Origin of the sequence: Serpentinimonas raichei (genome assembly GCF_000828895.1) — a bacterium.
Taxonomy (GTDB): domain Bacteria; phylum Pseudomonadota; class Gammaproteobacteria; order Burkholderiales; family Burkholderiaceae_C; genus Serpentinimonas; species Serpentinimonas raichei.
Map to the genome: position 1 here is coordinate 1,904,708 of NZ_AP014568.1, position 112,506 is coordinate 2,017,213.

The window sequence follows — 112,506 nt, forward strand, 5'->3', positions numbered from 1 at the left end:
ACAGGCACAATCTAGTGGCAAAGGGTGAAGGTTTCAAGACCGGGCAGCGCCGCAGGTGCAGCAAAAATCTTTGTGCCTGGCGTTGAGCTTAACCGGCGGGCTGCAACCCTCGTCCGAGTTGAACCGCAGCTTAGGCCTTGTGGGGCGGCGGGATCCCTGCCTGCAGCAGCGGGTCGGTCTAAGCGAGGGGGTTAGGCTTCGCTTCGCGCCGCAGCCCGAACGCTTGGTTTTCGAGTTGCCTGAACAAGTGCTCCCTCGGCCCATTTGTTTAGACTGGTACCGCTTCTCGCCGCAGCCTTGAGGGCTGCAGCATGGACCTCGGGCGCAATGCGCAGCATAATTTTGCCACTGGCCGGCCTTTCCGCAGCAGAACCCAGCTCCTTCGAGGCGGCAAGGTAGTCTTCAATGGCTGCGCGAAAATTTGATTCAAACTCTGTTACAGACTCACCATGGAAAGAGATGATGTCGTCGATGTCCAAAACGCGCCCAACGATGATCTTGTCTTCTGCGTCGAAGACCATGCTCGCTGTGTAGCCTTTGTAGGTCATGGAATTGATCATGGATTGATCCCTGCCTTCTCGATAAGCTCTCGAACGGCCCAGACGCGATAGCGCAGCGCCTGCTTGCCGGGATGCGGCCGATGGAGAATCATCTAACTCTCATGAATCCTGCGCGACACCCCGGACGATGGAAGACACTGAGGGGGTGTGCGGGCGAGCTTGGGTAGAGGTCGGTCAAACCTTTGATGGCACATTGACCGCGATTCCTAACTTGACCCGCCGCCGACCACTCGTACCCTGGATTGCCTGCGGGCGCTGCCCTGACCCAGTCGGATCAGTGCATGCCTGACAGCCCACATTAAATGGAGCCGCCGGGCTTGCCCGGCAGGCCGTTGGTCTGCGGCACCCATGCTTGCCCTGCACGCTTGTGATTATCGTTCAAGCTGCTAGGAGAGATGCAATGGATTTGACCCCGATGCACAAGCGCGTGCTCGCGCTCGATGTTCACCAAGCCAAGATCACCGCGTGTGCCGTCGTCGAGCACGATGACGGCCGCGTGCAGGTGACCAAGCGCGACTTTGGTGCCTTCAAGCGTGATCGGCGCGCCTTGGCGCAGTGGGCGCTGCAAATCGCACCCGAGGTAGTGGTCATGGAGAGCACGGGCGTGTACTGGAAGAGCCCGTTTGCGGCACTGGAGGCGGTGGGCATCATCGCTTGGGTGGTCAACGCAAGGCACGTCAAGGCCGTGCCCGGTCGCAAGACCGACATGGCCGATGCGCAGTGGCTGGCCACGCTGGCGCGTGCGGGGCTGCTGCGCGCCTCGTTCATCCCTCCCCAGCTCATGCGCCAACTGCGCTTGGTTGCACGCCAGCGGCAAAAGCTGGTGGGCATGTGCAGCGCCGAGAAGAACCGGCTGCACAAGGTGCTGGTGGATGCGGGCATTCGCCTCAACGTGCTGGTCTCCGACATCCACGGCAGCAGTGCGCGTGCGATGATCAAGGCGCTGATTGTCGGCCAGCCCATGCACGAGGTGCTCGATCACAAGGGGCGGCTGCGTGCCAGCCGAGACGAGTTGTTCGAGGCCCTATGCACCGAGCAGTTCAGCGCCGCGCACCGCTTCGTAGCCGATGAGATCATGCAGCACATCGAGTCTCTGGAGCGGCGCATAGCGGGCTTTGATCGGTACTTGCTCGAAGGTCTGCGGCCCTGGCGGGCGCAACTGACGCTGCTGCAAACCATTCCCGGCATCGACGAGCAGGGCGCGGCCATGCTGCTGGTAGAGATTGGCGCAGACATGAGCGTCTTTGGCAGCGCTGAGCGCCTGGCTAGCTGGGTCGGCATTTGCCCGGGCAACAACGAGAGCGCGGGCAAGCGCAAGTGCGGGCGCATCCGCAAGGGCAACGCTTGGGTGCGAAGGCTGTTGTGCGAGTTTTCCCAAGCTGCGGCTCGAACGCGCTGTGCGCTCAAGGCCAAGTTCGATGCGCTGACTATCCGCAAGGGGCGCAAGAAGTCCATCATCGCGCTGGCGCACAAGATGCTGCGCACCATCTACGCCATGCTCACCCATGGCACCCACTACCGGGACAAGGAGGTTGATTATGAGGCGCTCAACGTCGAGCGCAACGCCCCACGCTGGATGAAGATGCTGCTCAAACACGGCTTCATCACCAATCCCGCAGCCGCAGCCGCCTGAGGCTGACCTACCCGCTGATCTCGCGGCCCCGGCCAGCCTGAGGTCAGGATGAGTCTCGGCTGCTGGTGGGGTGTCTTCCACATTAAGTTGACCGCGAACCGCTTGAGTTTCAGGGCAGCAGCACCGTCGAACCCACGGTCTGGCGCGCCTCCAGCGCCCGGTGCGCCTGCTGCACCTGCGCCAGCGGGTAGCGCTGTTCGACGTGAATTTTGACCGCCCCGCTGCAAACCACGGCAAACAGCTCATCGGCCATGGCTTGGGTGCGTGCGCGGCTGCTCAGGTGTGTAAACAGGGTCTGGCGCGTCACATAGACCGAGCCCTTGGCCGCCAGCAGCGCCGGGGCAAAGGGCGGCACCGGGCCGGAGGCGTTGCCAAAGCTCACCAGCAGGCCGAAGGGGGCCAGGCTATCGAGCGAGCCCTCCCAGGTGTCTTTACCCACTGCGTCATAAACCACCTTCACGCCGCGACCAAAGGTCAGCTCGCGCACGCGCGCGGCAAAGTTTTCGCGGCGGTAGTTGATGGCGTGCGCGGCCCCGTTGGCCAGCGCCAGCGCGCATTTTTCGTCCGTGCCCGCGGTGGCGATCAGTTGCAGGCCGAGCGCACGCGCCCACTGGCAGGCGATCAGCCCGACCCCGCCCGCCGCCGCGTGAAACAGCACGAAATCGCCCGCCTCCAGCCCCTCGACCGGCTTGCAATGGCGCAGCAGGTACTGCGCCGTGAGGCCCTTGAGCATCATCGCCGCGCCTTCTTCGAAGGCAATCGAATCGGGCAAGCGGCACACGTGCGTGGCCGGCAGCAGCCGCTGCTCGCAGTAGCTGCCCGGCGGCTGGCTGGCGTAGGCGGCGCGGTCGCCCACTTGCAGGTGCGTCACGCCCGCGCCCACGGCCTCGATCACCCCGGCGCCCTCCATGCCCAGCGTCAGGGGCAAGGGCAGCGGGTACAGGCCGCTGCGCTGATAGACGTCGATGAAGTTCAGGCCGATGGCGTGGTGCCGGATGCGCACCTCGCCCGGGCCGGGCGCGCCGACTTCGAGCGTGACGAGCTGCATCTGTTCGGGGCCGCCGGTGTGCTCGATGCGCACGGCGCGGCTGGAATGGGGGGTCATGGGCAGGCTCCTGCAAAGGCGGTTGAGGGAAAGGGAGGGCGTGGTGGCGCACACCGTTTGGGCTCCAAGCCCGCGATGTTGCCACGAAATCGCCCGCCTCACATCCGCGCACGGCGGCCAGCGCGCCGCTGCCGCGCGCGCAAGCGTTACAGTCGCAGCCATGTCTGCCCCCCATTTCGCTCCCCTGACCCTAGGCACCGCCGCCCTGCTCACCATCGCCCCGCTGTTGTGGGCCGGCAACGCCGTCGTGGGCCGGCTGGCGGCGGACTGGATTCCGCCCATGAGCTTCAACTTCCTGCGCTGGCTGCTGGCTTTTGCCATCTTGCTGCCGCTGGCGGCCTGGGTGCTGCGCCGCCACAGCGGGCTGTGGCAGCACTGGCGCCGCTTTGCCCTGCTCGGCCTGCTGGCAATCGCCGGCTACAACTCGCTGCAATACCTGGCGCTGCATACCTCGACGCCGATCAACGTCACGCTGGTGGCGGCCAGCATGCCGGTCTGGATGCTGCTGATCGGGCGTCTGTTTTTTGCCGCCGCCATCACGCGCCAGGCGCTGGTGGGCGCCGCGCTGTCGCTGCTGGGGGTGCTGGTGGTGCTCACGCACGGCGAGGTGCAGCGCATCGTGCAGTTGCAACTGGTGGCGGGCGACGCCTGGATGCTGCTGGCTGCCTGCGTCTGGGCGCTCTACAGTTGGCTGCTCACTAGGCGCGACGAACCGGCACCGATCCGCGCCGATTGGTCGGCGTTTTTGCTGGCGCAAATCATTTTTGGTCTGTTTTGGTCGGCTGCCTTGACCGCCGGCGAGTGGTGGTTATGGCCTGGCGCCACTGGCACGGCCACCCCCACCATCGACTGGAGCTGGGGCTTGGTGGCGGTGCTGGTGTTTGTGGCCGTGGGGCCGGGCGTGATCGCCTACCGCTTCTGGGGCGAAGGGGTGCAGCGCGCCGGGCCCACCGTGGCCTCGTTCTTTAGCAACCTCACACCACTGCTGGCGGCACTGATGTCGGCCGCCCTGCTCGGTGAACCGCCACAGGCGTTTCACGCCGTCGCCTTTGCGCTGATCGTGGCCGGGATCGTGGTCTCTTCTCTGCGGCGCTAGGCTGCGGCGTTAGGCTGCGGTGCCACCATCAATATGCCCCCGGATAAGCCCCGCCGTCGAGCAAAATGTTTTGCCCGTTGAGGTAGCCAGCGTGGGCGCTGCACAGGAAGGCGCAGACGGCACCAAACTCCTCGGGGCTGCCAAAGCGCCGCGCCGGGATTTGCGCCAGTTGGGCGGCGCGCACCGCTTCCAGCGACTGCCCGCTTTTTTGCGCCCCGGCGGCCAGCGTGGCGGCCAGGCGATCGGTGTCGAACTTGCCCGGCAGCAGGTTGTTGAGCGTGACGCCGCGCGCCGCCAGCCCGCTGCGCGCCAGCCCGGCGACGAAGCCGGTCAGGCCGCTGCGTGCGCCGTTGCTCAGGCCCAAAATGTCGATCGGGGCTTTCACGGCGCTGGAGGTGATGTTGACGATGCGGCCAAAACCGCGCTCGGCCATGCCATCGACGGTGGCTTTGATGAGCTCGATCGGGCTCAGCATATTGGCCTCCAGCGCCTGCAGCCAGTGCTCGCGCTCCCAGTGGCGAAAATCGCCCGTGGGCGGGCCGCCGGCGTTGTTGACCACGATGTCGAAGGCCCGCCCCGGCCCGCCGGAAACGGCAAACAGCGCCGCGCGCCCAGCGGCCGTGGTCACATCGGCGGCCACCGGCAGCACCGTCACGCCGCAGGCGCGCTGCAGCTCGTCGGCCACCTGTTGCAAGCGCTCGGCCCCGCGCGCCGCGAGCACCAGGTTCACCCCTTCGCGCGCCAGCGCCTGCGCACAACCCCAGCCCAGCCCCTTGCTGGCCCCGCACACCAAGGCCCAGCGGCCCGCGATTCCCAAGTCCATATGCCCAGTCTCCAAAATGGCCCTTGCAGGCCGGATCGATTCAGTCCCCAGCCCCGATTCTCACCCAAGCCGCTGCACTATGCCCCTCAGCGCGGCGCCCGGCTCACCCACAGCACGCCCGCCAGCACCAAGGCGGTGCCGGCCAGTATCCAGGCGTTGAAGGGCTCGCCCAAGATCAGCGCCCCCATCAGCAGCGTGGCCATGGGGCCGACCATGCCCGCTTGGGCGGTGAGGCCCGCGCCGATGCGCTCGATCGCCAGCATCACCAGCACCACCGGCGCGGCGGTGCACAGCACTGCGTTGAGGACCGAGAGCGCGATCACCTCCGGCGCCACCACGGCGGCCGAGAGCGGGCGCAGCAGCAAAAATTGCCCGATGCACAATAAGCAGGCCACCGTGGTGGCCCAGCCCACCAGCCGCAGCGCGCCGATGCGCCGCACCAGCTCGCCGCTATAGACCAGATAGACCGCGTAGCTGAGCGCGCTGCCAAACACCAGCGCCGCCCCGATGGCGGTGTTCCAGCCGTCGAAGCGCAGCTCGTGCCCAAACACCAGCAACACGCCGGCGTAGCTCAGGCCCATCGCACCCAGTTGGCGCGGCGTCACGCGCTGGGCCAACAAGAGCCAGCCCAGCAGCAGCACCAGCGTGGGATTGAGGTACAAAATCAGCCGCCCCAGGCTGGCGCTGATGTATTGCAAGCCCAAAAAGTCGAGGAAGCTGGCCAGGTAGTAGCCGCAAAAACCCAGCCCCAAAATCGCCAGCCAGTCGCGCCGCTGCAACGGCTCCACGGCCTTGCTGCTGCGGTAGGTGGCCCACCAGAGCATGGCCAGAAACAGCGGCAGCGCAAACAGCATGCGGTACATCAGCAGCGTGACCGGATCGACCCCGTAGCGGTACGCCAGCTTGACGATGATGGCCTTGCCGCTGAAAGCCACCGCCCCGGCCACGGCCAGCAGCAGCCCGCTTTGCAGGCGGCTGAGCTGGGAAAAAGCGCCAGGACGGTTGGGCATGGGGCTAGTGCCGCAGCGCCGCCAGCCGTGGCAGCACGCGCTGCACGTTGGCGCTGGTCTGGGTGGCAAGGGCCTCGGGACGCAGGCCGCGCAGCGCCGCCAGCGTGGCCCCGATGCGCGGCAGCTCGGCCGGGGTGTTGGGCGATTGCCGGGCTCCGCTGGCGCGCGCTGCGGCCGGGGTGTAGAGCCACTGGGGCGGCATGTCGGGGGCGTCGGTTTCCAGCACCAGCGCCTCGGCGGGCAGGTCGGCGACCAAGCGGCGCAGGTGCCGCGCCGCATCAAAGGTGCAGGCACCGCCAAAGCCCAGGCCAAAACCGTGTGCGATGAAGGCCTGCGCCTGCTGCAGACTGCCATTGAAGGCGTGGGCGATGCCACCCGGTGCTGCGCCACGCCGCCGCGCCTGCTGGCGCAGGCCGCTCAGCAGCAGGTCGGCCGAGCGCCGCACGTGCAAAATCACCGGCAACCCAAAGCGCTGCGCCAGCTCCAGTTGCGCGGTGTAGAAGTGCCACTGGCGCTGGCGCGCCGCCGGTTCGCACAGGGCCGGGACGAAATAATCGAGCCCGATCTCACCCACCGCCAGCAGGCGCGGGTCGGCGTGGCAGCGCTGCAACTCCTGTGCCAGCGCGTCCAGGTCGGCCTCGTCGGCTTGCAGCACGTACAGCGGGTGGATGCCCAGCGCGTAGCCGTCGCCACAGGCATGCGCCAGCTCGCGCACGCGAGCCCAATTGGCCCGCTGCACCGCCGGATAGACGCAAAAATCCACCCCGGCGGCGCGCGCCTGCTGGCGCAGCAGCAGGCGCTGCGCGTCGCTCCAATCGGGGGCGTCGAGGTGGCAATGGCTGTCGATCCACATGCGCAGCGATTATGCGCTGCACATGGACCACATCAGCCACACACCGAGCCACGGGGCTCAACCCCGCAGCCCTTGGGGCCACTCAAAAGCCTAGGTTGATTTGCAACACCCGGGTGGTGCCGCTCACTTCGTTGGCCACCACCAGCAAGGGCCGCCCGTTGGGGGACTGCACCGCCGGGATGAAAGTCAGCCCCTCGGGGCCGCGGTCGCCGGTGGCGGCGCTGCGGGTGCCGTTGAAGTAGGTCACGAAGCGCGCCTCGGCCGGATTCGTCACCTCATAGACCATCACGCCGCCGACGCGCTCGAGCGCGATGAAGGCAAAAAACCGGGTGCCAAACTGGGCCACCACCACGGCCTCGGGTTCGGGGCCTTTGCTCGGGCTGCGCGCATCGAGCGTGTTGTTGTTGTGGCTGGCGTTGAACACCACGTTGGGCAGGGCGCGGGTGCGCTGCTCGAACTCATCGCCCGAGTCATAGACCTGTTGCAGGTTGCTGGCGTCCCAGATCGAGAACGAGCGCGCACCAAAGCTGAACAGCTCGGTGCACTGGCCGGCGGCGTTGCGGCCGGTCTGGCCGGCGTTGGGGGTGCTGGTGACGAGCAGGCGGCCCAGGTTGGAGTCCATGATCTGGTTGGCGGCATCGGGGAACGCTGCCGGGTCCAGCCCTTGGGCGCAATGGGCGCGCACGCGCACTTCCTCGTTGAAGCCGGGCCAGTCGCGCGCGTCGCCTTCGTTGGCCGTGACCAACAAGGTGCGGCCGCCCACCGCAAAGGCGGCGATGGCGTCGGGCTGGAACAGGCCACGCACCCGCTGCGGCGCGATGCGGATGGCGGGAGTGCCGTCGTTGCTGTTGAGGGTGCCGTCTTCGTTGCTCAGGTCGAGCGCATTGCGCGCCAGGCTGTGGTCTTTGCTGCCCAACGAGCGCACGGCGGTGACGCGGGCGGTGGCGATTTCCACTGTGGCGACGGCGTTGTTTTCTTGCAGCGTGACGAAGGCGTTGCGGCCATCGGGCGCGATGGCGATGAATTCGGGCTCGATATCCTGGGCGGCATTGGCACCGGGGCCGTAGAGGCGCACGCCTTGGGTGCGCAGGGCAGCCTCTTGGCCGATGAAGGCGCGGAAATCGGCCGTGGCCACGGTGGGGGTGCGTCCGCGGTTGACGGTGACGATGCTGACCGAGCCTTCCGGGTCCACCGAATCGGCCTGGCCGTAGCTGTTGGGCTCGCCTTCGTTGGCCACCAGCACGCGCAAGCCGTCGGCGGTGAAGGTGAGCATATCGGGCAGCGCGCCCACCGCCACGTGCGAGAGCACGCGCAAGGTGGCGGCTTCGACGAAGGCCACCGCGCCGGGGTTGGTCTTGGGCGCGGCCTGTACGGCAATCGCCACCAGGCCACTATGCACCGCCACGCTGTTGGGGCTGTCGCCAAAGGCCGCCACCGGGATGTTTCCGATGCGTTGCGGCGCGCGCGGGTTGCGCAGATCGAGCACGTCGATCGACTTGGTGGCCGCATTGACCACGAACAGGCGCTGCGAGAACGGGTCAAACGCGGTGATTTCGGAGGCCCCTTCGACCCCGCCTTCAAAGGCACCCAGCGCTTCCAAGGTCAGGCCGGTGAGGGCTGCCGCAGGAGCCGCAGCCGCTGCAGGGGCCGCTGGGGTTGCCGGGGCCGCAGCGGGCTGGGTGGGGGCGGTCTGGCAGCCGGCCAGCAACACCATCGAAAGGGCGGCAGCGGCCGACAGGCGGGCCAGCGCAAAGGGGGCAGATTTCATAAACATCCCGAAGTGCAGTTCGACGTTGAACCGCTGCACTCTACGCAAGGTTTATGACAAAAATGTGAATTCGCCCGCCCTCTTGCTGCCCTCTCTGAGCCCACTGCGCCCGCTCAAATCCGCTCAAAAATCGCCGCAATTCCCTGCCCGCCGCCGATGCACATCGTCACCAGCGCGTAGCGTCCGCCGGTGCGCTGCAACTCGTACAGCGCCTTGACCGTGATCAGCGCGCCGGTGGCCCCGATCGGGTGCCCGAGCGAGATGCCGGAGCCGTTCGGGTTCACCTTGGCCGGGTCGAGCCCGAGTTCTTGCGTCACGGCACAGGCCTGGGCGGCGAAGGCCTCGTTGGCTTCGATCACGTCTAGGTCGGCAATCGTCAGGCCGGTGCGCTCCAGCACCTTGCGCGTGGCCGAAATCGGGCCCACGCCCATGATCTTGGGGTCCAGCCCGGTGTGCGCGTAGCCCACCAGCCGCGCCATGGGGGCCAGGCCGCGGGCGCGGGCGGTGCCGGCTTCCATCAGCAGCACGGCGGCGGCGGCGTCGTTGATGCCCGAGGCGTTGCCTGCCGTCACGGTGCCGTTTTCTTTCTGGAACACTGGCTTGAGCTTGGCCATGTCGTCTTGCGTGCAGCCGGGGCGGATGTGCTCGTCGGTGTCAAAGACCACGTCGCCCTTGCGGCCCTTTTGCACCACCGGAACGATCTGCGCTTTGAAGCGCCCCTCGGCGCTGGCGCGTTCGGCCCGGTTGTGGCTCTCGACCGCCAGCGCGTCCTGCATGGCGCGCGTGATGCCAAACTGCGCCGCCACGTTTTCGGCTGTCACGCCCATGTGGATTTTGTGAAAGGGGTCGTGCAGCGCGCCGACCATCATGTCGACCAGCGTGGTGTCACCCATGCGCGCACCAAAGCGCGTCGATAGGCTGACATAGGGCGCGCGGCTCATGTTTTCGGCCCCGGCCCCGATGGCCACGTCGCAGTCGCCGAGCAAGATCGCCTGGCTGGCCGTGACGATGGCCTGCAAGCCGCTGCCGCACAGGCGGTTGACGTTGAAGGCGGGGGTCTCGGGCGGGCAGCCGCCGTTGAGGGCCGCCACGCGCGAGAGGTACAGGTCACGCGGCTCGGTGTTGACCACGTGGCCAAACACCACATGGCCCACGTCGGCGCCGGGCACGGCGGCGCGCGCCAGCACCTCGCGCACCACTAGGGCGCCGAGTTCGGTGGTGGGCACGTCTTTCAGGCTGCCGCCAAAGGTGCCTATGGCGGTGCGCGCGGCGCTGACGACGACGACTTCTCGGTTCATGGGGGTGCTCCTAAAAAATAAGGGGGCTGGCCGGTGCGGCCAAAAGGGCAATCTTAAACCGGCGGCAGCAGCAAGCGCAACGCAGCCACCGCGCTGCAGCCACAAACGCCGCTCAATCCCCCTGGAAGCCCCCGCTGCGGCAGGTCAGCACCAGGGTGTCGCGCCAGCCCAGCAGGCCGGGCTCGAGCGGCTGGATCGGGGTCGATTCGTGGATGACGCGCTCGTCGTCGAGCAGCAGCAGCGACCACGGCTGGCTGAGCGTGAAGCGCTGCCCGCTCGGGCCGTGGGCCTCAAAGACCCGGCTCTCGCCGCCCTTGATGCCGTGGCGCTGCACCAGAAACACCGCCACCAGCTCCATGCCGTCGCGGTGCGCGCCCTCGGGCGTGGGGCGGCCGATGCCGTCGGTGGTGTCGATGCGAAACTGGTGCGCCTCCACGTACCAGGTCTGCGCGCCCTTGAGCGCCGAGGCCACCGCCGCCGTTTGCAGCAGCAGGCGCTGCCACGCCCGCGTGGCCACCACGGCCGGGCTGATGGGCTCGAACCAGCGCTGCATGCCGCCGTGCAGGGCGTTGTATTCCAGCGGCTGCCAGTGCACCCGGTGCGGCACTTGGCGCAGCAGCGGGCCCTCGACCACGAAGCAACTGTGGCGGCGCTTGCGGTAGCGCCCGCCGTCCTTCAGGTAGCGGTCGCTGCACAGATCGTCCCAGCTCGGTTCCAGGGCCGCCAGTTCTTGCGCGGGCACATCCAGCCATTGCTGCACCGAATCTGCGTCGAGCAGGGCAAAGCCTTGGCGCGCCAAGGTGGTGTCGGCGTGCGCCAGCGGCACGCAGGGGGGCGGGAAGTGGGTGGTCATGGAAAGGGGGGTGGGGGTACGGGCTCGGGTGCTTGCGCTCCATCCACGCCCCAGCCATAATGCCCGGATACGAATGTGAGCAAGGGTGGAATTTGAGCATGAAGGTTTCTGAATTGCTGCGTGTGCTTGAAAAAAACGGACGGTTCTTGGTGCGCCAGCGGGGTAGCCATCGCCAGTTTCACCACGCGAGCAAATCGGGGACAGTTACCGTTGCGGGCAAACCCAGCATCGATGTGCCTCCTAGCACCTTGAGCAGTGTGCTCAAACAGGCTGGCTTGAAGGAGTGACCATGCGATTTTTGGTGGTAATCGAAAAAGGCGAAACCAGTTACGGCGCTTTCGTGCCCGATCTTCCGGGCTGCATCGCGGTTGGAGAGACTGAGGAGGAGGCCGTCAGCCTGATTCAAGAGGCTATTCAGTTTCATTTGGAAGGTTTGCAAATCGAAGGTCAGCCGATTCCACGGCCAGCATCCAAAAGCAAATTGATCGAGGTTGCTTTTGCCGCCTAGCCCCCGCGCCACAGCAGCCACAGCAGCGCCATGCCGATCGCCGCATTGGCCAGCGCCAGCAAGGTAAAGAGCAGCAACAACCCGCCCGCAGGCGGCGAGAGGTGCAAAAACCAGGCCATGCCGGTCGAGAGGCCGTTGAACAGCAGCATCAGCCAAAACAGCCCGTTGCGCGGCTGCCAGAGCCGGCGCAGGCGCTGCGGCCAGGGTGTGGGTGGGGCGGAATCGCGCATGGGGGCGATTGTGCCGCGTGTGGGGCGGGGCCTGGACGGCGCCGCAGATGCCGATTGCAAACACCGCCCGTATGCACTACCATTGGCTTATGCGTCGCTGGCTGATCATTCTGTTTGTGCTGCTGCTGCCTTGGCGGCTGTGGGCGGGCGATGCCATGGCGCTGGAGGCCTTGCATTCGGCCCCGGCCGGTGCGCATGGCTCGGCCCAGATGGCGTCGGCCGACCCGACGGCGCCCAGCGGCCACATCGACTTTGCGCTGCACGAGACTTCTCTCGCCGCTTCCCACGCCGCGCAGCATGGGGCCGCCCCGCAGGCTGCTCTGGCCGACGACCCCCCCTGCCCCGGGCAGCCAGAGGCTGGCGCGCATGGCCTGTGCCTGTTGTGCGGAATTTGCCACCAGGCGCTGGCGGTGCCGCTGCGGCTTGGGGCCATGCCGCCGGCCTTGCACTCCAGCGAACCATTGACCACGCGCACCGCGGTCTTGCAGGCCGAGATCCAGCCCGAGCTCAAACCGCCCATTTCCTGATCCCGACACCCGAAATCCGTCTGCACGTTTCCCTCTTTTGGCAATGTGCGGCCTTTCTTGGATCTGGATCGGAGATGTTTCCATGTTTGCTTTTTCCTTGGCCCCGGTGCAGCGCGTTTGGCGCTTGCAGCGCGGCGGGCCGTATGCCTTTTTGAACCCCATTTTGGGTGCGGCGCTGCTCGGTGCCGCCCTGTCTGGCCCCGCCTGGGCCCACGGCCCTGCGCACGCCGAAACCCACAGCGATTGGCGCGCGGCCAATGAGCTGGTCGGCAGCTTCCCGCGCGGCCATGCCGACATCGTGCAGTGGGAGGCGCAACAGCCGCCCGCCGCCGCCGCGCCCCAAGCCGATGCTGTCGCCCAGCGCTGGAGCTTGGACCATGCCCTGAGGGCAGCACAGCGAGCGCGCCCCGATCTGCTGGCACGGCCAGGCCAGAACGCGCTCGAGCGCGCCGAGCTGCGGCTGGCGCAGGCCGATCTGGCCTTGCAGGTCGAGCGCGCCTGGCTGCGCGCCGTAGCGGCAGGCAGCGGCGCGCGCTACCAGACGCAGGTGCTGCAAGCCGCGCAGGCCGGAGCCGAGCTGGCTGCGCGCCTAGTGCGGGTGGGCAATTGGCCGCAGATGCGCCTGTTGCAAGAGCAACTGCTGCTCAACCAGGCCCAAGCGCAGCAGCGGGCGGCGCAGCACCAGCAGCACCTGGCCGTGCTCGACCTGTGGCGCCTGGCGGGCAGTGGGCTCACACCGGCGCAACTGGCACAGCGGCTGCCAACCGACTGGCCGACCGTGAGCGCCCCGGCTGCCCCCACCTTCGCCCCCTTGGCCGCACTGGAAGCGCAGGCGCTGCAGGCGCACCCGCGCTGGCCGCTGCTGCAGCGCCAGGCGCAGATGCTGGAGCGCGGCCTGTCAGCGGCCGAGCGCGCGGGCCTTGCCGCCACGCTGGCGGCCGCCGTCGCCCCTCAACCCCAAGCGCTTGCCGCAAGCGCCCAACCCGCCGCCCAACCCGGAACTGCGGCCCCGCCCTCCCAGCCCGAACTGACGGCAGGCCAGCTCTGGCCGCACACCTGGGACAAAGCCGCCGAGGCGCGCGCCGAGGCCGACGCGCTGGAGCGCCAGATTCGCGCCGACCTCCTCAGCGCCTACAGCGCCTGGCAAACCGCCACCGAGCTGGCCGAGGGTTCGGCGCAAGACGCGCTGCGCCTGCACACCGCCTTGCAAGACGAAACCCAGCAGCGCTACAACGGCATGCTCAAAAGCACCTGGGAGCTGCTGGCCAGTGCCAGTGCCCGGGTGCAAGCCACCGAAGCCGCCCTGCTGGCGCGGCGCGACGCCGCCGTGGCCGCCGCCGAACTGCGCGCCGTGCTCGCCGGTCTGCCTTACAGCGGCAGCGCCCCAGACGCCGCCGCCTCCCCCGAAGCCGCGAAAGGAAAATAACCATGCAACGCCGCCAATTTTTCCAAGGTGCCCTGGCTGCCGGGGCCTTCACCGCCGCCGCCAGCGCCACCGTCGGCCGCCACGCCCTGGCCGCCCTGCCCGAGCCGGTGCTGCAACACAGCGCCGCCACCGCCGCGCCTTGGGTGCCGCCCGGCGTCACCGGGGCTGGTCTGCCCTACCGCCCAGTGGTCACGCTCAACGGCTGGACGCTGCCATTTCGGATGCGCGACGGGGTGAAGGAATTCCACCTCGTGGCCGAGCCGGTGCTGCGCGAAGTGGCGCCCGGTTTCGTGGTCAATATGTGGGGCTACAACGGCCAGAGCCCCGGCCCCACGATCGAAGTGGTGGAAGGGGACCGGGTGCGCATATTCGTGAGCAACCGCTTGCCCGAGCCCACCTCCATCCACTGGCACGGCCAGCGCCTGCCTTCGGGCATGGACGGGGTGGCGGGCATCAACCAGCCCTCGATCGGGGCTGGCAAAACCTTCGTCTATGAGTTCCAAGCGCGCCGCCCGGGCACCTTCATGTACCACCCACACGCCGACGAGATGGTGCAACTGGCCATGGGCATGATGGGCATGTGGGTCACGCACCCCAAGCTCGATGCGCGCGGCCGGCACCCGCTGATCGAAGCGGTGCAGCGCGACTACTGCTTCTTGCTCAACGCCTTCGACGTCGAACCCGGGGCCCAGACGCCCACCGTCGCGACCATGTTCGACTTCAACACCTGGGCTTGGAACAGCCGCGTCTTTCCCGGCATCGACCCGCTGGTGGCGCGCTTGGGCGACCGCGTGCGCATGCGCATGGGCAACCTGACCATGATCAACCACCCGATCCACGTGCACGGGGTCGAGTTTGAAGTCACCGGCACCGACGGCGGCCCGGTACCGAGGAGCGCGCGCTGGCCCGAGGTGACGGTGGACTTGGCCGTCGGCCAGATGCGCCAGATCGAGTTCCTGGCCGACGAGCCCGGCGACTGGGCCGTACACTGCCACAAAAGCCACCACACCATGGGGCCGATGGGGCACGACGTGCCGACCATGATCGGAGTCGATCACCGCGGGCTGGTGGGCAAAATCCAAGGCCTGGCACCCGACTTCATGGTCATGGGCGAGCGCGGCATGTACGATATGAAGCAGATGCCGATGGAGCTGCCCCCCAACACCCTGCCCATGATGGCCGGCCACGGCCAGTTCGGCCCGATCGGCATGGGCGGCATGCTGACCGTGCTCAAGGTGCGCGCCAACCAAGCGCCCGACGACTACCGCGACCCCGGCCCCTACGCCTTCCCGAGCGGCAGCGTGGCCTTTGAATACCGGGGGCCGGTACCCGAGGCGGTGCGCCCACCCAGCCCGCCCCAAGCTGCCCACGGAGAAGTCCGTAGAGGGGCGCAGGGAGGCCACGGAGGAGGAGCCCACGGAGCCCACGGCGCAGCGCCACCGCCCAGTCCGGCAACACCCGCAACACCCGCAACACCCGCAACACCCGCAACACCCGCAACACCCGCACCGGCCGCCCCGGTGCATCGGCACTGAACTTGAGGCCTGTGCCGGGCTTCAAACCCGGCGCTCCCTTGAGTCAACCCAAACCCACCATGCAACGACGCACCTTGCTCCACCGCGCCAGCGCCGTCCTCACCGGGCTGGCGGCTGGCACCACCTTGCTCGCCCTGTCGGCCCCAGCCGCGCTGGCGCAAGCGCGCCGCACCCCCCCCGTGATGGAGGTCTGGAAAGACCCTCTGTGCGGCTGCTGCGACGACTGGATTACCTATCTGGAAAAAAACGGCTTCAGCGTGCGCGCCTTCGACACCGGCAACATCGCCGCACGCCAGCGCCTGGGGGTGCCGGAGCAATACGGCTCCTGCCACACCGCGCTGGTGGGCGGCTACGTGGTCGAAGGCCATGTGCCGGCGGCCGACATCCACCGCCTGCTGCGCGAGCGCCCGGCGGCGCTGGGCCTGAGCGTGCCGGGAATGCCCATCGGCAGCCCGGGCATGGACGGCCCGCTCTTTGGCGGCCGGCGCGACCCCTTCCACGTGCTGCTGCTCGGGCGCGACGGCAGCTCGCGCATCTGGGCCTCCTACCACCAACCCCCGGCTGGGGCGGCCACGGCGCAGCCGCCAGCCAACGGGGCCGATGCGGGTGCCGCAGCCGCCACCGCCACCGACCGCGACGGCCGCCCCTGGGTCGAGGCCGAGGTGCGCCGGGTGGACCGCAGCAACCGCCGCGTCAGCCTGCGCCACGGCCCCATCCCCAACTTGGAGATGGGCGGCATGACCATGGTGTTCCAGCTCAGCGACCCGGCCCTGCTGGAGCAACTGCAGCAGGGGCAGCGCATCCGCTTCAGCGCCGCGCTCATCCAGGGCGAATACACCGTGATGCAGATCGCACCCCTGCCTTGATTTTGTCCAATCCCGTCGCGCACCCACACCCCTTCCCTTGCACACCGGAGTCTGACCATGAACCGTTTGAAAACCTTGCTCAAGATCGCCCCCGCTGCGCTGGCGCTGCACCTGCTGCTGGCCACGCCCCACCTTCACGCCCACGCCCAGCCCGAGGGCTCGCTGCCTGCGCACGGCAGCACCGTCAGCGGCAGCCCGAGCCGGATCGCGGTCTGGTTCGACCACCCGATGCGGCTCACGCTGTTCGAAGTGAGCGGCCCGCGGGGCGTGGTGCCCTTGAGCCAAGGCCCGGGCCGCGACGCGCTCACCCGCTTCGAGACCAGCCCGGCCACCCCTTTGAGCCCCGGCAAATACACCGTGCGCTGGCGCGGTTTGGCGGCGGACGGGCACGTCATGGCCGATGAAATTTATTTCACTGTGCGCTGAGGTGGACGCAGGCCTTTACTTGACAGCGCTTGCGGCATGAGCACCGCCCTGTCGTTGTTGCAACCCCTGCTGGACCTGCTCGCGCAGACCGATGGCTGGACCTGGCTGCGCGTGCTGGTGGCAGCGGCCTTCTACGCCAGCGCCCTGGTCGCGGTGGGCGGGGTGTGCTTTGGCCTGGTTTTCGGCGGCAACCCCGCGCTGGACCAGGCCGCCGGGCTGCGCACGCTGGTGCCCGCCGCCGCCGGCGTGGCGCTGGCCCTGCTGCTGCTGCAGTGGCCCTTGCAGGCGGGTTTTCTGGGTGGGGGCACCTGGGCGGCGGCTTTCGACCCCGGCTTGCTCGCGCTGGTTTTCGACGGCGCAGCGGGCCAGCGCATGCTGCTGGCCGGCAGCGGCTTGCTGCTGTTGTTCGGCGCGGGGATCGCGCTGGGGCGCGGGCGCGGGCTTGGCACGGCGGCGAGCCTGCTCGGGGCGGCGCTGGTGCTGCTGTCTTTCACTCTGGTCGGGCACAGCACCGGTGCGCCACGCCTGCTGCTGGCCAGTTTGCTGCTGTTGCACCTGGGCGCGCTGGCGTTTTGGGTCGGTGCTCTGCTGCCCTTGTACCGCATCAGCGGCCCGCCGGGTTTAAGCCAGCCGGCGGCCCGCGTGCTGCTGCGCTTTGGCCAGGTGGCGGGGCCTGTGGTGGCGGCTCTGATCGCGGCGGCGCTGTGGTTGGCCTGGCGCTTGCTGGAAGGCTGGGAGCCGCTGCTGCACAGCGCTTACGGGCAAGTCTTGTTGCTCAAGCTCGCCGTGCTGCTGCTGCTGCTGGGTTTGGCTGCGCTCAACCGCTGGATTCTGGTGCCGGCCTTTGCGGCACAAGCCCAGCGTGCCCGCCAGCGGCTGCGCACCAGCATTGCTTGCGAAGGATTTTTGGTGGCCCTGATCCTGCTCCTGACGGCTTTTTTAACCACCACCACCTCGCCGCCGGGCTGAGCGTGGGGCTGAGAGGCCCAAAGCCAGTGCAGGCTTATGCAACTAGACACCAGGGTTTGCAATCGGATTGCAATCCGCCCCTGCGCAGCAGATAATCCCACCCGACCCCCAGTAAGCCCCGGAGCCCCCACCATGAGCACTGCCTTCATCGACGCCCACCTGATCGCTGCCGACGGCGCGCTGCGCGCCCTGTTTGCGCCGCACCGTGCCGCCCGCCCGTGCCCGCGCCCGCCCGCCGATGTGGCTGTGACGGCGTTGAGCGAAGCTGAAAAGCGCCACGCCGGTGCGCTCATGCGCGTCAACCACGTGGGCGAGATCTGCGCCCAAGCGCTCTACACCTCGCAGGCGCTGGCGGCGCGGCTGGGGCCGGGCGCGGCGGTTGAGAAAGAAAAACTGGCGCGCCACTTGGAGGCTGCGGGCCAAGACGAAACCGACCACTTGGCTTGGTGCAAGCAGCGCTTGGACGAGCTCGGCGACCGGCCCTCGCTGCTCAATCCGATCTGGTTCGCCGGGGCCTTTGGGCTGGGCCTGCTGGCGGGGCGTTTTGGCAAAGGCGTGAGCCTGGGCTTTGTGATCGAGACCGAGCGCCAGGTCGAGGCGCACCTCGACAGCCACCTCGGCCTGCTGCCCACGCAAGACCACGCCTCGCGCGCCATCGTCGAGCAAATGAAGGCCGACGAAATTCGCCACGCCCACGAGGCCAAACGCGGCGGCGGGGTGGACTTGCCGCCGCCCGTCAAGGGCCTGATGCGGCTGGCCGCCAAAGTCATGACCACGGTGGCGCACCGGGTTTGAACCCCAGCCCGCCGGGGCCAGTTCAGCGCTTCAATCCTCGATCAGCTCGAAGCTGGTCGTGATGGCGGCGGTTTTGCCCAGCATCACGCTGGCCGAGCAGTATTTTTCGTGGCTCAGCGCGATGGCGCGCTGCACCGCCGCCTCGGGGATGCCACGCCCGCGCACCGTGAAGTGCATGTGGATCTGGGTGAAGACCTTGGGGTCGGTGTCGGCGCGCTGGCTCGTGAGCTTGACGCTGCAGCCGCTCACCGCGTGGCGGCCGCGCTTGAGGATCAGCACCACATCGTAGGCGCTGCAGCCGCCGGTGCCAGCCAGCAGCGCCTCCATCGGGCGTGGGGCCAGGTTGGCGCCGCCGTGCTCGGGCCGCGCCGGGTCGGGCGCGCCGTCCATGAGCAGCACATGGCCGCTGCCGGTCTCGGCCACAAAGCCCATGTTCGAGCGGGTGCCAGCGGCCCCAGTCCAGGTGACGGTGCATTCCATTTTGATCAATCCCACAAAAACCACAGGCACTTACAAAAAAGATGTTGCATTGCAACAAATCCGGGCTTACACTAGCGACATTGTATGCAACAGCCTGTGCGGCACACCCACCGCGACAGCGGCGCCAAGCCAAGTTGGTTGTTGCAGCACCCGGGGCACCCCACCCCGCTGACGTTTGTCTCCTCTGCCCTTCAACGGGTGGTTCAAGCCCGGTCATCGCGACCGGGCTTTTTTTTGGCTGCACCGCGCCCCGATTGCATACCCCGATTGCATATGATGCGGCTTTGTCGACGCTTACCTCTGCCCTCCCCTTCGCTTGCCCGCCATGCCCGATAGCCCATCCAGCCCCGCCGCCGATCTCACCCCCGCCGACTACCTCAAGCTCATCCTCACCGCGCGCGTCTATGACGTGGCGGTCGAGTCCGCGCTGGAGCCGGCGCGCCAGCTCAGCCGGCGCTTGCACAACAAAATCCTGTTCAAGCGCGAAGACCAGCAGCCGGTGTTCAGCTTCAAGCTGCGCGGGGCCTACAACAAGCTGGCGCACCTGACGCCCGAGCAGTTGCAGCGCGGCGTCATCTGCGCCTCGGCCGGCAACCACGCCCAGGGGGTGGCGCTGGGGGCGCACAAGCTGGGCGCGCGCGCCGTCATCGTCATGCCCATCACCACGCCGCAGCTCAAGGTCGAGGCGGTGCGCGCGCTTGGCGGCGAGGTGCTGCTGCACGGCGACAGCTACTCCGACGCCTACGCGCAGGCGCTGGCTTTGCAGCAGCAGCACGGCTACACCTTCGTGCACCCCTTCGACGACCCCTACGTGATCGCCGGCCAGGGCACGGTGGCGATGGAGCTGCTGCGCCAGTTGCAAAGCCTGGGCAACCCGCGCCTCGATGCGGTGTTCGTGGCCATCGGCGGTGGCGGCCTGATCAGCGGGGTGGCCAACTACATCAAGGCGCTGCGGCCCGAAATCAAGGTGATCGGGGTGCAGATGAACGACTCCAACGCCATGCTGCGCTCGGTGCGCCAGGGCGAGCTGGTCACGCTGCCCGAGGTTGGGCTGTTTTCCGACGGCACTGCGGTCAAGCGCGTGGGCGACGAGACCTTTCGCATCAGCCGCGCGCTGGTCGATGACTACATCGAGGTGGACACCGACGCCGTCTGCGCCGCCATCAAGGATGTGTTTGTCGATACGCGCAGCATCGTCGAGCCGGCCGGGGCGCTGGCGGTGGCGGGGATCAAGCAGTACGTGGCCACGCACAAGACGCGCGGCGAGACCTACGCCGCCATTTTGTGCGGTGCCAACATGAACTTCGACCGGCTGCGCTTCGTGGCCGAGCGCGCCGAAGTGGGAGAGCAACGCGAGGGCCTGTTTGCCGTCACCCTGCCGGAGGAGCGCGGCAGCTTCAAGCGTTTTTTGCAGGCCATCGGCAACCTGCCGGGTGGGCCGCGCAACGTGACCGAGTTCAGCTACCGCATCAGCGACGCGCGCGAGGCGCACGTGTTCATGGGCCTGAGCACGCACGGGCGCGGCGAGAGCACCAAAATCGCCGCCAACTTCGCCAAACACGGCTTTGCCACGCTTGACCTCACGCACGACGACCTGGCACAGGAGCACATCCGCCACATGGTGGGCGGCCACTCGCCGCTGGCGCAGGAGGAGCGGCTGCTGCGCTTCGTGTTCCCCGAGCGCCCCGGCGCGCTGCTCAAGTTCCTCAGCCTGATGCGGCCGGGCTGGAACATCAGCCTGTTTCACTACCGCAACCAAGGGGCCGACTACGGCCGCATTTTGGTTGGACTGCAAGTGCCGGCCCCAGACGAAGCCGAGTTCCAAAGCTTCTTGAACACGCTGGGCTACCCCTGGGTGGAAGAAACCGAGAATCCGGTCTATAGGCTGTTTTTGAAGCGCTGACAGCAAGCGCTTGCCAAAACGCAAAAACCGCCTCGAAGGGCGGTTTTTGCTTGCAACCAAGGCTGAGCAATTAATTACTTCAGCTTGACTTCCTTGTACTGCACGTGTTTGCGTGCCTTGGGGTCGAACTTGGCGAAGGCCAGCTTTTCAGGCGTGGTCTTCTTGTTCTTGGTGGTGGTGTAGAAGTGGCCGGTTCCTGCAGTGGATTCCAGCTTGATTTTTTCGCGTCCGCCTTTGCTTGCCATGGTGTTGCTCCTTTAAGCGATCAGGCTTGACCACGGGCGCGCAAATCGGCGAGCACCGCTTCGATACCGTTTTTGTCGATCAGGCGCAAGGCTGCACCCGAAATGCGCAGGCGCACCCAGCGTTTTTCGCTCTCGAGCCAGAAGCGGCGCAACTGCAGGTTGGGCAGAAAGCGGCGCTTGGTTTTGTTGTTGGCGTGGGACACATTGTTCCCCACCATGGGCTTTTTGCCCGTGACTTCACAAACTCGTGCCATGTGGGCACTCCTATCAAATGAAAAACGGCCCTGGGGCCGCACCTCGCTCGCGTCCTGTGTTGCGCCGCCTGCCTCGATGGCCTGCAGAAATGTCTGCGGGCTACAAGGGCGGCTCCGGCTCGCGAGCGGTCGGGGGGGTTGACCAAGGCTTTGGGTTGACGTGAATGACTCACACCCACCGACTTGGCCAGCCTTTGATTATAAATCAGAATCCCAAGGGGTTGCAAGGCACTTTTTGCGCCACGAGCCCATTGGCGCGCTGGGCAGCCTTGCTCTATGTGCTTAAGCAGCCGCAAGGTACGGCAGCGCACAGACCCGCGTCCGCGTGGGCTTTATCGTGAGCGCACTGGCACTGGAAACGAACACAGTCTGCCATGCGGAGCAGCCCTAGCTTGTTCAGCCCACTCAACCTACGTCACAGAAAGCCTCTCATGAAAACCACCGCTCACCGCATCTCCGTCCTTGTGCTCGCCGCCGCCGCCGTCGCCTTCACCGGCCTTGCCGGTTGTGCCTCCACCGCTACGCAGCGGAGCACTGGCCAGTACGTCGACGACACGGCCACTACCGCCAGGGTCAAGGCAGCCATCTTCAACGACGCTACGCTGAAGTTGACAGAGATCAACGTCGAAACCTTCAAGGGCGTCGTCCAGCTCAGCGGCTTTGTCAATTCCGCCGCCGACATCCAGCGCGCCGTGACCGTTGTGCAGGGCGTGAGCGGTGTGCGCTCGGTCAAAAACGACATGCGAATCAAGTAAACCCCAGCGTCACCACTCAACCCTAAACGAAAGACACACATGAACCACTCCATCAAGACCCTAGGCGATCAAGCCTCCACGCTGGCCCACGAGGCTGCCCAAGGCGCCGAGCAAGCCATCCGCTCCACCCAGCGTGTGGCCCAGCAAGGGCTGGACCGAATGGCAGATGGCTTGGGTGGTGCCCGTGCGCAAACCGGCGCGGCGTTCAAGCAGTTGGCCCACGAAACCGAGACCCTGACCCACCGTGGCATGGAGGCGGTGCGCGAATGCTCGCACCAGTTGCGCCAGAAATCGATGCACTTGAAAGACGCCACCACCAGCCACATCCAGCACGAACCGCTCAAGTCGGTGTTGATCGCTGCCGCCGTGGGCGCTGTGCTGGTGGGCTTGGTGGCGCTGTTGAGCCGCCACAGCGGCTCGGGTCGCTGAAGACACCCGCTCAGACGTCGCCCCCTCTGAGCCCCGGCAAAGGGGGCTGTGTGCGCCAGCGCACAGACCGCAGCCCGTAGTGTGGTTAAGGTGGCCGATGTCCGTCCGCAGGGTGGCTAACACAAGAACACCTCGATGCCAGAGATCCCGTTTTGGACCCCCAAACGCCGCCGACGCAGCGCACTGCTCAAAGCTGGAGCGTTGCAGAACGCCATCCTCACCAGCGCCAATTTTTCGATCATCGCGACCGACGAGAAAGGCATCATCCAGCTCTTCAACGCGGGGGCCGAGCGCATGCTGGGCTACCGCCCCGAAGAGGTGGTCAACCGCTTGCGCCCGAGCGACATGCACGACCCGCTGGAGGTGCGTGCGCGCGCCATGGCACTCAGCGTGGAGCTCGACACGCCGATTGCGCCGGGCTTCGATGCCCTGGCCTTCAAGGCCTCGCGCGGCATCGAAGACATCTACGAGCTGACCTACATCTGCAAGGACGGCAGCAGCTTTCCGGCCATCATCTCCATCACCGCGCTGCGCAGCGACCAAGGCGACCTGATCGGTTACCTGCTGATCGGCACCGACAACTCGGTGCGCAAGCGTGGCGAGCTGCAGCTCAACGAGGCCGTGGCTGCGGCCGAAGAGGCCAACCGCGCCAAGACCGATTTCATCTCCAGCATGAGCCACGAGCTGCGCACGCCGCTCAACGCCATCCTAGGCTTTGCGCAACTGGTGGAGTCGGGCACGCCGGTGCCTACACCGACCCAAAAACGCAGCATCGACCAGATCCTCAAGGCCGGCTGGTACCTGCTGGAACTGATCAACGAAATCTTGGACCTTGCGCACATCGAGTCCGGCAAGCTCACCTTGTCGGGCGAATCGGTGTCGCTCACCGAGGTGCTGGCCGAGTGCCGGGCCATGGTGGAGCCGCAGGCACAGCAGCGCCGGATTGGCATGCTCTTTGCCCGGCTGGAGCAGCCGCGCTTTGTGCAGGCCGACCGCACGCGGCTCAAGCAGGTGCTGATCAACCTGTTGTTCAATGCCATCAAATACAACAAGCCCGGCGGTCACGTTACGGTGGAATGCACGCTGTGCCCGCCCGACACGATCCGCCTCAGCGTGCGCGACACCGGGCCAGGGCTCACGCCGACGCAGCTGGCCCAGCTGTTTCAGCCGTTCAACCGGCTGGGTCAGGAGTCGGGTGCCGAAGAGGGCACCGGCATCGGTCTGGTGGTGACGCAGCGCCTGGTGCACCTGATGGGTGGCGTGATCGGCGTGGACAGCACACCCGGTGTGGGCAGCGTGTTCTGGGTTGAACTGGCCCTGGTCTCGGCACCCCAGCTCGCCCCGCACGACGCGGTGCCCACCGATGCCCCGCGACCCGAAGCACGGCCAGGCACTCCGCTGCACACCCTGCTGTATGTGGAAGACAACCCGGCCAACCTGGAGCTGGTGGAGCAGATCGTGGCGCGGCGCACCGATCTGCGCCTGCTCGGTGCTGCCGACGCCAGCCTAGGCATCGAATTCGCCCGCGTCTACCAGCCCGAGGTGATCCTGATGGACATCAACCTGCCCGGCATCAGCGGCATCGAGGCCATGAAGATCCTGCGCGCCGACCCGAGCACGGCGCACATCCCCATCATCGCGCTCAGCGCCAACGCCGTGCCAAGAGACATTCAGCTCAGCCTGGAGGCGGGCTTCTTCAACTACCTCACCAAACCGATCAAGGTCAAGCAGCTCATGGACGCGCTGGACGCGGCCCTGGTTTTTTCGCAATCGACCCGCAGCCCCGCTGCTCACCAAGAACCCGCATGAACCTCACCCCGCAAGACATGCTCAACGCGCGCATCCTGATCGTGGACGACCAGCCCGCCAACGTGGCATTGCTCGAAGACATGCTGCAGAGCACGGGCTACACCCAGGTTTTCAGCACCATGGACCCGACGGCCGTGGCCGGGATGCACCGGCAGGCGCCGTTTGACCTGATTCTGCTTGACCTGCAGATGCCCGGCATGGACGGTTTTCAGGTGATGGAGGCGCTCAAGACCGGCAGCGCCGCGGGCGACTACCTCTCTGTGCTGGTGGTCACCGCGCAGCCCGCTCACAAACTGCGCGCCCTGCAGGCCGGTGCCAAGGATTTTGTGAGCAAGCCGTTTGACCTGCTCGAGGTGCGAACCCGCATCCGCAACCTGATCGAGGTGCGCCTGTTGCACCGCGAGCTGGCCCGGCACAACCAACACCTAGAGCAGGTGCTGCAGCAGCGCACCGCCGCGCTGCGCGAGAGCGAGGCGCGCTACCGGGCGCTGACCGAGCTGTCTACCGACTGGTACTGGGAGCAAGACAGCGCGGGCCGTTTCACCCAGGTGTCGGGTCCCGTCAACGAGATGCTGGGCCTGCCGCCAGACGGTTTGGCTGCGGATGAGAATGCGCTGCGCAAAGAGGGCTGGAACCCGGCCGAGCGGCAGTCGCTGCGCGCCCGCATCGAAGCCCGCAGCCCGTTTCTGGACGTGCTGCTCAGCCGCACCCTGCCCGACGGCAGCACCCAGCAGTTCCGGGTCAGCGGCACCCCCATGTTTGACGCCGCCTGCAATTTCGTGGGATACCGGGGCTTCGGTGTCGAAGTCTTGCCACCGAAGTCCAACCCCCGTCCATGAATCCGATCCCCACCTTCAGAAAACCCGGCGACCCCCAGGCCAACCAGCTGCTGGCCGCCTTGCCCGAAGCGGAATGGCAGCGCTGGCTGCCCTTGCTGGAACCGGTGGATCTGCCGCTTGGGAAAGTGCTCTACGAATCCGGCGGCGTCATGAGCCACGTGGTTTTCCCGACCAACGCCATCGTGTCGCTGCTGTACGTGCTGGAAAACGGCGCCTCGGCCGAGATCGCCGTGGTAGGCCACGAAGGCATGGTCGGCATCTCCATCTTCATGGGGGGTGGCTCCACGCCGAGCCGGGCCGTGGTGCAAAGCGCGGGCCGGGGTTTCCGGCTGCGCGCGTCGGTGCTGAAGGACGAGTTCGCCCGTTCCAGCCCGGTGATGCACCTGCTGCTGCGCTACACGCAGGCGCTGATCACGCAGATGACGCAGACCGCGGTGTGCAACCGCCACCACTCGCTGGACCAGCAACTCTGCCGCTGGCTGCTGCTCAGCCTGGACCGCCTGCCGGGTGACGAACTGGTGATGACGCAGGAGCTGATTGCCAACATGCTGGGCGTGCGCCGCGAAGGCGTGACCGAGGCTGCGCTCAGCCTGCAGAAGGCGGGCCTGATCCGCTACGCCCGCGGCCACATCACCGTGCTCAACCGGCCCGGTCTGGAGCGGCGCACCTGCGAGTGTTATGCCGTGGTGAAAACCGAATACGACCGGCTGCTGCCTTGCAAAGAAGCGGTGTAAACCACCGCCACGACCCCGACTTGGCCTGCGCGCCGACGGCCAACACCCGCAGAACCCGACCGCTCTGGTGCCTGCATCGCCCTTCAAACATCAAGCCGCTTGGCAGGACAAACGAGCGCGTGTTGCGCCGTATGGATGCGCTGCATGGCGCGCTCGAGCGCGCTGCGGCTGGTGCTTTCCACGTACAAACAGGGTTTGCCGGTGCGTTTGCAGTGCTCCTTCACGCGCCAGTAGGCGTTGTGGCTGATGCAGCCCACTTGGCAGATCACCCAATCGGCCGCCGCCAAGGTGGCACTCAACTGACTCAGGTGGTGTTCGTCGCCGCCGTCGTGGTGCAGCAATTGTGCGCCGTGCGCCTCCACCACCTCGCGAAATGCGGGCAATTGCGCCGTGCGGCCGCCGACGCACGCGATCTTGGTGCTCAGCGCTGGACGGACTGGATCGGCTGTGGGTGCTGCGCCGACACCGCCTAGCGCCAGCTCGGACCGCGCCTCAGGTTCCGCGCTGGCCTCGGAGATAGCGGACGCCGACAAGCGGCTTGCAGCCGCGCTGGAGCTCGTCGCCACCGCAGGGGTGAGGCAGGGCTGAGCAAGCCCCGGCGGCGCTGCCACCCCGCACGGGCGTGCGCCAGCGCGCAAGGCCCGGTTGGCCTGCTGGCACTGCAGTCGCAAGTCGGTGTTTTCCAGCCGCAGCGCCTGCAAGGCCCCGGCATCGGGGCGCTCGGCGAGCAGTTGCTGGCAGCGCTGCGTCAGCCGCTCCTGCTCGGCCTCGGCTTGCAGCAGGCTCTGGCGCAGCCGCTGAATCTCGGACTGCGCCTGCTGCTGGCGCTGCTGCCCTTCTTGCAAAAGGCGCTGCACGCGCGCCTTTTGCTCGGCCAGCTCGGCGCGCAGCTGCTCCGACTGGCTGCGCTGTTGCTGCCACTGCTGCTGCTCGACGCGCGTGACCATGCCAACCTGGTGCTGCATCATGTGCACATCACCCAAGATCTCGTGCTCCAGCGGGAGCAAACAGGCTGGGTGCGTGAGCAGCGCCCACATCAGCCCGCCCCACGCGGGTTCGCCCTTGGCCTGCTGCCAGCACTGGCGCAGATCGTCGGCGCTGGCAAAATCAGCCACTTGGCGCAGCTCCAGTGCAAAGTGGGCATCCAGCCACTTTTGCAGGCGCTCGGCCAGCGGCGTGCGGCGGCGGCACTCCGAGACCCCGATCTGGTGCAGCTCATAATCGCTGCGCCCTTGTACGTCGATGCCGCACTTGCGCATCAGCGTACGCTGCTCACACATGGGCAAACAGACCCCCAGCACCGGACAGGCAGCGCTGGCGCTCAGCTCCCACAAGGCGCGCCGGCGCTTGCCGGACTTGCTGACGCCGTCCAGCGGCGGAACCTCGAACACCAGCGGCCGCTGCCCTTGGGCAGCGGATTCAAGCGGCCACACCGCCGTGGCTTTACGCGCTAGGCACATAGACACCGCCTTGCGCTTGCACGCGCTCGCACTCCTCGCCTTTGCGCTGGCACTGGCCGTCGTCTTGCAGCCAGTGGTGGGCATGGCCCACGCAAGCGGTTTGACACAGCACCGCGTCCGACTCTGGCCATGGGGCTGGGGTGCCAGCACCCAATTGGCTTGGGGTGTGCGGCAGGGATTTGAGCGCCCAATCGGTGCGGTTAGCCGACCGTTGCGACCCAGATGGCAGCGCACCAGACCTTGGCGTCTGCAATGGGCTCGAGCGCCTAGGCATGCTCATGGACATGGGCATGGGTACGGCCCACCATTTTGCCGTTCGCTCCAAGATGGCCTTCGCCCGGTGCCGCAGCAAATCGGCCTCTAGGGCTTCGATGCGGTCCGCCATCTGGCGCACCGTCTGGCTCACCCTTTGCTGCACCTGGGCGAAGTGGCGCAGCCAAACCAGTTGCTCCTCCAAAGGCACGGCGTTGGTCGCGGCGCTCATGGCCAGACCGCCATCAGCGCCTGCGCAGCCCGGCCTGAGGCGCTTGGGCGCACCCGCTGCGCAGGCTTTTGCGGCAAGGCCTGCCAATGGGCGTGCAAGCGCCCGACCATGGCACGCATCGAATCGCTCAAACTGGCCTGCTGGCTTAGCGCAAACAGCAGATGGCGGATTTTGTGCGCCAGTGCCGTGCGCTGGCGCTCGCAGGCGCTCTGGGCATGACCCGTCATGAGCGCCAAGGTGGCGGCCAGCACGGCCTCGGATCCGGGCAGCAGGTAGGTGTCGGCTTCGGGCCAGTCGGTGTCTCGTTCCATGGCAACTCCTAGGGTTGGGTGCGATGGCCCTATCGTAAATGCGAATCGTTCTTATTGTTTGCGGTTTCGATTGTTTTTTTATTGCTTAAAACTTATCTCGATAGCCGGATGCAGGCCTGCTACAAGCTTGCTGCCAACCTGCCGCCCGCACCCATGCCCCGCCTACACCGACGGCCCGCAGCCAGCCTTTCAGCGCCGCCAATAGTGGCGCGTAAACAGCACCAGCACCGTCAGCAGCTCCAGCCGCCCGAGCAGCATGGCAAAGCTGAGCAGCCAAAGCTGAAAGCTGCTCAGCCAGCCAAAGTTGTGCGCCGGCCCCACCTGCCCCAGCCCGGGCCCGATGTTGTTGAGCGTGGCCACCACGGCGGAAAAGGCGGTCACGATGTCCAGCCCGGTGAGCAGCAGCATAAAGGTCAGGCCCAGCGTGGCGGCACCGTAGATCAGCATGAAACCCAGCACCGTGGTGAGCGTGGCGGCGGCGACGCGCTGCCCGCCCAGCGTGACCGGGTTGACCACGCGCGGGTGCACGATGCGCACCAGCTCGCGCCGCGCCTGCTTGACCAGCAGCACCATGCGCACCATCTTGATGCCACCGCCCGTAGAGCCGGCGCACGATACGAAGCAGCCTAGAAACAGCAGATAGACGCCGATGAACACCGGCCACTGCGCGTAGTCGGTGGCGGAGTAGCCGGTGGTGGTGGCCAGCGAAAGCACATGAAAGGCGCTGCTGCGCAGGGCGGTCCAGAAATCGGTCTCGACTTGCTGCGCAGTGAGCAAGGCCGTGACCAGCGCCACCGAGCCGAACAGCACCACGAAGTAGCTGCGGATTTCGCGGTCGTTGGCGATCGGGCCCAGCGTAAGCGTGCGCAGCACCAGAAAGTAGCGCAAAAAGCTGATACCCGCCAGTGCCATAAAAACAATCGCCACCAGTTCGACCGCCGCCGAATCCCAGTAGCCGATGCTGGCGTCCTGTGAGGAAAAGCCGCCCAGGCTCATGGTGCTGCACATGTGGATGAAGGCATCGGCCCAGCTCATGCCGGCCCAGCGGTAGGCCAACAAACAGGCCAGCGAAAAGCCAAAATAGATCAGCCAGAGCCCGCGCGCGGTCTCGGCAATGCGCGGCGTGAACTTGGTGTCTTTCATCGGGCCCGGCGTTTCGGCCTTGTAGAGCTGCATCCCCCCCAGGCCCAGCAGCGGCAGCACCGCCACCACCAGCAGCATGATCCCCAGGCCCCCGATGTACTGCAAAAAGGCGCGCCAGACGTTGACCGACACCGGCAGATCCCCCAGACCGCTCAGGGCGGTGGCGCCGGTGGCGGTGAGCGCGCTCATGGCCTCAAAATAGGCGTGGCTCCAAGAAATATCGGGCACCAGCCAATAGAGCGGGAAGGCGGCGTAAGCCGTGAGCACCAGCCAAACCAGCACCACCAGCAAAAAACCGTCGCGCGGCAGCAGCTCGCGGTACTGGTTGCGCGTCAGCCACAGCAGCAGCAGGCCGCTGCCAAAAGTCAGGCCAAACGCCACGCCCCAGATGGCGCGCAGATAGTCCAGATCGAGCGCCCAGCCCCAAGCCAGGGGCACCAGAAAGGCGAAGGAAAAGGCCATCATGATGCGCGCCAGCAGCGCCAGCACCGGCCCAAAAATCGACCACAGGGCAGACAAGCCGTTCATTTTTGCCAAAACGCCCTAGTAAACAAAACCAAAAAAGCCAGAATTTCGAGCCGCCCGAGCAGCATCGCCAGCGCGCACACCCAGAGCTTGAAATCGCTCAAGCCGGCGTAGTTGCCAGCTGGCCCGACCTCCCCAAAGCCGGGCCCCATGTTGTTGATGCTGGCCAGCACGGCGCTGAAGGCGGTGTCGAAATCCATCCCGCCCAGCAGCAGCAACATTGTCAGGCCCAACACGGTGGCGCCATAGATCAGCATGAAGGCCAGCACGGACTGTATCGCCGCTTGCGGCACCACGGCAGCGCCGACTGTAATCGGAGTCACCGCGCGCGGGTGCAGGATGCGCTTGAGTTCGCACTGAGCCAGCTTGAGCAGGATCAGCAGCCGCGCCATTTTGATGCCGGCCCCGGTGGAGCCGGCGCTGGTGGCCAAGGCCGACAAAAGCAGCATCAACCACGGCGCAAAAGCCGGCCAGAGGGTGTAGTCTTCGCTGGCGAAGCCGGTGGTGGAGGCGATCGAGACCAGATTGAACAAGGCCCGGCGCAGCGTTTCCAGATCGGCCGCCGCCCCACCCTGCCAAACCAGCACCGCGGCCACGGCCAAGCCCGCACCCAGCATCAGGCTCTGGGTGCCGCGCCATTCGGGGTCGCGCCAGATGCGCGCCGGGTCGCGCTTGAGCACGGCCACAAAGTACAGCGCAAAGCTGCCGCTGGCCAGCAGCATGAACACGATGGCGATCCACTCCAGCGTGGCCGAATCGAAATGCCCGAAACTGGCGTCGTAATTCGACAAGCCGCCCAGGCTCATGGTGGTGAACATGTGCATCCAAGCGTCGAACCACGACATGCCCCCGGCGCGGTAGGCCAGCAGGCAGGCCAGCGACAGCGCGGCATAGACGCTCCACAAGCCCTTGGCGGTGGTGGCGATGCGCGGCGTCAGGCGCGACTCTTTGAACGGGCCGCTGGTTTCAGCGCGCAGCAGCGAGCTGCCGCCGGCCCCCATGAGCGGCAAAATGGCCACCGCCAGCACCAGAATCCCCATCCCGCCCAGCCACTGCAAAAAGCCGCGCCAGATGTTGATCGCCCCCGGCAGGTAGTCCAACCCCACCAGCACGGTGGAGCCGGTGGTGGTCAGGCCCGACATGGCCTCGAAGTAGGCGCGGGTGAAGCTCAGCGGCTGCCCCACACCATCGAAATAGAGCATCAGCGGCAGCGCCGCCAGCGCCGGCAGCAGGGTCCAGACCAGGCCGACCAGCAAGATGCCGTCGCGCACGCCCAGCTCCTTGGCCGGATACGGGCGCCAGCGCTGGCCCAGCGCCAGCAGCGCCGCACCGAGCAGCAGCACCAGCGCCATCGGCCCAACGAAGGCCCAGCCGGCACCGTCGGCCAGCCCGATCGAAACCCCGATCGGCACCAGAAAAGCCAGCCCGAAGGCCAGCAAAACCCAACCCAGAACCGAGGCGATGCGCAGCAGCGGCACGGCGCTTCAGCCGAAAAAAGTGGCCGTGACCTGAAACAGTTTTTCCACCTCGCGCACCAGGCGCTTGTGCGGGATGAAGATCACCACGTGGTCCTCGGCCTCGATCAGGGTGTCGTGGTGCGGCATCAGCACCTGGGCTTGCTTGCCTTGGCCGCGCACGATGGCACCAAAGCGCGCGCCCTGCGGCAGCGCCACCTGTTCGACCCGGCGCCCGACCAGCTTGGAGGTTTTGAAGTCGCCGCGCGCCACCCCTTCCAGCGCCTCGGCAGCCCCGCGGCGCAGGCTGTGCACCGCCACCACGTCGCCGCGGCGCACGTGCGTGAGCAGCTCGCCGATCACGGTCTGCGCCGGCGAAATGGCGATGTCGATTGCGCTGCCCTGCATCATCTCGGCGTAGGCGCGGCGGTTGATGAGCGCCATCACGCGCGGCGCCCCCAGCCGCTTGGCCAGCATGGCGGCCATGATGTTGTCTTCGTCGTCGTTGGTGAGCGAGAGGAACAAGTCCATGTCGGCCACGTTTTCTTCCTCGAGCAGCGACTCGTCGGTGCAGTCGCCGCGCAGCACCAGCGTGCTCGAGGGCAGTTGGCTGGCCAGGTATTCGCAGCGCAGCGGGTTGTGCTCGATCACTTTGACCTGGTACTGTCCGCTGAGGCTGCGCGCCAGCCGCAATCCGACCCGGCCACCGCCGGCGATCATCACGCGCAGCACCGGTTTGTCGATGGTGTGGATGGCCGCCAGCACGAACCGGATCTGGTCGGCGGCGGCGAGCACGAACAGCTCGTCACCGGGCAGGATGCGGGTGTCGCGCGTGGCCTCCATCTCGGTGTCGAGCCGGTACAGCGCCACCACGCGCATTTCGACGTGCGGCAGCCGTTCGCGGAACTGCCCGATGGTGCGCCCGACCAAGGCGCCGCCGTGCTCGGCGCGCACCGCGATCAGGCACACCTGGCCTTGGGCGAATTCGAGCACCTGCAGGGCTTCCGGGTACTCGATCAGCTGATGGATGAAGCGCATCACCGACTCTTCGGGGCAAATCACCTGATCGACCGCAAAACCGCCCTTGCCCATCAGCGCATCGCCAGCCGTGAACTCGGGCGAGCGCAGGCGGGCGATGGTGGTGGGCACGTTGAAAATATCGTGCGCGATCTTGCACACCACCAAGTTGGACTCGTCGGCGGCGGCGCAGGCGATCACCATGTCGGCGTCTTTGGCCCCGGCCTCGCGCAGCACCGAGGGCTGGATGCCGTTGCCGACCACGCCGCGCAAATCGAGCCGCTCCTCCAGCGCGCGCACGCGCAGCGGGTCTTGGTCGATCACGGTGATGTCGTTGTGCTCCGACACCAGGCTCTCGGCCACGCTCTCGCCGACCCGGCCCGCGCCAAAGATGATGATGTTCATGCAGAGGCCAGCGCGCGCTGGATCAGGATTTTTTGCACCTCGCTGGTGCCTTCGTAAATTTGGCAGACGCGCACATCGCGGTAGATGCGCTCCACCGGAAAGTCGCGCACCACGCCGTAGCCGCCCAGAGTTTGGATGGCGGCCGAGCAGACCTGCTCTGCCGTTTCGCTGGCAAAGAGCTTGGCCATGGCGGCCTCTTTGAGGCAGGGCTGGCCGGCGTCGCGCAGGCTGGCGGCGTGCCAGACCAGTTGCCGTGCCGCCTCCAGCCGGGTGGCGCAGTCGGCGAGCTTGAAGCCCAAGCCCTGGTGCTCGATGATCGGGCGGCCAAAGCTGCGCCGCTCTTTGGCGTAGCCGATGGCAAAGTCGAGCGCGCTGCGCGCCATGCCCACGCTCTGCGCCGCGATGCCGATGCGCCCGCCTTCGAGCGCACCGAGGGCGATTTTGTAGCCCTCACCTTCGGCCCCGATGCGCTGCTCGAGCGGGATGCGGCAGCCCTCGAAGCGGATTTGCGCCGTGTCGCTGCTGTGCTGGCCGATTTTGTCTTCCAGCCGCTCCACCAGGTAGCCGGGGTTGTTCGTGGGCACCAGAAAGGCGCTCAGGCCCTTTTTTCCCGCCGCCGGGTCGGTGACGGCGATGACGATCATCAGGTCGCCGTATTTGCCGCTGGTGATGAACTGTTTCACGCCGTCGAGGCGGTAGCCGTCGCTGGTGCGCACAGCGCGGGTGCGCAGCTCGGAGGCATCCGAGCCGGCCTGCGGCTCGGTCAGGCAAAAGCCGCCCAGCAGCTCGCCGCGCGCCAACGCAGGCAGCCAGCGCTGCTGCTGCGCCGCGCTGCCGTAGCGCAGCAAAATCGCGTTCACCGGGCAGTTGGTGACGCTGATGGTGGTGCTCACGCCACCGTCGCCGGCGGCGATTTCTTCCAGCACCAGCGCCAGCGTGAGGGTGTCGAGCCCGGAGCCGCCGAGTTCCTCGGGCACGCAAATGCCGTAGCAGCCCAGTGCCGCCAGGCCCTGGTGCGCCGCTTTGGGGAAGATGTGCCCCTGGTCCCAGGCCGCCGCCTGTGGCCACAGTTGCTCTTGGGCGAAGGCGCGCACGGCGTCGCGGATTTGCAGTTGGTCGGCATTGAGCAGCATGGTGGCCTTTTACAACAGTTCCAGCGCCATGGCCGTGGCCTCGCCGCCACCGATGCACAGCGTGGCCACTCCGCGCCGGGCGGCTCGCGCACGCATGGCGTAAATGAGCGTGACTAGGATGCGCGCGCCGCTGGCCCCAATCGGGTGCCCGAGTGCGCAGGCGCCGCCGTTGACATTGACCTTGTCGTGCGGCACCTTGAGCTCGTGCATCAGCGCCATCGGCACCACGGCAAAAGCCTCGTTGATTTCCCACAAGTCCACCTGCTCCGCGCTCCAGCCGGCCTTGGCCAGCAGCTTTTGGCTCGCGCCCACTGGCGCGGTAGAAAACCACTGCGGCGCCTGGGCGTGGGTGGCGTGCGCGACCACGCGCACCAGCGGCGTGCACCCCAGCCGCTGCGCCGTGCTGGCGCGCATGAGCAGCAGCGCGGCCGCGCCGTCGTTGATGCTGGAGCTACTGGCCGCGGTCACGGTGCCGTCTTTCTTGAAGGCCGGCTTGAGCGTGGGGATTTTGTCGAGCTTGATGCGGCCCGGCCCTTCATCGATGCGCACCACGCGCGCGCCGCTGCGCTCTTGCAGCGTGACCGGGGCGATTTCGGCGGCAAAGCTGCCGTCTTGAATGGCGCGCTGGGCGCGCTGCACGCTGGCGGTGGCAAAGGCGTCTTGCTGGGCGCGGGTAAAGCCGTAGTGGGCGGCGCAGTCTTCGCCAAAGGTGCCCATGCTGCGGCCGGCTTCGTAGGCGTCTTCGAGGCCGTCGAGCATCATGTGGTCAAACAGCCGGTCGTGGCCGATGCGGTAACCGCCGCGCGCCTTGGCCAGCAAATAGGGGGCGTTGCTCATGCTCTCCATTCCGCCCGCGATGAGCACCTCGTGGCTGCCCGCGAGCAGCATGTCGTGCGCAAACATGGCGGCGCGCATCCCGGAGCCGCACATTTTGGACAACGTCACGGCCCCGGCGCTCTCGGGCAGGCCGCCCTTGAACGCGGCTTGGCGCGCGGGGGCTTGGCCTTGCCCGGCCATGAGGCAGTTGCCCAGCAGCACCTCGCTCACCAGCTCGGGCGCGATGCCCGCGCGCTGCACGGCGGCGGCGATGGCCACCCCGCCGAGGTCGTGCGCCGCCAGCGCGGCAAAATCGCCCTGCAAACTGCCCATCGGGGTGCGGGCGGCGGATACGATGACGATCGGGTCAGATGTGTTCATGTTTGGGCTCTTGGGTTTCACGTTCCTCACGCGCCACGCGTTCAATGTAGGCCACAAAGTCGGGGTCTTCACCGCGCAGCAGGTGTTCCAGCGCGGCGGCAAAGTCCTCGCGACGGCACCACTCGCGCATGTAGTCGTCCCAACTGTTCCAGCGCCGCTGCTCGGTCGGGGTCATCGGCTCTTTGTAAGCCACCAGGTAGGCGCGCTCGAACAGGCTGATCAGCATATCGAAAATAACCAGCATGCGCTCGCGCTGCTCGGCGCTGGGGTTGGGCAGCGCGCGCGTGCTGCGCAGTTGCAAGTCGGCATGGGCCAGCACCACTTGCAAAAACTGGTTGTAGGCGTCGCTCAGGTGCTGGTAGGCCTCTTCTTCCTCGTTCTCGCGCTCTTTGCGCGCCTGCTGCACATAAGTCCAGAGGGCAAAGGGCAGGCCGATCACCGTCACGGCGTTGGCGGCGAGCATGAAGGCGTCGTCTATCGTCATGGGGCGGCTGCGGCGGCGTGCGCCGCCAGCTGGGCGCGCTGCACCACGAAGCGGCGCTCGCGCTCGTAGGGGAACACATCGTGCACATGCCCGGCGGCGATGCGCTCTTTATGCGCCTGCCAGAAATCGGCTTGCAACAGATCGGCGTGGTGGCGCATGAAGACCTCGCGCACGCGCGGGTTGCTGAGCAAAAAGGGGCCAAAGGTTTCGGGGAACACGTCGTTCTTGGCCACGTTGTACCAGACGTCGCCGCTCATTTCCTCGTCTTCGTTGCGCGCCTGCGGCACGCGGCGGAAGTTGCAATCGGTGATGTATTCGATTTCGTCGTAATCGTAAAACACCACCTTGCCGTGGCGCGTGATGCCAAAGTTTTTCCACAGCATGTCGCCGGGGAAAATGTTGGCTGCTACCAGGTCTTTGATGGCGTTGCCGTATTCGATCACGGCGCGCTGCAACTGCGCCTGGGCGGCGCCGTCGTCGCGGTTTTTTTGCAGCACCTCAAAGGCTTCTTGCAAATAAATGTTGAGCGGAATCATGCGCCGCTCGATGTACACGTGCTTGATCACCACCTCGATGGTGCCGTCGCCGTCGCGGTCGCTGATTTCGATCTGGCTCGGGGCGAATTTTTTAATTTCCTCGATCAGGTCGTCGTTGAAGCGGGCCCGTGGAAAGCCCACTTCGGCGAATTCGAGCGAATCGGCCATGCGCCCGACCCGGTCGTGCTGCTTGACGAGCTGGTATTTGCCCCGGATCTGCTCGCGCGAGGTGTCTTTTTGCGGCGGATAAAAGTCCTTGATGACCTTGAACACAAAGGGGAAGCTGGGCAGGTCGAACACCAGCATGACCATGCCCTTGATGCCGGGCGAGATGCGGAATTTATCCGTGCTGTGCCGCATGTGGTAGAGAAAATCGCGGTAAAACAGCGTCTTGCCCTGCTTGGCCAAACCCAGCGCATTGTAAAATTCGGCCCGCGGCTTGCGCGGCATCATGCTGCGCAGGAATTGCACGTAGGCGCTCGGCACCTCCATGTCAACCATGAAATAGGCGCGGGCAAAGCTGAATATCATCAGCAGGTCGTCTTCGCCGTGCAGCAGGGTGTCGATCAGCAGTTTGCCGCTGTCGTTGTGCAATATCGGCAGCGCAAAAGGCAGCTCTTGGAAGCCGTTGATGAGCTTGCCCACGGCATAGGCGCCCTTGTTGCGGTAAAACAGGCTGTGCAGCACCTGGATCTGGAAATTGGCGCGCAGCTTGTCGTGCTCAAACAAGGGCAGCAGCGCCTCGTACACGGCCTGGGTGTCGCGCTCGAAATCCTCGAAGGGCGCGCGCAGGCCGAAATCGCGCACCATGCGGCGCAGCTCGCTCAGCAGATTCTCGCGCTGCGGGTAATAGCTGCGGTAGCTGGTGTGGGTTTGCGGGTCTTGCGGCTCCAGGTATTCGGTGCTCACCGCTGGGCGCACGAAAATAAAGTCGTTCTGGAAATAGCAGCGGTGCAAAATCTTGGTGCTGACCGAATTAAAAAAGGTTTCGGCCAGTTCGGGCTGGCGGTGGTCCACCAGCATGCCCACATAAAACAGCTTGATCTGCTGCCAGACCTCCATCGGCAATTGCGCGGCGTGGTATTCGCGCTCCAGCCGCGTGACGCATTCCTTTACGCGCAGGTCGTAGAACTCGATGCGCTCGCGCTGGGCGCGCTGCTGGCCGTGCCAGTCTTGGGTTTCGAAACGGTGCTTGGCGCGCGCCGATTCGGCCCGAAACAGGCGGTAATGGCGGTCAAAACCGTCGATCATGGCGCGTGCAATGTCGTGCGCCAGCGTGGAGTCGAGCCGTTGCGGCAAGGTGGTGGACATGGGCGGTGGTAAAAAAAGGTCAGCCAGCAGCCGCTGGAAGCCGGAACAGGCGATCCGAGCCAGCCCTCACACTAGCATAAAAACGGCGCCGCACCGCCCGGGGCCCAGCCCTCAACGGGTTTCGTTAAACAGCTCGCGTCCAATCAGCATGCGCCGCACCTCACTGGTGCCGGCCCCAATCTCGTAGAGCTTGGCGTCGCGCCACAAACGGCCCAGCGGGTAGTCGTTGATGTAGCCGTTGCCGCCAAAAATCTGGATGCCGTCGCTGGCCATGCGTGTGGCCTGTTCGGCGCACCACAGAATGACGGACGCGCAGTCCTTGCGCACCTGGCGCACGTGCTGGGCACCCAGCATGTCGAGGTTCTTGCCGATCTGGTAACAAAACGCCCGGCCGGCCTGCAGCACGGTGTACATGTCAGCCACCTTGCCTTGCACCAACTGGAATTCGCCGATGCTCTGGCCAAACTGCTTGCGCTCGTGGATGTAGGGGATGACGTTGTCCAACACCGCCTGCATGATGCCGATCGGCCCGGCCGCCAGCACGGCGCGCTCGTAGTCGAGCCCGCTCATCAGCACCTTGGCGCCTTGGTTCAGGCCGCCCAAGATGTTTTCGGCCGGCACCTCGACGTTCTCGAACACCAGCTCGCCGGTGTGGCTGCCGCGCATGCCCAGCTTGTCGAGCTTTTGCGCCACGCTAAAGCCCTTCATGCCCTTTTCGATCAGGAAAGCGGTGATTTGGCGGCGCGCGCCTGTGGGTTCGCCGTCCAGCCCCGACGTTTGCGCATAGACCACCAGGGTGTCGGCGTCCGGCCCGTTGGTGATCCACATCTTGCTGCCGTTGAGCAGGTAATAGCCGCCCTGGTCTTGCGCGCGCAGCTTCATGCTCAGCACGTCGGAGCCGGCGCCGGTCTCGCTCATGGCCAGCGCACCCACGTGCTCGCCGCTGATCAGCTTGGGCAGGTACTTGCTTTTTTGCGCCTCGCTGCCGTTGCGCTTGATCTGGTTCACGCACAGGTTCGAGTGCGCGCCGTAGGAGAGGCCGACCGAGGCGCTGGCGCGGCTGATTTCCTCCATGGCGATCATGTGCGCCAGGTAGCCCATGTCGGCACCGCCGTAGGCTTCGGGCACGGTGATGCCCAACAAGCCCAGGTCGCCCATCTTGCGCCACAAATCCATGGGGAACTGGTCGCTGCGGTCGATCTCGGCCGCGCGCGGGGCGATTTCGGCCTGCGCAAAGCTGCGCACCGCGTCGCGCAGGGCGTCGATGTCGTCGCCGAGCATAAAGTTCAGGCCGGGCAGTTGGGGCAGTGTGTTCATGGGCAGGTCTCCTAGGGTTTGGTTGGGCTGAGCGCAGACGGTCGAGTTGACGTTTACGTAAAGGTAAATTATGCACCGCCCTTTTCGAGCTTGGTCAGCAGCGCTCGCGCCTCTTTCTCGTGCACCTTCACCTCGTCCAGGTTGGCTTGCAGGTCGGCCAGTTGCTCTTCAAGCTGGCGCCGGTGCAGCGCCAGCACGGCCAGGAACTTGCGCAACTGCGGCCCGGTGTCGCGCGGGCTGTCGTACATGTCGATGATGTCTTTGGCTTGCGACAGGCTTAAGCCCAGGCGCTTGGCGCGCAGGGTGAGCTTGAGCCGGGTGCGGTCGCGCGCGCTGTAAGTGCGGCTGCGCCCGGCCGGGCCGGTGCGCTGCGGTTGCAGCAGGCCCATGTCTTCGTAAAAGCGGATGGCGCGCGTGGTGAGGTCGAACTCGCGCGCCAAGTCGCCGATGGTGTAGCTGGTTTTGGCCATGGTTGGCGGGCGTCATGCCCTTGTTTCACATTGGGTTCATAATGCCATAAGCGAAATTCTGATCATTGCACCCCCGCCATGCAAGCGCCCCATCCACTTGCCCTCTACGCCCCGGGTCCGCGCCACTCCGGCTCGGGTTTTTTGGCTACGGCCATCAACGCCTCGCCGGTGGTGGCCATCACGTGGGTGGGGGCCGAGGGCTGCCCGGTCGCTTTTGTGAGCGACAACGTCAGCCAGTGGGGCTACCACGCCGCCGACTGGATGCGCCAACAGCTGCGCTACCTCGACTTGGTGCACCCCGACGACCTGGACGGACTCAACACCGAGGTCGAAGCCAAGCGCCTGCAAGGCGTCGAGAATTACGTGCAGCATTATCGCTTGCGCACCGCCGACGGGCGCTGGGCCTGGGTCGAAGACCGCACTTGGATGGAGTACGACGCCGCCGGCACCATCACCTGGGCGCACGGGGTGCTGCTCGACATCAGCGCGCGCAAACAGCAAGAGCAGGTGGCCGAACTGGAGCGCCAGACGCTGGAGCGGCTGCTTGGCCCGATCGAACTGCAGCCCTTGCTGGAATTCATGGTGCGCGGCTACCAGGCCTTGATGCCCGGCCGCCTCTTCAGCGTGCTGTTGCTCGACCTCAAAACCAGCACCGTGCTCGACTTCGCCAGCCCCGACTTGCCCATCGCCTTCCGGCAAGCCATCGACGGACTAGCGATCGGCCCCCAGGCGGGCTCCTGTGGCAGCGCCGCCTTCCTCGGCCACGCGGTGATCGTGCCCGACATCGCCACCGACCCGCTTTGGGCCGACTACAAACACCTGGCGCTGCCGCACGGCCTGGCGGCGTGCTGGTCGCTGCCGATCAAGGGGCCGCAGGGGCAGGTGCTGGGCACCTTTGCCGTTTACACCCCGCACATCGGGGCACCCTCGGCAGCCGATCTGGCCACCCTGGAGCGCGGCGCCTACTTGGCCGGGCTGGCGATCGACCGCCACCAATCGCTCGACAAGCTGCTCAAATTGCAGCAGGCGGTCGAGCAAAGCCCGTCCTCGATCGTGATCGCCAACCTCGACGCCGAAATCGAGTACGCCAACGCGGCCTTTTTCCAAGCCACCGGCTACACCGCGCAGGAGGTGCTGGGCCAGAACCCGCGCCTCTTGCAGTCGGGCAAAACCCCGCCCTCGGTCTACCGAGAGATGTGGGCGGCGCTGGGTTCTGGCCGCCGCTGGGAAGGCGAGCTCATCAACCGGCGCAAAGACGGCAGCGAATACACCGAGATGGCGCGCCTGGCCCCGATCGTGCAAGCCGACGGGCGCATCACGCACTACGTGGGCATCAAAGAAGATATCACGCAGCGCAAATTGGCCGAGCAGCAGATCGAGCGCTTGGCTTTTTTCGACCAGCTCACCGGCTTGCCGAATCGGCAACTGCTGCATGACCGCTTTCATCAGGCCGCCAGCCAGGCGCAGCGCCACCACCAGCAGATGGCGCTGATGTACATCGACCTCGACAACTTCAAGCACATCAACGACACCCTGGGCCACCACCTCGGCGACGAACTGCTGCTGCGGGTGGCGCAGCGGCTGAGCGCTCAGGTGCGCGCGGGCGACACCCTGTCACGCCAAGGCGGAGACGAGTTCGTGCTCTTGCTGCCCGAATGCGACCAAGCCGCCGCGAGCCTCGTGGCCGACAAATTGATCGAACAAGCGGGTTGCAGCCTCGTGGTCGGCGCCCACGAGGTCACGGCCACGCTCTCGGTCGGCATCGCCCTGTACCCGCACGATGGCGATACGCTCGACGAGCTGGCACGCTGCGCCGACATGGCGATGTACCAGGCCAAACAAGAGGGCCGCAGCACGTTTAGGTTTTTCACCCCCGCCCTGCGCACCCACAGCAGCCGCACGCTGCGCTTGCGCAACGATTTGCGGCTGGCGCTGGAGCGCGGGCAACTGGCGCTGGTCTATCAGCCGCAGGTGCGGCTGGCCGACGGGAAGATGCTGGGCGTGGAAGCCCTGCTGCGCTGGCAGCACCCCGAACTGGGCCCGATTTCACCGGCCGAGTTCATCCCGATCGCCGAGACCTGCGGCCTCATCCTGCCCATCGGGGATTGGGTGCTGCGCCAAGGCTTGCAGCAGTTGCAGCGCTGGGACGCCGCCGGCTTGGGGGCTTTGACGGTCGCCGTCAATCTGTCAGCGGTGCAATTTCGCGACCTGCGGCTGGCCGAGCGGATCGGGCAGCTCCTGCATGAAAGCGGCCTGCCGGCGCAACGGCTGGAAATCGAGCTCACCGAAAGCTGCGCCATGATCAACCCGCAAGGCTCGATCAACACCCTTGAGGGCTTGCGGCAGCTGCAAATTCCCATTGCCATCGACGACTTCGGCACTGGCTACTCGTCGCTCAGCTACCTCAAGCGCTTCAAGGTGGGCCGGCTCAAAATCGACCAAAGCTTTGTGCGCGACCTGCACCTGGACCCGGACGACCGCGCCATCGTGCGCGCCATCATCGGGCTGGCCGATCACCTCGGCATGCGCACCGTGGCCGAAGGGGTGGAAACGGCGGAGCAACTGGCTTGGCTGCGCGAGCACGGCTGCGACGAAGCCCAAGGCTATTTTTTCAGCCGCCCTCTTTCACCCGAAGCCATGCAAGCGTGGGCGCTGGCACGCGCACCCCAGCAGCCCGCGGTTTAATCGCTGGCCAGTTGCACCTGCTTGAGGGCACGCCGGCGTTCGAGCTGGTCCGGCAACACCCCTTGCACCAGCTGCCAAAAGGCCGGGCTGTGGTTCATCTCGCGCAGGTGCGCCAGTTCGTGCACCACCACGTAGTCGATCAAATGCGCCTCGAGCTGGATCAGCCGCCAGTGCAGGCGCAGGCTGCCGTCGGCCTTGGCGCTGCCCCAGCGCGTGCCGGCGTTGGAGAGCTTGAGGCTGCGCCACTGCACCCCGAGCTGCGGCGCAAAGTGTTGCAAGCGCTGCACATACAGGCTGTAGGCGCTGCGCTGCAACCAGGCATAGACGGCGCTGCGTACGCGCTCGGGTGCGCTCTCGGGGGTCAGCGCCAGCTGCAAGCCGCCTTCAATCAAGCGGGCGCTGCCGCTAGCCAAGTCCGCTGCCGGCTCCAGCCGCAGCGGCAGCGGCTGACCGAGGTAGTCCACCGTGGCCCCGGTGCGCCAGCGCGCCGCCAGTTGCTCCGGCGTGGGGGCTTGGTCAGGCACCGTATGCGCCTGCACCTGCTGCAATTTACCGAGTATCCAGCGCGCCTTGCTGAGCAAAAAGCGCTCCACCTCGGCCTGCGCCAAGCGGCTGGGGGCACGCACCGTCAGGCCTTGGGGGCAGACGCGCAAGGCCAGCGTTTTGCGCTGGGCGCGCTCGAAGCGGTAGCCCACAGGCTGCCCATCGAGCAGGCATTCGCGGTTGGCCTGTGGGTGGCGCAGGGGCGCAGCCGCTTGGTTGGCTTGGTCGGCCTTGACGGGCGTGGCCGCCACAGGGGCCGGGCTGACCAGCCTATCCAGTTGCAGGTTCATGGCAAGTTACGGGCTTTGACCCCGTGCAGGATCAGGGCAGGACTGGCGCGTAGGCTTCGGGGTCGAGGCGGCGCATCTCGGCCTCGATCCAGTCTTGCACCTCGCGCATCAGCTCCTCCGGGTCGCGCCCGGCGCTGGGAATTTGCGGTCCGATTGAAATATCCACCACCCCGGGGCGCTTGATGAAGGCCTTGGCCGGCCAGCAGCGACCGGAATTGACGGCGATCGGAATCACCGGCACCCCAGCCTGCACCGCCAGCCGGGTGCCGCCGCTTTTGTACTGTCCCACCTGGCCGCGCTCGATGCGCGTGCCCTCGGGGAACATGATGACCCAAGTGCCTTGACCCAGCAAGCGCCGGCCCTGCTGCACCACCTTGGCAAAAGCCTGGTTGCGCTGCCCACGGTCGATGTGGATCATGTCCATGCGCCCCATCGCCCAGCCGAAAAACGGGATATGCAGCAGCTCTTTTTTGAACACGAAGGCCAGCGGATGCGGCATCAGCGCCGGCATGCTAAAGGTCTCCCAAACCGACTGGTGCTTGAGCAGCAACACCGCCGCATCCAGACGGCCCTGGGGCAGGTTTTCCCAACCCGTGACGCGGTTGCGGATACCCAATATCCAGCCACCGGCCCAGACCGCCGTGGCCAGCCAGGCGGCGCACATGCGGTAGACCCGGGCCCGGCTCACGAACGACGCGGCCAGCACCACCGCCAGCGCCCACGGCACCACCGTGATGGCCATGAACAGCAGGTGCAGCAGCGAACGCAGGGCATAGAAGGCGGTCATGAAGGGAATCCTTTTTCTGGTGCAGCCGCTGCCGCACGCGCCACGATGGCCTCGGCAAAAGCGGCCAAATCGTGGTGCACGGTCACGCCTGCGGGCAGGCCCGGCACCGGTGTGCCGTCGCGGTGCGCCAGCGACTGGCCGGTGAGAACCAGATGCGCCTCGCAGCCCGCTGCCCGCGCTGCCTGGGCGTCGCGCACCGAGTCGCCCACCGCCACCATTTGCGCCACCGGCACCCCAAGGCGCTGGCTGATCTGCAGCAACAGCCCCGGTGCCGGTTTGCGGCAATCGCATTCATCCTCGGGCGCGTGCGGGCAGAAAAACACCGCCTCCACGCGCCCACCGGCCTGCGCCAGCGTCTTGTGCATGCGGGTGTGAATGTCGTTCAGGGTGGCGATATCGAACAGGCCGCGGCCCAGCCCCGATTGGGTGGTGGCCACCACCACGCGCCAGCCGGCCTCGTTCAGCCGCGCCACCGCCTCCAGCGCACCGGGCAGGGGCAGCCAGTCGTCGGGGCTGCGCAGATAGTCTTCCGGGTCGTGGTTGAGGGTGCCGTCGCGGTCGATCACGATCAGCTTGAGGTCGCGGCTGTGGGGCATGGTGCGCAAGGTGTTCAAGTGGCTGACCCGGTGCCGGCCGCAGGGGCCAAGCGCGCCAGCTCGGCGACCCGGTTCATGGCCTGGTGCAGCGTGCCCAACAGCGCCAGCCGGTTGGTGCGCACCGCCGCGTCCTCGGCGTTGACCAGCACGGATTCGAAAAACGCATCCACCGGCGCTCGCAGTGCCGCCAGCCCGAGCAAGTGCGCACGGTAGTCGCCCGCCTCAAACTGGGCCTGGGTCTGGGGCAGTGTGGCTTGCAGCGCGGCGTAGAGGGCTTTTTCGGCCGCTTCGAGCAGCAGCTGCGGCTGCACGGCGGCCTCGCCCGCCCAAGCCATTCCCGCAGACCCCGCAGCTGGCGCCGATTTTTTCAGGATGTTGCCGATGCGCTTGTTGGCCGCCGCCAGCGCCGCCGCTTCGGGCAGCGCGGCAAAGGCGCGCACCGCTTCTAGGCGGCGCGGCACCTCGGCCAGCCGCGGCGGGCGCAGCGCCAGCACGGCATCCACCTCCTGGGTGCCAAAGCCCTGCTCGCGCAAGCTGCCTGCTAGGCGCTCATAGACGAAATCGCTCAGCGCCGCGCTCGGGTCGGCGATCCGATCGCCAAACACCGGCTGCGCCAGCGCCAGCAAGTCGGGCCAGTCCAGCGGCAAATCTTTCTCAAGCAACATGCGCAACACCCCGAGGGCATGGCGGCGCAGCGCATACGGGTCTTTGTCGCCGGTGGGCAGGCTGCCGATGCCAAACAGCCCCACCAGGGTTTCGAGCTTGTCGGCCAGCGCCACGCACACGCCGACCAGGCTGCGCGGCAACGCGTCGCCGGCAAAGCGCGGCTTGTAATGGTCTTCGATGGCCTGGGCCACCGGCTCGCCCAGACCATCGTGCAAGGCGTAGTAGCGCCCCATGGTGCCTTGCAGCTCGGGGAATTCGCCCACCATGTCGGTCAGCAAATCGGCCTTGGCCAGCAAGGCGGCCTGCTCGACCTGGCGCAGCAGCGCCGCATCGCCCAAGCCCTGGTCGCCCAGGCGCTGCGCGATGGCGCAGGCAATGGTGCGCACGCGCTCCACGCGCTCGCCTTGGCTGCCGAGCCGGTTGTGATAAACCACCTTGGCCAGCCCCAGCAGGCGCGATTCGAGCGAGCGCTTGCGGTCTTGGTCGTAAAAGAAGCGGGCATCGGCCAGGCGCGGGCGCACCACGCGCTCGTTGCCGCCAATCACCGCGCTCGGGTCGGCGGGGCAGATGTTGCTCACCACCAGAAAGCGCGGCATCAGCTTGCCTTCGGCGTCGAGCAGGGCGAAATACTTTTGGTTCGCCTTCATGGTCAGGATCAGGCACTCTTGCGGCACGGCCAAAAATTCGGGCTCGAACTGGCACACCAGCACGTGCGGCCGCTCCACCAAGGCCGTGACTTCCTGCACCAGGGGGTCGTCCAGCAGGCGCTGCACCCGCTCCGGCTCGCTCAAGCCCTGCCAGCCCTGCTCCACCTCCAGCCGCGCCCCCAGACCAGACGCGGCCTGGCGCAACTGGCGCACCAGCTCCAGACTGCGCTCGGCGTAGCTGGCGATCACCGCGCCTTGTTCGCGCAGCGTGGCGGCATAGCCGTCGGCAGCGGCCAGTGGCAGCGGGTCCAGCGCCGCCTCGAAGCGGTGCCCGCGGGTGTGGCGGCCCGCGCGCAGGCCCAGCGCGCTCACGGCAAGCACCTCGGTGCCATGCAGCGCCACCAGGCCATGTGCCGGGCGCACGAACTGCACGCTGCTCCAGCCGGGTACAAAGTTGGCCATGCCGCCATCGGTTTCGGGCTGATAGCTCATCACCTTGGGGATAGGCAGCTTGGCAATGGCTTCGTCCAGCGCCTTTTGCAGGCCGGTCGCAAGGCCCGCACCGGGCTGCACGCTGTCGAAAAACAGGGCTTCGGCCTTGCCATCGAGGGCGCGGCGCAAGCCGGGCACGGCCGCTGCATCGGCCCCCAAAGCGGCTAGGCGCTTGAGCAGCGCGGGCGTGGGCGCACCGCTGGCATCCAGCCCCACGCTCACCGGCATGAGCTTTTGCGACACGGCCCGGTCGGGCGCGCGCTCGGCCACACCGCTGATGTGCGCCGCCAGGCGCCGCGGCGAGGCAAAGGGCGTGACTTGCGCATCGGCATCCGCCAAGCCCTGGGCCTGGAGCTGCTCGGCCAGCACACCGGCAAAGGCCTCGCCCAGCTTTTTGAGCGCCTTGGGCGGCAGCTCTTCGACAAACAGTTCGACGAGTAGGTTATTCTTAGGCATACAGGGTGTTCATTTCAAGGCCAGGACCGCAAGCCCCGAGCCGCATCAGGCGGCCTGTTTGGTGGGCATCTGCGCCACCCACTCGCGCGGAGCCATGGGGAAGCCCAGCCGTTCGCGGCTCTCGTAGTAGCTCTGCGCCACGCTGCGCGCCAGGTTGCGGATGCGCCCGATGTAGGCGGCGCGCTCGGTCACGCTGATGGCCCCGCGCGCATCGAGCAGGTTGAAGCTGTGCGCGCATTTGAGCACCTGCTCGTAGGCCGGCAGGGCGAGCTGGCTGCGCATCAGGTGCTGGGCCTGGCGCTCGTGCGCGGCAAAGGCGCTGAACAAAAACTCGGCGTCGGCGTGCTCGAAGTTGTAGGCGCTTTGCTCCTGCTCGTTTTGCAGATAGACGTCGCCATAAAGGATCTTGCCCCCACGCTCGCCCGCTGCGCGGGTGTCGCTGCCCCCCGAGGGGGCTGGGTCAGCTTGGGAGCGGCCCGGCGCTGACCCGGTGTCGGTCCAGACCAAGTCGTACACGCTTTCCACCCCTTGCAGGTACATCGCCAGCCGCTCCAGCCCGTAGGTGATCTCGCCGGTGATGGGCTTGCAGTCGATGCCGCCCACTTGCTGGAAGTAGGTGAACTGCGTCACCTCCATGCCGTTGAGCCACACTTCCCAGCCTAGGCCCCAGGCGCCCAGGGTCGGGTTTTCCCAGTCGTCTTCGACGAAGCGGATGTCGTTTTGCTTCAAGTCAAAACCCAGCGCCTGCAAGGAGCCCAGATAGAGCTCCAGAATGTTGGCCGGGGCCGGCTTGAGCACCACCTGGTACTGGTAGTAGTGCTGCAAGCGGTTCGGGTTTTGGCCGTAACGCCCATCCTTGGGGCGCCGGCTCGGCTGCACATAAGCCGCTTTCCAAGGCTCGGGGCCGAGGGCGCGCAAAAACGTGGCGGTGTGGCTGGTGCCGGCCCCCACTTCCATGTCGTAGGGTTGCAGCAGCGCGCAGCCTTGGGCGTCCCAATAGGCTTGCAGTTTGAGGATGATTTGTTGAAATGTGAGCATGGCAGGCAAATGGGCTAGGCCGGCGGGGCTGCAGCCACCGCGCAGCGTGCGCAACCGTTCATTCTAGCGGGCTAGGGTTTTGCGCCCGACGTGCGCCGCCAGCACAGCGCCAGCACCAATGCGGCCAAGCCCACCAGCGGCCACAAACCCCAGTGGGCGGCCCAGCGCGCAAAGGGTGTCAGGCCGGTGCGGCCTTCGACCCTGAGGTCGAGCGCGCCGCGCGTCAGGCGCGGAAACTCGGCCAGCACCCGCCCCAAGTGGTCGATGCCCGCGGTGGAGCCGGTGTTGGTGGCGCGCACCATCGGCCGCTGCAACTCGAGCGCGCGCAGGCGCGCGATCTGGCGGTGCTGGTCGATCGCCACCGTGTCGCCAAACCAGCCAATGTTGCTCACATTGACCAGCACCGTCGGGGTTAGGCCGGGAATGCGAAAGGCCGCCGCCAGTTCTTCGCCAAACAGGTCTTCGTAGCAGATGTTGGGGCCGAAGCGCTGCCCAGCCCATTCCATCGGCGCCTGCCCCAAGGTGCCGGGGCGGTACGCGCCCAGTGGTATCTGCATCATGTCGATGAACCACTGAAAAAACGGTGGCACGAACTCGCCAAAGGGCACCAGATGGTATTTGTCGTAGCGGTATTGCTGCAGCGTGGGGGTCCAGCCCAGCACCGAATTGGTGTAGCCCTCGCGCCAATCGCCCACCGGGATACCAATCATCACCGCCGACTGGCTGCGCTCGATGCGGCCCAAGAAGGCCTCCCACCAGAGCGGGTCGATCTCTTGCGGCAACAGCGGGATGGCGGTTTCTGGCAACACCACCAAGCCCGGCTGGCCGGCTGCGTCGAGCCGATCGAGGGCCAGCGCGGTCTGCTCCTTGTACCACTGCAGCGCGAACGGAATGCCCACATGGGGCTCGAACTTTCTATCCTGCGCCACATTGCCTTGCAGCAGCACCACGGGCAAGCTGCCGGTGCTGCTGGTCCACAAGGGTGCGCGCTGCGCCAGCCAGTTGCCCATGGCGGGCCACACCAGCAGCGGCAACCATAAAGCCAGCAGCAGCAGCAAGGGCCACGCCAAGCGGCCGCCGCTCAGGCTGCGCGCCGACACCAGCCCCCCGGTTTGGGGCCAATTCCTGGGCGCCGTGCCGCGCTGCAACCAGGCCGCCGCCATGCCCGCCGCCAGCGCCGCCGCCAACGCGCCCATGCCGTAGACCCCGACCCAAGGCGCCAAAGCGGCCATTGAATCAACATGGGCGTAACCGATCGCGCCCCACGGAAATCCGGTCAGCAAGGTGCCGCGCGCCACTTCGGCCAATGTCCACAAGGCCGCAAAACTCAGCGCCTGCACCAGCGGCGTGGCATGGCGCCAGCGCCAAAACAGGGCGCCCGCGGCGGCGTAGTACAAGGCCAGAAAGGCCGCCAGCAGCCCGACCGCTGCCGCCGCCAGCGGCCCCGCCATGCCGCCGTAGGTGTTCATCGAGACGAACAACCACCAAAAGCTGCCGCACAACCACGCCAGCGCAAACAGCCATGTGCGCCAAGCGGCCCGGCGCCAACTGGGTGCGTGGGAAATGGCCAGCACCAGCACGCCCAAGGCCAGCCACTGCAGCAGCGGCATCGGCTCGCCGGCGTGCAAACCCAAACCGGCCAGCGCCAGCGTCTGGAACGGCCACGCCAGCGCCAGCGCTTGCACAAAGCCCGCCAGCAGCAGGGCCAGCGACCAGGCGCCGCGCATCACGGCGCCCCCTCTTGGCGCGTGACCTTGAACCAGATCACCGCCCCGCCGCGGGTGTGCTGAGCACGAAACAGCAAGCCCCCCAAGGCATGGCTTTCGCCGCGCTTGGGCACGTGGCCCAGCTCGTGTGCGACCAGGCCGCCGATGGTCTCGAAGCCGTCCAGCGCCAGCTCCACCCCAAAGCGCTCGTTGAGGCGTTCGATCGAGGTGTCGCCATTGATGCGCCAAGACCCATCGGCCAGTGTGAAGATGTCGCCCTCGTCTTCTTCCACGTCGAACTCGTCTTCGATCTCGCCCACGATTTCCTCCAGCACGTCTTCGATCGTGATCAGCCCGGCGACGCGGCCAAACTCATCGATCACGATTGCCAAGTGGTTGCGGTTGCCGCGAAACTCGCGCAGCAAGTCGTTGAGCCCCTTGCTTTCGGGCACGAACGTGGCCGGGCGCAGCAAGGCGCGCAGATTCAGCTCGGGGGCGCGCTGCAATTTGAGCAAATCCTTGGCCATCAGGATGCCGATGATCTGGTCGCGCTCGCCCTCAAAGACCGGAAAGCGCGAATGGGCGGTTGAGATCACGGTGTTGAGCAACTCGTTAAAGGGGGCGTGGATGTCGAGCACGTCCATGCGCGGGGCCGCCACCATCACCTCACCGGCCGTCATGTCGGCGATGCGAATCACGCCTTCGAGCATGGCGCGCGACTCGGCGTTGATGATGGCGTTGTCCTCGGCCTCGGACAAGGATTTGATCAGCTCATCCTTGGAGTCAGGACCGGGGTTAAGAAATTCCACCAGCCGCTTAAAAAAACCGCGCTGGTCCACATGCCGCAGCCGACGCTGCGGCGATCTACTGGGGGAAGGTTCGGCCACGAAGGTGCACGGTAGTTGAGCAACCCCTAGGATACAACAGTGCGTTGACGCGCCAGAGCGCGCCAGACCCAACGGCGCAAGCGGTAGTGGCCGTTTTTGAGCGCGTAATGCCCGCGCGCCACACTATCTTGCCACCATTGGCTCAGGCTGGAGCGGAAATCGGCCGGTGGCAGCACCAGGTGCGCCTCGCTCTCGCCGCCCTCGCGCTGCACGCTGGCCCCGGCCTTGCGGGCAATGGCCAGCATGGGCGCGTTTTCGCTCAAGGTATGAATGACGAGTTGCGCCACCCCTTCGTTGCGGGCGTGGCGCATGGCATGGGCAAACAAACGCGCCCCGTAGCCGCGCCCGCGTGCCGTAGCGGCCACGCTGACCCCAAACTCGGCGGCTTGCTCTTGGCGGCTGCGCACCATGTAAGCCAGATGCGCCATTGCGATCAGGCGCATGCGCCAATTGAAAATCCCAAACACCTCGTCGCGCTCAAAGCGCAAGCCCTCGACGTAGCGCCGAATGTGCGCATCGTTTGCGGCATAGCCAAAACGCAGGTAACGATCGTGCTCGCCCAAAGCCAGCAGGTGCCGCAAAATGGCCGGCCGATGCGCCGCCCGCAGCACCGCAATGGGCACACCGACGCGGCCATGCAAGGCGGCACGGATCGGATTGCGGGATGGCTCAATGGGGTTCATGGCCTGACTATAAGGGTTTTCCCTTATTTTTGCAGGCCGGATGTGGCCAAACCCACCCAAACGGACTGGGTTTTGCCACACCTGTTGCGGGCGCGACACCATCCAAGGGCTTGCCCTGAGTCGGATGCGGCCACAAACGGCCACAATCAAAACCGATTTGCGCTCCTGCCCCCGATTCCTCATTTGTTGCATTCACCCCCCATGGAAAAAATCTGGCTCCAGAGCTACCCACCCGGTGTGCCGCACGAGATCGATACGTCTCAGTATCGCTGCCTCAACGAACTGTTCGACGCCTCGTTTCGCGAGCATGCCCAGCGCCCGGTCACGGTCTGCATGGAGCGCTGGATGAGCTACGCCCAGCTCGACTGCAAGAGCCAGGCGCTGGGGGCTTATTTGCAGTCACTGGGCTTGTCGGAAAACGCAAGGGTGGCGATCATGCTGCCCAACCTGCCGCAGTTTCCCATCACCATGACGGGGGTGTTGCGCGCAGGCTACACCTGCGTCAATGTGAACCCGCTCTACACCGCGCGCGAGCTCGAGCACCAGCTCAACGACTCGGGGGCCGAAGCCATCGTCATTTTGGAAAACTTCGCCCACGTGCTCGAAGAAGTGATCGAACGCACGCAGGTCAAGCACGTGGTGGTGGCCAGCATGGGCGAGCTGCTCGGCTTCTGGTATGGGCGCTGGCTTACTTTTGCGGTGCGGCATCTGGCCAAAATGGTGCCGCGCTACCGCCTGCCGCTGCACGGGCGCACCATCGTGCCGTTCAAACAGGCGCTGCAACGCGGCCACAGCCTGAGCTTGAAAAAGCCCACGCTCTCGCACGATTCCATCGCCTTTTTGCAATACACCGGCGGCACCACCGGGCTCTCCAAAGGGGCCATCCTCACCCACGGCAACGTGATCGCCGCCACCTTGCAGGCCGAAGCCTGGTTCACCCCGGCGCTGGACAAGCTCGGCGACGTGAGCCGCGCCAACCACATCATGGCGCTGCCGCTGTACCACATCTTTGCCCTCACCCTGATGCTGCTGGTGCTGCGCCACGGCTCGCACGCCACCCTGATCCCCAATCCGCGCGACATCCCCAAGTTCATCGAGGTGCTCAAGAGCCGCCCGTTTCACTTCCTGCCCGCCGTCAACACGCTGTTCAACGGCCTGCTCAACCACCCGCGCTTCAAACAGGTGGATTGCTCCAACCTGGTGCTGTCGCAGGCCGGCGGCATGGCGGCCTCGGAGGCCACGGCGCGCCAGTGGAAGGCGGTCACCAAAAGCCCGATGATCGAGGGCTGGGGCATGAGCGAGACCTGCGCCATCGGCACCAACAACCCGGTCACCAGCACCGAATTCACCGGCAGCATCGGGCTGCCGCTGCCCAGCATCGACATCGCCATCAAAGACGACGCGGGCCGCGACCTGGACTTGGGCAGCCCGGGCGAGATCTGCATCCGTGGCCCCAACGTAACGCCCGGCTACTACCAAAAATCCGAAGAAAACGCCAAGGTCTTCACCGCCGACGGCTACATGCGCACCGGCGACGTGGGCATCATGGACGCGCGCGGCTTCATCCGCATCGTCGATCGCAAGAAAGACATGGTGATCGTTTCGGGCTTCAACGTCTATCCAGCCGAGCTCGACCAGGTGATCGGCCTGTGCCCGGGCGTGCTCGAGTGCGCCAGCGTGGGCGTGCCCGACGAGCGCACCGGCGAGGCGATCAAGGTCTATGTGGTGCGCAGCGACCCGACCCTGAGCGAAGAGGCGCTGCTGCGCTTCTGCCACGACCAGCTCACCGGCTACAAGCGCCCCAAATACGTCGAATTCCGCGACGAACTGCCCAAAAGCAATGTGGGCAAAATTTTGCGCCGCGAACTGCGCCAAAAATGAGCCTGCCCCCTGCCCTGCCGCCGGGCGTGCGCGTGTTCGAGCGCGGTTGGCTCTCGTCCAACTGCGTGTTGCTCGACGGCCTCGACGGCTCCAACGGCGGCGCGGCGCTGATCGACAGCGGCTACGCCAGCCACGCCGACCAGACCGTGGCCCTGCTGGAGCAGGCGCTGCCAGGCCGAGCGCTGCGGCACCTGCTCAACACCCATTTGCACAGCGACCACTGTGGCGGCAACGCCGCCGTGCAGGCGCGCTTTCCCGGTGTGCAAACCTGGATTCCGCCGGGGCAGGCCGAGGCCGCCCGGGTCTGGGACGAAGACGCCCTGAGCTTTCGCGCCACCGGCCAGCGCTGCCCACGCTTTGCTTTCGATGCGCTGCTGCACCCCGGCCATACGCTGGCGCTGGGCGGGCTTGAGTGGCAGTTGCACGCCGCCCCTGGGCACGACCCGCACGCGCTGCTGCTGTACCAGCCGCAGCAGCGGGTCTTGATCAGCGGCGACGCGCTGTGGCCGAACGGCTTTGGCGTGGTGTTCCCAGAGCTCGACGGCGAACCCGGCTTTGCCGAAGTGGCGGCCACGCTCGATTGCATCGAAGCGCTCAGCCCCCACTGGGTGATCCCCGGCCACGGCGCCGTGATCGCCGGTGCGGCGGCGGTGGCGCAGGCGCTGGCGCGCGCGCGCAGCCGGCTGGCGCAGTTTGCCAGCAGCCCCGAGCGGCACCGCGAGTACGCCATCAAGGTGCTGCTCAAGTTCCGGCTGCTCGAGTGGCAGCGCATCGGGCTGGCCGACTTTTTGGCTTGGGCCGAAGGCACGCCCTATTTGCTGCAGTTGCACCAGCGGCATGGCGCGGGGCAACCGCTGCGCGCTTGGGTGCAGCAGCGCATCGAGGCCTTGGTGCAAAGCCAAGCGGCGCGGCTGGAACCCGGCCCCGGCGGCCCTTGGCTGCTCGACGCCTGAGGGGTTGCGGCTGCAAGCCGTGGCGCAGCGGCAAGCCGGTGCGCACGTCGATGCGATGCGCCGCCTGCAACAGCTGCATGCGCAGGGTGTGCCAATGCGCCATCATCTGCTGCTGGCTGGAGTCTTGGTTGATGGGCCTGCACGGCCGCCACTCCTTAAAGGCCCAGCATCAATCGCACGTTTTGAACCGCCGCACCGCTGGCGCCTTTGCCCAGATTGTCTAACCGCGCCACCAGCAGCGCTTGGCGCCGCGACTCGTTGCCAAACACGCGCAGTTCCATGCTATCACGGCCGGCCAGCGCCACGGCGTCGAGCTTGCCCTCGGGGTTCGGGCCCTGCACCGTCACCAGCGCGCTGCCCGCGTAGTGGGCGCGCAGCGCCTGCTCCAAGTCGGCGGCGCGCACCTGGCCCGGCAGCTGGTCGAGGTGCAGCGGCAGTTGCACCAGCATGCCTTGGGCAAAGTTGCCCACCGATGGCACAAACAGCGGCCGCCGCGTCAGGCCGGTGCAGGCCATGATTTCGGGCAAGTGCTTGTGCTCCAGACCAAGCGCGTAGAGCTCGAAAGCGGGAGCTTGGCCCGCCTCGTAGGCCTCGATCATCGGGCGCCCGCCGCCGCTGTAGCCGCTCACGCTGGGCAGGCACAGCGGGAAGTCGGGCGGCATCAGCCCGGCGTCGATCAAGGGCCGGATGAGCGCAATCGCCCCAGTGGCATAGCAGCCGGGGTTGCTCACGCGCTCGGCGCGCCGAATCGCCTCGGCCTGCCCTAGGCAGAGCTCGGCAAAGCCATAGACCCAGCCCGGTGCCACCCGGTGCGCGGTGGAGGCGTCGATCACCCGCGCAGCACGGCCGGTTTCGGCCTTGAGCGCATCGAGCATGGCCACCGATTCGCGCGCCGCATCGTCGTGCAGGCACAAAATCACCAGATCGGCCTGCGCCATCAGGGCGCGCTTGGCCTGCGCGTCTTTGCGCTGCTCGGGTGCGATGCTCAGCAGTTCGATGGCCGGCAGGTGCGCCAGCCGCTGGCGGATTTGCAAGCCGGTGGTACCGGCCTCGCCGTCAATGAAAAGCTTGGGCATGGGCGTTGAATCTCCAACTTGATCGATTGCCACTATTGTGCGCCAAAGAGGGTGCCCAGACCGCACGCCACTGGCCGCCCGTGCAGGGCAGCTGATCGCCGCACTCCAGGCCCAGCGGCTGCCAAACCGGTGCGCCGTCAGTTTCGCATCAGCTTGGGCGCGGGGCAGCGTGATAAAGTGCGGGCTTCGTGTGCCTGTGTGCGAGTCGCACCCAATTTAGAGAGCGCTTTTCATGAAAATTCACGAGTATCAAGGCAAGGATATCTTGCGTCAGTTCGGCCTGCCAGCGCCGCGTGGCATCCCTGCCTTTACGGTGCAGGAAGCGGTGGAAGCGGCGCAAAAACTCGGTGGCCCGGTGTGGGTCGTCAAGGCCCAGATCCACGCCGGCGGGCGCGGCAAGGGCGGCGGCGTCAAGGTTGCCAAGAGTGTGGAGCAAGTGCGTGAGCTGGCCGAGCAGATTCTGGGCATGCAGCTCGTCACGCACCAAACCGGCCCCGCTGGTCAAAAAGTGCGCCGCCTCTACATCGAAGACGGCGCCGACATCCAAAAAGAATACTACCTCTCGCTGGTGACCGACCGCGGCACCCAGAAAGTGGCCTTCATCGCCTCCAGCGAAGGCGGCATGGACATCGAAGAAGTCGCGCATGCGACACCCGAGAAAATCGTCAAGGTGTTCGTCGATCCGCTGGCTGGCCTCACCCCAGAGCAAGGCGCGCAACTGGCGCAGGGCATAGGCATGCCAGCCGACTCCACGGCGCAGTTCATCGACATCTGCCAGCGCCTGTACCGCTGCTACATGGAGACCGACGCCTCGCTGGTCGAGATCAACCCGCTCAACCGCAACGGCAAAGGGCAACTGATCTGCCTCGACGCCAAGTTCAACTTCGACGCCAACGCGCTGTTTCGGCACCCCGAAATCGTCGCCCTGCGCGACCTCGACGAAGAAGACCCAGCCGAAATCGAAGCCTCCAAATTCGACTTGGCCTACATCAGCCTCGACGGCAACATCGGCTGCCTCGTCAACGGCGCCGGGCTGGCCATGTCCACCATGGACACGATCAAGCTCTTTGGCGCCGAGCCGGCCAACTTCCTCGATGTGGGCGGCGGCGCCACCCCCGAGAAAGTCACCGAAGCCTTCAAGATCATGCTCAAAAACGATCGCGTAAAAGCGATTTTGGTCAACATCTTTGGCGGCATCATGAAGTGCGACACCATCGCCACGGGCGTGATCACCGCCTGCCGCGCCGTGAACCTGAACGTGCCGCTGGTGGTGCGCATGAAGGGCACCAACGAGGAGCTGGGCAAGAAAATGCTGGCCGAATCGGGCCTGCCGATCATCAGCGCCGACACCATGGCCGAAGCGGCGCAAAAAGTCGTCGCCGCCGTGCAGCCCTCCGCCACCGCCTAAGCAGACCAGGACCCCATCATGAGCATTCTGATCAACCAAGACACCAAGGTCATCACCCAGGGCATCACGGGCAAAACCGGCCAGTTCCACACCGAGAAGTGCCAAGAATACGCCAATGGCAAAAACTGCTTCGTCGCCGGCGTCAACCCCAAAAAGGCCGGCGAGCGCATTTTCAACATCCCGATCTACGCCAGCGTCAAAGAAGCGGCCACGCAGACCGGAGCCACCGTGTCGGTGATCTACGTGCCGCCAGCCGGCGCCGCCGACGCGATCTGGGAAGCCGTGGAGGCCGACCTCGACCTAGCGATCTGCATCACCGAAGGCATTCCGGTGCGCGACATGCTGATGCTGCGCAACAAAATGAAAGCCAAGGTCGCCGCCGGCGGCAAGGAAACCCTGCTGCTGGGCCCCAACTGCCCGGGCCTGATCACGCCCGAAGAAATCAAGATCGGCATCATGCCCGGCCACATCCACCGCAAGGGCCGCATCGGCGTGGTGAGCCGCTCCGGCACCCTGACCTACGAGGCGGTGGCGCAACTGACCGAGATCGGCTTGGGCCAATCGTCGGCGGTGGGCATTGGGGGCGACCCGATCAACGGCCTCAAGCACATCGACGTGATGCGCCTGTTCAACGACGACCCCGACACCGACGCCGTGATCATGATCGGTGAGATCGGCGGCCCCGACGAGGCCGAGGCGGCGCTGTGGTGCAAGGCCAACATGAAAAAGCCGGTGGTGGGATTCATCGCCGGTGTCACCGCCCCAGCAGGCAAGCGCATGGGCCACGCCGGTGCCCTGATCGCCGGTGGTGCCGACACCGCCGACGCCAAGCTGGCCATCATGGAAGAATGCGGCTTCACCATCACGCGCAACCCCTCCGAAATGGCGCGCCTGCTCAAGCGCCTGCTCTGAGCCTTCGAGGGTCGCAGCCCAGCCTCAGCAGCCTCTTGGCACCCTGCAGATCATGCCTTCGCTGCTGATCACGCTGGACGGTGCGGCTGCGCAGGAGGTGGGGCTGCTGCACCCGCGCACCACGCTGGGCCGGCGCACCTACAACGACATCGTGGTCGACCACTTGGCCGTCAGCGGTGAGCACGCCCTGTTCGTGCTGCACCCGGACGGCGTGGAGCTGATCGACCTGCACAGCACCAACGGCACCTACGTCAATGGTCGGTCCATCGATGCGCTGCGCATCGGGCCCGCCGACCTGATCGAAATCGGGCGCTGCCAAATCCGCTTGGTCGAGGGCGATCCGGTGGCGCAGCCCCTCCAGTCGGCTGCTGCCGAGGTCCGCCCAACGCCACCGACCGCCGCTCGCGCCCCTTCCGACGATGCGGCACCAGCCACTGGACCCATCGCGCGGGCGCGGCTGCGGCTGCTGGGCACCGCCGCCGCCGGCAAAGAAATGGCCCTGCTAAAACCCCATACCACCGTGGGCAAACCGGGGGTGGCCGTGGCCGCCATCGCGCGCAACGCCAGCGGCTACACCTTGGCCCGGGTGGAAGGGTCGGCGGTGCTGCTCAACGGCGCACCCGTGACCGAGGCCCCGGTGGCGCTGGCGCACCTGGACCAGATCGTGGTTGCGGGTATCGAATTGCAGTTTTTGCTGGACTAAAAAAACCAAGCCCGGGCGCTTTGGGCAAGCTCAGGCTTCAAGCGGGCGCGCCAAGGGGCCGTGCAGCCTGCAACAGCGCGCGCGTGCGCTCGGCTTCGCGCCGCGCCGCTTGGGCAAAGTCGGCACCGGCACTGGCGTATAAAATCGCGCGCGAGGAATTCACGGCAATCAGCGCCTCGGTCTGCTGCGCGCTACCACGCCAGCCGGCGCGCACGGTCGCGTTGGCGTCGCCTCCCTGCGCCCCCACGCCGGGTATGAGCAGCGGCAGGGTGGGGGCCAGGGCGCGCACGCGCTCGATCTCCTGCGGGTAGGTGGCGCCCACCACCAGCCCGAGCTGGCCGCTCAGGTTCCAAGGCCCCTGCGCCAGCCGGGCGATGTGCTCGTACAGCAGCGGCTGCCCCGGCACGCTGGCCAGGCGCTGGTTTTGCAGATCGTCGCCGCCGGGGTTGCTGGTGCGGCAGAGCAGAAAAACGCCCTTGCCGGGGTATTGCAGATAGGGCTGGATGGAGTCGAAGCCCATGAAGGGCGAGAGCGTGACCGCATCGGCCCCGTAGCGCTCGAAGGCTTCGCGCGCGTACTGCTCGGCGGTGCTGCCGATGTCGCCGCGCTTGGCGTCCAGAATGATGGGCACGTGTGGCGCTGCCACGCGGATGTGCGCCAGCAGGTGCTCGAGCTGGTCTTCGGCGCGGTGGGCAGCAAAGTAGGCGATCTGCGGCTTAAAGGCCAGCGCCAGATCGGCCGTGGCATCGACGATGGCGGCGCAAAAATCGTAAATGCGCGCCGGGTCGTTGCGCCAGGGGTGCGGGAAGCGCGCCGGGTCTGGGTCCAGGCCCACGCACAGCAGCGACTGGTGACGGCGCTCGGCCGCATGCAGCATCTCGACGAAGTTCATGGGCCCGATTGTAGGCTGGGCATCTGCTACGCTAGCGCCCATGTGCCAACTGCTCGGACTCAACTGCGCCACCCCGACCGACGCCCAATTCAGCTTCAGCGGCCTGCGGCGCCGCGGCGGCGCCACCGACCACCACGGCGACGGCTGGGGCATCGCCTTTTTCGAGGGCAAGGGCCTGCGCCTGTTCGTGGATTGCGAGAGCGCGGCGCACTCGCCCATGGCCAACTTTTTGCGCCACTACCCGCTCAAGAGCACCCACATCATCGCCCATGTGCGCAAAGCCACCGAAGGCGCGGTGCGGCTCGAAAACACGCACCCTTTTTGCCGTGTGTTGTGGGGCCGCCACTGGGTTTTTGCGCACAACGGCGACCTGAAAAACTATCAGCCGCACCTGCACAGCCACTTTCATCCGGTGGGCGACACCGACAGCGAGCGCGCCTTTTGCTGGCTGCTGCAAGAGCTGGCCAAGTCGCACGCCAGCCTGCCCAGCGTGGCCGAGCTCACGCTCACGCTGCGCGAGCTGCTGCCCCAGGTGCGCGCCCACGGCAGCTTCAACTTTTTGCTCTCTAATGGCGAGGCGCTGTGGGCGCACTGCAGCACCCAGTTGCACTACCTGGTGCGCCAGCACCCGTTTTCGCACGCCACCCTAATGGACGAGGACTGGACCGTGAATTTTGCCGAAGTCAACCAGCCCGGCGACCGCGCCGCCGTCGTCGTCACCACGCCGCTGACGCGCGACGAGCGCTGGACCCCTTTCGCCGCCGGCGAGCTCAAGGTGTTTGTCGGCGGCTTGCCGCTGGCCGATGGGTGAAGCACCCGCCCCTACCCCAGCGCACGCTCCAGCGCATCCACAAACAAGGCCGCCACGTCGCAGCCGGTCTGGTCGGTGATTTCCTGAAAGCAGGTCGGGCTGGTGACGTTGATTTCGGTCACGCAGTCGCCAATCACGTCCAAGCCCACCAGCAGCAAGCCGCGCGCGGCCAGCTTGGGGCCGATGGCGCGGGCGATGGCCCAATCGCGCTCGCTCAAGGGCTGCGCCACCCCCTTGCCACCGGCAGCCAGGTTGCCGCGCACCTCGCCACCCTGCGGGATGCGCGCCAGGCAAAAAGGCACCGCCGCGCCGCCGATCAGCAGCACGCGCTTGTCGCCCTGCGCGATTTCGGGCAGGAAGCGCTGCACCATCATGGTGCACTGGCCGTGGCGGTTGAGCGTCTCGATGATCGCGCCCAAGTTCAGGCCATCGGGGCCGACGCGGAAAATCCCCATCCCACCCATGCCGTCGAGCGGTTTGAGGATGATGTCTTGTTGCTCGGCGTGAAAGGCGCGGATGGCGGCGGCAGAGCGCGTGACCAGCGTGGGCGGGGCGAACTCGGCAAACTCCAGCAGCGCCAGCTTTTCCGGGTGCTCGCGCAGCGCCTGCGGCCGGTTGAACACCCGCGCCCCCTCGCGCTCGGCCTGCTGCAGCAGGTGCGTGGCGTAGAAGTATTCGCTATCGAAGGGCGGGTCGGTGCGCATCAGCACCGCGTCGAAGTCGCGCAGGGCGGTGTCGGCGCTGGCGCACACGCGGTACCAGTCGGTGGCGTGGCCGGTGAGCTCGACAAACTGCACCCGCGCCTGCACCGCCGCGCCGCTGCGCCAGTGTAGGTCGGCCGCCGTGCACACCGCCAGCGCGTGGCCACGGCGCTGGCATTCGCGCAGCATGGCAAAGGTGCTGTCTTTGTGGATTTTGAAGCCCGGCAGCGGATCGGCCACGAACAGCAGCCGCTGCGCTGGGGCGCTCACACAAACTCCTCGGCCAGCGGGTCGGTGGCTTCGAGCTCGTAGCTGGCCGCCAGCATTGCCAGTCGGGCGATCACGCCGTAGAGGTAGAAGCGATTGGGCACGCTGGCCCCCGGTTTGTGGCCCGGTTGCGGCTGCTGCGCCCCTTTCTCGAAGGCCAGCGGCGCAAAGCTGGAGCCGGGGGCGTTGAGGTTTTCATCCACGCCGCGATCGGCGTGCACGCGGTAAAAACCGCCCACCACGTAGCGATCCATCATATAGACCACCGGCTCGGCCACGGCATCGTTGATGCGCTCGTGCGTCAGCACCCCTTCCTGGATGATCACGTCCGAGACCGGCTGCCCGTCTTTGATGACGGCCATCTTGTTCTTGGTCTTGCGGTTGAGCTCGTTGAGGTCGGAGGCGTCGCGCACCGTCATCACGCCCATGCCGTAGGTGCCGTTGTCGGCCTTGACGATCACGAAGGGCTTTTCGCGGATGCCGTACTCTTTGAACTTCTTTTTGATCTTTCCCAGCAGCGCATCCACATTGGTCTGCAAGCACTCCATCCCGGTGCCTTCGGCGAAGTTGACCTGACCGCAGTGGTTGAAGAGCGGGTTGATGAGCCACGGGTCCATGCCCAGCAGCTTGCCAAAGCGCTTGGCCACCCCTTCGTAGGCGGCAAAGTGCTGGCTTTTCTTGCGCACGTGCCAGCCCGCGTGCAGCGGCGGCAGCAGGTACTGCTCGTGCAAATCTTCCAAAATGCCGGGGACGCCGGCGCTTAGGTCGTTGTTGAGCAGCACCGTGCAGGGGTCGAAGTGCTTGAGCCCGACGCGCCGCCCCTGCCGCAGCAGCGGCTCGATGCGCACCTGCTCGCCGTTGGGCAAGTCGATGGTTACCGGCGACTTGAGCTCGGGGTTTAGCGAACCCAGCCGCACATTCAGGCCGGCTTGGTAAAAGATTTTCTGCAGCTGCGCCACGTTCATCAGGTAGAACATGTTGCGCGTGTGGTTCTCGGGCACCAGCAGCAGGTTTTTGGCTTCGGGGCAGATTTTTTCGATCGCCGCCATGGCCGCCTGCACCGCCAGCGGCAGCATTTCGGGCGTGAGGTTGTTCCAGCCGCCGGGGAACAGGTTGGTGTCCACCGGGGCCAGCTTAAAGCCCGCGTTGCGAATATCGACCGAGCTGTAAAACGGCGGCGTGTGCTCCATCCATTCGAGCCGAAACCAGCGCTCGATGACGGGGGTGGATTCGAGCACGCGCTGCTCGAGTTCATTGATGGGGCCAGTCAGGGCCGTGACGAGATGTGGAACCATGGCCCGACTTTAACCGAACCGGGTTTCAAAAACTCTCCCACTCGCCCTCGGCGTTGTCGGCTGGCTTGGCGCTGGCTTTGGCGCTGCTGCGGTTGGGCAGGGCCTTGGTTGCCGATGCCATCGGGGCCGCTTGGGATGGCGGTGCGGTGCGGGGTGCTGGTTGGGCCTTGGCGGCCGCCGACGCTGCAGCGGGCAGGGCCTTGGCTGAAGCGCTCGGGTGTGCCTGTGGCTTGGGCAGCGGAGCGCTTGCGGCGGGCCTGAAACCGTCTGAGCGGCGTGCGGCGGCAGGGGCATAGGGGCTGGAACGGGCTGGGGTCGCACCTTTGGCCACTGCAGCCGCAGCGGGTGGACGTGTGCGTGGCGCAAGGGCGCCTGCCGGCACCGCTGGATTGCTTTGCGCACCGGTGCGGAAGGTGCCGATGGCCTCGGCCAGCCGCGCCGCCTGCTCGCGCAGGCTCTCGGAGGCTGCTGCGCTTTGCTCGACCAGCGCCGCGTTTTGCTGCGTCATTTGGTCAAGCTGGTTCACCGCCACGTTGACCTGCCCAATGCCATCGCTTTGCTCGGCGGCGGCGGCCGTGATTTCGCCGATGATGTCGCTCACGCGCTGCACGCTGCCCACGATCTCGTCCATGGTGGCGCCGGCCTCTTGCACCAAGCGGCTGCCGTTTTGCACCTTTTCTACGCTGGCCCCGATCAGGTCTTTGATCTCTTTGGCCGCTTGCGCGCTGCGCCCGGCCAGGCTGCGCACTTCGGTGGCCACCACCGCAAAGCCGCGCCCTTGCTCACCGGCGCGCGCCGCTTCCACCGCCGCATTGAGCGCCAAGATATTGGTCTGAAAGGCAATGCCGTCGATCACGCTGATGATGTCGCTGATGCGCTGGCTGCTGCTGCTGATGTCGTTCATGGTGTGCACCACCTGCCCCACCACGGCGCCGCCTTTTTGTGCCACTTGCGCCGCGCTGGCGGCCAACTGGTTGGCTTGGCGCGCCGAATCCGCTGTCTGCTTGACCGTGGCCGTGAGCTGCTCCATGCTGGAGGCGGTTTCTTCGAGGTTGCTGGCGGCTTGCTCGGTGCGCCGGCTCAAGTCTTGGTTGCCGTTGGCGATTTCTTCGGATGCGGTTCCAATGCTGTCGTTGGCCTGGCGCACTTTGCCAACGATGTCGAGCAAAGACACCTTCATGGCTGCCAATGCCCGCAACAAATCGCCCAGCTCATCGGTGCGGTTGCTGGTTACGCTGCGCGTCAAATCCCCTTGGGCCACCGCTTGCGCCAACTCCACCGCTTGTTGAATCGGGGCGCCGATCGAGCGCCCGATGCGCCACGCCAACAGCACAGAAATGAGCAGAGCCGCCACAAAAAGCACCCCAACCAACAGGTACAGGGCTCGGAATTCGGCCTGAATCTGCGCCTGCAACGCCGCCATCGACGCCAACTCACCATCGACCAGCGCCTGCGTGACCTCCACGTAGCGGTTGGTGACGGGCAAAAACTGGCTCTCGATCAGCGCCCGTGCGGCGGCATCGTCGCCGGCGGCCTTGAGCTGGTTGACGGCATCGCGGGCAGCCAGCCACTGCGTGCGCACTTCGCCCACCACGCCGGCGCGCTGCAGCGAGTCGGCGTCTCCCTCAGCCAGTGCCAAGAATTCCGTTTGGGTGGCGGTGGTGTCGCGCGAGGTTTGGGCCATGGCAGCGCGAAAAAACTCGAGCACCTCGGTGCCCGGCGACACCGCCACCGCCAGCGAGCGTGCTGAATTTTGGCGTATGTGGGCCAGCCATTCACTGGCCAGCTCCAGCTTGCTGGCTTTGACCCGCATTTGCTGGCTCAAGTCACGCACCAGCTCTGCCTTCCAGACCGTGGCCGCCAACACCACCGCGAAAATCAGCAAAATACCGGCAAAGGCGCCATTCAGGCGCCTGCGGACAGTTCCCATCAGGCCCCGGCTTGAAGGTTGTGAATCGAATTTATCGCTGTTCATCATAAAAATCCATTAAATATTTCAATTCAAGGTCGAGCAAATTCAGCGCGTTCGGGCCGTCAAACGCCGCTCCGCCCCTTGATAGGACGCGGCCCTGCCATGCCCTCGGGTGGCCGTCGGCTGCAGCGGCGGGTGCATGGGGTGTGCCGCATCGGGCAGCCGAAACACCGCCACCAGCTCGCTCAGCCGCTGCGCCTGCTCGCGCAAGGCCTGCGCCGCCGCCGCGCTTTGCTCCACCAGCGCCGCGTTTTGCTGCGTCATCTGATCGAGCTCAGAAACCGCGCCATTGACGGCCGACAGGCCGCTGGCCTGCTCGCCGCTGGCGCTGCTGATCTCGGATATGAAAGCCGATACTTTTTGCGCGTTGGCCACGATCTCTCGGATATTGGCACCCGCTTGGTGCACCAGTTGCGAGCCCGCCCCGACCTTCTCGACGCTGGCGCCGATGAGCTGCTTGATCTCGCGCGCCGCCGCGGCGCTGCGCCCGGCCAGCGAGCGCACCTCGGTGGCCACCACGGCAAAGCCGCGCCCGGCCTCACCGGCGCGCGCCGCTTCCACCGCCGCGTTGAGGGCCAGAATGTTGGTTTGAAAGGCAATGCCGTCGATCACGCCGATGATGTCGTGAATCTTCTGGCTGCTCTGGTTGATCTCGTCCATGGTGCGCACCACCTGGCCCACCACGGTGCCGCCGCGTTCGGCCACCTTGGCGTTGTCTTGCGCCATGCCCAGCGCAGCGTGCGCGGCCTGGCTGGACTGCTGCACCGCAGCCGTGATCTGGTCCATGCTGGAGGCGGTTTGCTGCAAGTTGCCCGCCGTTTGTTCGGTGCGGTCGCTCAGGTCTTGGTTGCCGCTGGCGATTTCGCCGCTGGCTTGGCGGATGCTCTCGGCGGCTAGGCGCACCTCACCCACGGTGCGCGCCAGCGAGGCCTGCATATCGGCCAGATTGCGCATCAGTTGGGCCAGTTCGTCGTTCCCGCTCAGGTCGGGCTGGGTGCCAAGGTCGCCGCGCGCGATCGCCACCGCCAGCCCTTGCGCCTGCTCCAGCGGCCGCGTGATGCTCACCATATTGAGCAGTGTCGAAGGCAAAACGATCAGCAGCGCCAAGCCCAGCACCGCCAAAAACAGGCCCAAAGCCCAGCCACTGGTGTTGGCAGAGCGCTGCGCCAGCGCCTCCAAGGCTGCGCGTGCAGCCGGCTCCTGTGCGCCTTGCTGCGCCAACTGCAGCAGCTCGGCTTGGACCGCACCCAGACTTTGCATACCCCACCAGCCCACCGCCCCCAGCAGCAGCAACAAAGCAAATACCACTCCAATGGCACCCACCATGCGCAAGCGTATGGAGAAACGGCGCATCAGGGCGGTAGCGCTCATGCGCCGCTCCGGGCATCGATCAGGCCCATGTCGGCGCTGGCCATGAGGGCCTCGATGTCCATCAAAATCAGCATGCGCTCGTTGACGCTGGCAATGCCGGTGATGAAGGAGGTATCCACCGCCGCATTGGCCATGTCGGGCGCCGGACGGATCTGGTCGCGCGCCAGCTCCAGCACGTCCGAGACCGAATCGACCACCGCCCCCACCACCCGGCCCTTGACGTTGAGCACGATCACCACCGTAAAGCCGTTGTATTCCACCTTTTCGCAGCCGAGCTTGATGCGCAAGTCCACCACCGGCACGATCACGCCGCGCAGATTGACCACGCCCTTGAGGTGCGGCGGTGAGTTGGCGATGCGCGTGGGTTCCTCGAAGGAACGGATTTCCTGCACACGCAAGATGTCGATCCCGTACTCCTCGGCACCGAGCCGAAAACTAAGAAATTCGACGCTGCCGCCAGCGGCACCTGTAGAACCGGACTTGGCTTGGGAGGGTGATTGCTCAAAGGTATTCATGCAAACTCCATAAAATGATGGCAATATAGCAAAAATTCAAGACGATGGCATGTCGTAGCCGGGATTTTTTAAAACACATTCAGCCGTTGTCGAATTCGACCAAGGTGTGCAAGGCCAAGCCGTTGTCGCGCAAGCGCTGCATCCCCCCCAGACTGGGCAGCGCCACGATCGCCGCGCCCTCGAGCACGTGGGCACCGAGCTTTTCCAGCAAGCGCTTGCCCGCCAGCATGGTGCCGCCGGTGGCGATCAGGTCGTCGATCAGCAGCACCCGTTCGCCCGCCTGCACCGCGTCGGCGTGCAGCTCCACGGTGGCGCTGCCGTATTCCAGCTCGTAGCTTTCCTGCACCGTGGTGTAGGGCAGTTTGCCCTTTTTGCGAATCGGCACGAACCCTAGCCCCAGTTCATAAGCCAGCACGGCACCGATGATGAAGCCGCGTGCGTCCAGCCCCGCCACCACGTCGGGGCGCAGACCGCGCACCATATAGCGGTGCACAAAGGCATCGATCAAGACCCGAAACACCTTCGGGTCTTGCAGCAGCGGCGTGATGTCGCGAAATTGCACCCCCGGGGCGGGCCAGTCGGGCACGGTGCGGATGTGGGCCTTGAGGTAAGCGGATGTATCCATTGAAGCATTATGACTGCTACAGTGCCCGCTAGGCCGCCTTCTGCGCCCTGCTGCCGACGGGGTTGGGTTGATAATGCGGTCATGGCTTCGACACCCCCCCTCGCCACCCCCGCTGCCCAACCCGATCCCGCACCCGCCAACGCCCCGGCCACCGCCCAGCGCCTGCTGCAACTGGCGCGCGAGACGCTGCTCATCGAGGCGCAGGCGCTGCACGACATGGCGGCCCGGCTCGATGGCCGCTTTGCCGAGGCGGTGCTGCGCATGCTGGCCTGCCGCGGCCGCGTGGTGGTGAGCGGAATGGGCAAGAGCGGGCACGTAGGGCGCAAGATCGCCGCCACCCTGGCCTCCACCGGCACCCCGGCGCTGTTCATGCACCCGGGCGAAGCCAGCCACGGCGACTTGGGCATGATCACCAGCGCCGATGTGCTGCTGGCCATCAGCAACAGCGGCGAGAGCGAGGAGCTGAGCGCCATTTTGCCCCTGATCAAACGCATGGGCGTGCCGCTGCTGGCCATGACCGGCCGCCCAGACTCCAACCTCGGCCGCCACGCCGACGTGCTGCTCGACACCAGCGTGGCCAAAGAAGCCTGCCCGCACAACCTGGCCCCCACCGCCAGCACCACGGCGCAACTGGCCATGGGCGACGCGCTGGCGGTCGCGTTGCTCGACGCTCGCGGCTTCAAGGCCGAAGACTTTGCCCGCTCGCACCCCGGCGGCGCGCTCGGGCGCAAGCTGCTCACCCTGGTGGCCGACGTGATGCGCCCAGCCGAGCAGGCCCCGCGCGTGGGCCTGCAAGCCAGCCTGCCCGAGCTCATGCGCGAGATCAGCGCCAAAGGGCTGGGCGCCACCGCCGTGGTCGACGCCGACGGGGTGCCGGTCGGCATCTTCACTGACGGCGACTTGCGCCGCCTGATCGAGCGCGGCGCCGACCTGCAAAGCCTCACCGCCGCGCTGGTGATGCACCCGACCCCGCACACCGTGCGCCCGCAGGCGCTGGCGGTCGAAGCGGCCGAGCGCATGGAGACGCACCGCATCACCAGCGTGCTGGTGGTCGATGAAGCGGGGCGCCTGTGCGGCGCCCTCAACAGCCACGACCTGATGCGCGCCAAGGTCATTTAATCCCCCGCTCCCCCATGCCCAGCCCACCCGATACCCTACGGCCGCCGCCGTCAACGCCCCTGGGCGCGCCCGCCCTGCCCGCCCTGCTCCCAACGCTCGGTTTCGACCCGGCCCTGTTGCTGCGCGCCCAAGGCATACGGGTGGTGTTGTTCGACATCGACGGCGTGCTCACCGACGCCGGCCTGTACTTTAGCGAAGCGGGCGAGACCCTCAAGCGCTTTCACAGCCTCGACGGCCACGGCATCAAACTGCTGCAACGCGCCGGCATCGTGGTGGCGGTGGTGAGCGGGCGCGACTCGGCGCCCTTGCGCACGCGCTTGCAGGCGCTGGGTGTGACGCATTTGCGGCTCGGCCACGAAAACAAGCGGCCTGCCGCCGAAGCCCTCTTGGCCGAACTGGGCCTGGGCTGGCACGAAGCCGCCGCCATGGGCGACGACTGGCCCGACTTGCCCTTGCTGCGCCGCTGCGCCTTGGCCGTCGCGCCGCCCAACGCCCACCCCGAGGTGTTGCGGCTGGCGCACCACGTCACCACCCGACCGGGTGGACAAGGCGCGGCGCGCGAACTGTGCGACCTGCTGCTGGTGGCCAGCGGCCAGTACGCCCGCCTGTTGCAGGAGGCCGGTGCTTGACTGCCCGCGCCAACTTGGGGCCACTGCCCGCAACCGCGCCGGCTGCGGCGCTGCGGCGGCATTCGGCGCGCGCGCTCAAGCGCGCCTGGGATCAGGCCTCGCTGTACCTGCCGGTGATATTGATGGGTTTGTTGGCGCTTGGGAGTTACTGGATCATTGGTCGCAGCCCCGCGCCAGCCGAACCGGCTGCAGCACGCGCCCCAGTGCAAGGCCCCGGCGCCACCATGCAGGATTTTTTGTTGCGTGACTTTGACGCTGACGGGCAGTTGCTGCTAAAAATCGAAGGGCGTCAACTGCACCATTACCCGGGCCAGGCGCAACTGGTGGTCGAGCAGGTGCGCATGCAGCAGCGCGACGTCCAGGGCCAGCTCAATTTCTTGCAAGCCGACCGCCTCGAGAGCAGCACCGATCGGACCGTGCACCGGCTCAGTGGCAACGTGGTGCTGCAACGGCCAGCCCGTGCGGCCACAACCACTCAGGCTGCCGCGCCGGCAGAGGAATTTCGCAGCCAGGCGCTGACCCTCTACACCCAAGCCCACCGGATTGAATCGGACCAGCCGGTAGAAATTTTGCGCGGCCCCCACCACCTGCGCGCCCAGCGCATGCGCTACGACCAGCAGACCGGGCGGCTCGAGTTGCAGGGTCAGGTGCGCGCCACGCTGGCGCCTGCCTCGGCGAGCTAAACCGCTAGTCTCGCCAAACACCCCGCCCACAACTCTTTTGGACCCATAAAAAACTCAACCCCGCAGGCCAATGGCATGCGGGGTTGAGTGCTGGCTTTGCTTGAGCGGGTTATGGGCTCAAGCCGTCAGGGGTGCGATCAGTAGCCGCGGCCACCGCCGCCGCCTTCACGACGGCCACCACCACCGCCGCCGCCGCCGCCACCGTAGGGGCTGCGGAACTGGCCTTCGCCGCCGCCTTCACGACGGCCACCGCCGCCGCCGCCACCACCGTAGCCGCCGCCACCACCGCCACCACCAAAGCCGCCGCCACCGCTACGGGGCGGGCGCGACTCCATCGGGCGCGCTTCGTTGACCACCAAGCTGCGGCCACCCAGCGACTGGCCATTCATGCCCTCGATCGCCGATTGGGCGTCCGAGTCGCTGCCCATTTCTACGAAACCAAAGCCTTTGGAGCGACCGGTGTCGCGCTCCATCATGACTTTGGCGCTGCTCACTTGGCCGAATTCGCCAAAAGCCTTCTGCAGATCCTCGTCGCGCACCGTGTAGGGAAGATTGCCGACGTACAGTTTGTTGCCCATTGAACCGGGACTCCTGAAAACACAAAAAAACAATAGCGATGGACACCCCGTTGGCACGAAGAAAGCACTTGGCTGGCTGCAGTGGCACGCGAAACTGACCGATCACCTGAAATGCGTGGCAACACCCATGAGTGAGCCGCGCCTAGCTATTATGCGCTGCCGGGCTGGAATGGCAAGTGTTTTCTGGCCTCGACAGCCCGAAAATCGGGAAAGCCCTGGTACAAAGGGCGTTGCGCGCCCACTATTGCTCGCTTTCGTTGCTGGCTCGCAACAGCGCCCGCCCATCCCCTATACTTTGGCGATGCCGCTCCTCTGCCCATCAACCTGCGGCCTGCGCCACACAGCCCCGTGATAGCCCCGTGATCGCCACCCCACAAACGCTGCATTTTGATGACCCACTGCCCTTGAGCAGCGGCGCGCAGTTGCCCGCCTTCGACCTGGTCTATGAGACCTACGGCCAGCTCAACGCCGCGCGCTCCAACGCCGTGCTGGTGTGTCACGCCCTCAACGCCAGCCACCACGTGGCCGGCCGCCACGCCGACGCCAACGGCGCCCCCATTCCCAAAAGCGAAGGCTGGTGGGACAACCTCATCGGCCCCGGCAAGCCCATCGACACCGAGCGCTGGTTCGTCATCGGCGTCAACAACCTCGGCTCCTGCTTTGGCAGCACCGGGCCCACGCACCTGAATCCGGCCACCGGTCAGCCTTGGGGCGCCGACTTCCCGGTGGTCACGGTCGAGGATTGGGTCAATGCCCAAGCGCGCTTGCTCGACGCGCTGGGCATCGAGCAACTCGCGGCCGTGATCGGCGGCAGCTTGGGCGGCATGCAGGCGCTGTCGTGGACGCTGCAATACCCACGGCGCGTGCGCCATGCGGTGGTGGTGGCCAGCGCGCCCAACCTCACGGCCGAAAACATCGCGTTCAACGAAGTGGCGCGGCGCGCCATCGTCACCGACCCCGACTTCCACAGCGGCCACTACCTGCGCCACGGCACCAAGCCGCGCCGGGGCTTGCGCATCGCGCGCATGATCGGCCACATCACCTACCTGAGCGACGATGTGATGAACGAGAAGTTTGGCCGCCGCCTGCAGGCCTTGGCCGATCTCACCCATGCCGCCGGCGCCTCCAAACCCTCAGACTCCACCGACGCCCCCGACCCCGCCACGCTCGATGCGCTCGAGCGCCTGGCCTACCGCTACAGCACGCAAGAGGTCGAGTTCCAGATCGAGAGCTACCTGCGCCACCAAGGCAACAAGTTCAGCGACTACTTCGACGCCAACACCTACCTGCTCATCACCCGGGCGCTGGACTATTTCGACCCGGCGCGCGACTACGACGGGCACTTAAGCGCGGCACTGGCGCGCACCGAGGCGCGTTTTTTGCTCATCAGCTTCAGCACCGACTGGCGCTTTGCCCCGGCGCGCTCGCGCGAGATCGTCAAGGCGCTGCTGGACAACAAGCGCGACGTGAGCTACGCCGAGATCGACGCGCCGCACGGCCACGACGCCTTTTTGCTCGACGACCCGCGCTACCACGCCGCCGTGCGCAGCTACTTCGAGCAGCAAATCGCCCCCACCCTGGGGCTGGCGGGGGCCGGGCTGGGGCAACACAGCGGGCGGGCCACCCCATGAGCGACCGCCTGCTGCTGGAATCCATCGCCCGCCTCGTGCCCACGGGCGCGCGCGTGCTCGATCTGGGCTGTGGCGACGGCGCCTTGCTCGCGCACCTGCGCCAGCACCGGGGTTGCAGCGGCTACGGCGTCGAGATCGACGACGCCAAGGTGCAGCTGTGCCTGCGCCGCGGCATCAACGTGCTGCAGCTCAACCTCGAAGACGGGCTGGCGATGTTCGAAGACGACAGCTTCGACCTGGTGCTGCAGATCGACACCCTGCAACACCTGCGCAACACCGAAGTCATGCTGCGCGAGACCGCGCGCGTGGGCCGCGCCGCCATCGTCGCCTTTCCCAACTTTGCCCACTGGCCCAACCGCTTGCGCGTGCTGCAAGGCCGTATGCCGGTAACCAAACGCCTGCCCTACCAGTGGTACGACACGCCCAACATCCGTGTCGGCACCTACACCGACTTCGAGGTGCTGGCGCAGCGCTTGGGGTTGCATGTGAGCGACTGCTTTGGCCTGCACGAGGGGCGCGAACTGCGCTGGGCCCCCAACTGGCGCGCCAGCACCGCCGTGTTTAAGCTGCTCAAGGGTTGAGCAAGTCGTCGAGCCCCAAGCCGCGGAAAAACACGCGCAGCGTCTGCTCTCCCAGCTGCTGCAAATCGAAGCGGCTGCGGTCGATCAGCCAGTTGGATATCAGCCCGTCGAACACCACAAACAGGGCTTCGGCGGCCTGATCGGCGGGCATGGGCAGGGCGCGTCCGGTGGCGGCGCACACCGCCTCCAGCACCTGCTGCGTCTGCGCAACGGCCTGCTGCAGGCACTCGCGGCGGCGCTCAAACACCGCAGCGAGCTCGGAAACGAACTCGATCTTAAGGGTGGCAATGGCAAACACGCGCTGCGTGCGCGCATCGTGCACCGTCGCGCTCAGGGCGCCCAACAGGGCCGCATACAGGTCGCGCAAGCGCAGCAGCGCGTCCACCCCTTGCCGGTCGAGGTCGGCAAAGGCCTGCTCCAGCGGCAGCGTGGCGCGCTCCATCATGGCGTTGAAGAGCTCGGCCTTGTCTTTGAAGTGCCAGTAAATCGCCCCCCGGGTGGCACCGGCCGCCGCCGCGATCTCGTGCAGCGGGGTGCGCGACACGCCGCGCTCGAGAAACAGCAGCTCGGCCGCGTCGAGCAAGCGCTGGCGGGTGAGTTCGGCTTCGGCTTTGGTTTTGCGGGGCATGTCTGGCGGCGGTGTGGCGGCTATTTTAGCCGAGGTCGGGCGATTTTCACATACATACGTACATGTTTGGATGTATATTACGGCGCTGTCGCATTGGCTTTCCCTTGTTTACACCCGTTCACCCCATCCCCATGCCCGCCTCCACCCACCGCTTGCGTGCACCGGCGCGCCCTTTTTTCCCCACCCCCACCTCGACACCCACTGCGCGCTGGCTGGCGCTGGGGCTGCTGGGGCTGCTCGGCTTGGCCCTGTCGGGCTGCAGCGAAACCGCCTCTGCGCCCGGGGCCGCCGCCGCACCGCCCGCACCCGAAGTGGCGGTGATCGAGGTGCAAAGTGCCGCCACGGCGCTGACAGTCGAATTGCCCGGGCGCCTCGAAGCGCAGCGCACGGCCCAGGTGCGGGCCCGCACCAGCGGCATCGTGCAGCAGCGGCTGTTCACCGAAGGCAGCCAAGTGCGCGCCGGCCAGGTGCTGTTTCGCATCGACCCCGCCAGCGCCGACGCCGCCCTAGCCAGCGCCCGCGCCCAGCAGAGCCGGGCCGAAGCCCAGCTCAGCCAAGCGCGGTCGGTGCTGGAGCGCAACCGCCCGCTGGCGGCCGAGCAAGCCATCAGCCAGCAAGAGTTGGTCAACGCCGAAATCGGGCTCAAGCTGGCCCAAGCCGAGCTCGAGCAAGCCCAGGCGGCGGTGCAAACGGCGCGCATCCAGCGCAGCCATGCCGACGTAACGGCCCCGATCGCGGGCCGCGTGGGCCGCGCCCTGGTGAGCGAAGGGGCGCTGGTGGGCCAAGGCGACGCCACCCCCATGGCGCTGATTCAGCAGACCGACTCGCTCTACGTCAACTTCACCCGCAGCGCCACCGAGGTGCTGGCGCTTCAGCGCGCCTTGCAAGGCGGCCAGCAGCAGCGCGCCAGCGCCGCAGCCGCCCAGGTAACGCTGGTGCTCGAAGACGGCAGCCTGCACCCGCACCCCGGGCGCCTGCTGTTTACCGACCTCAATGCAGACCCCAGCAGCGGCCAAGTGACGCTGCGCGCCGTGGTGCCCAACCCAGACGGCCTGCTCATGCCGGGCCTGTTTGTGCGCGTGCGGCTGGCACAAACCCAAGCGGCGGCGGTGGCGCTGCCGCTGCAAGCGCTGCAGCACGGCCCCGCTGGGGCACACGTTTTGATCGTCGATGCGTCCGACCAAGTGGCTATGCGCCCGGTGCAAGTAGGGCCTACGGAGCGCGGGCAGGTGCTGGTGCTCTCTGGCCTGACCAGCGGCGAGCGCGTGCTCGTCGAAGGCTTTCAGCGCGCAGCCCCTGGTGCCACGGTGCGCCCAGTGCCCTGGCAGGCTCCGGCAGCGCCAGCCACCTCACGCTAAAGCACAGGGCCGCATATGTCGCGTTTTTTTATAGACCGCCCCATTTTTGCGTGGGTGATCGCGCTCTTCATCGCCGCCACGGGCGCGTTGTCGCTGACCCAACTGCCGATCCAGCAGTACCCGGCGGTGGCCCCGCCGGCGATCCAGATCGCCACCGCCTTTCCGGGCGCTTCGGCGCAGACGCTCGAAGACAGCGTGCTGGCCATCATTGAGCGCGAAATGCACGGCTCGCCCGGCCTGATGTACATGGAGTCGGTGGCCCAAGCCGACGGCAGCGGCAGCCTGACCTTAAGCTTTGAGCAAGGCAGCGACGTGCGCATGGCGCAGGTGGATGTGCAAAACCGCCTCAACCGCGCCTTGCCGCGCCTGCCCGCCAGCGTGGTGCAGCAAGGCGTGCGCGTCGAGGAGGTGAACAACAACTTTTTGCTCTTCATGATGCTCAGCAGCAGCGACGCGCAGCCCGACCTGTACGCGCTGGGCGACCAAGCGGCGCGCACCGTGGTGCCCGCGCTGCAGCGCGTGCCCGGCGTGGGCCGGGTGCTGCTGTTTGGCTCCGAGCAGGCGCTGCGGGTCTGGTTCGACCCGGTGCGGCTGCAAAGCCTGGGCCTGAGCAGCGCCGACGTGCTCAGCGCCATCCGCAGCCAAAACCTGCAGGTGGCGGCGGGCGAAATCGGGGCGCTGCCGAGCGTGGCCGGGCAGAGCATGGTGGCCACCGTGCGCGTGGATGGCCAACTGAGCAGCGTGGCCGCATTTGAAAACCTGCTGCTGCGCGCCAACCCCGACGGCTCCACCGTGCGCCTGCGCGATGTGGCCCGGGTCGAACTCGGGGGCCAGCTCTACGCCACCAGCGCTCGCCTCAACGGCCAGCCGGCCTTGGGCATCGGCATCCAGCTCGCCGCCGATGGCAACGCGCTGGCCACCGCCCAAGCGGTGCGCGCCGAGCTCGCCCGGCTCGAACCGCACTTGGGCGCGGGCATCCAGTGGACCATCCCCTACGACACCTCGCGCTTCGTCGCGCTGTCGGTGCAGCAAGTGGTGCTCACCCTGGCGCTGGCGCTGCTGCTGGTGGTGGCGGTGATCTTTCTGTTTTTGCAAAGCTGGCGTTACACCTTGATTCCGGCCATCGTGGTGCCGATCACACTGCTGGGGGCCATGACCGGGCTGCTGGCGCTGGGCTACTCGATCAACGTGTTGACCTTGTTTGCCATGGTGCTGGTGATCGGCATCGTGGTGGACGACTCGATCGTGGTGGTCGAAAACGTGGAACGCCTGATGCGCGAAGAAGGGCTGGCCGCACGCCAGGCTGCGATCAAGGCCATGAGGCAGATCTCGGGTGCCATCATCGGCACCACGGCGGTGCTGTTGTCGGTGTTCGTGCCGCTGGCGTTTTTCGATGGCGCCATGGGCAACATCTTGCGCCAGTTTGCCGTGGTGCTGGCGCTGTCGGTGAGCTTGTCCACCTTTCTGGCCCTCACCCTGGCCCCGGCGCTGTGCACCCTGGTGCTCAAGCAGGCGCTGCCGCAACACGGCGCGCAGCGCGGGTTTTTTGGCGCTTTCAATCGGCGCTTTGACGCCGGCACGCAGCGCTATCTGGTCGCACTCGGCTGGATTTTGCGCCGGCCCGGGCGCACCATGCTCGTCTACGCGCTGCTGATCGCGCTGGCGCTGCTGGCCTACCAGCGCCTGCCGGCGTCGTTTCTACCCAACGAAGACCAGGGCTCGCTGCTGGTCAATGTGCAACTGCCACCCGGGGCCTCCAAAGAGCGCACCCAAGCGGTGATGCAGCAAGTGGAGCAGTTCATGCTTGCGCAGCCCGAGGTCGAGAGCATGGTCGGGGTGCTGGGCTTTAGCTTCTCGGGCCAAGGGCAAAACGCTGCGCTGGCCTTCGTGACCCTGACCGACTGGAGCGAGCGCAGCGCACCCGAAAGCAGTGCGCAGGCACTGGCCGGGCGCGCCTTCATGGCTTTGTCGGGCGTACGCGACGCGGTGATTTTTCCACTCAGTCCGCCCCCCATCCCGGAGCTTGGCAGCGCCTCAGGCTTCGCCTTTCGCCTGCAAGACCGCAGCGGCCAAGGCCACGACGCCTTGCTGGCTGCGCGCAACCAGTTGCTTGGGCTGGCCGCGCAAAGCCCGGTGTTGGCCCAAGTGTTCCCGGACGGGCTCGAGCCCGCGCCGCAGCTGCAGGTGGACATCGACCGCGAACGCGCTGCCGCGCTGGGGGTGGGCTTTGAGCAAATCGGGCAAACTCTGGGCCTAGCGCTGGGCTCGGCCTACGTGAACGATTTTCCCAACCAAGGGCGGCTGCAGCGCGTCATCATCATGGCCGACGCGCCAGCGCGCATGACGCCTGACGACGTGTTGCGCCTGACCGTGCCCAATCGCCTCGGGCAGGCTGTGCCGCTGTCGAGCTTTGCCAGCACGCGCTGGGTGCAAGGGCCCACACAAACGGTGCGCTACAACGGATTTCCGGCCATGCGCATCAACGGCCAAGCCGCAGAGGGCATGAGCAGCGGCGCCGCCATGGCCGAAATGGCCCGCCTAGCGCAGCAGTTGCCGAGCGGTTTTGGCTTTGAGTGGACCGGCCAGTCGCTCGAGGAAGAGCGCGCCGGGGCGCAGTTCTTGGTGGTGCTGGGCTTTGTGCTGCTGGCCGTGTACCTGTGTTTGGCGGCTTTGTATGGCAGCTGGAAGTTGCCGTTGGCGGTGCTGCTGGTGGTGCCGCTGGGAGTGATCGGCTTGCTGCTGGCGCTGCTGTGGCGCGGGTTTGAGGCCGACATTTATTTTCAGATCGCCATGGTGACGATCGTGGGCTTGTCGGCCAAGAACGCGATTTTGATCGTCGAATTTGCCAAAACCCTGCAAACCCAAGGCCGCAGCGCCATGGAGGCGGCGCTGGTGGCGGCGCGCTTGCGCCTGCGCGCCATCGTCATGGTCTCGACGGCGTTCATCGCCGGCGTCACGCCCCTGATGCTGGCCAGCGGCGCCGGCGCCTTGAGCCAGCAGGTCATCGGCACCGCCTTGTTCGGCGGCATGGTCAGCGCCGTGGTGCTGGGCGTGTTGCTGGTGCCACTGTTTTATGTGCTGGTGCGCACCCTGGGCGAACCCCGCGCTGGCGCTTCAAACCGCGCCACCAGCCTAGGAGCAGGCCATGAATAAAACCTCCAATATTTACACCCCCCGCTTGCACAGCACCCGCTTGGCGCTGGCCTTGGCGCTGCCGCTGGCCCTAGGCGCGTGCGCGCCATTGCAACCGCACCAGCGCCCCGACCTGCCCTTGCCACCCGACTGGGCCACGGCCGAACCAAGCGCAAGCGCCGCCACGCTCCCCAGCGCCCCCCTGCCCTGGGTCGATTGGGTGCAGCACCCCGAACTGCGCGCCCTCATCCAGCAAGCGCTGGAGCACAACCTCGATGCCCGCATCGCCCAGCGCCAAATGGCGCAACTGCAAGCCCAATGGCAGCAGCGCCGTGCCGCCCAAGGCCCCACGCTGGCCGCCGCCGCCGACGCCCAACGCACAGGCGGCGACAGCGCCACGGGCAACCTGTACCGCGCCGGGATGCTGGTTTCCAGCTGGGAAATCGACTTTTTTGGCCGGCTGCAAAGCCTGTCGGAGGCCGCGCGGGCGCAGTACCTGGCATCGGCCGAAGCCGAGCGCTGGGTGCGCGTGAGCTTGGTGTCTGGGGTGGTGGCAGCGTGGCTCGAGGTGCAAAGCGCACACGCCTTGCTCGAGGTGTCGCAGCGCACCTTGGCCAACCACGAGGCCAGCTTGCGGCTGGTGCAGCTGCGCTTGCAACACGGCACCGCCTCGGCCCTGCAGCGCCAGCACAGCGAGGCGCTGGTGCAAGCCGCGCGGGTGGCGCAGGCGCGCCAGCAGCGCCAGCTGCAGTTGGCCTTGCACCAGTTGCAGCAGTTGGCGGGGCCGCTGCACGACCCCAGCACCAGCACGCCGGCGCCCTTGCCCAGCGACACCCGCAGCGCCAACGGCAAGCAAACGCTGGCGCTGCTGCAGCCGGTGGCCGTCGGCCTGCCCTCCGAGGTGCTGCTGCAGCGCCCCGATGTGCGCGCCGCCGAAAACCGGCTCGCTGCCGCCCAAGCGCAGATCGGGGCGGCGCGCGCGGCGTTCTTTCCGCGCATCGCGCTCACCGCCCAGCTCGGCAGCGCCAGCACCGAACTGGCTGGCCTGTTTGCCAGCGGCAGTTGGGGCTGGACGCTGGCCCCGCAAGCCCTGCTGCCGCTGTTCGATTACGGCGCCAACCGGGCGCGCTTGGCGGCATCGCAGGCCGAGCGCGACATCGCCCTGCTGCAGTACGAGCAGGCCATACAAAGCGCATTCAAGGAGGTGCGCGACGCGCTCGCCAGCCAAACTTTTATGCAGGCCGAATACACCGCGCAACAGGCTTTGTGGCAGGCCGAAAGCCAGCGCGCCCACTTGAGCGCGCGGCTGCTGGCGCTGGGCAGCGCCAGCCAACTGGAACTGCTCGATGCCCAGCGCAGCGCCTTTGCCGCCGAACAGCAACTGGTGCAGCTGCGCTTTGCCCTGCTGCAAAACCGGGTCGCCCTGTACCGCGCCACCGGCGGGCATTGACGCCGTGGCGGCGGGCGCCCAGTGGCGCCCTTCGCAGCTTGGCTCCCTGCCCTCTGATTTAGAGGCTGTCGCACCCCACCAGCCCACACTCGCGGCGCAAATCGAGCGTGGCGCGCTGCCCCATGTCGGCGCGGTGGGCTTGCAGCCAGGCGTCGGCGACGCTGTGGCCACGCGCATACAGATCGAGCAAGAAGGGCGGGTCGGTGCGCAGTTTGGATGCCGCCCCCAGCTCAACCAGCGCTGCGCCGCCGTCGATGCGGTGCGTGCGCAGCGCGGCGATGCGCGCCATGAGCGGGTCGCGCCCGGGGTGCGTGGCCGCCGGGCCGTCTTGTTCGATCAGGTTTTTGAGCAACTGCACCGTGCGCAGCTCTTTGAGCAGGCTGGCGTTGAAAGTGATCTCGCCGACCCGGTCCATGATGTCGGCCACCTGCTGCGGCACCTGGCTGCGCAGCATCGGGTTGATCTGCACCAGCAGCAAGTCATCGGCTGGGCTTTCGCTGATGAGCGGCATGAGCGAGGGGTTGCCGGCGTAGCCGCCGTCCCAATAGGCTTCGCCGTCGATCTCCACGGCCTGAAACAGCGTGGGCAAGCAAGCCGAAGCCAGCGCCACCTCGGCGCTCAGCTCGTGCTGGCGAAACACGCGCAAGGCGCCGGTGCGCACGTGCGTGGCGGCGATGAACAGCTGCGTTTTGGTGCAAGCGCGCACGCGCTCGAAATCGACCGTGCGCTCCAAAATGCTGCGCAGCGGATTGAGGTCGAGCGGGTTGAACTGATAAGGCGAAAACGGCTGGCCGATGGCCTTGCTCCACCAGCGCATCGACTCTTGGCTGGCCTGCTGCCAGGCTTGCACGCCGGGCAGGCGCGCCGTCCACGCACTGAAGCCACCCATGGCCGGCTGCAGCAGCGCAAAGGGCGATTGCGCCCCCACCTGGGTCCAGAAGGCGCGCAGGGTTTTGCGCGCGCCCTCGCGCCCGCCCTCCATCAGACCGGCGGCCAGCGCCACCGCGTTCATGGCCCCGGCGCTGGTGCCGCTAATGGCCGCGATTTCTAGGGTTTCGTCTTGCAGCAGCCGGTCCAGAACGCCCCACGTGAAGGCGCCATGCGCACCACCGCCTTGCAAGGCGAGGTCGATGGGCAGGGGTTTGGTGCGGCTCATAGGGGTGTTCATGGACGCATTATGCTGCACAGCAGCAAGCACGCACCATTCAAAAACCACGCGCCAGCTCGAGCGCGTCTTCGATGCGCTCGACCGGGTGCAGCGTCATCCCGGCCAGCGCCTTGTGCAGCGCCGCATCCGACTTTTTGGGCATGTTCGCCTGCGGCAGCAGCGCGGCCTTAAAGCCCAGCTTGGCGGCTTCGCGCAGCCGCTCTTGGCCGCGTGGAGCCGGGCGCACTTCGCCCGCCAGCCCCACTTCGCCAAAAGCCAGAAAGCCTTGAGGCAGGGCGCGGTTGCGCAGCGACGACGCAATCGCCAGCAGCACCGCCAGATCGGCCGCCGGCTCGCTGATGCGAACCCCGCCCACGGCGTTGACGAATACGTCTTGGTCCATGCACGAGACCCCGGCGTGACGGTGCAGCACCGCCAGCAGCATGGCCAGGCGCTCGCGCTCCAGCCCCACGCTCAGGCGCCGCGGGCTGGGGCCGCCGCTATCGACCAGCGCCTGAATCTCGACCAGCAGCGGGCGCGTGCCCTCCAGCGTCACCAGCACGCAACTGCCCGGCACCGGCTGGCTGTGCTGGCTCAAAAAGATCGCGCTCGGGTTGCTCACGCCTTTGAGGCCGCGCTCGGTCATGGCAAACACGCCGATCTCGTTCACCGCGCCAAAGCGGTTCTTCACGGCCCGGATCAGGCGGTAGGGGCTGTGCGTGTCGCCCTCAAAGTACAGCACGGTGTCCACCATGTGTTCCAGCACGCGCGGCCCGGCCAGCGCGCCTTCCTTGGTCACGTGGCCGACCAGCACGATGGCGCTGCCGCTGGCCTTGGCGGCGCGCGTCAGGTGCGCGGCGCATTCGCGCACCTGCGACACCGAACCCGGCGCCGAGCTGAGCTGGTTGGAGTACAGGGTCTGGATCGAGTCGATCACCGCCACCGCCGGGCGCGTGCGCTCGAGCGTGGCCAAAATCTGCTCCAACTGGATTTCCACCAACACCGGCACCTGGCTGCCCGCCAGCCCGAGGCGGCGCGCGCGCAGCGCCACCTGGGCCGCGCTTTCTTCGCCGCTCACGTACAGCGTGGGCTGGCCCTGGCGCTGCAAGGCGTCCAGCGCCTGCAGCAGCAGCGTCGATTTGCCAATGCCGGGGTCGCCGCCGATCAGCACCACCGCGCCCGCCACCACACCGCCGCCGAGCACGCGGTCCAGCTCCTCGTGGCCGGTGGGGGTGCGCTCCACTTCGCTGGCTTGAATCTCGGCAATCGGGGTCGATTCGCTGGCCGCAGCCAGCCCTAGCAGCCCAGCGGGTGCGGCCGCTAGGCTGAGCCGGTTTTTGCTCGCCGGTGTGGCTTCGAGCACGGTCTCGATCAGGCTGTTCCAAGCCCCGCAGTGCGGGCATTTGCCCAGCCAGCGCGGTGCCGTACCGCCGCATTGCTGGCAGGTGTAGTGGGTTTTGCTCATGGGCTGCAATGTAGCAGCGCGCTGCGGCCTTCTGGGCGCAGAGTGCCGCTGGCGGAGGATAATTCGGCACCATGGCCGTCGTGATTCAAAACCCCCCTTTGTGGCGCCGCGCCCTGCCGCTGGTGCAGGGCTTTGATGGCCCCTTGCTGCTGGCGATTGCCTTGTTGACCGCACTCGGCCTGCTCACCATGTATTCGGCCGCCTTCGAAATGCCGGGGCGCTTCGAGACCCATGCGCGTAACCTGCTGATTGCCGCCGGGGTGTTGTTCGTGGCCGCGCAAATCTCACCGCAGCGCTGGCTGACGTTGGCCGCGCCCATGTACCTGCTGGGCGTGGCGCTGCTGCTGGCGGTGGATCTGGTGGGCATCGAGCGCAACGGCTCGCAGCGCTGGCTCGATCTGGGGCTGCTCGTGATACAGCCCAGCGAGATCATGAAGCTGGCCATGCCGCTCATGCTGGCGTGGTGGTTTCAAAAGCGCGAGGGGCAATTGCAAGGCCTAGATTTTCTCGTGGCGGCCGTGATCGTCGCCGTGCCCACCGCCCTCATCTTGAGCCAGCCCGACTTGGGCACCAGCCTGCTCATCGCCAGCTCCGGCCTGTTCGTGATTTATTTTGCGGGACTGAGCTGGAAACTGATCGTCCCGCCGGTGCTGCTGGGGTTGGCAGGCATGGTGGCGCTGGTCTGGATGGAGCCGCATTGGTGCCAGACCGGGGTGGATTGGGTGCTGTTGCACGATTACCAGAAGGTGCGCGTCTGCACCCTGCTCAACCCCACCGCCGACCCGCTGGGCAGCGGCTTTCACATCATCCAGAGCATGATCGCCATTGGCTCGGGCGGGCTGTGGGGCCAGGGTTTGCTGCAAGGCACGCAAACCCAACTCGATTTCGTGCTCGAACGCACCACCGACTTCATCTTTGCCGCCTACGCCGAGGAGTTTGGTTTTCTGGGGGTGCTGCTGCTGCTGGGGGCTTACTTTTATCTGGTCTGGCGCGGGCTCAAAATCGCTATCGAAGCCCCTAGCCTGTTCACCCGCTTGCTGGCCGGCGCGCTGACGCTGGTGCATTTCGTCTACGCCTTCGTCAACATCGGCATGGTCAGTGGCATTTTGCCGGTGGTTGGGCTGCCGCTGCCATTTTTGAGCTTTGGCGGCACCGCCATGGTCACGCTCGGGGCCAGCCTGGGCATTTTGCTGGCCATTGCGCGCTCCAAGCGGCTGCAGCAGTCCTGAGCGCTGCCGTCGCAGCAGCCCACTGGCCGTATGCGCTGCACGAAGCGGCGCAACTTCCTACAATGGGGCCCATGATCGCACGCGAACCCACCCTGGCCCGGCTGGCCACTGCCCACAGCCTGTTGCTCGAACCCTATGGGCTCGATGAGACGCATCTGCGCCGCACCCTGAGCCACATCATGGCCCCCGGGGTCGATGACGCCGACCTCTACTTTCAATACACCCGCGCCGAAGGCTGGAGCCTGGAAGAGGGCATCGTCAAGAGCGGCAGCTTCAGCATCGACCAAGGGGTGGGGGTGCGCGCCGTCAGCGGCGACAAAACCGCCTTCGCCTACTCCGACGACCTTTCCTGGACCGCCTTGCAAGACGCGGCACAAAACGTGCGCGCCATCGCCGCCCAAGGGCAGCAGCGCCAGGTCAAACTGGGTGCGCGCAAGGTGGCCAAGGCGCGCTCGCTCTACCAGGAGTTTGACCCGATCGCCAGCCTGGACAGCGCCGCCAAGGTGGCCCTGCTCGAGCGCGTGGAGCAGTTGGCCAAGGCGCAGGATCCGCGCGTGGTGCAGGTCATGGCCAGCTTGGCAAGCGAGTACGACGTGGTGCTGGTGGCGCGCGCCGACGGCACCCTGGCTGCCGATGTGCGCCCGCTGGTGCGCTTGTCGCTCACCGTGATCGCCGAGCAGGGCGGGCGGCGCGAGGCGGGTTCGTCTGGCGGCGGCGGACGCTTCGGGCTGGTGCGCTTTGACGAGGCGCAGATCGGGATCTATGTGAATGAGGCGGTGCAGGCCGCGCTCACCAACCTGGAAAGCCGCCCGGCCCCGGCGGGCGAAATGACGGTGGTGCTAGGCCCCGGCTGGCCCGGCGTGCTGCTGCACGAGGCGGTCGGGCACGGGCTGGAGGGCGACTTCAACCGCAAGGGCTCCAGCGCTTTCAGCGGCTGCATCGGCCAGCGCGTGGCGGCCAAGGGCGTGACGGTGCTCGACGACGGCACGCTGGCAGACCGGCGCGGCTCGCTCAATGTCGATGACGAAGGCTGCGCCAGCCAGCGCAACGTGCTGATCGAAGACGGCATTTTGCGCGGCTACCTGCAAGACAGCCTGAACGCGCGGCTGCTGGGCGTCAAGCCCACCGGCAACGGCCGGCGCGAGAGCTACGCCCACCTGCCGCTGCCGCGCATGACCAACACCTACATGCTGGCGGGCGACAAAGACCCGCAAGAAATCATCGCCAGCATCAAGCGCGGCCTGTACGCCAGCAACTTCGGCGGTGGCCAGGTGGACATCACCAGCGGCAAGTTTGTGTTCAGCGCCAGCCAGGCCTGGTGGGTTGAAGACGGCAAGCTGCAATACCCGGTCAAAGGGGCCACGCTGGTGGGCAGCGGCCCGCAAGCGCTCAAAAAAGTGAGCCTGATCGGCAACGACCTGGCGCTCGACAGCGGCGTCGGCACCTGCGGCAAAGAAGGCCAGAGCCTGCCGGTGGGGGTCGGCCAGCCGACACTGCGCATCGACGGCCTGACGGTGGGCGGCACCGCCTGAGGCGACACAAAAAACCCCGCCATTCGACGGGGTTTTTCGGGTCGGTCATGGCGCACCGTGCAGGTGCGCCAACTTTCAGCGCTTCAAGGGTTGCGCAGCCGCCCTTCGATGGCAGCACCAAACGGTTGCGGCAGCGTTCGAATGTGGTTCACTAGGGCATCGACATCCGCCACCCCGCCGCTGCGCACGGTGGGCTCGGCGAAGACCGAGAACAAATCGCCGCCAGCCGCAATAAAGCTGTTGGCCGCCACCGAGCAAGTGGGGTTGCAGGCCGTATCAAGCGGCACCCCGCCCACCATGATGGTGTGGCTTAGCACCCGGCTGCCCACCGGCGCAGCCGGATTCCACGTGTAGCTCATGCCCGACACATGCAGGATGCGCGGGAAAGGCTGGCCTGCCCACTGCTGCTCCAACAAGCGCCGGATTTGATCGGGCGTGAGGTCCATGCGGATGAGGGTGTTGCCAAAGGGCTGCACCGTCAGCAGGTGGCCGCGGGTAACGGTACCGGCTGGTATGTCGGCCCGAATCCCGCCGCCGTTCATGAAGGCGATCTGCGTGCCCATGGCGCTGCGCTGCGCGTCGGCAATCAGGTTGCCCAGCGGGGCCTCGCCGGCTGGGTTGCGGTCGCGCACGATTGCGGCCGTGGTCGTGCCCACTGGGGTGTTGACAATCGGGGCGACCAGGGCAGCAAAGCGCGATACCTGCGCAGCGACAGCCGGGTCGGGCGGGAAAGCCGGGTCGTGCAGGGTGCGCACCACTTCGGCCGTGCTGGAGATCACGTCGCCGCTTTGCCGATCGATCGTCAGGTTGATGGCACCAAAGGCGTTGGAGTGGGCAAAGGCCTGCAGCACCAACCGGTTGCCCACACGCGCCCAGTAGCCGCGGTGGCTGTCGGCGTTGATGATCACGTCGATGTGCGGCGACATGCGCTCGATCACCGGCACCAGGGTGCCGGTCAGCGGGCTGCCGAACAGGTCGCCAGAGGCATCGCCCCGGTGGTGCAGCACGATGAGGGTGCGGATGCCGCGGTTTTGCAGGTCGTTGGCGATGCGGTTGACGGTCTCGACCTCGTCGAGGAACTCGATGTCGCGAATACCGGCCGCCGCCACCACGGTGGGTACATCGCTCTTGGTGATGCCGATGATGCCCACCCGCACCCCGCCCACCTCGTGGATGGCATAAGGCTGGAAAATGGGGCCACGGCCGTCGCGCCAGACCACGTTGGCAGCCAAGAAGCGGTGTACGCGCGGGGCTTGGAATACGCCGAGGATGGGTTGCGTGACGGGGTGTGCGCCGCCGTTTTGCATCCGCAGCAACTCGGTCACGCCTTCGTTGAACTCGTGGTTGCCCACGGTGCCAAAGGCGATGCGCAGAGAGTCCATGATCATCATGGTGGGCTCGTCTTGCAGCAGGCCGGAGATGGGCGGCGTGGGGCCGATGGCGTCGCCAGCCTGCACCCGGATGGTGCTGGCCCCACGGGCGGTGGCGCGGCGTTCCCATTCGTTCAAATAGCTGGCCAGAACCGCAGCCCCGCCAGCGGCGCGCCCACCCTCGACGGTGACGGGCTCCAGGCGCCCCTCGAAGTCGTTGATGGAGAGAATCTGCAATTGCAACGGTGCTGGTGCTGGCGCTGGTGCCGGAGCACTGACTGGTGCGTCGTCTCCACCGCCCAAGCAGCCCGAGAGGGCCATGACTGCAGCCGCGGCTGCAAAATACTTTAGAAATTTCATGAAGCTTTCCCCGTGACCCGAACAAGCGCAGGCCGATCGCCGCGTGATGAATTGGGCTGCCTGCCGCTGCAGTGCAACCACTGAGGCATCCTAGCAACGCATGTGCAGAGAAATATGACAACTATTGGCAAACAACAAAAAACCGCCAGTCCCTGTGGGGCGACTGGCGGTTCAATGAGGCTTTGGTCAAAGGCCAAAGCCTCATTTCCAAAGGGCTTTTATGGGCGGGTTGGAGCCATGGTTGCGGTGGGGTAGTTGAGCAAGCGGCCAAACAAGGTGGCGTGCTTCATGCGATAGACATCGATGTTGTCAAAACGGGCGCTGAAGTGGCTGTTCAGCATGCCGGCATTGAGGCCCGCCGCGCGCGACAAAATGCCGCCGTGGTAGTCGGCAGAACCCGGCCAGATGATGCCAAACTGCATCCGGTTGCCGAATTGATCCGGCTCGGTGACAAACATTGGCGACTGGCGGCCTTCAACTCCGTCCACAAAGTTGGTCACCGCCGTGCTGGGCGGGGTGGTGCCGGTTGTGGGTACCGCAGATGGGTTGGAAGTGACCGTGCCGGTAATGTTTGGAGCCGTTCCAGGTGGCAGGATGCCAGACCGCGGTGATCCGGCAGGGACTACATTCTCACCCGAAAGCACGGTCATGTTGCCGGCGTCGCTGTCGGCTGCGGTCAGGATCAGGGTGCGCTCATTGCCTGCGCTGCGCTGGAAGTTCAAGGCCGCACCAATCGCACGGTCGGTGTCTTGCATCGCGTGCAACATGCCGATGGCGTTGGTGTTGTTGCCAAAGTTGTCGATCGATTCCTGCTCTGCCACCAAAAAGAAGCGGCGTTGATCCGGCTGCGTCCGGCTGGCGGCGGCGCGGTTGAGAATGGTGAGTGTGACCTCGGTCATCTCGGCAAAGGTGGGCGGGTTAAAGCCCGGTTCGGCCGGGTCAAAGTCGCCCCACAGCACCAAGCGGCTTTGTTTAAACGGTGCCGGTCCGATGGTGCCTGGGGCTACACCGGCGCGCACGAAGCCGCGGTTGATCAGGTCTTGCTCGTTGCGGTCGTTGAAGGTGTCTTGGAAGGCGAACAAGCCCAGCACGCGCGGGGCGTAAGTGGGGTTGGCAGCCAGTGCCTGGCGCAGGATCTCGAACTCGGCCCGGGTGCGCACCACAATGAAGTCGTCGCGCAGGGCTGGGTCGTTGCTGGCGTTGCCGCTGCCCATGCCGTTCCAAGCGTCGATCAGGTTTAGGTTGTCGGTGCGCAGGCTCAGGCGCAAATTGGGGGCTGCAGCGCCGCGCTCTTGGTTGACGTTGCGGTGCACGGTGGTGGCGCCAATGGGCAGTGCGTCGGCCTCGCCGCCGCCCATGATCACCCACGGAGCGGTGTCGTTCATGCCGGTGCGGCCCAGAATCATCTGGCGCGTGATTTCTTGCCAGTTGTCGCGGTTGCCCACTTCGGCCAAAAAGGCGCCGGTGCCGGGCTCGCCGATGTGGCCGTCGTTCACTACGCCGACCGGGATGCCGGCGTTGGCGGCTTCGCGCATCAGCGAGCCCCGGAAGCCCGACAGGCTGTTGATGGCGCGGTTGGTCGGAGGATTCAGGTTGCCGTCCCCGTCCATGCCAAAGGAGCCAAAGGCATCGACCTTAAAGCCAAAGGCGTGCGTGGTGGCGCTGCCATGCGAGGTGCCGGCCACCAAATTCTCCAAATGGCCGCGATAGACCGCCATCTGGGGCAGCAAATCCCAGTTGGACGTGCCATCCAGCCCGTGGAAGTACATGCGGTGCGCAGCCCAATGGCTAAGGCCGGTGCCATCGGGGTGCATGAAAATCACGTTGCCGGTGGGGATGCCCTGTGTCGTGGCGACGCGACCTTGGTCGGCGGCAGGCATGGTGGGCGTAGGCAGCACCGCAGGGGCAGGCGTCACTGCCGCAGCGCTTTGCAGCACCGATTCGTTGCCATCGCCTATACAGCCGGTTAGGGCCATGGCCGCAGCGGCAGCCAAGGAATATTTGAAAACGCGCATCTGTTTCCCTTTACAGCCCGAGGAAGCGCGGGCTTTTCGCTGTGTTTGTGATCAGGTCAGACTTCGCAGCACCTCGCCGCAGCACCTCAAACCCTTGTGCATGCTAGCAGCGCTAATCGAGAGAAATATGACAAAACGCAGGCCAGAGCCTACCGGTGGGGGTCGGCCAGCCCACGCTGCGCATCGACGGCCTGACGGTGGGTGGCACCGCCTGAGGTGACATAAAAAAACCGCCAGTCCCAAAGGGCTCTGGCGGCATCAAGGCGCGGGGCTTGCTGGCCCCACGCGCTTTCCCGAAACGGTTTGCTAGCGGCTGCTCAAGGCCGGGTCGGGGCCAAGGTGGCGGTGGGGTAGTTGAGCATGCGGCCAAACAAGGTGGCGTGCTTCAAGCGGTACACATCGACGTTGTCGAAGCGGGCGCTGAAGCGGCTGTTGAGCATGCCCGCGTTCAGGCCAGCCGCGCGCGACAGGATGCCGCCGTGGTAGTCCGCCGTGCCGGGCCAAGCGATGCCAAACTGCATCCGGTTGCCAAATTGGTCGGGTTCGGTGACGAACATCGGCGACAAGCGGCCTTCCACGCCGTCGAGGAAGTTGTTGACCGTGGCGGAGTCGGGCGCGGTGCCACCAGCCGGTGCGGCGGCCGATGGGTTGGTGGCCACGGCGGCCACGTTGTCGGGGGCGCGCCCGGCGGGCAGGATGTTGGTCGGCGGGGTGATGCCGGCCACTTGGCCCGACACCACGGTCATGTTTCCGGCGTCGCTGTCGGCGGCGGTGACGATCAGGGTGCGCTCGTTGCGGCGCAGGAAATCCAGCGCTTTGCCCAGGGCGCGATCGGTGTCCTCCATCGCGTGCAGCATGCCGATGGCGTTGGTGTTGTTGCCGAAGTTGTCGATCGACTCCTGCTCCGCGACCAAGAAGAAGCGGCGCTGCGCCGGGTTGCGCTGCTGTGCCGCGGCGCGGTTCAGGATGGTGAGCGCGACTTCGGTCATCTCGGCAAAGGTGGGCGGGTTGAAGCCCGGCTCGGCGGCATCGTGATCGCCCCACAGCACCAAACGGCTTTGCTTGTGCGGCCCCGGCCCGGTCGTGCCCGCCGCCATGCCTGCGCGCACGAAGCCGCGGTTGATCAGGTCTTGCTCGTTGCGGTCGTTGAAGGTGTCTTGGAAGGCGAACAGGCCCAGCACGCGCGGGGCGTAGCGCGGGTTGGCTTGCAGCGCTTGTTGCAGCCGCTCGAACTCGGCCCGGGTGCGCACCACGATGAAGTCGTCGCGCTGCGTCGGGTCGTTGCTCAGGTTGCCGCTGCCCATGGCGTTCCAGGCGGCGACGAGGTTCAGGTCGTCGGTGCGCAGGCTCTGGCGGCTGTTGACTGGGGCGCGGCGCTCTTCGTTCACGTTGCGGTGCAGCGTGGTGGTGCCTTGGGGCAGCGCGTCGGCCTCGCCGCCGCCCATGATCACCCACGGGGCGGTGTCGTTCATGCCGGTGCGGCCCAAAATCATCTGGCGCGTGATTTCCTGCCAGTTGTCGCGGTTGCCCACTTCGGCCAAAAAGGCGCCGGTGCCGGGCTCGCCGATGTGGCCGTCATTCACCACACCGACCGGGATGCCGGCGTTGGCGGCTTCGCGCATCACCGAGCCGTTGAAGCCCGAGAGGCTGCGTATGTGGCGGTCGCGCCCGATGTTGCCGTCGCCGTCGCGGCCAAAGGAGCCAAAAGCGTCAACCTTGTAGCCAAAAGCATGCGTGGTGGCACCGGCGTGCGAAGTGCCGTTGATCAGGTTGCTCATGTGGCCGCGATAGACCGCCATATTGGGCAGCCGATCCCAGTTGGAGATGCCGTCGAGCCCTTGGAAATACATGCGGTGCGCGGCCCAGTGGTTCAGGCCGGTGCCATCGGGGTGAAAGAAGATCACGTTGCCGGTGGGCACGGCTTGCGTCATGGCGGCGCGGCCGGGGTCGGCAGCGGGGGCACGGGCCGCGCTGGCGGTGCTGGCACTGGCCAGACCGGCGGCCAGCGTGAGGGCGCAGGCGGCAGAAACCGCGCGAAGGCTCAAATTCATCATCCGTTCACTCCAAACTGGGGGGTTGTTGCGTTGAGGCAAGTTGGTGCAGCGCCCCAACGAGCCCAATCGGGAGTGTCCCAAAGGCTGCAAGAGCACCGCAACCCCATGACCTTAAGTGCGAAGGATGTAAGCCTGATGAAGCTTGAATGACAAAACCGTGAAACGCTAGCGAGTGCGGGCCGCCTCAAGCCGCCAATCGGCGCGCCTCGGCTTCCAGCAGCAGCCGATCGACCCCGGCCAGCGGCAATTGCACCAGCAGCTCCATGCGCAGATGCAAGGCGTGCAGGGTTTGGCGAAAGGCCTCGAGTTGCTGCTCGGGGTCTCCGTCGACCTTGGATGGATCGGGGTAGCTCCAGTGTGCAATGGCCGGATGACCGGGCCAGACTGGGCAAGGCTCGCCCGCAGCTTGATCGCAAACGGTGACGACCAGGTCCATCTGCGGTGCGTCGGCGTGGCTGAACTCCTGCTGGTTTTTGCTGCGCAAACCACCGGTCTCGATGCCTGCGGCGTGCAGCACTTGCAGCGTCAGCGGGTGCGGCTTCTGGTCGGCGCGCGCATGCGTACCGGCCGAATAGGCCCGAAAACGGTGCCCGCCCAAGTGGTTCAACACCGCCTCGGCCATGATGCTGCGCGCCGCATTGTGTGTGCACAAAAACAAGACGTTTAGGGGTTTTGGCATGGCCCATCCTCCATTCGGTTGAACACGCTGCCCAGTATAAATGGATAGCTTGGCAGGGCCATGAAGGATGCGCCATAATGGCTTTGTCTTTATGCACCAAGGAGTATGCGATGCAAACCAACGTAGGCAGTGTAGACAGAATCGTTCGCGTGGTGGGTGGGGTGGCGCTGATCGCGCTGGCCGCCACGGGCACCGTGGGGGCTTGGGGCTATATCGGGATCGTGCCCATTCTCACCGCTGCCATCGGCTGGTGCCCGGCGTACCTGCCGTTTGGCATCAGCACCTGCAAGACCAAAAACTGAGCGGCTGATCCAGCCCTCAGACACAAAAAAGGCCAGTTCGAAAACTGGCCTATCTTGTTGATTTATTTGGCTCCCCGACCTGGGCTCGAACCAGGGACCTACGGATTAACAGTCCGGCGCTCTACCGACTGAGCTATCGGGGAAAGACCCGAATTGTAGCACGCTTTCAGCCGCCTTCTGACGCCGTTCCAACGCAGTGCCTTGGGGTGGCTGGCTGCTTGGCAGGCCCCCAAGAGGGACGCCGGGCCGACACCGGGTCTTGTGGCTTCGTGCCCTACACTGCCCACCATGACCGTCTGCATCGAGACCCACATTTCGCGCGTCCTGCTGCACGGCGAGCGTGCCTACAAGGTCAAAAAGCCGCTGCGACTGCCTTTTCTGGACTTTTCCAGCCCCGAGCGGCGGCGCTGGTTTGGCGAGGAAGAGTTGCGCCTGAACCGGCGCACCGCGCCCGAGTTGTACTTGGGCTTGCGCCCGCTGAGTGCAGATTGGACAACCTTTTGCGCCGACCCCGAGGCCGCGCTCCAGGCCAGCCGCGCCGACACGGCACTGGACTGGGTGCTTTGCATGCGCCGCTTCGATGCCGACGCGCTGCTGGCCGAACAGGCCCGCAACGGCCGCCTGCGCCCGCAAATGATCGACGCCTTGGCCGCGCACGTGGCGGGTTTTCACCAGTCGCTGCCGCCGCTGCCGCCCGAGGCGCTGCCGCAGCGCGATACCCTGCACTGGGCCCAAGAGTGCGTGCAGGCGCTGCAACGGCAACCTGGGCCGGCCCCGCCGCAACGGGCCGAAGTCGAGGCGCTGGGCGCTGCACTGCTGGCGCAGTTGCAGGCGCTGCGGCCTTGGATGCAAGCGCGTGCGGCTGCGGGGCAGGTGCGCGAATGCCACGGCGATTTGCACTTGGGCAACCTGATCGAATGGGAAGGCGGGGTGCGCGCTTTCGACGCGATCGAATTCGAGCCCGATCTGCGCGCCATCGATGTGCTGAGCGACGCCACCTTTGCCTTCATGGACTTGCTCCAATACCGGCAGCCGGTGCTGGCTTGGCGTTTTCTGAACGGCTATCTGGACATCACGGGCGATTTCGAGGGCTTGCGCGGCCTGCGCGCTTGGGCTACCTACCGGGCCTTGGTGCGCGCCCGCGTGGCGTGGCTGAGCAGCGGCAGCGGCAGCGAAGGCGCGGCTTGCGCACAGGCATTGGCCTTGCATGAGAGCTACTGCGCCTGCGCCCAAGCGCTGCTGGCCGCGCCCGCGCCGCCGGGTCTGTGGCTGCTCATGGGCCTGAGCGGCAGCGGCAAATCGACCGTGGCGCAGTTGCTGCGCGATGCGCTGGCGCAGCAGGGGCGCCCTGCCCTGTGCCTGCGCTCCGACCTCGAGCGCAAGCGCTTGCTGGGCGTGGCCGCCACGGCGCGCCCGGATGCGATGCAGCAAGCGCAGTGGTACAGCCCGGCGCTGACGCAGCAAACCTACGCCCGCTTGCAGCAGGCAGCGCAGCAGGGCTTGCAAGCCGGCTGCTCGGTGCTGATCGACGCTGCCAGCCTGCGCCGCCACGAGCGCCAGGCGCTGCGCGCGCTGGCCGCGCAGCAGCGGGTACCGTTTTATGTGTGGGAGTGCCGTGCGGGCAGCGCCCAAGCGCAACGCCGCCTCGAAGCGCGCCAAGCCGACAACCGCGACCCCTCCGACGCCGATGCCGCCGTGCGCGCGCTGCAAGAGGGGTTTTTTGAGCCCATCGACGCCAGCGAACAAGCCGGGCACCGGCTGCTGCACAACGATGGCGACTTGGCGGCCCTGCAGGCGCAAGTGCGCGCCGCGCTGCACGAGGATGAATCCAGATGAACCGCGCAAGCAACCCCAACGACCCCTCCACCAGTTGCATGCCAGACCAAGCCCTTAGCGGCACCCCCATCCTGCACTGCCCGGTGGCGATCGTCGGTGCCGGGCCGGCCGGGTTGATGGCCGCCGAGGTGCTCAGCGCCGCCGGGGTGGAGGTGCACCTGTTCGACGCCATGCCCTCGGTGGGGCGCAAATTCCTGCTGGCCGGTATCGGCGGGCTGAATCTCACCCACGCCGAGCCGCTGCCCGCCTTCAAGACCCGCTACGGCCCGCGCGCCGACCACTGCGGCCGCTGGCTGGACGCCTTCGGCCCGCAAGCGGTGCGCGACTGGGCCGCCGGGCTGGGCATCCAGACCTTCGTCGGCAGCTCGCAGCGCGTTTTTCCACTGGAAATGAAGGCCGCTCCCTTGCTGCGCGCCTGGTTGCAGCGGCTGCGCCATCCGGCCAGCGGGGTGCCGGTGCGCTTTCATATGCGCCAGCGCTGGGACGGCCACCTGCAGCCCCTAGCCCCCGAAACACCCGGCTACCGGCTGCACCTGCACGGCCCGCAAGGCCAGACCGAGGTGCGTGCGCAGGCGCTGCTGCTGGCGCTCGGAGGCGCAAGCTGGCCCAAGCTCGGTTCCGACGGCGCCTGGATGCCGTGGCTGGCGCAGCACGGGGTGCCGCTGCAGCCACTGCGCCCCAGCAACTGCGGTTTTGATGTGGCCGTGGGCACGCGCCTGGGCTGGAGCGCGCACCTGCGCCAGCGTTGCGCCGGGGCCGCGCTCAAAGGGGTGCTGCTGCGCTTCACCGACGCCACCGGGCAGGCCTTCGAGCGCCGCGGCGAATGCGTGCTCACCGAAACCGGCCTCGAAGGCAGCCTGATCTACGCCGCTTCGGCGCGCTTGCGCGACACGATCGAGGCGCAAGGCCGGGTACACATCGAACTCGACCTCAAGCCCGACTGGAGCCGCAGCCGTTTGCAAGCCGAGCTGGGGCGGGCGCGGGCGCGGCAGTCGCTGGGCACGCTGCTGCGCCAGCGCATAGGCCTTGGGCCCACGCAAGTGGCGCTGCTGCACGAGGTGCGGCCGCCGGCGCAGCGCACCGACGCGGCCCCGTCCGCGCCCGAATGGGCGGCCCTCATCCAAGGCCTGCCGCTCGACCTGGTGGCCACGCGCCCGCTGGCCGAGGCCATCAGCAGCGCCGGTGGGGTGGCGCTGGAAGGCTTGAGCGAGGCGCTGATGCTGCACCGGCTGCCCGGCGTGTTCTGCGCCGGCGAGATGCTGGACTGGGAGGCCCCCACCGGCGGCTACCTGCTCACGGCCTGCTTGGCCAGCGGGCGCGTGGCGGGCCAAGGGCTGGCGGACTGGCTGCGGGCGCAAGCCCGCCTCGGTTCAGACTAAAAGCACGCCCTGCCTACAATGCACCCATGCTGCACTACCACACCGTCCCTGTTACGCCGTTTCAGCAAAACTGCTCCCTGCTCTGGTGCGACCAGACCCTTGCCGCCGCGGTGATCGACCCCGGTGGCGACCTCGATGACATTCTGGCCGAGGCGCAGCGGCTCGGGCTGGCTTTTCAGCAGATCTGGCTCACGCACGCCCACATCGACCACGCCGGTGCCGCCGGTGAGATGGCGCAGCGGCTTGGGCTGCCGATCGTCGGGCCGCACCCGGGCGACCAGTTCTGGATCGACGCGCTGGCGCAGCAAAGCCAGATGTTCGGTTTCCCGCCTGCGCGCCCCTTCACCCCCACGCGCTGGCTGCACGACGGCGACACGGTCACGCTCGGCCACAGCACCCTGCAGGTGCGCCATTGCCCCGGCCACACCCCCGGCCACGTGGTGTTTTACGCGCCCGAAATCCGGCGCGCTTTTGTGGGCGATGTGTTGTTTGCGGGCAGCATCGGGCGCACCGATTTCCCCCAAGGCGACCACGCTCAGCTCGTGGCCAGCATCCGCGAGCGCCTGTGGCCCATGGGCGACGACACCGTGTTCATCCCCGGCCACGGGCCCGAGAGCAGCTTTGGGCGCGAGCGGCGCAGCAACCCCTTCGTGGGCGATCGGGTCTGAGCGCTGCTGTTCAGCCGCGCCGCCGCGCCTGCTCGTACAGGCCCATGACGCGGCCGATGTTGGCCTGCAACTCGCGGATGCGCTCCGGCCCGGCCGGGTGCGTCGAGAGGAAGTTGAGCCCACCACCGCGGTTGCGCGCGATCATCTTCTCCCACAGCGTCACGCTGGCCTGCGGGTGATGGCCGGCACGGGCGGCGATCTCGAGCCCGACCAGATCGGCGTCGGTCTCGTCCTCGCGGCTAAAGCGCAGGCTCAGCAACTGGGTGCCGAGGTTGGCCGCCACGTTGCCCAAATCACCCAAGCCCAGCAACTGCGCCCCGAGCGCAAACCCGATGCTGGTGGCCTGCGTCTTGGCCATGCGCGCCCGGGCGTGCTCGCGCACCGCGTGCGCCATTTCGTGGCCCATGATCATCCCGATTTCGTCGTTGCTCAGGCGCAGTTCGTCCAGAATGCCGGTGTAGAAAGCGATCTTGCCGCCGGGCATGACAAAGGCGTTGATCTGCTCGCTGCGGATCAGGTTCACCTCCCACTGCCACTGGCGCGAGCGTGGGTTCCACGGTTGGGCAAAGGGAATCTGGCGCTGCGCGATGGCGCGCAGGCGGCGCAGTTGGCGGTCCGAGTCCGGCGCCAGCACGCCCTGCTGGCGCGCCTGCTGCATCATTTGCTGGTACTGCTGGGCAGCGGCGGCTTCGAGTTGCTGCGCCGACACCAAGTGGCGCAGCCGCGAGCCTTCGCCCACCGCCACCTGCGCCTCGGCTTGAGCGGGCAGCAAGCCGACCGCCGCCGTGGCCGTGGCGGCCCCAGCAGCCAACAAAAATCCGCGCCGCGACGACCATCGGTGCGTCGCAGGCTCGGTCAGAGGAGTTTTTGCATCACAAAGCCAGCACATGGCGCAATCATAGGCAAAATCGGGCCATGCGTGTGTCATCATCTGTAACAAACCCGGCGCTTGGTGCGGCGCCCTTGGGCGTGCCTGTAAGCGTGCCTGTAAGCGTGCCTGTGGGCGACCCCTCGGAAGCCCCTGAAGCCCGCCCCCTGGCCTTGCACACTTGGCGCGAGACCCTGCAGGCGCTGTGGGACTGGCGCATCCTGAGCCTGCTGATGCTGGGTTTTTCGGCCGGGCTGCCGCTGCTGCTGATCTTTTCCTCGCTCTCGCTGTGGCTGATGGAAGCCGGGGTGGAGCGCCGCGCCGTGACCTTTTTTAGCTGGGCCGCGCTGGGTTACTCGTTCAAGTTCGTCTGGGCGCCGCTGGTGGACCGGCTGCCGCTGCCGTGGCTGACCGGGCGCCTGGGGCGGCGCCGCGCCTACATGCTGCTGGCGCAGATCGGGGTGGCGGGGGCGATCGTCGGCATGGCCCTCACCGACCCGGCCGCGGGCGGCTGGGCGCTGACGCAGATGGCGCTGTTTGCGGTGCTGCTGGGCTTTATGTCGGCCACGCAAGACATCGTCATCGACGCCTACCGCATCGAAATCGCCCGCCCCGAGCAGCAGGGGCTGCTGTCGGCGGCCTACATCGCGGGCTACCGCGTGGGCATGATCGTGGCCGGGGCCGGGGTGCTGTTTCTGGCGGCGCACTGGGGCACTTCGCGCGGCAACTACCAGTTCGAGGCCTGGCAGTCGGCTTACCTGATCATGGCCTGCGTGATGGGCATCGGCATGCTGACCACGTTGCTCACGCCCGAGCCCGACTCCTCCAAGCAGCAGGCGCAACTGGCCCCGGCCGGGCAGCATCTGCGCTTGCTGGGGGTGTTTTTGTTCAGCCTGCTGGGGCTGGTGCTGGTGTTCTGGGGCGTGGGGCGCTTGGGCGCACCGCTGCTGGCTGGCAACGGGCCGCTGTGGAGCCTGCTGTTCGAGGCCAGCCGCATGGCGCTGGCGCTGGGGGCCGCCTTTGCTTTGGGCTGGGCCCTGATCCGCATCGGGTTCGCCAGTTCCGAGCAGGCGCGCATCACTTGGGTGGAGCCGGTGCTCGATTTTTGGCACCGCTACGGCTGGCGTACCGCGGCGCTGCTGCTGGCGCTGGTGGGGCTGTACCGCATCTCCGACATCGTGCTCGGCGTGATCTCCAACATTTTTTACCAGGACATGGGCTTTACCAAGCCCGAAATCGCCACCGCCGTCAAGACCTACGGGCTGGTGATCACCATCGCTGGCGGTTTTCTGGGTGGCATCTTGGCGTACCGGATCGGCGTCATGCGCGCGCTGATGTGGGGCGCGATCCTGTCGGCCGCCACCAACCTGGCTTTCATCGGCCTGGCCATGGTGGGGCGCGACCTCACCTGGCTGTACTGGGTGGTGTCGATCGACAACCTGGCGGCCGGCTTTGCCAGCGCCGCCTTCGTGGCCTTTTTGTCTAGCCTGACCAACATCCAGTTCACGGCGGTGCAGTACGCGATCTTTAGCTCGCTCATGACGCTGCTGCCCAAAACGCTGGGCGGCTACTCGGGCGCCATGGTCGATGGCTTGGGCTACCCCGGCTTTTTCACGCTCACCGCGCTGCTCGGGGTGCCGGTGATCGCGCTGGTCTGGTTGGCCGGTAGGCGGCTGCAAATCGCCGAGCGCCCGCCTTGACGCCCCGCACCCGATTGGGCCGCCCTCCCCCAAACAGGGGATAGGCAAAGCCTTGCTGCACCTGCACAATCAAGCCCAGTCGCTGTCAACACAGTCAGATCAAGGGCGCAGCAGAAAGCCCACAGGGTGTGGCGGCCGCCAAACGGACCAGCCACTTTGGATCACTTTTCCCAACGACGTCCTGATGGACTTCACGCCGCCTTCGGGCGGCTTTTTTTTGGCCTTGCCGCTGCGGGCCCGCCCCGGGCTAAGCCGCCTTGGGCACTTGGCGCGGCCGGCCTTGGTCGTCGATCGCCACGTAGGTGAGCGATGCCTCGGTCACTTTCACGTAGCGGCCTTGGGCCGAGAAGCGCTCGGCGTACACCTCCACCTGCACCGTGATCGAGGTGTTGCCGATGCGCGTCAAGGTGGCGTAAAAGCTCAGGATGTCGCCCACCCGCACCGGCTGTTTGAAGATAAACTGGTTTACCGCCACGGTGGCGATGCGCCCCTGCGCCAGCCGCGCGGGCAGTACCGAACCGGCCAAATCCACTTGGGCCATGACCCAGCCGCCAAAAATGTCGCCGTTGGGGTTGCAGTCAGCCGGCATCGGGATCACCTTGAGCACCAGTTCGTGCTCGCAAGCGGGTTGGGGAATGTGACCCAAGCGGGTGGCGGGCGCGGCACCGACTTCGGGGGCCGTGGGGGCTGCTGTGGGGGTTGCGTGGGTGCTCATGGGGCCGAATTGTCGGGCATCGCAATCGTGGGTGCCTTCAACCCACTGCCTGCTTGGAACGCCGTCGGCAGCGCGGAACGCAAATGCTCGATCCAAGCGCTGGCGGCCAGCGGCAGGCGGCGGTCGCGCCGCCACACCAGTTGCCACAGGCGCAGGATCGGAAAGCCCGTCATGGGCAGCAGCGCCAGCCCTTCCTGCGCTGGGTCGGCGTCGAGCGCGTGGCGCGACAGCACCGCCAGCCCCAGCCCGGCGGCCACCGCGTGCTTGATCGCCTCGTTGCTGCCCAAGGTCAGGCGTTCGTCGGGATCGAGGCCGTTGGCGCGCAAGTGCTCCAGCACCACCTGGCGCGTGCCAGAGCCGCTCTCGCGCCACAGCAGCGTCTGGCCCTTGAGCGCGCTCAGCGGCAGGCGGCGCCGTTGCGCCCACGGGTGCCCGGCCGGGCCGATCAGCACCAGCGGGTTGTCCAGCACCGGCAGCGTGTGCAGCGGCGGGAAGCTGGGCGGGCGCATCATCAGCGCCAGATCGACGCGCTCGCTGCGCAGCAGCTCCACCACGGCGTCGCGGTTGTGCACCGCCAGCTCGATGTCGATGCCCGGGTGCGTGCGCGCAAAGGCGCTGATCCACTGGGCGATGAAGTACTCGGTGGTGGTCACCCCGGCGATGCGCAGCGTGCCGCGCTTGAGCCCCTGCAGCGCCAGCAGCTCCTCTTCCAGCGCCTGCCAGCGCGTGAACACATCCAGCACCGCCTCGCGCAGCAGCGTCCCGCTGTCGGTGATGCGGATGCCGCGTCCGGCCGGCGCCAGCAGCGCCTGCCCCAGCGCGGCCTGCATCTCGTGCACCTGCGACGACACGGTGGGCTGCGCCAGATGCAGCTCGCGCGCGGCGGCGGTGATCGAACCCAGCCGCGCCACCGCCTCCCAGGTGCGCATTTGGGCAAAGCTGATTCGGGGTGGGCGCAATTTATTCATCGGTCTAGATCTATGGGTTGCATGCCGAATGATAATTTGATTGCGATGAAAATTCGCGCCATACTGCGAAATGGCCCGCAGCCCACGAATGCTGCCGCGTCAAAGCTTGCAACGGTTCATCCACCCACTAGAGGAGCATCCCCCCATGAGCAACCTGGTCCCCATCACCGTCGCCCCAGGCGATGGCATCGGCCCCGAGATCACCGAAGCCACGCTGCGCGTGCTGCGCGCGGCCGGCGCACTCATCGCGCCCGAGACCATCAGCGTGGGCGAGGCCCAGTACCTGGCCGGCCACAGCTCGGGCATCGCGCCCGAGAGCTGGGACAGCCTGCGCCGCACCCGCGTGTTGCTCAAAGGCCCCATCACCACCCCGCAAGGCGGCGGCTTCAAGAGCCTGAACGTGACCATCCGCAAAACGCTGGGCCTGTACGCCAACGTGCGCCCCTGCGTCACCTACCACCCCTTCGTGAAAACGCTGCACCCCGCCATGGATTTGGTGATCGTGCGCGAAAACGAGGAAGACCTCTACGCCGGCATCGAACACCGCCAGACCGATCAGGTCTATCAGTGCCTCAAGCTCGTCACCCGCCCCGGCTGCGAAAAAATCATTCGCTACGCCTTCGAGTACGCGGTCAAGAATGCGCGGCGCAAGGTCACCTGCATGACCAAAGACAACATCATGAAGATGACCGACGGCCTGTTCCACAAGGTCTTCGACGAGATCTCCAAAGAGTACCCGCAGATCGAAGTCGAGCACATGATCATCGACATCGGTGCGGCACGGCTGGCCACCCGGCCCGAGCGCTTTGACGTCATCGTCACGCTCAACCTCTATGGCGACATCATCAGCGACATCGCCGCCGAGATCACCGGCTCGGTCGGGCTGGCCCCGAGCGCCAACATCGGTGATCGCATCGCCATGTTCGAGGCCATCCACGGCAGCGCGCCCGACATCGCCGGCAAGGGCATCGCCAACCCCTCTGGCCTGCTGCTGGCCGCCGTGATGATGCTGATCCACATTGGCCAGTCCGACGTGGCTGAAAAAGTCCACAACGCCTGGCTGCGCACGATCGAAGACGGCATCATCACCGCCGACCTGCGCGGCTCGCTCAGCGTAGGCCGCCCCTTTGGCAGCATGGACTTTGCCGACGCCGTGATCGACCGCCTCGGCCAAGAGCCGAGCCAGCTCAAACCGGTGCACTACATCGAGCCCGAGCAAACCGCCCTTGATGCCTCGGCGGCCACCAACGCCAGCGCGCACGCCCCGCTACCGGACCCGGTTTCGGTGAAAGCGCTGGTGGGGGTGGATGTGTTCGTGAACGCGCGCCAAAGCGCCGACTTTTTGGCCGGCCAGCTGAGCGCGCTGGTGACACCCGCCTTTCATTTGCAGATGATCACCAACCGCGGCGTCAAGGTCTGGCCGGGCGGCTTCCCCGAGACCTTCTGCACCGACCACTGGCGCTGCCGCTTCGTGGCCGCCAACGGCGCGAGCGTGACGCACTTCGACCTGATCGAGCTGATGCAAGCGCTGGCGCAGCGCGGCATCGACTTCATCAAGACCGAAAACCTCTGCACCTTCGACGGCGAACGCGGCTACGCGCTCGGGCAAGGGCAGTAAAGCCTTGGCGGCCTGGGTGTGCGGCCACGGGCCATAGCTTCTATGATCGGGGGTTAGCCCCCCCGATCGAGACGCTGCGCCCCTTGAACCCAGACCACCTCACCGCTGCCACTGCGGCCGAACCCGCTGCCGCCATTGACAGCGGCACCCCGCTGGCGCAGGCGCTGCGCCAGCCTGCCGCGATGCTGCGCGTGCGCGGCGCGCGCACCCACAACCTGAAAAACATCGACCTCGACATCCCGAAAAACGCGCTGGTGGTGATCACCGGCCTGTCGGGTTCGGGCAAGTCCAGCCTCGCCTTCGACACCCTGTACGCCGAGGGCCAGCGCCGCTACGTCGAGAGCCTGAGCGCCTACGCGCGCCAGTTTTTGCAGCGCCTCGACAAGCCCGACGTCGATCTGATCGAGGGCCTGGCGCCGGCCATCGCCATCGAACAAAAAGCCACCAGCCACAACCCGCGCTCGACCGTGGGCACCGTGACCGAAATCCACGACTACCTGCGCCTGCTCTACGCCCGCGTCGGCACCCCGCACTGCCCCGAGCACGGCCAGGCGCTGCAAGCGCAGACCGTGAGCCAGATGGTGGACCAGGTGCTGGCGCTGCCGCCCGACACCAAGGTGCTGTTGCTGGCCCCGATTGCGCGCGCCCGCAAGGGCGAGTTCGCCGACACCCTGGCCGAGCTGCAAGCGCAAGGCTTCGTGCGCTTCCGGCTCGACGGCCAGGTGCTGGAGGCCGAGCGCCTGCCCGCGCTCAAGCGCACCGGCAAGCACGACCTCGACGTGGTGATCGACCGCCTCAAGGTGCGCCCCGGCGCACCCGCCGACGCAGCCGCCGAACAGCGCCAGCGGCTGGCCGAGAGCTTCGAGACCGCGCTGCGCCTGGGCGAAGGCAAGGCGCTGGTGCTGGAGCTCGACAGCGGGCGCGAGCACCTGCTGAGTGCGCGCTTTGCCTGCCCGCAGTGCGCCTATGCGCTCGACGAACTGGAGCCGCGTTTGTTCTCCTTCAACTCGCCGCTGGGTGCCTGCCCCGGCTGCGAGGGCCTGGGCCACGTGGAGCGCTTCGACCCCGCGCGCGTGGTGGCCTTCCCCAGCCTGAGCCTGGCCGCTGGGGCCATCAAAGGCTGGGACCGGCGCAACGCCCAGGCCTTTGGCGTGTTGCAAAACCTGGCCGCACACTACGCCTTCGAGCTCGACACGCCGTGGGAAAACCTGCCCGAAGCGGTGCACCAGGTGCTGCTGCACGGCTCGGGCACGCAAGAAATTGCCTTCGACTACGCCTTCGACGCCGGCCAGACGGTGCGCAAACACCACCCCTTCGAGGGCCTGTTGCCGAACCTAGAGCGGCGCTGGCGGGAAAGCAGCAACCCCACCGTGCGCGAAGAGCTGGCGCGCCAGCGCAGCACCCAAGTCTGCCCGCAGTGCCACGGCAGCCGCCTGCGGCCGCAGGCGCGCCATGTGTACGTGGGCCAGGGCGAGCAGGCACGCGCCATCTACCAGATCGGCCAGATCACGCTGGCGCAGGCGCTGCATTGGTTCGAATCCTTGCAGTTGCACGGGGCCAAAGCCGAGATCGGGGCCCGAGTGCGGCGCGAAATCGCGGCCCGGCTGCAGTTTCTCAACGACGTCGGGCTGGGCTACCTGAGCCTCGAGCGCAGCGCCGAGACCCTGAGCGGCGGCGAGGCGCAGCGCATCCGCTTGGCCAGCCAGATCGGCTCTGGGCTCTCGGGCGTGCTGTACGTGCTCGACGAGCCCAGCATCGGCTTGCACCAGCGCGACAACGAGCGCCTGATCGGCACCCTGATGCGCCTGCGCGAGCTCGGCAACAGCGTGCTGGTGGTCGAGCACGACGAAGACATGATCCGCGCCGCCGACCACGTCATCGACCTCGGCCCCGGCGCCGGCGTGCACGGCGGGCGCGTCATGGCCCAGGGCAGCTGCGCCCAGCTCATGGCCACGCCGGGCTCGCTCACCGGCGCCTACCTCTCGGGCGCGCGGCGCATCGAGGTGCCCAAGCAGCGCAAAGCCTTCGACCCGGTCAGCGGCGCGGCGCTGCGCCTGCTGCAAGCCAGCGGTCACAACCTGCGCGCGGTCAGCACCGCCTTCCCCGTCGGGCTGTTCACCTGCGTCACGGGCGTCAGCGGCTCGGGCAAATCGACCCTCGTCAACGACACCCTGTACCGCGCCGTGGCGCGCCACCTCTACCGCAGCCACGACGAAGCGGCGCCGCACCAAGGCCTAGAGGGGCTGGAGCATTTCGACAAGGTCATCAACGTCGATCAAAGCCCGATCGGGCGCACCCCGCGCAGCAACCCGGCCACCTACACCGGCCTTTTTACCGGCATCCGCGAGCTGCTGGCCGAGGTGCCGGCGGCGCGCGAGCGCGGCTACGGCCCGGGGCGCTTTTCGTTCAACGTGGCGCAGTCAGCCGGCGGCGGCCGCTGCGAAGCCTGCCAGGGCGACGGCGTGGTCAAGGTCGAGATGCACTTCCTGCCCGATGTCTATGTGGCGTGCGAGGTCTGCCAGGGCCAGCGCTACAACCGCGAAACGCTTGCTGTGCAGTACAAGGGCAAGCACATCGCGCAGATTCTGGAGCTCACGGTCGAGCAGGCCAGCGCCTTCTTCCAAGCCGTGCCGGCGCTGCAGCGCAAACTGCAAACCCTGCTCGACGTCGGGCTGGGCTACCTGCGCCTGGGCCAGAGCGCGACCACGCTCTCGGGCGGCGAGGCGCAGCGCGTCAAGCTGGCGCTCGAGCTCTCGAAGCGCGACACCGGCCGCACCCTCTACGTGCTGGACGAACCCACCACCGGCCTGCACTTCGCCGACATCGAGCTGCTGCTCAAGGTGCTGCACCAGCTGCGCGACGCCGGCAACACCATCGTGGTGATCGAGCACAACCTGGACGTGATCAAAACCGCCGACTGGCTCATCGACCTCGGCCCCGAAGGCGGCGCCGGCGGTGGCCAGATCCTGGTCTGCGGCACCCCCGAGCAAGTGGCGGCCTGCCCCGGCAGCCACACCGGGCGCTTTTTGCAGCGTGGCCTGCTTGGGCCGCAGGCCTGCGCCTCACTTTGACGTGGACCCGTCACATCTGCTCCAAACTGCATGACTCAGGCGACAACTATCTTGACAGGCGCCGTGCGCTTGGATTTCGCCAGCCGGGTCAGCTCACGCATGTGCAACCGGCGGATGGCGCGCTGCGGTGCGCGCCCCTTCTTACGGTCGGGCGAGGCTCATACCGCGCTGTCCCACGGCGCCGACAGACGCACCGCGCCGTTGATGATGCCGACCATCGAGTACGTTTGCGGGAAGTTGCCCCACAACTCGCCGGTGACCGGATCGAGGTCCTCGCCGAGCAGGCCGACGTGGTTGCGGCGCCCCAGCAGGGCCTCGAAAGCGGCCCGTGCCTCTTCGTGGCGGCCGATGCGCGCCAGGGCGTCGACACGCCAGAACGAACAGACGTTGAATGCGACCTCGGGGCGGCCGAAGTCGTCCTCCGCCTCGTAGCGGCGCATGAACGGCCCGTCGCACAGGGACGCTTCCAGCGCCGCCACGGTGCTGGCAAAGCGTGCGTCGTGGCGCGGCAGGAAGCCCACTTCGCCCATCAGCAGCACGCTGGCGTCGAGGTCGCGCCCGCCCAGGCTCTCGACGTAAGCCTGGCGCTCTTCGTTCCACGCGCGCTCAACGATGGCTGTGCGGATCACTGCGGCGCGCTGCTGCCACAAGGCCGCGCGTTCCGGCAAGCCGAGCACGACAGCGATGCGGGCCAACCGGTCGCAGGCTGCCCAGCACATCAGTGCCGACGAGGTGTGCACGCGGGCCCGCGTGCGCAGCTCCCAGATGCCGGCGTCGGGCCGGTCGTGCAGAGCCCAGGCCTGCTCGCCCATCACTTCCAACGCGGTGAAGTCGGCCGCGTCACCGCGGCGGAACAGGCGGTGATCGTGGAAGGCCTGCGCGGCGCCGAGCACCACGCTGCCGTAGACGTCGTGCTGGAAGTGCTCCTGTGCTTGGTTGCCCACCCGCACCGGCCCCATGCCGCGGTATCCCGCTGCGCGCGCCACCACCGACTCGGGCAGCGACTTCTCCAGACCGATGCCGTACAGCGGCTGCACGTGACCGTTCTCGGCGCCGCGCACCACGTTGTAGAGCCAACTGAGGTAGGCCTCCATCGTGCCGACCTCGGCCAAGCTGTTCAGCGCGCGGACGACGAAGAAGGCGTCGCGCAGCCAGCAGTAGCGGTAGTCCCAGTTGCGGCCACTATTCGCGGCTTCAGGGATGCTGGTGGTCATCGCCGCGACGATGGCGCCGGTATCCTCGAACTGGCACAGCTTGAGCGTGATGGCGGCGCGAATCACCGCGTCCTGCCACTCCAGCGGCACCGCCAGCCGGCGTGACCAGTGGCGCCAGTAGAGCGCGGTTTGCTCCTCGAACTCGCGCGCGGTGTTGTCGATGCTGCCGACCAGCGTTTCGTCGGGCCCGAGCAGCAGGCTCATCGACCGGGTCGGCGAGAACCAGGTGCCTTCGAGCAGGTAGGTCAGCGGCACGCTCGTGTTCAGCCGCAGCGTCAAGTCGGGCATCACGAAACGCAGGTGGTGGCTGCCGCGCGTCAGGGTCGGCGACGTGGTGCCCCAGTCACCGTGCGGGCGCACCGTGATGCGCACACGCGGGTGGCCGGCCAGCAGGTGGACCCGGCGCACGAGTTGTGCCGGCCGGAACACACGGTCGCGGTGGATGAAGCGTGGCGCGAAGTCCGTGAGCTCGATGCCCTGGCCGCGGTCGTCCCACAGCCGGGTGCGCACGATCGCGGTGCCGGGGTCGTAACTTTGTTCGGTGCGTGCCAGCCCTTCGAGTTCGACGGTCAGCGCGCCGTCCAGCGGCAGCCCGTCGCGGCTGTGCAGCAGCGCGTCGAAGACCGGCGTGCTGTCGAAGCGCGGCATGCAGCACCAGACGATGCTGCCGCGGCGCTCGATCAGTGCGCTGACGGTGCAGTTGCCGATCAGCGCCAGGTCCAGACTGGCCGCCGGGCGGGGCGCGGCTTGATTCGCAGGCATCGTTAAACTCCGCATCGAAAAAGGCGAAAGGGGTTTTGGGTCGGTCAGGATGTAAACTTGATCGAATGTACATGAAGACCGACCTGCGAGCACCGCCAAGCCTTCCCGCCCTCACCGTATGCGGCAGGCCCGTTTGCCATCCGATGGCGGCATCAACAGCGCCTTCGCCTTTCGACATGAACCCACCTAGACAGCGGCTGACGCCGCAACCCGACCCGCGCATCCGAGCGTGAAGACCTTCCGCCTGCAGTTGCGCTTTCTGGTGCCGCTGATTGCGGTGCTGGTCACGGCTTCGTACTTGGCCGTGCCGTTTATGGACCAGGTCACGCTGCGATGGTTCAGCCGCGACCTCAACAGCCGCGGCACGCTGGTCGCCAGCGCCTTGTCCGACTCGGTCGGCGAGGCCTTGATCGCCGGCCGGCCGGCGCGGCTGCAGCCGCTGTTTGACCGCGCCGTGAAGGATGAGCGGCTGCTGGCGGTCGGCCTGTGCAATGCCGATGGTCTGCTGCTGCAGAGCACCGCCGGCTTCCCAGCGACGCTGGGTTGCGCGCAGGCGCAGGTGCTGGCCGCCCAGCCCGAACCGTGGCTGGCGCTCCCCGGCGGCGCGGTGCATTTGGGTGTGCACGACGTGATCGGCCAACCGCCGCCGCCTCCCTCACCGCCGCTGGAGCAGGTGAGTCCTGCATCAGGCCTGATCCCCGACACGGCGCTGGCCAGACTTGGCGAGGCGGCTGCGGCGATCGAATCGCCAACCTCGTCACCATTGCTGTTGGGCCGCCTTGTGCTGCTGCAAGACATGAGCTTCATCGAACGCCGCAGCGCGGACACGCGGCGGTACCTGATCGGGCTGATTGCCGCCCTCGGCTTGGTGATTGCATTGATCACCGTGGTGGTGGCACAGCTCAGTTGGCGCGGATGGGTCAACGGCACACGCGCGCTGATGCGGGGCGAGGGCCTGCTGAGCCCGCTGCTGTCGGGTGCCGCATCGGCGCCGGAACTGGCGCCGTTGGCCGCCGACCTGCGCGCGCGGCTTCGCGACATGGAGGACGAGTTCCGCCGTTCGCAAGGCCCCGAGGCCGAGTGGACCGCCGAGCGCCTGCGCGCGCTGCTGCAGACCCACCTGAGCGGCGACCAGGTGATCGTCGTCTCCAACCGCGAGCCGTACATCCACGAACACGCCGACTCGGGCATTGTTGTTAAGCGGCCGGCCAGCGGGCTGGTCACCGCGGTCGAGCCGGTGATGCGCGCCTGCTCAGGCACCTGGATCGCCCACGGCAGCGGCAGCGCCGACCGTGACGTGGTCGACGCCGGCGACCGCGTGCTGGTACCGCCCGGGCAGGACGAATACCGGCTGCGCCGCGTCTGGCTCAGCGCCGAGGAAGAGCAGGGCTACTACTACGGCTTGGCCAACGAAGGCCTCTGGCCGCTGTGCCACGTGGCCCATGTGCGCCCGGTGTTCCGCGAATCCGACTGGGAAGCCTACAAGCGTGTCAACCAACGCTTTGCCGACGCGGTGGTGGCCGAAGCGCGCAGCGAAGACCCGGTCGTGCTGGTGCAGGACTATCACTTTGCGCTGTTGCCGGCGATGGTGCGCGAGCGGCTGCCGCAGGCCACCATCCTCACCTTCTGGCACATCCCGTGGCCGAACCCGGAGTCCTTCGGCATCTGCCCGTGGCGGCGCGAGATCCTGCAAGGCTTGCTCGGCAGCACGATCCTCGGCTTCCACACCCGCTTCCATTGCAAGAACTTCATCGAGACCGTGGACCGCTACCTCGAAGCGCGAATCGAGCACGAACACTCGACCATCGCCTTTCGCGAGAAGGAGACGCTGATCGAGAGCTACCCGATCTCGATCGAGTGGCCAAGCCCGGAGCAGGCTGCGGGCTGGGCCAGCGCGGCCGAGTGCCGCCAGCGGGTGGTCGGGCGCCTGGGCCTGCCTACCGACATCTGCCTGGCTGTCGGTGTCGATCGTTTCGACTACACCAAGGGCATCCTCGAACGCCTGAATGCGGTCGAGCGGCTGCTCGAGAAGCGTCCCGAGTGGGTCGGCCGCTTCGTCTTCGTGCAGGTCGCCGCGCCGACGCGCAGCGCGCTCGAGGAGTACCGCAGCTTCCAGGAGCGCATCGAGCGTGTCGCCGAGCGCATCAACCAGCGCTTCGGCCGCCCGGGCTACCAGCCGGTGCACCTGCTCGCGACGCACCACGAGCACGACGCCGTGACCGAACTGTACCGCGCTGCCGACATCTGCATGGTCACCAGCCTGCACGACGGCATGAACCTGGTCTGCAAGGAGTTCGTTGCGGCGCGCGACGACCTGCGCGGCGTGCTGATCCTGAGCCGCTTTGCCGGTGCCGCGCGTGAGCTGTCGGAGGCGTTGATCGTCAACCCGTACCACGTCGAGGAGACCGCCGACGCACTGCACCGCGCGGCCTCGATGCCGCCGGCCGAGCAGCGCGAACGCATGGCCAGCCTGCGTGGCACGGTGCGCGAGTTCAACGTCTACCGCTGGGCCGGGCGCATGTTGGCCGATGCCGGGCGCTGGCGGCTGCGTTCGCGCATCGAAGCGCGCGTCAAGCGCTCCCAGACGGGTTGACCGGCCCCGCCTCTTTCGAAGCAAGCCGCCATGCTGCATCTGTTCACCCCCGAAGGCGAGGCCGCGCTGGCGGCCGTGCTCCGGTTGCGGCCGCTGATGGCCTTCGACTTCGACGGCACGCTCACCCCTATCGTGGCGCGGCCCGCCGACGCCCGCATCTCGGTGGCGGTGGCCAGCCGGCTCGCGGCGCTGGCCAGCCGGCTGCCGGTGGCCATCGTCACCGGGCGGGCGGTGGCCGACGTGCGGCCGCGGCTGGGCTTCGTGCCGCACTTCGTCGTCGGCAACCATGGCGCCGAGGTCGAGCCGGCGGCGGCCTCCGGCGCGGCGCTGTTCACCGCGCTGGACGGTCTTCGTGCGCAACTGTCGGCACACGCCGCAGCGCTGCGCTCGGCCGGTGTGCAGGTCGAGGACAAGGGGCTGTCGATCGCACTGCACTACCGCCTCGCGCGCGACCGCGCGCGCGCCCTGCAGCGCATCGAGGAACTGCTGACCCCGCTGCCGGCCGGCCTGCGGTGCTTCGCCGGCAAGATGGTGGCCAACGTGGTGTCTGCCGACGCGCCCGACAAGGCCCAGGCGGTGCACGCCCTAGTGACGACCACCGGCGCGGCGGCGGCCTTTTTCGCAGGCGACGATGTCAACGACGAACCGGTGTTCGCCGCAGCGCCGGCGCACTGGTTGACGCTGCGCATCGGGCGCGACGACCCGGCCAGCCTCGCGCGCTTCGGACTCGACGGCCCGCACGAGATGGCGATGCTGCTACAGCGTGTGCTGGCAATCACCGCAGCGGCTGCCAGCTGTCGCATCCCAAACAATCGTAGGGGCATAATTTCACCCCAGCAACCCCAAGCAGACGCGCCATGAACCCCTACGACTTCGACCTCTTCGTCATCGGCGGCGGCAGCGGTGGCGTGCGCGTAGCGCTGGCCGAGGCGCACGGCCAGGCTGGGCTGGACGGCACCTGCGTCAACGCCGGCTGCATCCCCAAAAAACTCTACGGCTACACCGCGCACTACGCGGCCGCGCAGCGCGAGTCGCAGGTGCAGCGCTGCCTGCTCGGGCCGCAGGCCACGGGCAGCGCGGCAACACCCGAAGCGCAACCAGCAGCCGGCTGAAGCGGGCCGCCAGCCATTCACCACGAAATCTCGGACTCGCAATCCGAATTTTTAAGCTAAGATGCGCAGATGATTCACCGCAGCCGTCATCTGCAGGCCCTGCGCACCGCCTTGAGCCTATTCCCGGTCGTGGCCATGCTGGGCGCCCGTCAGGTAGGGAAAACCACGCTGGCGCGTGCGCTGCTCACAGAGTGGGCTGGGCCTGCGCACCATTTCGACCTACAAGACCCCGAGGACCAAGCCCGCTTGAGCGATGCCTCATTTGTGCTCAGGCGCCTCACGGGTTTGGTGGTGCTGGACGAAATCCAGCTGCGGCCCGACCTGTTTGCCTTGCTGCGCGTGCTGGCTGACCGGGCCGACGCACCGGCTAGGTTTTTGCTGCTAGGCAGCGCGGCGCCCGAACTGCTGCGCAACACCTCGGAAAGTCTGGCCGGGCGGGTGGTGTTCCACGAGCTCGAGGGCCTGATGCTGGATGAATTGCCCAGCCCCATGCTCGATGCGCGCTGGTTGCGTGGCGGTTTCCCGCGGTCGCTGCTGGCCCCAACCGACGCGGCGAGCCGCACATGGCGCGAGTCATTCATACGCACCTATCTGGAGCGCGACCTGCCGCAACTCGGTATCAACCTGCCGGCACTGACGCTGCGTCGCTTCTGGACCATGCTGGCCCACTACCACGCGCAAACTTGGAACGGCAGCGAACTCGCTCGGTCCTTGGGGGTGAGCGACAAGACGGTAGCGCGTTACCTCGACATTCTAGAGGGCACCTTCATGACTTGGCGCCTGCGGCCTTGGCACGGCAATCAAGGCAAGCGCGAAGTCAAGGCGCCCAAGGTGTACCTGAGCGACACCGGCTTGCTGCACAGCTTGCTGGGCATCGCGGCCGAGCACGACTTGCTGGCCCACCCCAAATGCGGCGCCTCGTGGGAGGGGCTGGCCGTGCGCGAAATCATGCACAAGATCGGCGCGGGGCGCGACGAAGCGCACTTCTGGGGGCTGCACTCGGGTGCCGAGCTCGACCTGCTGATCGAAAGACAAGGTCAGCGCCTGGGCTTTGAAGTCAAGCTCACCCGTGCGCCCAAAGTCACCCCGTCCATGCGCTCCGCACTGCAAGTTTTAGGTTTAACCCATCTGTATGTGGTTTGCCACGGCGACGGGCCCATTGCCCCTTTGGCCGATGGCATCAGCGCCCTGCCGCTGCAAAGCTTGAGCACGCTGCATGCCGACAGCGCATTCGAAGCCCTGCTCACGGCAAGCTGGCGCTGAATCGGCGCACTTTGCCAGCGCCCACAGCGCGGCATAATTTCCCCCTAGCAACCCCACCACCACAGCCGCCATGAACCCCTACGACTTCGACCTTTTTGTGATTGGCGGCGGCAGCGGCGGTGTGCGCGCCGCGCGCATGGCGGCGCAGCGCGGTGTGCGCGTGGCGCTGGCCGAGGCGCACGGCCAGGCCGGGCTGGGCGGCACCTGCGTCAACGCCGGCTGCATCCCCAAAAAACTCTACGGCTACGCCGCGCACTACGCGACCGCGCAGCGCGAGTCGCAGGGCTACGGCTGGGAGGCAGCGCCGGCGCGGCTCAACTGGGCCACCCTCAAGGCCAACCGCGCGCGCGAGTTGGCGCGGCTCAATGGCGTCTATGCCGATCTGCTGCGCGCCAGCGGCGTGGCGCTGCTCGAAGGCTGGGCGCGCCTGCTCGACCCCCACACGGTGAGCCTGGCCACGCTCAACGCCGACGGCTCGCCGGGCCAGCGCCGCTTCAGCGCCGCGCGCATCCTCGTGGCCACCGGAGCCGCGCCGCATCTGCCGCACTTCAAAGGCCGCGAACACGCCCTGCACTCCAGCGATCTGTTCGAGATCGAGCCCTTTCCGCAGCGGCTGCTGGTGGTCGGCGGCGGCTACATCGCCTGCGAGTTCGCCTCCATCTTTCATGGCTTGGGCGCGCAGGTGACGCAGCTCTACCGCGGCGAGCAGATTTTGCGCGGCTTCGACGACGAGCTGCGCCACTTTCTGGCCGCCGAACTGCTCAAGCAAGGGCTCGATCTGCGCTTGCAAGCCGGCGTGCTGGGGCTGGAGCGCCACGCCGACGGCCTGCACGTGGCGCTGGAAGACGGCAACCACCTGGTGGTCGATGCCGCCCTCTACGCCACCGGGCGCCGGCCCAACGTGCAGGGGCTGGGCCTCGAGGAGCTCGGCGTGGCGCTGGGGGCGCAAGGCGAGATCGTGGTCGATGCGCAGTTCCAAAGCAGCGTGCCCAGCGTCTATGCGCTGGGCGACGTCACCGGGCCCATGCAACTCACCCCGGTGGCGCTGGCGCAGGCCATGCGGTTGGTCGATCGGCTCTACGGCAGCGGCCACGCCCGCCCAGCGCTCGACCTCGATCTGGTGCCCACCGCCGTTTTCACCCACCCGAGCCTTGCCACAGTGGGCCTGAGCGAGGAGCAGGCGCGCCAGCGCTACCCGCGCGTGCGTGTGTACCGCAGCGAGTTTCGCGCCCTGCGCCACACCCTGAGCGCCAGCAGCGAGCGCACGCTCATCAAGCTGATCGTCAACGACGCCGATGACCGCGTGCTCGGCCTGCACATGGTGGGCGCCGAAGCCGGCGAGATCGTGCAAGGCTTTGCCGTGGCGCTGCAAGCCGGCGCCACCAAAGCGCAGTTCGACGCCACGCTGGGCATCCACCCGACCGTGGCCGAGGAGTTCGTGACCTTGCGCACGCCGGTGGGTGGGGGCTGATGTGCAATCCAGCGCACTTGCCACCCACCTGCGCCACAATGCCCCCACCATGCCGCACAGCCCGCCCCACAGCCCTCCCTTCACCCCGCCCCAAAGCTACACCGACGCCGCGGCCGCGCTGGCTCAGGTGCAGGCGCTGTACCAGCGCGCGGTGGCGCATTTGCGCCAGGCGCTGCACCAGTATGTGCGCGCCGGCGGCACCAGCGCACCCCAGCGCGTGCGCGCCTGCTACCCCTTCGTGCGCCTGCACTGCCAGCGCGCCCACGGCGGGCCCGGCGCGGGCGCGCCCAGCCGCCTGAGCTATGGCTTCGTCGCCGGCCCCGGCCGCTACGAAACCACCCTGACCCGCCCCGATCTGTTTGCCAGCTACTACCTGGAGCAGTTCGAGTTGCTGCTGCACAACCACGGCGGCGCGCTCGAGGTGGGGGTGAGCAACCAACCGATCCCGCTGCACTTTGCGTTGGCCGAGCACGAGCACTTGGAGGGCGAGCTGAGCCCGGCCCAGCGCGCCGCCCTGCGCGACTGCTTCGACCTGCCCGACCTGAGCCAGATGGACGACGGCATCGCCAACGGCACGCACCAGAGCGCCGCCCACGAAGCGCAGCCGCTGGCGCTGTTTGGTGCGGCGCGGGTCGATTACTCGTTGCAGCGGCTGCGCCACTACAGCGGTACCGCCCCGGCCTGGTTTCAGGGCTTCGTGCTGTTTACCAACTACCCTTTCTACGTCGATGAGTTCATCCGCCTCGGGCAAGAGGCGCTGGCCAACCCTGCGAGCGAATACCTAGGCCTGGTCGAGCCCGGCAACGTGCTCACGCCGCGCGCGGGTTTGAGCGCCGCCGAACAACAGCTGCTGCACGAACTTGCACAAGGCCAACCGGGCCGCGCTTTGCCGCGCCTGCCGCAGATGCCGGCCTACCACCTGCTGCGCGCCGACGGCAGCGGCATCACGCTGCTCAACATCGGCGTCGGGCCCAGCAACGCCAAGACCATCACCGACCACATCGCCGTGCTGCGCCCGCACGCCTGGCTGATGCTGGGCCACTGCGCCGGACTGCGCAACAGCCAACAGCTGGGGGATTACGTGCTGGCCCACGCCTACGTGCGCGAAGACCACGTGCTGGACGAAGAACTGCCGCTGTGGGTGCCCATCCCCGCGTTGGCCGAAATCCAGCTCGCGCTCGAAGGCGCAGTGGCCGACGTGACCGGCCTGAGCGGTGCCGAACTCAAGCGCATTTTGCGCACCGGCACCGTGGCCAGCACCGACAACCGCAACTGGGAGCTGCTGCCCGGCCAGACGCCACAGCGCCGCTTCAGCCAGAGCCGCGCCGTGGCGCTCGACATGGAGAGCGCCACCATCGCCGCCAACGGCTTTAGGCTGCGTGTGCCCTACGGCACCCTGCTGTGCGTGAGCGACAAGCCGCTGCACGGCGAAATCAAGCTGCCCGGCATGGCCAACGCCTTTTACCGCGAGCGCGTTGATCAGCACCTGCGC

Annotated in this window: 99 protein-coding genes, 1 tRNA gene and 2 pseudogenes (2 of these 102 only partly in view); 48 read left to right on the top strand and 54 right to left on the bottom strand. The window is 66.9% G+C overall.

Annotated elements, in window-relative coordinates:
* Positions 1-21: the 5' portion of an Hsp20/alpha crystallin family protein gene (locus SRAA_RS08920; RefSeq protein WP_045532222.1), read on the bottom strand. 351 nt of this gene lie to the left of the window's left edge; the window shows 21 of its 372 coding nt (coding positions 1-21); its start codon is at positions 19-21; its stop codon lies off the left edge, out of view.
* Between the two features lie 170 nt (positions 22-191).
* Complete coding sequence (locus SRAA_RS08925; RefSeq protein WP_045532223.1) at positions 192-560, bottom strand: type II toxin-antitoxin system HicB family antitoxin; 369 nt, start codon at positions 558-560, stop codon at positions 192-194.
* 400 nt (positions 561-960) lie between these two features.
* Here SRAA_RS08925 and SRAA_RS08930 point away from each other — a divergent pair, with 400 nt between their 5' ends.
* Positions 961-2,193, top strand: coding sequence for an IS110 family RNA-guided transposase (locus tag SRAA_RS08930; protein WP_045530664.1), 1,233 nt, complete (start codon positions 961-963; stop codon positions 2,191-2,193).
* Positions 2,194-2,302: 109 nt separating this feature from the next.
* On the opposite strand, the gene SRAA_RS08935 is transcribed toward SRAA_RS08930, so the two are convergent.
* Entirely contained in the window at positions 2,303-3,298 is a 996-nt protein-coding gene (locus SRAA_RS08935) for a quinone oxidoreductase family protein (RefSeq protein WP_045532225.1), read from the bottom strand.
* 160 nt (positions 3,299-3,458) lie between these two features.
* Here SRAA_RS08935 and SRAA_RS08940 point away from each other — a divergent pair, with 160 nt between their 5' ends.
* Positions 3,459-4,394: a DMT family transporter gene (locus SRAA_RS08940; RefSeq protein WP_045532227.1), complete on the top strand. Its 936-nt coding sequence runs from the start codon at positions 3,459-3,461 to the stop codon at positions 4,392-4,394.
* A 28-nt stretch (positions 4,395-4,422) separates the two neighbouring features.
* Here SRAA_RS08940 and SRAA_RS08945 read toward each other — a convergent pair whose 3' ends face one another.
* The 6 genes from SRAA_RS08945 to SRAA_RS08970 all read right to left on the bottom strand — a co-directional run bounded on the left by SRAA_RS08945 (position 4,423) and on the right by SRAA_RS08970 (position 10,999).
* Entirely contained in the window at positions 4,423-5,217 is a 795-nt protein-coding gene (locus SRAA_RS08945; protein WP_045532229.1) for an SDR family oxidoreductase, read from the bottom strand.
* A gap of 86 nt (positions 5,218-5,303) precedes the next feature.
* Positions 5,304-6,227, bottom strand: a complete 924-nt coding sequence (locus tag SRAA_RS08950; protein WP_045532231.1) for a DMT family transporter — start codon at positions 6,225-6,227, stop codon at positions 5,304-5,306.
* A gap of 4 nt (positions 6,228-6,231) precedes the next feature.
* Positions 6,232-7,086 (bottom strand): TatD family hydrolase, encoded by an 855-nt coding sequence (locus SRAA_RS08955; protein ID WP_144318744.1) that lies wholly within the window; start codon positions 7,084-7,086, stop codon positions 6,232-6,234.
* A gap of 76 nt (positions 7,087-7,162) precedes the next feature.
* Positions 7,163-8,848 (bottom strand): choice-of-anchor I family protein, encoded by a 1,686-nt coding sequence (locus tag SRAA_RS08960; RefSeq protein ID WP_045533601.1) that lies wholly within the window; start codon positions 8,846-8,848, stop codon positions 7,163-7,165.
* 113 nt (positions 8,849-8,961) lie between these two features.
* Positions 8,962-10,146, bottom strand: a complete 1,185-nt coding sequence (gene bktB, locus SRAA_RS08965; protein ID WP_045532235.1) for a beta-ketothiolase BktB — start codon at positions 10,144-10,146, stop codon at positions 8,962-8,964.
* Between the two features lie 112 nt (positions 10,147-10,258).
* Complete coding sequence (locus SRAA_RS08970; RefSeq protein WP_045532236.1) at positions 10,259-10,999, bottom strand: 2OG-Fe dioxygenase family protein; 741 nt, start codon at positions 10,997-10,999, stop codon at positions 10,259-10,261.
* Positions 11,000-11,097: 98 nt separating this feature from the next.
* On the opposite strand from SRAA_RS08970, the gene SRAA_RS12320 reads away from it, so the two are divergent.
* Both SRAA_RS12320 and SRAA_RS08975 read left to right on the top strand, forming a co-directional pair.
* Positions 11,098-11,286: a type II toxin-antitoxin system HicA family toxin gene (locus SRAA_RS12320; RefSeq protein WP_082040000.1), complete on the top strand. Its 189-nt coding sequence runs from the start codon at positions 11,098-11,100 to the stop codon at positions 11,284-11,286.
* A 2-nt stretch (positions 11,287-11,288) separates the two neighbouring features.
* Entirely contained in the window at positions 11,289-11,507 is a 219-nt protein-coding gene (locus SRAA_RS08975; protein WP_045533603.1) for a type II toxin-antitoxin system HicB family antitoxin, read from the top strand.
* On the opposite strand, the gene SRAA_RS08980 is transcribed toward SRAA_RS08975, so the two are convergent.
* Positions 11,504-11,737 (bottom strand): hypothetical protein, encoded by a 234-nt coding sequence (locus SRAA_RS08980; RefSeq protein ID WP_045532242.1) that lies wholly within the window; start codon positions 11,735-11,737, stop codon positions 11,504-11,506. The two genes, SRAA_RS08975 and SRAA_RS08980, sit on opposite strands and share 4 nt — an antisense overlap.
* 89 nt (positions 11,738-11,826) lie before the next feature.
* Between SRAA_RS08980 and SRAA_RS08985 the strand changes: the two genes are divergently transcribed.
* The 7 genes from SRAA_RS08985 (at position 11,827) to coq7 (ending at position 18,281) form a co-directional block, all read left to right on the top strand.
* Positions 11,827-12,264: a hypothetical protein gene (locus SRAA_RS08985; RefSeq protein WP_029462964.1), complete on the top strand. Its 438-nt coding sequence runs from the start codon at positions 11,827-11,829 to the stop codon at positions 12,262-12,264.
* An 82-nt stretch (positions 12,265-12,346) separates the two neighbouring features.
* Positions 12,347-13,690, top strand: coding sequence for a hypothetical protein (locus SRAA_RS08990; protein WP_052467535.1), 1,344 nt, complete (start codon positions 12,347-12,349; stop codon positions 13,688-13,690).
* Between the two features lie 2 nt (positions 13,691-13,692).
* Entirely contained in the window at positions 13,693-15,225 is a 1,533-nt protein-coding gene (locus SRAA_RS08995) for a multicopper oxidase family protein (protein WP_082040001.1), read from the top strand.
* A gap of 59 nt (positions 15,226-15,284) precedes the next feature.
* Complete coding sequence (locus tag SRAA_RS12865) at positions 15,285-16,091, top strand: DUF411 domain-containing protein (protein ID WP_171820235.1); 807 nt, start codon at positions 15,285-15,287, stop codon at positions 16,089-16,091.
* Between the two features lie 57 nt (positions 16,092-16,148).
* Positions 16,149-16,517 carry a copper resistance CopC family protein gene (locus tag SRAA_RS09005; protein ID WP_045532244.1) on the top strand — a complete coding sequence of 123 codons (369 nt, stop codon included), beginning with the start codon at positions 16,149-16,151 and terminating at the stop codon, positions 16,515-16,517.
* 36 nt (positions 16,518-16,553) lie between these two features.
* Complete coding sequence (locus SRAA_RS09010) at positions 16,554-17,486, top strand: CopD family protein (protein WP_045532246.1); 933 nt, start codon at positions 16,554-16,556, stop codon at positions 17,484-17,486.
* 132 nt (positions 17,487-17,618) lie between these two features.
* Positions 17,619-18,281 carry a 2-polyprenyl-3-methyl-6-methoxy-1,4-benzoquinone monooxygenase gene (gene coq7 / locus SRAA_RS09015; protein ID WP_045532248.1) on the top strand — a complete coding sequence of 221 codons (663 nt, stop codon included), beginning with the start codon at positions 17,619-17,621 and terminating at the stop codon, positions 18,279-18,281.
* Between the two features lie 30 nt (positions 18,282-18,311).
* Here the strand turns inward: coq7 and SRAA_RS09020 are convergent, their stop codons facing one another.
* Positions 18,312-18,761, bottom strand: coding sequence for an OsmC family protein (locus SRAA_RS09020; RefSeq protein WP_045533611.1), 450 nt, complete (start codon positions 18,759-18,761; stop codon positions 18,312-18,314).
* 325 nt (positions 18,762-19,086) lie between these two features.
* On the opposite strand from SRAA_RS09020, the gene ilvA reads away from it, so the two are divergent.
* Complete coding sequence (gene ilvA / locus SRAA_RS09025; RefSeq protein ID WP_045533613.1) at positions 19,087-20,664, top strand: threonine ammonia-lyase, biosynthetic; 1,578 nt, start codon at positions 19,087-19,089, stop codon at positions 20,662-20,664.
* A gap of 74 nt (positions 20,665-20,738) precedes the next feature.
* Here ilvA and rpmG read toward each other — a convergent pair whose 3' ends face one another.
* Positions 20,739-20,909 carry a 50S ribosomal protein L33 gene (gene rpmG, locus SRAA_RS09030; RefSeq protein WP_029462955.1) on the bottom strand — a complete coding sequence of 57 codons (171 nt, stop codon included), beginning with the start codon at positions 20,907-20,909 and terminating at the stop codon, positions 20,739-20,741.
* A 20-nt stretch (positions 20,910-20,929) separates the two neighbouring features.
* Positions 20,930-21,163: a 50S ribosomal protein L28 gene (gene rpmB / locus SRAA_RS09035; RefSeq protein ID WP_045532249.1), complete on the bottom strand. Its 234-nt coding sequence runs from the start codon at positions 21,161-21,163 to the stop codon at positions 20,930-20,932.
* 431 nt (positions 21,164-21,594) lie between these two features.
* Here rpmB and SRAA_RS09040 point away from each other — a divergent pair, with 431 nt between their 5' ends.
* The 5 genes from SRAA_RS09040 to SRAA_RS09060 all read left to right on the top strand — a co-directional run bounded on the left by SRAA_RS09040 (position 21,595) and on the right by SRAA_RS09060 (position 25,729).
* Complete coding sequence (locus SRAA_RS09040) at positions 21,595-21,918, top strand: BON domain-containing protein (protein WP_045532252.1); 324 nt, start codon at positions 21,595-21,597, stop codon at positions 21,916-21,918.
* Between the two features lie 39 nt (positions 21,919-21,957).
* Positions 21,958-22,347: a hypothetical protein gene (locus SRAA_RS12070; RefSeq protein WP_052467536.1), complete on the top strand. Its 390-nt coding sequence runs from the start codon at positions 21,958-21,960 to the stop codon at positions 22,345-22,347.
* 135 nt (positions 22,348-22,482) lie between these two features.
* Positions 22,483-24,156 carry a hybrid sensor histidine kinase/response regulator gene (locus SRAA_RS09050; RefSeq protein WP_045532253.1) on the top strand — a complete coding sequence of 558 codons (1,674 nt, stop codon included), beginning with the start codon at positions 22,483-22,485 and terminating at the stop codon, positions 24,154-24,156.
* The gene (locus SRAA_RS09055; protein ID WP_045532255.1) at positions 24,153-24,995 is read left to right on the top strand and encodes a response regulator; all 843 of its coding nucleotides are present in this window, start codon (positions 24,153-24,155) and stop codon (positions 24,993-24,995) included. Before SRAA_RS09050 ends, SRAA_RS09055 begins: the two co-directional genes overlap by 4 nt.
* Positions 24,992-25,729, top strand: a complete 738-nt coding sequence (locus tag SRAA_RS09060) for a Crp/Fnr family transcriptional regulator (RefSeq protein ID WP_171820236.1) — start codon at positions 24,992-24,994, stop codon at positions 25,727-25,729. The genes SRAA_RS09055 and SRAA_RS09060 overlap by 4 nt, the downstream gene beginning before the upstream one ends.
* 83 nt (positions 25,730-25,812) lie before the next feature.
* On the opposite strand, the gene SRAA_RS09065 is transcribed toward SRAA_RS09060, so the two are convergent.
* The 12 genes from SRAA_RS09065 to SRAA_RS09120 all read right to left on the bottom strand — a co-directional run bounded on the left by SRAA_RS09065 (position 25,813) and on the right by SRAA_RS09120 (position 38,976).
* Positions 25,813-27,189 carry a DUF2325 domain-containing protein gene (locus tag SRAA_RS09065; protein WP_144318745.1) on the bottom strand — a complete coding sequence of 459 codons (1,377 nt, stop codon included), beginning with the start codon at positions 27,187-27,189 and terminating at the stop codon, positions 25,813-25,815.
* Positions 27,173-27,673: a hypothetical protein gene (locus SRAA_RS12520; RefSeq protein WP_045532259.1), complete on the bottom strand. Its 501-nt coding sequence runs from the start codon at positions 27,671-27,673 to the stop codon at positions 27,173-27,175. The genes SRAA_RS09065 and SRAA_RS12520 overlap by 17 nt, the downstream gene beginning before the upstream one ends.
* A complete protein-coding gene (locus SRAA_RS09075; protein WP_052467537.1) occupies positions 27,670-27,984 on the bottom strand; it encodes a hypothetical protein in 315 nt (104 codons plus the stop codon). The genes SRAA_RS12520 and SRAA_RS09075 overlap by 4 nt, the downstream gene beginning before the upstream one ends.
* Before the next feature lie 189 nt (positions 27,985-28,173).
* Entirely contained in the window at positions 28,174-29,655 is a 1,482-nt protein-coding gene (locus tag SRAA_RS09080) for a TrkH family potassium uptake protein (RefSeq protein WP_045532260.1), read from the bottom strand.
* Positions 29,652-31,130 carry a TrkH family potassium uptake protein gene (locus SRAA_RS09085; RefSeq protein ID WP_045532262.1) on the bottom strand — a complete coding sequence of 493 codons (1,479 nt, stop codon included), beginning with the start codon at positions 31,128-31,130 and terminating at the stop codon, positions 29,652-29,654. The genes SRAA_RS09080 and SRAA_RS09085 overlap by 4 nt, the downstream gene beginning before the upstream one ends.
* A gap of 6 nt (positions 31,131-31,136) precedes the next feature.
* A complete protein-coding gene (gene trkA, locus SRAA_RS09090; protein WP_045532264.1) occupies positions 31,137-32,528 on the bottom strand; it encodes a Trk system potassium transporter TrkA in 1,392 nt (463 codons plus the stop codon).
* A complete protein-coding gene (locus SRAA_RS09095) occupies positions 32,525-33,661 on the bottom strand; it encodes an acyl-CoA dehydrogenase family protein (protein ID WP_045532265.1) in 1,137 nt (378 codons plus the stop codon). The genes trkA and SRAA_RS09095 overlap by 4 nt, the downstream gene beginning before the upstream one ends.
* A 9-nt stretch (positions 33,662-33,670) precedes the next feature.
* Positions 33,671-34,858 (bottom strand): acetyl-CoA C-acyltransferase, encoded by a 1,188-nt coding sequence (locus tag SRAA_RS09100; RefSeq protein ID WP_045532267.1) that lies wholly within the window; start codon positions 34,856-34,858, stop codon positions 33,671-33,673.
* Positions 34,845-35,342 carry a hypothetical protein gene (locus SRAA_RS09105; RefSeq protein ID WP_045532269.1) on the bottom strand — a complete coding sequence of 166 codons (498 nt, stop codon included), beginning with the start codon at positions 35,340-35,342 and terminating at the stop codon, positions 34,845-34,847. Before SRAA_RS09105 ends, SRAA_RS09100 begins: the two co-directional genes overlap by 14 nt.
* Positions 35,339-37,189, bottom strand: a complete 1,851-nt coding sequence (gene aceK, locus SRAA_RS09110; RefSeq protein WP_045532272.1) for a bifunctional isocitrate dehydrogenase kinase/phosphatase — start codon at positions 37,187-37,189, stop codon at positions 35,339-35,341. Before aceK ends, SRAA_RS09105 begins: the two co-directional genes overlap by 4 nt.
* Before the next feature lie 111 nt (positions 37,190-37,300).
* Positions 37,301-38,506, bottom strand: a complete 1,206-nt coding sequence (locus SRAA_RS09115; protein ID WP_045532273.1) for an isovaleryl-CoA dehydrogenase — start codon at positions 38,504-38,506, stop codon at positions 37,301-37,303.
* Between the two features lie 68 nt (positions 38,507-38,574).
* Positions 38,575-38,976, bottom strand: a complete 402-nt coding sequence (locus tag SRAA_RS09120) for a MerR family transcriptional regulator (protein WP_045532275.1) — start codon at positions 38,974-38,976, stop codon at positions 38,575-38,577.
* A gap of 78 nt (positions 38,977-39,054) precedes the next feature.
* Here SRAA_RS09120 and SRAA_RS09125 point away from each other — a divergent pair, with 78 nt between their 5' ends.
* Positions 39,055-41,661 (top strand): putative bifunctional diguanylate cyclase/phosphodiesterase, encoded by a 2,607-nt coding sequence (locus tag SRAA_RS09125; protein ID WP_052467538.1) that lies wholly within the window; start codon positions 39,055-39,057, stop codon positions 41,659-41,661.
* Here the strand turns inward: SRAA_RS09125 and SRAA_RS09130 are convergent.
* The 8 genes from SRAA_RS09130 to SRAA_RS09165 form a co-directional block, all read right to left on the bottom strand.
* Complete coding sequence (locus SRAA_RS09130; protein WP_052467539.1) at positions 41,658-42,494, bottom strand: M48 family metallopeptidase; 837 nt, start codon at positions 42,492-42,494, stop codon at positions 41,658-41,660. The two genes, SRAA_RS09125 and SRAA_RS09130, sit on opposite strands and share 4 nt — an antisense overlap.
* 31 nt (positions 42,495-42,525) lie before the next feature.
* Positions 42,526-43,281 (bottom strand): lysophospholipid acyltransferase family protein, encoded by a 756-nt coding sequence (locus tag SRAA_RS09135; RefSeq protein ID WP_045532277.1) that lies wholly within the window; start codon positions 43,279-43,281, stop codon positions 42,526-42,528.
* Complete coding sequence (gene gmhB / locus SRAA_RS09140) at positions 43,278-43,877, bottom strand: D-glycero-beta-D-manno-heptose 1,7-bisphosphate 7-phosphatase (protein WP_045533625.1); 600 nt, start codon at positions 43,875-43,877, stop codon at positions 43,278-43,280. The genes SRAA_RS09135 and gmhB overlap by 4 nt, the downstream gene beginning before the upstream one ends.
* 14 nt (positions 43,878-43,891) lie before the next feature.
* The gene (gene glyS, locus SRAA_RS09145; protein WP_045532279.1) at positions 43,892-46,138 is read right to left on the bottom strand and encodes a glycine--tRNA ligase subunit beta; all 2,247 of its coding nucleotides are present in this window, start codon (positions 46,136-46,138) and stop codon (positions 43,892-43,894) included.
* A 45-nt stretch (positions 46,139-46,183) separates the two neighbouring features.
* Positions 46,184-47,176 carry a glycine--tRNA ligase subunit alpha gene (glyQ, locus tag SRAA_RS09150; RefSeq protein ID WP_045533627.1) on the bottom strand — a complete coding sequence of 331 codons (993 nt, stop codon included), beginning with the start codon at positions 47,174-47,176 and terminating at the stop codon, positions 46,184-46,186.
* A 71-nt stretch (positions 47,177-47,247) separates the two neighbouring features.
* On the bottom strand, positions 47,248-48,903 hold the full coding sequence (gene lnt / locus SRAA_RS09155; RefSeq protein ID WP_045532282.1) for an apolipoprotein N-acyltransferase: 1,656 nt from the start codon (positions 48,901-48,903) through the stop codon (positions 47,248-47,250).
* Positions 48,903-49,769 (bottom strand): HlyC/CorC family transporter, encoded by an 867-nt coding sequence (locus SRAA_RS09160; protein ID WP_045532284.1) that lies wholly within the window; start codon positions 49,767-49,769, stop codon positions 48,903-48,905. Before SRAA_RS09160 ends, lnt begins: the two co-directional genes overlap by 1 nt.
* Before the next feature lie 26 nt (positions 49,770-49,795).
* A complete protein-coding gene (locus SRAA_RS09165) occupies positions 49,796-50,452 on the bottom strand; it encodes a GNAT family N-acetyltransferase (RefSeq protein WP_045532286.1) in 657 nt (218 codons plus the stop codon).
* Positions 50,453-50,653: 201 nt separating this feature from the next.
* Between SRAA_RS09165 and SRAA_RS09170 the strand changes: the two genes are divergently transcribed.
* Together SRAA_RS09170 and SRAA_RS09175 are read left to right on the top strand one after the other, a co-directional pair.
* Positions 50,654-52,333, top strand: a complete 1,680-nt coding sequence (locus tag SRAA_RS09170; RefSeq protein ID WP_045532288.1) for an AMP-binding protein — start codon at positions 50,654-50,656, stop codon at positions 52,331-52,333.
* Positions 52,330-53,286, top strand: a complete 957-nt coding sequence (locus SRAA_RS09175) for an MBL fold metallo-hydrolase (protein WP_045532290.1) — start codon at positions 52,330-52,332, stop codon at positions 53,284-53,286. Before SRAA_RS09170 ends, SRAA_RS09175 begins: the two co-directional genes overlap by 4 nt.
* A gap of 155 nt (positions 53,287-53,441) precedes the next feature.
* Here the strand turns inward: SRAA_RS09175 and argC are convergent, their stop codons facing one another.
* Positions 53,442-54,362 (bottom strand): N-acetyl-gamma-glutamyl-phosphate reductase, encoded by a 921-nt coding sequence (gene argC / locus SRAA_RS09180; protein ID WP_045532292.1) that lies wholly within the window; start codon positions 54,360-54,362, stop codon positions 53,442-53,444.
* A gap of 232 nt (positions 54,363-54,594) precedes the next feature.
* Here argC and sucC point away from each other — a divergent pair, with 232 nt between their 5' ends.
* From sucC to SRAA_RS09195, 3 genes are read left to right on the top strand one after another with little or no spacing between them, the layout of a single operon-like run.
* Positions 54,595-55,770 carry an ADP-forming succinate--CoA ligase subunit beta gene (gene sucC, locus SRAA_RS09185; protein ID WP_045532294.1) on the top strand — a complete coding sequence of 392 codons (1,176 nt, stop codon included), beginning with the start codon at positions 54,595-54,597 and terminating at the stop codon, positions 55,768-55,770.
* Positions 55,771-55,788: 18 nt separating this feature from the next.
* On the top strand, positions 55,789-56,682 hold the full coding sequence (sucD, locus tag SRAA_RS09190; RefSeq protein WP_045532296.1) for a succinate--CoA ligase subunit alpha: 894 nt from the start codon (positions 55,789-55,791) through the stop codon (positions 56,680-56,682).
* Positions 56,683-56,734: 52 nt separating this feature from the next.
* The gene (locus tag SRAA_RS09195; RefSeq protein WP_045532298.1) at positions 56,735-57,385 is read left to right on the top strand and encodes an FHA domain-containing protein; all 651 of its coding nucleotides are present in this window, start codon (positions 56,735-56,737) and stop codon (positions 57,383-57,385) included.
* A gap of 37 nt (positions 57,386-57,422) precedes the next feature.
* Here SRAA_RS09195 and pyrF read toward each other — a convergent pair whose 3' ends face one another.
* Positions 57,423-58,277: an orotidine-5'-phosphate decarboxylase gene (pyrF, locus tag SRAA_RS09200; protein WP_045532300.1), complete on the bottom strand. Its 855-nt coding sequence runs from the start codon at positions 58,275-58,277 to the stop codon at positions 57,423-57,425.
* 40 nt (positions 58,278-58,317) lie between these two features.
* On the opposite strand from pyrF, the gene SRAA_RS09205 reads away from it, so the two are divergent.
* Complete coding sequence (locus tag SRAA_RS09205) at positions 58,318-59,088, top strand: class II glutamine amidotransferase (RefSeq protein ID WP_045532301.1); 771 nt, start codon at positions 58,318-58,320, stop codon at positions 59,086-59,088.
* 11 nt (positions 59,089-59,099) lie between these two features.
* Here the strand turns inward: SRAA_RS09205 and gshB are convergent, their stop codons facing one another.
* From gshB to SRAA_RS09235, 6 genes are all read right to left on the bottom strand, one after another.
* A complete protein-coding gene (gene gshB, locus SRAA_RS09210; RefSeq protein WP_045532304.1) occupies positions 59,100-60,059 on the bottom strand; it encodes a glutathione synthase in 960 nt (319 codons plus the stop codon).
* A complete protein-coding gene (gene gshA, locus SRAA_RS09215; RefSeq protein WP_029462922.1) occupies positions 60,056-61,351 on the bottom strand; it encodes a glutamate--cysteine ligase in 1,296 nt (431 codons plus the stop codon). Before gshA ends, gshB begins: the two co-directional genes overlap by 4 nt.
* 25 nt (positions 61,352-61,376) lie before the next feature.
* Positions 61,377-63,281, bottom strand: a complete 1,905-nt coding sequence (locus tag SRAA_RS09220; RefSeq protein ID WP_045476862.1) for a methyl-accepting chemotaxis protein — start codon at positions 63,279-63,281, stop codon at positions 61,377-61,379.
* 87 nt (positions 63,282-63,368) lie between these two features.
* Positions 63,369-64,694: a methyl-accepting chemotaxis protein gene (locus SRAA_RS09225; RefSeq protein WP_082040003.1), complete on the bottom strand. Its 1,326-nt coding sequence runs from the start codon at positions 64,692-64,694 to the stop codon at positions 63,369-63,371.
* Positions 64,691-65,209, bottom strand: coding sequence for a chemotaxis protein CheW (locus SRAA_RS09230; protein WP_045532306.1), 519 nt, complete (start codon positions 65,207-65,209; stop codon positions 64,691-64,693). The genes SRAA_RS09225 and SRAA_RS09230 overlap by 4 nt, the downstream gene beginning before the upstream one ends.
* Positions 65,210-65,288: 79 nt before the next feature.
* On the bottom strand, positions 65,289-65,834 hold the full coding sequence (locus SRAA_RS09235; protein WP_029462619.1) for an adenine phosphoribosyltransferase: 546 nt from the start codon (positions 65,832-65,834) through the stop codon (positions 65,289-65,291).
* An 81-nt stretch (positions 65,835-65,915) separates the two neighbouring features.
* On the opposite strand from SRAA_RS09235, the gene SRAA_RS09240 reads away from it, so the two are divergent.
* Genes SRAA_RS09240 through lptC form a run of 3 tightly spaced genes read left to right on the top strand, consistent with a single transcriptional unit; the run spans position 65,916 to position 68,265 of the window.
* A complete protein-coding gene (locus tag SRAA_RS09240; RefSeq protein ID WP_045532307.1) occupies positions 65,916-66,953 on the top strand; it encodes a KpsF/GutQ family sugar-phosphate isomerase in 1,038 nt (345 codons plus the stop codon).
* A 14-nt stretch (positions 66,954-66,967) separates the two neighbouring features.
* Positions 66,968-67,582, top strand: a complete 615-nt coding sequence (locus tag SRAA_RS09245; protein ID WP_045532309.1) for a KdsC family phosphatase — start codon at positions 66,968-66,970, stop codon at positions 67,580-67,582.
* Entirely contained in the window at positions 67,579-68,265 is a 687-nt protein-coding gene (lptC, locus tag SRAA_RS09250) for an LPS export ABC transporter periplasmic protein LptC (RefSeq protein WP_029462622.1), read from the top strand. The genes SRAA_RS09245 and lptC overlap by 4 nt, the downstream gene beginning before the upstream one ends.
* Before the next feature lie 137 nt (positions 68,266-68,402).
* Here lptC and SRAA_RS09255 read toward each other — a convergent pair whose 3' ends face one another.
* Positions 68,403-68,843: an RNA recognition motif domain-containing protein gene (locus tag SRAA_RS09255; RefSeq protein ID WP_045532310.1), complete on the bottom strand. Its 441-nt coding sequence runs from the start codon at positions 68,841-68,843 to the stop codon at positions 68,403-68,405.
* Between the two features lie 359 nt (positions 68,844-69,202).
* Between SRAA_RS09255 and metX the strand changes: the two genes are divergently transcribed.
* Positions 69,203-70,474, top strand: a complete 1,272-nt coding sequence (metX, locus tag SRAA_RS09260) for a homoserine O-acetyltransferase MetX (protein ID WP_045532312.1) — start codon at positions 69,203-69,205, stop codon at positions 70,472-70,474.
* Positions 70,471-71,055, top strand: coding sequence for a methionine biosynthesis protein MetW (metW, locus tag SRAA_RS09265; protein ID WP_034111852.1), 585 nt, complete (start codon positions 70,471-70,473; stop codon positions 71,053-71,055). The genes metX and metW overlap by 4 nt, the downstream gene beginning before the upstream one ends.
* On the opposite strand, the gene SRAA_RS09270 is transcribed toward metW, so the two are convergent.
* Positions 71,045-71,683: a TetR family transcriptional regulator gene (locus SRAA_RS09270; protein WP_045532315.1), complete on the bottom strand. Its 639-nt coding sequence runs from the start codon at positions 71,681-71,683 to the stop codon at positions 71,045-71,047. The genes metW and SRAA_RS09270 overlap by 11 nt on opposite strands.
* A gap of 131 nt (positions 71,684-71,814) precedes the next feature.
* Here SRAA_RS09270 and SRAA_RS09275 point away from each other — a divergent pair, with 131 nt between their 5' ends.
* The 3 genes from SRAA_RS09275 to SRAA_RS09285 are packed head-to-tail and all read left to right on the top strand — an operon-like array spanning position 71,815 to position 77,623.
* Positions 71,815-73,041 carry an efflux RND transporter periplasmic adaptor subunit gene (locus SRAA_RS09275; protein ID WP_082040004.1) on the top strand — a complete coding sequence of 409 codons (1,227 nt, stop codon included), beginning with the start codon at positions 71,815-71,817 and terminating at the stop codon, positions 73,039-73,041.
* A gap of 15 nt (positions 73,042-73,056) precedes the next feature.
* Positions 73,057-76,194, top strand: coding sequence for an efflux RND transporter permease subunit (locus SRAA_RS09280; RefSeq protein WP_045532317.1), 3,138 nt, complete (start codon positions 73,057-73,059; stop codon positions 76,192-76,194).
* Positions 76,187-77,623 carry an efflux transporter outer membrane subunit gene (locus tag SRAA_RS09285; RefSeq protein ID WP_045532319.1) on the top strand — a complete coding sequence of 479 codons (1,437 nt, stop codon included), beginning with the start codon at positions 76,187-76,189 and terminating at the stop codon, positions 77,621-77,623. The genes SRAA_RS09280 and SRAA_RS09285 overlap by 8 nt, the downstream gene beginning before the upstream one ends.
* A gap of 58 nt (positions 77,624-77,681) precedes the next feature.
* Here SRAA_RS09285 and SRAA_RS09290 read toward each other — a convergent pair whose 3' ends face one another.
* Both SRAA_RS09290 and radA read right to left on the bottom strand, forming a co-directional pair.
* The gene (locus tag SRAA_RS09290; protein WP_052467541.1) at positions 77,682-78,791 is read right to left on the bottom strand and encodes a patatin-like phospholipase family protein; all 1,110 of its coding nucleotides are present in this window, start codon (positions 78,789-78,791) and stop codon (positions 77,682-77,684) included.
* Positions 78,792-78,828: 37 nt separating this feature from the next.
* Entirely contained in the window at positions 78,829-80,235 is a 1,407-nt protein-coding gene (gene radA, locus SRAA_RS09295) for a DNA repair protein RadA (protein WP_045532322.1), read from the bottom strand.
* 71 nt (positions 80,236-80,306) lie between these two features.
* On the opposite strand from radA, the gene rodA reads away from it, so the two are divergent.
* Positions 80,307-81,464 carry a rod shape-determining protein RodA gene (gene rodA, locus SRAA_RS09300; protein ID WP_045532324.1) on the top strand — a complete coding sequence of 386 codons (1,158 nt, stop codon included), beginning with the start codon at positions 80,307-80,309 and terminating at the stop codon, positions 81,462-81,464.
* Between the two features lie 71 nt (positions 81,465-81,535).
* Positions 81,536-82,996, top strand: a complete 1,461-nt coding sequence (tldD, locus tag SRAA_RS09305) for a metalloprotease TldD (protein ID WP_045532326.1) — start codon at positions 81,536-81,538, stop codon at positions 82,994-82,996.
* A gap of 83 nt (positions 82,997-83,079) precedes the next feature.
* Here the strand turns inward: tldD and SRAA_RS09310 are convergent, their stop codons facing one another.
* Entirely contained in the window at positions 83,080-84,726 is a 1,647-nt protein-coding gene (locus SRAA_RS09310; RefSeq protein ID WP_045532328.1) for a bifunctional metallophosphatase/5'-nucleotidase, read from the bottom strand.
* 218 nt (positions 84,727-84,944) lie between these two features.
* The gene (locus tag SRAA_RS09315; protein ID WP_052467543.1) at positions 84,945-86,741 is read right to left on the bottom strand and encodes an alkaline phosphatase; all 1,797 of its coding nucleotides are present in this window, start codon (positions 86,739-86,741) and stop codon (positions 84,945-84,947) included.
* Between the two features lie 140 nt (positions 86,742-86,881).
* Between SRAA_RS09315 and SRAA_RS12870 the strand changes: the two are divergent.
* Positions 86,882-86,956: pseudogene (locus tag SRAA_RS12870) on the top strand (metallopeptidase TldD-related protein); the annotation flags it as partial.
* Positions 86,957-87,058: 102 nt separating this feature from the next.
* On the opposite strand, the gene SRAA_RS09320 reads toward SRAA_RS12870, so the two are convergent.
* Positions 87,059-88,792, bottom strand: coding sequence for an alkaline phosphatase (locus SRAA_RS09320; protein ID WP_052467544.1), 1,734 nt, complete (start codon positions 88,790-88,792; stop codon positions 87,059-87,061).
* Between the two features lie 187 nt (positions 88,793-88,979).
* Positions 88,980-89,474, bottom strand: a complete 495-nt coding sequence (locus SRAA_RS09325) for an arsenate reductase ArsC (protein WP_045532330.1) — start codon at positions 89,472-89,474, stop codon at positions 88,980-88,982.
* A gap of 110 nt (positions 89,475-89,584) precedes the next feature.
* Between SRAA_RS09325 and SRAA_RS09330 the strand changes: the two genes are divergently transcribed.
* Positions 89,585-89,776, top strand: a complete 192-nt coding sequence (locus tag SRAA_RS09330) for a YgaP family membrane protein (protein WP_045532331.1) — start codon at positions 89,585-89,587, stop codon at positions 89,774-89,776.
* A gap of 67 nt (positions 89,777-89,843) precedes the next feature.
* On the opposite strand, the gene SRAA_RS09335 is transcribed toward SRAA_RS09330, so the two are convergent.
* Positions 89,844-89,919 (bottom strand) — tRNA-Asn (locus SRAA_RS09335).
* 145 nt (positions 89,920-90,064) lie between these two features.
* On the opposite strand from SRAA_RS09335, the gene SRAA_RS09340 reads away from it, so the two are divergent.
* The 3 genes from SRAA_RS09340 to SRAA_RS09350 are packed head-to-tail and all read left to right on the top strand — an operon-like array spanning position 90,065 to position 93,659.
* The gene (locus SRAA_RS09340; protein ID WP_052467545.1) at positions 90,065-91,612 is read left to right on the top strand and encodes a bifunctional aminoglycoside phosphotransferase/ATP-binding protein; all 1,548 of its coding nucleotides are present in this window, start codon (positions 90,065-90,067) and stop codon (positions 91,610-91,612) included.
* A gap of 38 nt (positions 91,613-91,650) precedes the next feature.
* Positions 91,651-92,991: a BaiN/RdsA family NAD(P)/FAD-dependent oxidoreductase gene (locus SRAA_RS09345; protein ID WP_045533637.1), complete on the top strand. Its 1,341-nt coding sequence runs from the start codon at positions 91,651-91,653 to the stop codon at positions 92,989-92,991.
* 26 nt (positions 92,992-93,017) lie between these two features.
* A complete protein-coding gene (locus SRAA_RS09350; RefSeq protein ID WP_045532333.1) occupies positions 93,018-93,659 on the top strand; it encodes an MBL fold metallo-hydrolase in 642 nt (213 codons plus the stop codon).
* 10 nt (positions 93,660-93,669) lie between these two features.
* On the opposite strand, the gene SRAA_RS09355 is transcribed toward SRAA_RS09350, so the two are convergent.
* Positions 93,670-94,548 carry a M48 family metallopeptidase gene (locus SRAA_RS09355; RefSeq protein WP_045532335.1) on the bottom strand — a complete coding sequence of 293 codons (879 nt, stop codon included), beginning with the start codon at positions 94,546-94,548 and terminating at the stop codon, positions 93,670-93,672.
* A 152-nt stretch (positions 94,549-94,700) separates the two neighbouring features.
* Here SRAA_RS09355 and SRAA_RS09360 point away from each other — a divergent pair, with 152 nt between their 5' ends.
* Positions 94,701-96,227 carry an AmpG family muropeptide MFS transporter gene (locus tag SRAA_RS09360; RefSeq protein ID WP_197538505.1) on the top strand — a complete coding sequence of 509 codons (1,527 nt, stop codon included), beginning with the start codon at positions 94,701-94,703 and terminating at the stop codon, positions 96,225-96,227.
* Between the two features lie 247 nt (positions 96,228-96,474).
* Here the strand turns inward: SRAA_RS09360 and SRAA_RS09365 are convergent, their stop codons facing one another.
* Positions 96,475-96,942: an acyl-CoA thioesterase gene (locus SRAA_RS09365; protein ID WP_082040006.1), complete on the bottom strand. Its 468-nt coding sequence runs from the start codon at positions 96,940-96,942 to the stop codon at positions 96,475-96,477.
* On the bottom strand, positions 96,939-97,910 hold the full coding sequence (locus tag SRAA_RS09370; protein WP_045532338.1) for a LysR family transcriptional regulator: 972 nt from the start codon (positions 97,908-97,910) through the stop codon (positions 96,939-96,941). The genes SRAA_RS09365 and SRAA_RS09370 overlap by 4 nt, the downstream gene beginning before the upstream one ends.
* A gap of 145 nt (positions 97,911-98,055) precedes the next feature.
* On the opposite strand from SRAA_RS09370, the gene SRAA_RS09375 reads away from it, so the two are divergent.
* Both SRAA_RS09375 and uvrA read left to right on the top strand, forming a co-directional pair.
* Complete coding sequence (locus tag SRAA_RS09375; protein WP_045532339.1) at positions 98,056-99,528, top strand: NADP-dependent isocitrate dehydrogenase; 1,473 nt, start codon at positions 98,056-98,058, stop codon at positions 99,526-99,528.
* A gap of 83 nt (positions 99,529-99,611) precedes the next feature.
* The gene (gene uvrA, locus SRAA_RS09380) at positions 99,612-102,599 is read left to right on the top strand and encodes an excinuclease ABC subunit UvrA (RefSeq protein WP_420834915.1); all 2,988 of its coding nucleotides are present in this window, start codon (positions 99,612-99,614) and stop codon (positions 102,597-102,599) included.
* Positions 102,600-102,757: 158 nt separating this feature from the next.
* On the opposite strand, the gene SRAA_RS09385 is transcribed toward uvrA, so the two are convergent.
* Positions 102,758-104,575 carry a glycoside hydrolase family 15 protein gene (locus SRAA_RS09385; protein ID WP_082040007.1) on the bottom strand — a complete coding sequence of 606 codons (1,818 nt, stop codon included), beginning with the start codon at positions 104,573-104,575 and terminating at the stop codon, positions 102,758-102,760.
* 313 nt (positions 104,576-104,888) lie between these two features.
* Between SRAA_RS09385 and SRAA_RS09390 the strand changes: the two genes are divergently transcribed.
* The 6 genes and pseudogenes from SRAA_RS09390 to SRAA_RS09415 form a co-directional block, all read left to right on the top strand.
* Positions 104,889-107,168, top strand: a complete 2,280-nt coding sequence (locus SRAA_RS09390; RefSeq protein ID WP_082040103.1) for an alpha,alpha-trehalose-phosphate synthase (UDP-forming) — start codon at positions 104,889-104,891, stop codon at positions 107,166-107,168.
* 30 nt (positions 107,169-107,198) lie between these two features.
* Positions 107,199-108,029: a trehalose-phosphatase gene (gene otsB / locus SRAA_RS09395; protein ID WP_082040008.1), complete on the top strand. Its 831-nt coding sequence runs from the start codon at positions 107,199-107,201 to the stop codon at positions 108,027-108,029.
* Positions 108,026-108,202, top strand: a pseudogene (locus SRAA_RS09400) (glutathione-disulfide reductase); the annotation flags it as partial. The gene otsB and the pseudogene SRAA_RS09400, both read left to right, overlap by 4 nt.
* Before the next feature lie 147 nt (positions 108,203-108,349).
* Positions 108,350-109,543 carry an ATP-binding protein gene (locus tag SRAA_RS09405; protein WP_045532341.1) on the top strand — a complete coding sequence of 398 codons (1,194 nt, stop codon included), beginning with the start codon at positions 108,350-108,352 and terminating at the stop codon, positions 109,541-109,543.
* A gap of 70 nt (positions 109,544-109,613) precedes the next feature.
* Positions 109,614-111,014, top strand: a complete 1,401-nt coding sequence (gorA, locus tag SRAA_RS09410) for a glutathione-disulfide reductase (RefSeq protein ID WP_045532342.1) — start codon at positions 109,614-109,616, stop codon at positions 111,012-111,014.
* A gap of 49 nt (positions 111,015-111,063) precedes the next feature.
* Positions 111,064-112,506, top strand: the 5' portion of a protein-coding gene (locus tag SRAA_RS09415; protein ID WP_045533645.1) for an AMP nucleosidase. The gene runs 96 nt beyond the window's last position; only the first 1,443 of its 1,539 coding nucleotides appear in the window; its start codon is at positions 111,064-111,066; its stop codon lies beyond the right edge, outside the window.

Excerpts from the sequence above, each read along its gene's own strand:
- SRAA_RS09320 (WP_052467544.1), bottom strand. The coding sequence starts at position 88,792 with ATGAATTTGAGCCTTCGCGCGGTTTCTGCCGCCTGCGCCCTCACGCTG.
- otsB (WP_082040008.1), top strand. The coding sequence starts at position 107,199 with ATGCTGCATCTGTTCACCCCCGAAGGCGAGGCCGCGCTGGCGGCCGTG.
- pyrF (WP_045532300.1), bottom strand. The coding sequence starts at position 58,277 with ATGAACTTCGTCGAGATGCTGCATGCGGCCGAGCGCCGTCACCAGTCG.
- SRAA_RS12520 (WP_045532259.1), bottom strand. The coding sequence starts at position 27,673 with ATGAGCGCCGCGACCAACGCCGTGCCTTTGGAGGAGCAACTGGTTTGG.
- SRAA_RS09280 (WP_045532317.1), top strand. The coding sequence starts at position 73,057 with ATGTCGCGTTTTTTTATAGACCGCCCCATTTTTGCGTGGGTGATCGCG.
- SRAA_RS08950 (WP_045532231.1), bottom strand. The coding sequence starts at position 6,227 with ATGCCCAACCGTCCTGGCGCTTTTTCCCAGCTCAGCCGCCTGCAAAGC.
- SRAA_RS08990 (WP_052467535.1), top strand. The coding sequence starts at position 12,347 with ATGTTTGCTTTTTCCTTGGCCCCGGTGCAGCGCGTTTGGCGCTTGCAG.
- SRAA_RS09285 (WP_045532319.1), top strand. The coding sequence starts at position 76,187 with ATGAATAAAACCTCCAATATTTACACCCCCCGCTTGCACAGCACCCGC.
- SRAA_RS08970 (WP_045532236.1), bottom strand. The coding sequence starts at position 10,999 with ATGACCACCCACTTCCCGCCCCCCTGCGTGCCGCTGGCGCACGCCGAC.
- rpmB (WP_045532249.1), bottom strand. The coding sequence starts at position 21,163 with ATGGCACGAGTTTGTGAAGTCACGGGCAAAAAGCCCATGGTGGGGAAC.
- SRAA_RS09385 (WP_082040007.1), bottom strand. The coding sequence starts at position 104,575 with ATGCCTGCGAATCAAGCCGCGCCCCGCCCGGCGGCCAGTCTGGACCTG.
- SRAA_RS09005 (WP_045532244.1), top strand. The coding sequence starts at position 16,149 with ATGAACCGTTTGAAAACCTTGCTCAAGATCGCCCCCGCTGCGCTGGCG.
- gorA (WP_045532342.1), top strand. The coding sequence starts at position 109,614 with ATGAACCCCTACGACTTCGACCTTTTTGTGATTGGCGGCGGCAGCGGC.
- SRAA_RS09355 (WP_045532335.1), bottom strand. The coding sequence starts at position 94,548 with ATGTGCTGGCTTTGTGATGCAAAAACTCCTCTGACCGAGCCTGCGACG.
- ilvA (WP_045533613.1), top strand. The coding sequence starts at position 19,087 with ATGCCCGATAGCCCATCCAGCCCCGCCGCCGATCTCACCCCCGCCGAC.
- SRAA_RS08960 (WP_045533601.1), bottom strand. The coding sequence starts at position 8,848 with ATGAAATCTGCCCCCTTTGCGCTGGCCCGCCTGTCGGCCGCTGCCGCC.
- SRAA_RS09060 (WP_171820236.1), top strand. The coding sequence starts at position 24,992 with ATGAATCCGATCCCCACCTTCAGAAAACCCGGCGACCCCCAGGCCAAC.
- SRAA_RS09170 (WP_045532288.1), top strand. The coding sequence starts at position 50,654 with ATGGAAAAAATCTGGCTCCAGAGCTACCCACCCGGTGTGCCGCACGAG.
- SRAA_RS09095 (WP_045532265.1), bottom strand. The coding sequence starts at position 33,661 with ATGCTGCTCAATGCCGACCAACTGCAAATCCGCGACGCCGTGCGCGCC.
- gshA (WP_029462922.1), bottom strand. The coding sequence starts at position 61,351 with ATGGTTCCACATCTCGTCACGGCCCTGACTGGCCCCATCAATGAACTC.
- SRAA_RS08975 (WP_045533603.1), top strand. The coding sequence starts at position 11,289 with ATGCGATTTTTGGTGGTAATCGAAAAAGGCGAAACCAGTTACGGCGCT.
- SRAA_RS08995 (WP_082040001.1), top strand. The coding sequence starts at position 13,693 with ATGCAACGCCGCCAATTTTTCCAAGGTGCCCTGGCTGCCGGGGCCTTC.
- SRAA_RS09350 (WP_045532333.1), top strand. The coding sequence starts at position 93,018 with ATGCTGCACTACCACACCGTCCCTGTTACGCCGTTTCAGCAAAACTGC.
- SRAA_RS09080 (WP_045532260.1), bottom strand. The coding sequence starts at position 29,655 with ATGAACGGCTTGTCTGCCCTGTGGTCGATTTTTGGGCCGGTGCTGGCG.
- SRAA_RS12865 (WP_171820235.1), top strand. The coding sequence starts at position 15,285 with ATGCAACGACGCACCTTGCTCCACCGCGCCAGCGCCGTCCTCACCGGG.
- SRAA_RS08930 (WP_045530664.1), top strand. The coding sequence starts at position 961 with ATGGATTTGACCCCGATGCACAAGCGCGTGCTCGCGCTCGATGTTCAC.
- radA (WP_045532322.1), bottom strand. The coding sequence starts at position 80,235 with ATGAGCAAAACCCACTACACCTGCCAGCAATGCGGCGGTACGGCACCG.
- SRAA_RS09315 (WP_052467543.1), bottom strand. The coding sequence starts at position 86,741 with ATGCGCGTTTTCAAATATTCCTTGGCTGCCGCTGCGGCCATGGCCCTA.
- SRAA_RS09240 (WP_045532307.1), top strand. The coding sequence starts at position 65,916 with ATGGCTTCGACACCCCCCCTCGCCACCCCCGCTGCCCAACCCGATCCC.
- SRAA_RS09135 (WP_045532277.1), bottom strand. The coding sequence starts at position 43,281 with ATGACCGCCTTCTATGCCCTGCGTTCGCTGCTGCACCTGCTGTTCATG.
- SRAA_RS09370 (WP_045532338.1), bottom strand. The coding sequence starts at position 97,910 with ATGAATAAATTGCGCCCACCCCGAATCAGCTTTGCCCAAATGCGCACC.
- SRAA_RS09165 (WP_045532286.1), bottom strand. The coding sequence starts at position 50,452 with ATGAACCCCATTGAGCCATCCCGCAATCCGATCCGTGCCGCCTTGCAT.
- gmhB (WP_045533625.1), bottom strand. The coding sequence starts at position 43,877 with ATGCCCCACAGCCGCGACCTCAAGCTGATCGTGATCGACCGCGACGGC.
- SRAA_RS09290 (WP_052467541.1), bottom strand. The coding sequence starts at position 78,791 with ATGAACACCCCTATGAGCCGCACCAAACCCCTGCCCATCGACCTCGCC.
- SRAA_RS08925 (WP_045532223.1), bottom strand. The coding sequence starts at position 560 with ATGATCAATTCCATGACCTACAAAGGCTACACAGCGAGCATGGTCTTC.
- SRAA_RS09325 (WP_045532330.1), bottom strand. The coding sequence starts at position 89,474 with ATGCCAAAACCCCTAAACGTCTTGTTTTTGTGCACACACAATGCGGCG.
- argC (WP_045532292.1), bottom strand. The coding sequence starts at position 54,362 with ATGCCCAAGCTTTTCATTGACGGCGAGGCCGGTACCACCGGCTTGCAA.
- metW (WP_034111852.1), top strand. The coding sequence starts at position 70,471 with ATGAGCGACCGCCTGCTGCTGGAATCCATCGCCCGCCTCGTGCCCACG.
- SRAA_RS09040 (WP_045532252.1), top strand. The coding sequence starts at position 21,595 with ATGAAAACCACCGCTCACCGCATCTCCGTCCTTGTGCTCGCCGCCGCC.
- SRAA_RS09225 (WP_082040003.1), bottom strand. The coding sequence starts at position 64,694 with ATGAGCGCTACCGCCCTGATGCGCCGTTTCTCCATACGCTTGCGCATG.
- tldD (WP_045532326.1), top strand. The coding sequence starts at position 81,536 with ATGATCGCACGCGAACCCACCCTGGCCCGGCTGGCCACTGCCCACAGC.
- SRAA_RS08945 (WP_045532229.1), bottom strand. The coding sequence starts at position 5,217 with ATGGACTTGGGAATCGCGGGCCGCTGGGCCTTGGTGTGCGGGGCCAGC.
- SRAA_RS09270 (WP_045532315.1), bottom strand. The coding sequence starts at position 71,683 with ATGCCCCGCAAAACCAAAGCCGAAGCCGAACTCACCCGCCAGCGCTTG.
- sucC (WP_045532294.1), top strand. The coding sequence starts at position 54,595 with ATGAAAATTCACGAGTATCAAGGCAAGGATATCTTGCGTCAGTTCGGC.
- SRAA_RS09205 (WP_045532301.1), top strand. The coding sequence starts at position 58,318 with ATGTGCCAACTGCTCGGACTCAACTGCGCCACCCCGACCGACGCCCAA.
- SRAA_RS09230 (WP_045532306.1), bottom strand. The coding sequence starts at position 65,209 with ATGAATACCTTTGAGCAATCACCCTCCCAAGCCAAGTCCGGTTCTACA.
- SRAA_RS09175 (WP_045532290.1), top strand. The coding sequence starts at position 52,330 with ATGAGCCTGCCCCCTGCCCTGCCGCCGGGCGTGCGCGTGTTCGAGCGC.
- SRAA_RS09310 (WP_045532328.1), bottom strand. The coding sequence starts at position 84,726 with ATGAAATTTCTAAAGTATTTTGCAGCCGCGGCTGCAGTCATGGCCCTC.
- SRAA_RS09105 (WP_045532269.1), bottom strand. The coding sequence starts at position 35,342 with ATGACGATAGACGACGCCTTCATGCTCGCCGCCAACGCCGTGACGGTG.
- SRAA_RS09275 (WP_082040004.1), top strand. The coding sequence starts at position 71,815 with ATGCCCGCCTCCACCCACCGCTTGCGTGCACCGGCGCGCCCTTTTTTC.
- bktB (WP_045532235.1), bottom strand. The coding sequence starts at position 10,146 with ATGAACCGAGAAGTCGTCGTCGTCAGCGCCGCGCGCACCGCCATAGGC.
- SRAA_RS09245 (WP_045532309.1), top strand. The coding sequence starts at position 66,968 with ATGCCCAGCCCACCCGATACCCTACGGCCGCCGCCGTCAACGCCCCTG.
- SRAA_RS09330 (WP_045532331.1), top strand. The coding sequence starts at position 89,585 with ATGCAAACCAACGTAGGCAGTGTAGACAGAATCGTTCGCGTGGTGGGT.
- trkA (WP_045532264.1), bottom strand. The coding sequence starts at position 32,528 with ATGAACATCATCATCTTTGGCGCGGGCCGGGTCGGCGAGAGCGTGGCC.
- SRAA_RS08935 (WP_045532225.1), bottom strand. The coding sequence starts at position 3,298 with ATGACCCCCCATTCCAGCCGCGCCGTGCGCATCGAGCACACCGGCGGC.
- glyS (WP_045532279.1), bottom strand. The coding sequence starts at position 46,138 with ATGCCTAAGAATAACCTACTCGTCGAACTGTTTGTCGAAGAGCTGCCG.
- SRAA_RS08940 (WP_045532227.1), top strand. The coding sequence starts at position 3,459 with ATGTCTGCCCCCCATTTCGCTCCCCTGACCCTAGGCACCGCCGCCCTG.
- SRAA_RS09010 (WP_045532246.1), top strand. The coding sequence starts at position 16,554 with ATGAGCACCGCCCTGTCGTTGTTGCAACCCCTGCTGGACCTGCTCGCG.
- SRAA_RS09195 (WP_045532298.1), top strand. The coding sequence starts at position 56,735 with ATGCCTTCGCTGCTGATCACGCTGGACGGTGCGGCTGCGCAGGAGGTG.
- SRAA_RS09075 (WP_052467537.1), bottom strand. The coding sequence starts at position 27,984 with ATGGAACGAGACACCGACTGGCCCGAAGCCGACACCTACCTGCTGCCC.
- SRAA_RS09050 (WP_045532253.1), top strand. The coding sequence starts at position 22,483 with ATGCCAGAGATCCCGTTTTGGACCCCCAAACGCCGCCGACGCAGCGCA.
- SRAA_RS09125 (WP_052467538.1), top strand. The coding sequence starts at position 39,055 with ATGCAAGCGCCCCATCCACTTGCCCTCTACGCCCCGGGTCCGCGCCAC.
- lnt (WP_045532282.1), bottom strand. The coding sequence starts at position 48,903 with ATGCGCGGCGCCTGGTCGCTGGCCCTGCTGCTGGCGGGCTTTGTGCAA.
- rodA (WP_045532324.1), top strand. The coding sequence starts at position 80,307 with ATGGCCGTCGTGATTCAAAACCCCCCTTTGTGGCGCCGCGCCCTGCCG.
- SRAA_RS09115 (WP_045532273.1), bottom strand. The coding sequence starts at position 38,506 with ATGAACACACTGCCCCAACTGCCCGGCCTGAACTTTATGCTCGGCGAC.
- SRAA_RS09375 (WP_045532339.1), top strand. The coding sequence starts at position 98,056 with ATGAGCAACCTGGTCCCCATCACCGTCGCCCCAGGCGATGGCATCGGC.
- sucD (WP_045532296.1), top strand. The coding sequence starts at position 55,789 with ATGAGCATTCTGATCAACCAAGACACCAAGGTCATCACCCAGGGCATC.
- SRAA_RS08980 (WP_045532242.1), bottom strand. The coding sequence starts at position 11,737 with ATGCGCGATTCCGCCCCACCCACACCCTGGCCGCAGCGCCTGCGCCGG.
- SRAA_RS09345 (WP_045533637.1), top strand. The coding sequence starts at position 91,651 with ATGCCAGACCAAGCCCTTAGCGGCACCCCCATCCTGCACTGCCCGGTG.
- SRAA_RS09235 (WP_029462619.1), bottom strand. The coding sequence starts at position 65,834 with ATGGATACATCCGCTTACCTCAAGGCCCACATCCGCACCGTGCCCGAC.
- SRAA_RS09390 (WP_082040103.1), top strand. The coding sequence starts at position 104,889 with ATGGACCAGGTCACGCTGCGATGGTTCAGCCGCGACCTCAACAGCCGC.
- aceK (WP_045532272.1), bottom strand. The coding sequence starts at position 37,189 with ATGTCCACCACCTTGCCGCAACGGCTCGACTCCACGCTGGCGCACGAC.
- SRAA_RS09100 (WP_045532267.1), bottom strand. The coding sequence starts at position 34,858 with ATGAACACATCTGACCCGATCGTCATCGTATCCGCCGCCCGCACCCCG.
- SRAA_RS09220 (WP_045476862.1), bottom strand. The coding sequence starts at position 63,281 with ATGGGAACTGTCCGCAGGCGCCTGAATGGCGCCTTTGCCGGTATTTTG.
- coq7 (WP_045532248.1), top strand. The coding sequence starts at position 17,619 with ATGAGCACTGCCTTCATCGACGCCCACCTGATCGCTGCCGACGGCGCG.
- SRAA_RS09255 (WP_045532310.1), bottom strand. The coding sequence starts at position 68,843 with ATGGGCAACAAACTGTACGTCGGCAATCTTCCCTACACGGTGCGCGAC.
- SRAA_RS09020 (WP_045533611.1), bottom strand. The coding sequence starts at position 18,761 with ATGGAATGCACCGTCACCTGGACTGGGGCCGCTGGCACCCGCTCGAAC.
- rpmG (WP_029462955.1), bottom strand. The coding sequence starts at position 20,909 with ATGGCAAGCAAAGGCGGACGCGAAAAAATCAAGCTGGAATCCACTGCA.
- glyQ (WP_045533627.1), bottom strand. The coding sequence starts at position 47,176 with ATGCTCACATTTCAACAAATCATCCTCAAACTGCAAGCCTATTGGGAC.
- SRAA_RS12320 (WP_082040000.1), top strand. The coding sequence starts at position 11,098 with ATGAAGGTTTCTGAATTGCTGCGTGTGCTTGAAAAAAACGGACGGTTC.
- SRAA_RS09130 (WP_052467539.1), bottom strand. The coding sequence starts at position 42,494 with ATGAACCTGCAACTGGATAGGCTGGTCAGCCCGGCCCCTGTGGCGGCC.
- SRAA_RS08985 (WP_029462964.1), top strand. The coding sequence starts at position 11,827 with ATGCGTCGCTGGCTGATCATTCTGTTTGTGCTGCTGCTGCCTTGGCGG.
- SRAA_RS12070 (WP_052467536.1), top strand. The coding sequence starts at position 21,958 with ATGAACCACTCCATCAAGACCCTAGGCGATCAAGCCTCCACGCTGGCC.
- SRAA_RS09055 (WP_045532255.1), top strand. The coding sequence starts at position 24,153 with ATGAACCTCACCCCGCAAGACATGCTCAACGCGCGCATCCTGATCGTG.
- SRAA_RS09365 (WP_082040006.1), bottom strand. The coding sequence starts at position 96,942 with ATGAGCACCCACGCAACCCCCACAGCAGCCCCCACGGCCCCCGAAGTC.
- SRAA_RS09340 (WP_052467545.1), top strand. The coding sequence starts at position 90,065 with ATGACCGTCTGCATCGAGACCCACATTTCGCGCGTCCTGCTGCACGGC.
- SRAA_RS09065 (WP_144318745.1), bottom strand. The coding sequence starts at position 27,189 with ATGTGCCTAGCGCGTAAAGCCACGGCGGTGTGGCCGCTTGAATCCGCT.
- SRAA_RS09120 (WP_045532275.1), bottom strand. The coding sequence starts at position 38,976 with ATGGCCAAAACCAGCTACACCATCGGCGACTTGGCGCGCGAGTTCGAC.
- SRAA_RS09405 (WP_045532341.1), top strand. The coding sequence starts at position 108,350 with ATGATTCACCGCAGCCGTCATCTGCAGGCCCTGCGCACCGCCTTGAGC.